We start from the raw sequence: 115,343 nt of genomic DNA on the forward strand, positions 1-115,343 counted from the left end.
GCGCGGTGGGCCAGGCGGCGCTCCCCCTGCCCGCGGGCCGCAGCCGCCGCAGCGGCCGGGTCCGCCGCCGCCCCAGCGGCCGCAGGGACGACCGCAACCGGGTCAGGGTGGTCCGCAGGCGACCCAGAAAATCGTCCGCCCCGGTCAGCCCGTGCCCGGCCGTCCTTCCCGGCAGGGCGAACCTCGGCCCGCGTCGCTGAGCGAAGCGGTCGCCGAACGCGACCGGCGCGGCGGACCGGCCACCGGTCCGCGACCGGCCGCGGGCGCCGCTCGTCCCGCGGCTGGCGCTCGCCCCGCCACCGGATCGAGACCGGCCGTCGACAACCGCCCCGGCGCTGACCGCACCCGGCGGCCGAACGGCACGGGCACCGGCGAGCGACGGGCGACCGCGGGCGGACCGCCCTCCGGTCCTCCGCCGCGGCGCGGCAACGGCACCGGCGACGGCACCGGCGGCCCCGGCAACCGCGGTCCGGGCCAGAAGCGCAAATTCCCGTGGCGAGTGGTGCGTCGTACGTGTTACGTGCTGCTGGCGCTGATCATCGTGGTGCCGAGCACGATCCTGCTCGTCGCCTACAGCACGGTGTCGGTGCCCAAACCCGGCGATCTGAAGACCAATCAGGTCGCGCTGATCTACGCCAGTGACGGCACGACCGTGCTCAGCAAGGTGGTGCCGCCGCAAGGCAACCGCACCGACGTCAGCATCGAGCAGATTCCGCCGCATGTGCGCAACGCCGTGATCGCCGCCGAGGACCGTGACTTCTACACCAACCCCGGCTTCTCGATCACCGGTTTCGTCCGCGCCGCGCGCGACAATGTCCTCGGCAAGGAGAGTGCGGGCGGTGGCTCGACCATCACCCAGCAGTATGTGAAGAACGCGCTCGTCGGTGATGAGCGCTCGCTCACCCGAAAGCTGCACGAGCTGGTCATCTCGGCGAAGATGGCACGGCAGTGGAGCAAGGACGAGATCCTCTCCGCCTACCTCAACACCATCTACTTCGGTCGTGGCGCCTACGGGATCGACGCGGCGGCGAAGGCCTACTTCGGCAAGTCGGTGCCGGATCTGACCCCCGCCGAGGGCGCGGTACTCGCCGCTACCATCCAGCTGCCGTCACTGCTGGATCCGGAGAAGAATCCGGAGGGCGCCAAGACGCGCTGGGGCTATGTGCTCGACGGCATGGTCGACGGCGGCAATCTGCAATCCGCCGAGCGGCAGAGTATGCAATACCCGGCCGTGCTCCCGAACTCCGCCACCCAGGACAAGGCCCTCGACTCCGGCCCGGAGGGCCTGGTCAAGACCCGGGTGCTCGACGAACTCACGGCGGCGGGCATCAGCGACAAGGCCCTCAACACCGAGGGCCTGCAGATCACCACGACCATCGACGCGAAGGCGCAGCAGGCCGCTGTCGAGGCCGCCACCTCGAAGATGCAGGGCGAGCCGGAGCAGTTGCGCACCGCGGTGGTGTCGATCGATCCGCGAACGGGTGCGGTGCGCGCCTATTACGGCGGTAGCGACGGCCAGGGTTACGACTTCGCCAACGCCGGTCTGCAGACCGGATCGTCGTTCAAGGTGATCGGCCTCGCGGCGAATCTGGAACAGGGCGTCCCGCTGTCGCAGATGTACGACAGCGCCCCGCTCACCGTGAACGGCATCAAGATCACCAACGTCGAGGGCGAACAGTGCGGTACCTGCACCATCGCCGAGGCGTTGAAGCGGTCGCTGAACACCAGCTTCTACCGGATGCAGCTGGATATGGGCAACGGCCCGCAGAAGATCGCCGATATGGGCCACAAACTGGGCATCCCGGAGACCATCCCCGGCGTCGGCAAGACCCTGACCGAGCCCGACGGCTCCGGGCCGAACAACGGCATCGTGCTCGGCCAGTACCAGGCCCGCCCGCTCGATATGGCCTCGGCGTACGCCACACTCGCCGCCTCCGGCATGTACCACGCACCCCATTTCGTGCAGAAGGTGGTGACCGCCGACGGACAGGTTCTGCTCGATCGCGGTGACGTGGCGGGTGAGCAGCGGGTTTCCGCGGCCGTCGCGGATAACGCGACCGCCGCGATGAAACCCATCGCGGGCTATTCGCGCAATCACGGACTGGCGGGCGGCCGGGAGTCGGCATCGAAGACGGGTACCGCGCAGCTGCTCGACACCGGCGAGAACAAGGACGCGTGGATGGTCGGGTACACACCGTCGCTGTCCACCGCGGTCTGGGTCGGCAGCGTCGACAACACGCCGCTGCGCAACTACGGCGGCGCCATGATCTACGGTTCCAGCCTGCCCGCCGATATCTGGAAAGCCACCATGGACGGGGCGCTCTCGGGCACGCCGATCGAGACCTTCCCGAAACCCGCCCCGATCAAGGGCCAATCGGGCGTGCCGGAATGGAGTGCGGCCTACACCCCGCCGTCGACCACGGTTCCCTCCTTCGTGCCGCCGGTCGTCGTCGCGCCGACCCAGGTCGAGATCCTGCCCGGCATCACGATTCCGGTGCCGGGCGTCCAGCCCAATCCGCAGAGCCAGCAGCAACAGCCGCAGCAGGGAGACCAGGGGCCCGGCCCGCTACCCGGTCAGCCGGTCGCGCCGAGCGGCGGCGCACAACCGTCCGGTTCTAAACCGAGTAGCGGCGGTTCCGACGAAGAATCGCCGAAACCCGCACCGACCAGGGGGCGGTAACCGCCGAAGCACGGGTTCGTCGCGCCGACCGCGGGCGCGAACGGAGCGGATCCGCGCGGGCCTACTACCCTCGGGTACCGTGACCGATCAGCAAGTGGTGGATCAGCGGAGCAGCGGGATCGCGCCGCAGTCCAGCGGGGGGCGCGGCGGCGGGACACGTGCGGTTTCGCCCGCTCCGCTCGCGCCGGACCTGCGATCGGCCGACGACCGAGATAAGCCGAGCCGCAACGATTCCCTGGCCTCGCAGCTGTCCACCGTGGTCGGCGGCCCGGTCGGCGATCACGCGCTCATCGGCCGGGTGCGGGTATGGACACCGCTGCGGGTGCTGTTCCTGTTCACGCTGATCTTCCTCGCCCTCGGCTGGGCGAGTAAGGCGGGTTGTATCCAGCAGACCGATGGCCCCGACGGCAGACCCACCCTGGACTGGCACAACGGCAGGCAGTACATCGCGATGTGCTACTCCGACACGGTCCCGCTCTACGGCGCCGAACGACTGGACGAGGGCGCCTTCCCGTACAAGAAGCAGTGGACCGAGGAAACCCCGGACGGCGGCACCGAGACCAGGTATATGGAGTACCCGGTGCTCTCGGGGCTCTACCAATACCTCGGCATGCAGATCGCCAAGACCTGGGACGCGTCGCCGCTGCCGGGAGCACTTCAGGTGGTCATCTACTTCAATGTGATCGCGGTGGGCCTGGCACTGGCGTGGCTGGTCACGGTGTGGGCGTCGGCCATGCTGGCCGGCCGCCGGATCTGGGATGCCGCGCTGATCGCGTGCTCACCGCTCGTCCTCGTGCACGCCTTCACCAATTTCGACGCGATCGCGACGGCGTTGGCGGCGACCGCTCTACTCGCCTGGGCACGCAGGCGTCCGGCGCTGGCCGGATTACTGCTCGGATTGGGCGGGGCCGCGAAACTCTATCCGCTGCTGCTGCTCGGACCGATCGTCGTGCTGTGCCTGCGCGCCGACCCGATGCACCGCGTACCCGGCTTCGGTTCGGGACTGATGCGTGTGCGGGATATCGGCAGCGGTTCCGCGCTCCGCACCTGGGTCCGTCGGACTCCGGCACGCATCGATCTGTTGAGCCTGCGCCCGCTCGGCGCCGCGGCGGTGACAGTCGCCGCCGCCACAGGCACCTGGATCGCGGTGAACCTGCCCATCGCCGTGCTGTTCCCGGACGGCTGGCGCGAATTCTTCCGGCTCAACACCACCCGGCATGCCGATCCGGATTCGATCTACAACGTGATCACCTCCTTCACCGGGTGGCAAGGTTTCGACGGGCGCCTGATCCACGGTGAGACACCCGCGATCCTCAACCTGGTCTCGCTACTGCTGTTCGTGGCGGCCTGCCTAGCCATCGGCTATATCGCCCTGACCGCGCCCCGGCGTCCGCGGGTGGCCCAGCTGTGTTTCCTCGTGGTCGCGGCCTTCCTGCTGACGAACAAGGTGTGGAGCCCGCAGTATTCGCTGTGGCTCGTTCCGCTGGCCGTACTCGCCCTGCCCCATCGGCGCATTCTGCTGGCCTGGATGACGATCGACGCGCTGGTATGGGTGCCGCGCATGTTCTACTACCTCGGCCTCGACCGAAAGGGCCTGCCCGAGCAGTGGTTCACCGGCACGGTGATCCTGCGCGACCTCGCCGTCATCGCCCTGTGCGCGGTGATCGTCCGTCAGATCTATCGCACCGACGAAGATCTCGTCCGCCGCGATGACGTCGACGACCCGGTCGGCGGCGTACTCGACCGCACACCCGATCCACTGCGTCCCTGGCTCCCGGAACTGTTGCGTCCCGGGAGAATCGCGAATCGGTACGACGCGCCGCTCATCCGTCGCTGAAGCCCGGCGGTCCGATCGCCGACTACTCGACCCGCAGCAGGCGCGCTCGGTGAGCCGGATCTCGGGGAAGTAGATCCAGTTCGAGTTGCCACGCGCTGGCGGTCCACGGGTCGAACAGCGGGGTGTCTTCGACGGTGGGCAGGTGCCGACAGGATTGGGAGAGCATGGCCACGCTGCTGTCATCGGATTCGGATTCGTCGCTGCCGACGATCACGATGGACAGCCCGATCAGGTCGCCCCGGGTTATCAGGGAGCCGATGCGCAGCGCGTCGGAGGCCTGGTAGCCGTGCGGGAAGTCGGCGGCCAGCAGCACCCGATGCACGTCGGGTGGCACGAAATTACCACTGGTGTAGGCCATTTCGGCGAGTTCGGCGGCATCGGCGAGGGCTTGCAGACGCGGTGAGATATCGGCGTGGTCGGTGACGACGGATCCGTTGAGCACCGGGGCCAACGGGGTGAGCAGGCCCGCGAACGCGCCGGACAGGTCGATGACATCCATGCGGGTGCGCCTGCTCGCATCGGCGACGAGCAGGCGGGCCAGCAGCGCGCCGACGACCGGGACAACAGCGGCGGAACTCTCGGTATCTATCCACAACGGCCTGGTCAGCGGTACCGGGACGCAGTAGGGCACGCGCAGCGGTCCGCGTTCGATCGCATACAGCTCACCCAGGCGGATGCCGTCGCTCGGCGCGGGAGGACCGTCCCAGGCGGGTGAAGTCCACGAGGCCAGCGCGGGTGGCAGTTTGCGGTCGGCGTCGGCGATTTCGCGCATGAGGTGTTCGGCGTCGCGGCGGTGATTGCTCTCGGCCGTCGCGATCAGTTCGTCATTGCGCCGCTGTGCCTCTCGGCGGGCGGCGATCGCGGCCGGACCGTTGCGTGTCGCGGGATCGGCCACCGCGGCGGATAATTCGGTGTCCAACCGCTTGGCGGCGTAGTCGCGGGCCGAGATGAGGGCGGCGGCGGAGCGCGCGGCATCCTCGAAGATCATCCACAGTCGTTCCAGGCCGTGCGCCACCTCGACCGGCGCGGGCCCGGTGGGGTGCGCGCCGGGCCGCGGTCCGGCGATGGTGTCGCGCGCGGGCGTCGCGTGGGCGGGCTCGTCCACCTCGACCCCGTGCGCGGGCAGCAGGACGGCGAGACCACCCGCGTACCCCTGCCCGACCGCGCGAGCCTTCCATTCGGCGCCGCGCCGATACACCTCCAGGCAGATCAGTGCCGTCTCCCCCGCCGTCGGGGTGATGACGAATTCCGCTGTCACCGAGCCATTGTCGAATAACGAGGCAGCCACCGAACCGAGTCCGGCGGCGGGCGGAGCCGCCGGGTCGGCACTGGCGACGAGCAGCACCGCTTTGGCCTCGGCGCGCACCCGCGCGAGGTCTATCGTCACCTCACCCTCGAACAGGGTCACCCCCGGCGTCGCGGGCTGGTTGTAGAAGACGAAGTCCGCGGCTTCTATGACCCGCAGATCCTCCGCCACCACCAGCGCGGAAATATCCAGAGCGGCACCGGCTTTCGCGCTGAATCGCACGGTGTCGCCGGTCAGTGGAAAGTTCTGACCGGCCTTCAGCTGCATCACGTCGTCTACCCTGCCGTGCCGGCCTCAGTTGGCCGAAAGGAACCGGCCCAGTTGCGGAATCGCCTCACCGGGATGCTTGGCCTGGAAGCCCTCGCCGAGTGCCTGCAACTTCCAATCGCCGCCGACCCGGTAGACCTTCGCCATGGCCATCGCCGTGAACCGCATACCGCCCGCCAAGGTGTATCGGGCCAGCTCGGCGTTGTTGGCACCGTCGACCAAGCGGCAGAACGCATTGTGCACCTGTTCGAAGGTGTGGCCCTTGTACGAGGTGACGATGAATATCAGCGTGGAAATGTGGGCGGGAATCCTGGTGAGGTCGACCAGGATCACCTCGTCGTCGCCTTCGCCCTCACCGGTGAGATTGTCGCCCTGGTGCCGGACCGAACCATCCTTGGACGAAAGCTGGCCGTAGTAGGCGTAATCCGCCGGATTCATGTCGGCGAACATGATGACCGAGGCGTCGAGGTCGATATCGACGGTGCGGTTGCCGAACATGCCGCGGGTCTGCACCGGATCCCAGCCGAGACCCATCTTGACGAAGGTGAGCGCGGCGCCGCCCTCCTTGCGGAGGGTGACCTTCTGCCCCTTCTGCAGACTGACCGGGCGGTCCTTGCTCAGACTCACTTCACCCGTCGGCTGTGGTGCGGCCTGCTGCGGCGGCGGAGGCGGGTACCCGGTTCCCGACGCGGGCGGCGGGTAACCGCCACCATGGGGCGGGTAACCCTGCCCGGTCGGCGGCGGGTACGCACCGGTCGCCGCGTACTGCGGGGCCTGCTGCGGCGGTGGCGCGACCGGCTGCTGCGCGGCGGGCCGGGGCGAGTCGTCGACGCTCACACCGTGATCGGTGACCAGCGCCGCGAATCCACCCGCGTAACCCTGCCCGACCGCACGCACCTTCCAGGTGCCCTGGCGGCGGTACAGCTCGAGCGCGATGACGATCGACTCGGTCTGCAATCCGCCGATCTGGTACTCGTACAACCGGTTACCGGCCGTATCGGAGACCACGGCGGTGGGCGGCGCGAACTGACCGAAATTGCTCGACGGGTCATCGAGGGTGATCACCGCTCGGATCTGATCGATGTCCTGCGGCACCGCGTTCAGCGAGACCGCGAGCGCGGCGGGCTGTCCGGCGGGCGCGGGCTGCAAGCTCACCCCGGGGCCGCTGGGCTGGTTGAAGAATACGAAATCCGCGTCGGTTCTGACCTTGCCCCGCTCGGTCACCAAGAGCGCGGACAGATCCGCTGGTGCCGTGAGCTGGACGGAGATCACCACGTCATTGGTGGCCAACGGACCGTTCTGGCCCTTGGCGAGTGTTGCGGACAAGGTCGACCCTTCGCTTGTCGGTGCTTTCACTAGCCACTCTACGAGAAACGGTCTCGGCTGGGCCGGAGTAAACGCCGTACATGACCCCGACACGAAACCCGATATCGGTTAGTGTGTCGGCACACGAGAGATCGCTGGGACACACGTGCGCGGTCCCGCGCGATCTACGGGGTGCGGGAACTCCCGCGGAACAGCAGCTGGAAGTGGCGAGAACGCCCACATTCCCGGACAAGACAGCAGGCAGACTTCCCCATGGCGCAACTGTTCGAACAGTCGAAAAAGGTGATCGAGGCGCACCTCGCCGGAACCAGTGTCCGCGCGATCTCCGGCTCGATGATCGCCTACGAAGGCAATGTCCAGTTCAAGGCCGCGGGCTTCGGCGGCGGCGACGGTGTGCTCGCCGGGATGAAGCGGCGCGCCACCGGCGAGAAACTGTCGCTGATGGAATGCGGCGGCAACGGCCGGGTCTTCTTCGCCGTGAACGGGCAGAACGTCTCCGTGGTCAACCTCAACGGCGACACACTGCAGGTGGAATCGCAGCAGTTGCTCGCCTTCGCCGGAAATCTGCGTACCGACGTTCGTTTCGCCGGTCTACGCGGCGCGTCGACCGGAGCGGGCCTTTTCACCACCACGGTGTCGGGACAGGGCCAGGTCGCGCTGCTCTCGGCGGGCGGTCCGCTGATCCATCTCGAAGTGTCGCCGCAGTATCCGCTGGTCGTCGACCCGGACGCGTTCGTGGCCGCCCAGGGCAACCTCCAGCAGTCCTTCGTGACCGATGTGTCGTGGCGGTCGGTGATCGGCCAGGACGCGGGGGAAGCCTTCTCGCTGCGCTGGGATGGCCAGGGTGTCGTGTTGATCCAGCCGGCGGAACGGTAGGGGCAGGTCCATGTTCGAGAAAGTCAACGGCAAAGTCGTCAAGGTCAACGTCGCGATGGCGGGCGGCGTCGTCGCCCGCAACGGCGCGATGCTGTTCTACACCGGCGATATCTCCTTCTCGCCCCATCAGATCCCCGGTGCGCAGAGCATGGGCGGCGGCGGCCTGATGCGCATGGCGGGCCGGATGATGGCCGGTGAACACGAGCGCACCATGCTGGCACAGGGCAACGGCGAGGTGCACTACGGTCTGGCCGGACTCGAAGTGCATGTGGTGCAGATGCAGCCGGGCGCGACATTGCGGGTCGAGGCGTCGCGACTGCTCGCCAACAGCGCGCAACTGCAGAGTTCGGTTGTCTCGGTGATGAGTTCCGGCGGCGGTGGCGGTGGCGGCGGCATCATGGGCGCGCTGCGCGGCGCCGCGTCCGGTGCGCTCACCGGGCAGGGCATGTTCACCACCCAGCTCACCGGTCAAGGCGCGGCGGTCCTGCTCGCCCACGGCGGATTCCTGGAATTGCAGGTGGGCGGCCCGAATCCGGTCGTGGTCGATCCGCAGGCATTCGTCGCCGCCTACGGAAATGTGCAGACCGAGTTGAAAACGGCACTGAGCTGGCGCGACGCCGTTGGTCGCGGATCCGGCGAGGCGATGCAACTGCATTGCGTCGGACAGGGTGTCGTCTACGTGCAGGCCTCCGAAGAGAAGTTGTGAGTATGAGCGAGCGAATCGATACGGCCGCCACGGCTTCCACTGCCGTGACGCGGCCCCGCGTCGGCGAGGCGGAGTGATGTCTGAGGTATTCAGCCCGATGAATCTCGGTGAGAGCGACAATATCCCGGGCAACGACTACGCCTACTGCATCGACATGACCCGGCCCTGGTTCATGCGCAAGGGCGCGATGATCGCCTACTACGGGCAGATCAATTTCCAGATGCTCACCCACGGCCTGCACGGCGGTCTGATGCAGATGGTGTCGCAGCATTTCTCGGCGCCGCTGTTCACCGGCGATTACGTCGTCGCCGAAGGGCACGGCAAGCTGATCATCGGCGACCGCGGCTACAACATCAATTCCTATGACCTCGAGGACGGCAACCTCACCATCCGCGCGGCCAATCTGCTGGCCTTCGAACCCGGATTGTCGCTCAACCAGTCGATCGTGCCCGGCTTCCTCACCCTGATCGGGACCGGCAAATTCCTCGCCTCCTCCAACGGTCCGGTGATGTTCGCCGAACCGCCGCTGCGGGTCGACCCGGAATCGCTTGTCGGCTGGGCCGACTGCCCGTCCCCGAGTCACCACTACGACCAGCGGTGGGTCACCGATTTCCTCGCGGCGGGCGCGGCGCGTTTCGGCGTGAACTCCGGCGAGGAACGGCAGTTCGATTTCACCGGCGCGGGCACGGTACTCATCCAGTCCAGCGAGAAGGTGATGAGCGATTCCGTTCTGGTCCGCACCATCGAGGGCCAACTGCAGAGCGGCATGACGGTCGGCGGTCTCCAACGGATCCAATCCGTGATCGCCCAGCAGCTCGCGAGCCAGCAGCAGTACTGACCCGCATCCGGCGGCAGGCGGCGACGCGACGGTCGCCGACCATTCGAAATGCCGATGAGTAACACGCACGGCTCGGATTCCGATCAGCCCTGTGGACAAGTGTGTCGATCACACGAGAGAGAAACAGAGGGGAAGCGGATGTCGCACCACCGCACCAGGAGACGGGTCGCGCTCGCGGCGGTTGTGAGCGCGGTGGCGCTCGGAATCGGAGTGTCTCCTGCGGCTGCCGAGCCGGTGACAAGTCCCGGCGTCGTGGAGACATCGGTGAAATCCCCTGATGGTTCCTACGTCCAGAAGATCGAGGTGAAGGACAGTCGCAATGTGCGGCTGCACGTGTTCTCCTCGGCCATGAACAAGACAGTCGCCGTCGACGTGCTGCGCCCGAGCGATACCTCCGCACCGCGGCCGTCGCTGTACCTGTTCAACGGCGCGGGCGGCGGTCTGGACGACGCGTCGTGGAAGCGCAACACCGACGCACTCGAATTCCTCGGCACCAAGAACATCAATGTCGTCCAGGTTGTCGGCGGTGCGTGGAGTTTCTACACCGACTGGATCAATCCTGATCCGGTGCTCGGCGTCAACAAGTGGCAGACCTTCACCACCGAAGAACTGCCGCCGCTGGTCGACGCGGCCCTCGGCGCCAACGGCGTGAATGCCGTCGCGGCCCTGTCGATGACGGGCACCTCCGTGCTCAACTTCGCGATCGCCAAGCCGGGCCTGTTCCGCAGTGTCGCGACCTACAGCGGTATCGCCCAGGTCAGCGACCCGATCGGCCAGCAGATGGTCAAACTGACGGTGGAGACCTGGGGCGGCGGCGACACCCGCAATATGTGGGGCCCGACCGACAGCCCGCTGTGGGCGGCCAATGACCCGATGGTCAATGCGGAGAAGCTGCGCGGCACCCACCTGTTCTTCTCCACCGGCAACGGCATTCCTGGCGAATTCGACCAGGCGGGCGGCAAATTCCGGATGGAATCCCCCGCCGAGACACCGCAGGTGGTCGCCATCGGCTCGGTCATCGAGGGTGGCGTCAACTGGTCGAACCACAATATGAATACCCGCCTGAACCAGCTGGGCATCCCCGCCAAATTCGTCTACCGCGACAGCGGCACCCACTCCTGGGGCTATTGGCAGGACGATCTGAAGTCGTCGTGGCCGGTCCTGGCAGAGGGCCTGTTCAGCACGCCTTGATGTGCGGCGGAACTCAGCGGCCCGGGACGCCCGGCCGCTGAGTTCGCCGGAATGCCGACATCGGCGGCGGCTACTCGGCGGGGGCCGCCTTGATGAACCAGTTGATGATCTCCTCCCCCGCCATGATGCCGGTGGCCTCGGTGATCGTCAGGTTGGGGCTCGTCCAGTTGAGCTGTTCGAGTTCACCGTGGCGGGGGCGGATAGCGGAGTCGGCCGCGCGCAGCATCTCGGCGTCGAGCGCGCCGTCACCGGCTGCGAAAGTCTTTGCCGCGGGGGCGAGTTCACCCGAATCCAGCAGTCGTCGGCGCACCTCGGCGACGGCATGACTCTTACAGACCGCATTCGGCATGGTGTAGATCTTGCGACCCTGTTGCGAGGCGAACCAGCCGCGGGGACGGCACCACGCGTCCCATTCGGCGAGAAAGTCTTCCGGCACATCCTTGGGTTTGACCACCAGGTAGCAGAACAGGTGGTCGGCGACTCGGAACTTGGTGACCCACGAATCATCGATACGTGAGCGCAGTTCGGCGCTCACCTCCGACAGCGTGGTGCCGCCCGCGCGCACCTGACCGTCGATATCGATGCGCCAGCGCATATCGGGAACACCGTCGACCAGGATATTTCCGCCGTTGCTCGTGATGGCGTAGCGCCAAGGCGCGCCGGGCAATTTGATCCTGTTGAACTGTTTGATGGTGCGGGTCGTGGTCGGTACCACCGCCGCGGGTTCGGTGAGGGTCTGCATCCGCAACGCGGCGGCCGTCGTCATGAACGACAGGGGTGCGCCCTCCAGGTGTTCCACGCAGACCGTCGGCACTTCGGAGGTGGTGCTGAAGGCGTTGCGCGAGTAGATCATCGTCCGGTCCAGGTCGGTCGCGATCAGAGCCTGTCTTCGTAAACTGTGTAGGAGCATCCTGCTATCGCACTTCCTTGATCAATCCCATGCACGAATAGGCCAGGTCGGGAACGACCTCCACCGGAACTTCGCGAGCGGCGGCGAGTAGGCGCAGGTGCGCGTGCTCGGGCGCGTCCGCCTCGCGGACGAGCACCCGCCATGGCACCCGCCGCAAGAGCACCCGGGTCGTCTCGCCGACACCGGGTTTCACGAAGTTCACACTGGCGATGCCGTACTCCTCGCGCACCTTCTCGACCGAGGTCCAGCCGGTCCAGGTGGGGGTACGGTCGCTCGCCAGCAGCGCGGCGAGCTCGGCGGGGACGCGATCACGGACGGCGTCGAACGCATCGGTCACGGTGTCGAGCAGGCGGCCGGAGACATCGTCGCCGGACAGCTCGCGATAGAACTTCGCGCCGTGGAAATCGCCCGGTCCGATCAGCGTGTCGTTCAGAACGGTACGCGAAATCAGGCCGGAAACCGTCGAATTCAGGCAGGCCGAGGCGATGAGAAAATCGTCGCGGGTGCCGTAGGTGCGCACGCAGTGACCCGGATCGGCGAGTACGGCGAGTTCGTCGTTGAACCGTGCGCCGCCCGCGGCGTGGTAGTCGTCGAGCGCCTCGGTGAGTTCGCGGGTGATCGCGCCCTTGCCGGTCCAACCGTCCACGAAGACGATCGATGCCGGATCATGGTGGCGCGCCAGGTAATCCAGCGCGACCGCGTCGATGCCGCGATCGCGCACGATGGATACCGCGTAATGCGGCACATCCAGGCTCGCCCGGCCCGCGCCGCGTCCCGAACGCAGCCAGCGCTTCATCAGAACACCGATCGGGGTGCCCGCCCTGGCGAGCGAGACCAGCACGATATTCTCGCCCCGCTCGGCGACGACCAGTTCCGCGACCGTCCCCACCGCGAGCGCCAACCGTTGCGCGCTCTCGACCAGCACCCGGTCGAACAGTTCGCGATAGGCCGCGTCGGGCTGGAATTCGATGGGAAGCGATTCCGCGTAATGCGCGTCACCGGCCTGGATCCGGCGCTCCCGCTCGGCCACATCGGCTTCGAGATCGACCTCGGAGAGATCTTTCAACAGCCAGGAAACCTCCTGTGCCGCATACGATCCGAAATCCGGACCGTGTAGCGGTGCCGGAATTTCGAGCGCCGATCCCGGCGAACGGTTCGATAGAGAGGTCACGGGGACTCCACCGGGGCATTGTTCACGGATACCCCGGCGACGCCGACGGGATCGAGCACTGTGCCGTGCGGCGAATCGCTGCGGTCGGCATGAAGTTTGCGGGGATCGGCGCCAGGCAGCACCGCGACGACCACATCGCTGCCGGATGCCGTGAGCACGTCGATGAGCCCACCCTCGGCGACGAGTTCGGCGGTGTCGGCGGGCGCGTCGATGACGACGATGAGGATCGGATCGGCCAGCACGTCACCGGTGCGGTGCGGCCATGCGGTATCGATATCCTCTTCCCACTGCGCGTTGTACAGGTAGCGCGGCGCGTCGGCATCGGATTCCGGTGCGGCGAAGCGGAATCCACGCCGCAGCGGATAGCCCGGCTCGTCCAGTACGTACGCGGGCGAGCGCGTGGTCGTCTGGAATCGGGTCGGGATGCCGGATTCGGCCAGTTCGGCCGCCAATCGCAACGGCAGGTACATGAGTTCTTCGTGCCCGATGACGATGACGGGCCGACCGGGATCGAGACCCGCTTTCACGGCGGTGGTCGCCCCGGCCAGTGCCGCCTCGAACGCCTCGACTTCGGCGCCGAGAATTCCGTGCCTGCCACCCTCGGGAACCCGGTCGGGCCACGGCAGGCGCACACGTGTGCACGAACCGCGATGCGAGGCCGTCGGATTCAGCTGGGCTTCCGGCAGCGCGGTCACCGCGGCGACCAACCCCTCCGGCAGCGTGGTGCGTCCCGAGGCCAGGCACACCGTATCGATGACGGCCCCGAGTTCGGCGGCGGCGGCTTCGAATCGGGCGCGATCGGCCTCGGTGCGCATATCGACCAGCGAGGCGAGCACATAGTGCGACCTCGGCGAGAAAGCGTGCAGGGCCCGCACGGCGTCGACGGCAGTCGCACCGGTCGAGATCTCGTCATCGACCAGCACCAGCGGAAGATCGTTGACGAAGATTTCCGCGGGAGCGGGTTGCAGCAGATGCGAGGTGGCGTGCGAGTGGCCCTCCTCGAATCCGGTGAGCGTGTTCGCCTCGGGGACATCGCGCCGGGTGGAATGCAGATAGCATCTCGCACCGATCCGGGCGGCGACCGTATGCCCGAGACCGGTCGCGGTCTCCGCGAATCCGAGGACGACGGCGGCCACGCCGGACGACTCGGCCGAGGACCGTCGCGGTTGCGTCTCGCGGGCCGCGAGCACGGCGCTCACCAGATCACCGAGCCGGTTTCCCGCGTCGAGCACCACGCGCGGATCGGTCGGCAGATGTTTGCCCAGCACAGTCGACACCAGCAGATGCGCCCGGCGCGCGTTGTTGCGCCGCAGTCCCGGCCGAATCAACGTGTCGATCCGCAATTCGACGGGCAGCGCACTGCCGTCACCCGCGCCGTAGGACGCGTGATGACGCAACTCGATTCCGAGTTCCCTTGTTGCCCAAGGTATTTCGATTGAGTATGAAGCACCCGCGCGGTCCGTCGTTATCTCGACGTGCATGCCTGCGCTCATTCGCTCACCCCTCGGACCTGCACCAACGCCGTCAGCAGATCCACGAAGGACACGCCCTTGTTCGCGACCCCGAACACCCGCGCTCGCAGCAAAGTCTGACGAGCCCAACTGCGGTGTGGCCGCATCTCGTTCATCTTGTTCCGATATTCCGAGGCTGCCACCCCGCCGACGTCGACCTGCAGGATGTCCAGCGCGTCGGAGTACTCCTCGTGCGTGACCACCGACAGTGCGTGCACCGCGGCCACGTGCGAGGGATGGATCACCGTCTTGCCCTGGATACCGTTGGCCCGATCCAGGCTGATCTCGCGCAACAATCCGTCCAGATCCCTCGACACCAGATACCGGCGGAACGGCACCGCGTCGGACTCCTCGAACGGCGCGGTGCGCAGCAGCGGCCGGAACATCCGTTCGTGGTCGGCGAAGTACTCCCACACCGGTCCGGTGATGACGTAACCGCTGCCGTCGGTACGCCCGAGATAGTTCACGATGTCGGCGATCACATCGGCGACCACTCGTACGTCGTAGATGGTGAGATCACGGTCACGACGGATACCGAAGGTCGAGCACATATCCGTCGCGCCGACCCGCACCGCGAGCACCCGCTCCCTGTGCTCGGCCAGCATCGCCGCGATCTCGGTCAATTCCTGGTCGCGGGTCTGACGGTGCACGAGAGACGCCGACTCCAGCACCGGCATGCCGTACACCGGACGGTCCAGCCTGGTCGCGGCGTGCTCCAGCGTGTCCAGATACCTCTGGCCGGTGGCACTGTCGAATTTCGGGAAGACGAAACCCGCGAGCACGGCAGCGCCCGGCCCGAGCCGCTCGACGATTTCGCCGATCGTCTCCGCGTCCCGCACCCGGATGAACAGCAGCGGATTCGGATCGTGGCTGGTCGCCAATAGATCCAGGGTCGCCACGGCCTGGAGTTTGGCCATCTCGACCTCGTGGTCGGCGACCGCGTCCTCCAGGTCGATGACCATCGAACACACGCCGTGCGCGGCGCGTCTACGAATCGTCTCGGCCAGATCCGGTCTGGTGGCGGGCGCGTAGAGCGTGGCTCCCAGCGCGTAGGCCAATAGCTCCCTGTCGGCGTGATCGCCGAAGGGTTCCGGTTGCCGATAGAACAAATGCCGGATGTCCGGCCCTTGCAGCTGCCGAAAATGGCGCAGCGGCAGTCGCTTCCGCAGGGAAATCTCCTGCTGGACGGCGATGCCTGCGGTCATCGATGACCCATCCTCATTCTCGTCGTGGTCCTAAGTGTTTTCTCATTCGATCCACTACCCCGGCTATGAATTCGGTGACGGCATCCAGTTCCGTCACATAGGCCCAGTAGTCGGGATGACGCCCCGACAGTGTTTCGGAAATTCGATCGATACGGTCGACCTGCGCGTCGAGCACAGATCCCCATTCGCCGACGAGCTCACGGCTCACCGCGAGCATCTGTGCGTCCCGCAGCCGGAATCGTACGGCCTCGGCTCGGTCTCGCGGATTCGCCCGGACCTCTCGCAGCAGAGCGAGCCGTTTGGTGACGGCATCGACCTGTTGTTCGGCCTCGGCTAGGTTCCCCCGCGCGGAAGTGGTCAATTCAAGTGCGGACTCCGGGTTGTTCTCGGCCGATGCCGCACGCGCCCGGTCGAGGGCGTCGGCGGCGGCATCGATGGCTCGCTGGCTTTCTCGCTCATTGTTCGCCAGATCCGCCGAACTCGCAGCGTTGAACTCACGCAGCAATGCCGAGTAGGCGGGAGCGAGCCCCGCCGAGCGGTTGCGAACCGCGGCCAACCTGGTGTTCACCGAGGAGATCGCGGTAGTTGCGGCAGCGTTGCGAGATGGCGCCTGCGCCAGCGCATCCGATAGTTCCCTGGTGGCGGCTTCCAATCGGTTCGCCGCCTTCCGAACAGCGCCTGCCCCTCGCGCACCCGCGGCCTCCAATGTGATGAGAGCCTCATCGACCGCGCTCGCACGCCCGCGCACCGACGGATAGTCGGCGTACTCGGAATTCGCCGCCTGCGCCCGGACTCCCGCCGCGGCCACCTTCACCTGTCGGGCCAGCTGCGGCACCGCCTGATGCACCCCGACAGCCTGCTCGAGCTGCGCCTGATGACCGCGATAGAACTCGTCGACCGCACGCGCCGCGTCGGTCAGCCTGCGGGTCACCGTCGCCGTACGCTCCTGCCCCTGCGGTAGCGGGGTGTTGTCCCGCTCCGCCGCCTCCAGTTCGTCGGCCAGCGCGAGATACGCGCCCGCGGCGTCGTAGCACCGGCTGCGCACCGGTTCCCATACCGCGCCGAAGCCACGCTCGGGGAACACCTCGTCGGAAGCGAGCACCGCCGCGTCGGCGGCGCTCTGTCGCCGGTCCATGTCGAGGAACGCGTCCGCGAGCTGCGACCGGGCCTGCTGAATCCATTCGCTGTTCCCGGATGACCGGAACCAGCCACGCCTACGGCCTGCCACGCCCCGATGGTAGGTGCTGAACCGGACTACCGAGCGGACAATGTCCGGCGCCGCACCATAGGAGATCCTCCCATTCGCCGAGGGTTCCCCCAGTTCCTACGCAAGTTCGCCGAAACCTACTACTGTCGTAAGTCGTACCCGGCGATTCGGACATGCTGGGAATCACAGACGGACTATTGAAAGGGAATCCCGCATGGGTGTCAGTTTGTCCAAGGGCGGCAATGTCTCGCTGACCAAGGCGGCGCCTAACCTTACTGCTGTTGCCGTCGGACTGGGGTGGGACGTTCGGACCACCACCGGGACCGACTTCGACCTGGACGCCAGCGCCATCGCGACCGGAGCGGACAAGAAGGTGGTGTCGGATCAGCACTTCGTGTTCTTCAACAACCTCCGCTCGCCGGAAGGCGCCATCGAGCACGCGGGTGACAACACCACCGGTGAGGGCGAAGGCGACGACGAGGTCATCAATGTCGACCTGGCCGGCACCCCGCCCACGATCGAGAGCATCTTCTTCCCGGTCTCGATCTACGACGCGGAAACCCGGCAGCAGTCCTTCGGCCAGGTGCGCAACGCCTACATCCGCGTTGTCGACCGCTCCAACGGCAGCGAACTGGCCCGCTACGACCTGTCCGAGGACGCCTCCACCGAGACGGCCATGGTCTTCGGCGAGCTGTACCGCAACGGCGCCGAGTGGAAGTTCCGCGCCATCGGCCAGGGCTACGCCTCCGGCCTGTCCGGAATCGCCCGTGACTACGGCGTGAACGTCTAAGAAACACGCATCTCCGCGGGGAGGGGGCTCGGCGACGAGCCCCCTCCCCGCGCGTCCAGCCCGCCGCGCACACATCGTTGGACATACGGCGGTTCAACGGCCACGCTGGTATCACTCTCGCCGATTCTGTTCAAAGCAACGAAAGGTCCCCGCGTGGTCCTGCGTATTTTCGGCCTCTCCGGCGTCGTCACGGTGGTGTCGCTCGTCGTGGCGCTGCTGTACGGCGGCCCGACGGCCCTCGTGCTCTGCGCGATCCTCGGCATCCTCGAAGTCTCGCTGTCGTTCGACAACGCTGTCATCAACGCCACCGTCCTGGAACGGATGAGTGAGTTCTGGCAGAAGATCTTCCTCACCGTCGGCGTCGTGATCGCCGTTTTCGGTATGCGCCTGGTATTTCCGTTGGCGATCGTCTGGATCACCGCGGGACTCAACCCGGTCGAGGCCTTCGATCTGGCACTCAACCCACCCGCCGATGACGCGGCCTACTTCCCCGACGGCAGCGCCAGCTACGAGACGTTGCTGACCGACGCGCACCCACAGATCGCGGCGTTCGGCGGCATGTTCCTGGCGCTGCTGTTCCTCAACTTCATCTTCGAGGAGCGCGAGATCACCTGGCTGAGCTGGCTGGAAAAGCCGCTGGCCAAGGCGGGCAAGCTGGATATGCTCTCCGTCGTCGTCGCGGGCGTCGGGCTGCTGCTCGTCGCGGAACTCATCGCCGCGGACGACAAACGCGCCACCGTCCTCGTCTCCGGACTGCTCGGCATCATCACCTACATCGCGGTGGACGGTCTCGGATCCATGTTCCACACCGACGATCTCGAGAGCGGCGGTCCATCCGAACTGGCCAAGGCCACCGGCAAGGCGGGCTTCTTCCTTTTCCTCTACCTCGAGGTCCTGGACGCGTCGTTCTCCTTCGACGGCGTGATCGGCGCCTTCGCCATCACCTCCGACCCGATCATCATCGCGTTGGGCCTGGGGCTGATCGGCGCGATGTTCGTCCGGTCCATCACCGTCTTCCTGGTGCGCAAGGGCACGCTCTCGGAATACGTCTACCTGGAGCACGGCGCGCACTGGGCGATCGGCGCGCTGGCGGTGATCCTGCTGGTCTCGATCGGCGTGCACATCAACGAAATCATCACCGGCCTGGTGGGTGTCGCGTTCATCGGCGCGGCGTTCCTCACCAGCATCATCCGAAACCGTCGCGAAGGCGATGCGGACGAGGTCGAGAACGAACGTTCGGTGACGTCGGTCGGCTGATCCCCGGCAAGACGAATTCCGGTGGCAGCGGCCCCGTCTCACGACGGAACCGCTGCCACTTCTCATTTCCGCCGTATCCACGACGCGGAGCGCGCCGATGACTCAGCCCCGGCGACGTCGACAAGGTCGCGGCAGCACCGGGCGCAGGCGCCGCTCGCCTCACAACATTCGGTACGGCCGGTGCAGAGCCCGCGCCCGCCGCACCGACACCCGCGACCACACCGCCTGCTGCAAGGCCAAGGTCGCCCAGCCCGCCAGAGCCATGCCGATCAGGTTCACCACCAACTGCCAGACACTGCCCCAGATCGCCTCTCCGAGACCGAATGCCGCGCCGATCGCGATATTGCCCGCGGCCGGGACCGTGGTGACGGATATGAAGACTCCGCTCAGCCCGCCCACCTTCGATGAGGTCAGTGCGAGCACTCCGGCCGCGGCCGCGATCACCGCGACGATGAACGACCACTTGTCGGGGGTGTAGATGAATGCGGTACTCGGGCGAGGCCCGATGACATCGTCGACGGTGATCCAGCCGAGCCCACGGCCGATCAGCGACAGGACGAATGTGATCGCGATGGCCGCCGCGAATCCGAGAATCAGGGTGCGCACGGCCAGACCGAGCAGCACGAACCGCCTGCGTACCAGTGCCACACCCAGCGCGGCGATGGCCCCGAATTCCGGACCGAGCACCATGGCTCCGATGACGAGGATCTGCGAATCCAGCACGATCGCGATGGCCGCGATCACCGTGGCCAGCGTCATGAAACTGAGGTAGGTCCAGTTCAGCTCGGTCTCCTCGTAGGACCGCTGCGCCACATCCGCCCACACCACGGCATCGGCGCTACTGCCCGGCGTGCGAACTTCGGCCTCGAAACCACTGCGCGACAACCAGGTTCGCACCGTATCGATCTCGACGGTGCCCTCCCTGTGCACCCCGAGGGCCCGCAGCCGGTCGATCACATCATTGGCCGCTTCCCTGGCGACATCGGCGAAGACCAGATCCCCCGGCGGTTTCAGCGACGAACCGCGCACCACCGCGAGACCGCTCACCGCGTCGTCGGCATCGAGAATCCCGATCACCTCGTCGGTGATCGCGGCAGGTGACAAGATCCGCAGTTGCAGCATGGACTCAGTCTGCCGTGCGACGCGGCGCGCCACTGGATTCGGGGACCGACTCGACGTCGGCGGCTATGCGGCAGAGACCAACTCGCCGGGCGCGGCACGCGAGACCGCGACGGGCGCGGGCCGAATTCCCCGCATACCGGCCCGCGTGAACAGAAAGTACAGCGCGATGAGCAGAATCGCGCGACCCCACACGCCGAACTGCACGACGCTCTCCGTCATATCGATCGAGCCTTCCGACGTGATCGCGTAGAAGTACCGGAAGACACCGATTCCCACCGCGGCGTCGGCGACCAGATAGCCGCCGATCAGCGACCACGGCACCTCGAGCAGCACCAGGAAGGGGATCAGCCACAGGGTGTACTGCGGCGAATGCACCTTGTGGAAAAGCAGGAACCCACACAGCATCGCGCCGCTGACCCCCACCCACGGGAAGACGCCGGTCGCCGAATACCGCCGCCGGCCCAACCACATGGCCAGCACGAACGATCCGAGTACAAGAGCTGGCGAGGCGATCGACACCGTCTGCTGGAAGGAGGATTCGCTGTCGGCGTCCTCGCCGTACAGTCGGCGTAATCCCCAATACCAGAGGGAATTGGTGGTGATATCGGCCTGGCGCATCTGCTGGAAGGTGATGGAGGCCCGCCAGCCCTCGTATCCGGCCAGCGCGAAAGGCAGATTCACCGCGATCACGGTGCCGACGGCGGCGGCCGCGGTCAGGAGTGCGCCGCGCACGTCGAGGGTGCGCGCACCGTCGTCCTCATCACCGTGGGTCAGGACGTAGGCCATCAGCGGCAGCACAAAGATGCCCGGATACAACTTCAGGCAGAAACCGAGCCCGAGCAGCACCGCCGCCACGACAGCCCGCTTGCGCAGCGATATCCGCTGCAGGCAGATCATCACGTAGACGGCGGCGACCGCCGTGCACACCACCGGAAGTTCCCAGTTGTGGAAGGCGTAGAGCACCAGCGGTGGACCTGCCGCCCACAGCAGCGCGGCGCGTCCGGACAGCCGGAACAGCAGCCACGCGGTGAGCAGGGCGAACGGCGCCAGGATCAGTGCCGAGAACGCCAGGAATTCGGCGTCGTTATCGGCCCCGAGCGCACCGAGCCACATCATCGTGCCGCTGAGCACCGGATATTCGACCGCGCCGCCGGTGAGCGTGCCGTCGTCGGTGATACCGCCGTCGATATAGGGAAAGACGTGCAGATCGATATCGCGGCCGAGCCACAGCAGTTGGATATCGGAGTAGCAGACTTCCGAATCCTTGATCGTGTCGAAGATCGTGCTGCGGCCGGACTCGTCGACCGGCCCGGTGGCGCAGCGCGCCTTGTTCGCGTAGCCGAGCGCCAGCGTGAGCCCGCACAGCAGCAGCACCGCGATGGCCAAGGCCGTGCGGCGAGCCACGCGACCGGCGATGAGATCGCTGGCGGCGGGTCCTGTCGACATGAATCCCACCCTAGATGAGGGCGAATTTCAGAGGTCATGACCTGGTCATGTAGCCTTGTCGGGTTGCTGACGCAACGACCCTCCTGCCACGGACCGTCCGTGGCCGTTTCCTAGTCCACAGGAGGTGATTGGTCCGTGCGTCATTACGAAGTGATGGTTATCCTCGACCCGAGCCTGGACGAGCGCACTGTTGGTCCGTCGCTGGACAACATGCTGAGCGTCGTCAAGACCGAAGGCGGCAAGGTCGACAAGGTCGACATCTGGGGCCGCCGCCGGCTCGCCTACGAGATCCGCAAGCAGGCCGAGGGCATCTACGCCGTGGTCGATCTGACCGCGACTCCCGCCACGGTGAACGAACTCGACCGCCAGCTGGGACTGAACGAGTCGGTGCTGCGCACCAAGGTCCTGCGCCACGACAAGTAGTTCCACAGCACTCGTGCTATGCGTCGGTGCCTATCTCTAGGCTCTAGCGCGACAAGCGAGTGTAGGGCGACTGCACACCGAGCAGGAGGAACCACATGGCAGGCGACACGGTCATCACCGTCATCGGAAATCTGACGGCTGACCCCGAGCTTCGATTCACGCCCGCGGGCGCTGCGGTGGCGAATTTCACCGTCGCATCGACTCCCCGTGTGTTCGACCGTAATTCGAATGAATGGAAAGACGGCGAAGCGCTCTTCTTGCGCTGCAACATCTGGCGCGAAGCTGCGGAAAATGTCGCCGAAAGCCTGACCCGAGGCGCTCGCGTCATCGTGAGCGGACGGCTCAAGCAGCGCTCCTACGAAACCCGCGAGGGTGAGAAGCGCACGGTCGTCGAACTCGAGGTCGACGAGGTCGGTCCCTCGCTGCGCTACGCGACCGCGAAGGTCAACAAGGCCAATCGCGGCGGTGGCGGCGGCGGATTCGGTTCCGGCAGCGGTGGTGGCGGCGGCAATTTCAACGCCTCCTCCTCCGGTGGTGGCGGCGGTCGTTCCGGCGGTGCCGAGGACGACCCGTGGGGCAGTGCGCCCGCGGCAGGCTCCTTCGGGGGCGGCCGCGTAGACGACGAACCGCCGTTCTGATACGGCTCTCATCGGCCCGATCGGCCGTGACGACCTTCGACGGGTCGCGCGAACGACCGGACCATCAATGATTACGGAGTAATAGACCATGCCTAAAGCGCCCGCGCGCGAAAAGGTGCTGAAGAAGAAGGCTTGCGCATTCTGCAAGGAAGCCAAGTCCGGTACCGTTTCGATCGATTACAAGGACACGACGCTGCTGCGCAAGTACGTCAGCGACCGGGGCAAGATCCGTGCCCGTCGTGTCACCGGCAATTGCGTTCAGCACCAGCGCGATATCGCCGTTGCCGTGAAGAACTCCCGTGAGGTGGCCCTGCTGCCTTACGTGTCGACGGCTCGCTGAGAAGGGAGACACGCAAAATGAAGCTGATTCTGACTGCTGATGTCGACAACCTCGGCGCGCCCGGCGACAGCGTCGAGGTGAAGGACGGCTACGGCCGCAACTACCTGCTGCCCCGCGGCCTGGCCATCGTCGCCAGCCGTGGCGCGCAGAAACAGGTCGAGGGCATCCGCCGTGCCCAGGACGCGCGCAAGGTGCGCGACCTGGATCACGCCAACGAGCTGAAGCAGGCCATCGAGGGCCTGGAATCGGTCTCGCTGACCGTGAAGACCGCTGGCACCGGCAAGCTGTTCGGTTCGGTGACCCAGTCGGACGTGGCCTCGGCCATCAAGTCCGCGGGCGGCCCCGTTGTCGACAAGCGCAGCATCGAACTGCCGAAATCGCACATCAAGTCCACCGGCAAGCACGGCATCGTGGTGCACCTGCACCCCGACGTGGTGGCGAAGTTCGACCTGCAGGTCGAGGCCAACTGATTTCCCGAATCACCTCCGGGTGATTCGCACCTCATTCGGTGGAAGACCACTCCCGTGTCCCGCACGGGGGTGGTCTTCGCCTGCGCGCACCCAACTATTAGCGGAATATTAGCCATTCACGTTCCGCTGTGCGATGAAACACACGGCCTCTATGGCGACACCCGCTCTACCACCGGTTATTCAGCCTGTGGATGACGGGGGAAACCGACCGATCGTAATGTGATACAGGTCATAACTTGTACACGAGCCGTTAACTCAACACGCCCGGCTGTTCAACTTGCCCGACACGCCGCAACGTCATTGATCCACACGTGGACAAAGTGCGAAACCAATATCTATCAGCGCCTTTGAGCCTGATGACCTGGGTTTTCCCCAAGTTGTACACAGGGGGTGCACATCGTTGGGTAAACAGTCCCCAAGTTATCCACAGATGTGTACACAACCCCATTTGGTGACCGCTCGTCAGGTCGCTAGGTTCATCCCATCGCCGTGAACGAACCATCGGAACACCGCATTCGGATCGGTTTGCTGAACCGCAGGTAGAGCCGTTATCGCGCGCCTCGTGCGGACCCTCGCATCCCGAGTGTGTCGGTACCGGGGAGTAGAACAACCATCGATAGCGCGGAACCCGATCGTGGGGCAGAGAGGACGGTCGAGTCTGTTGACAGCCACCGATGACCGCGGGCACACAGACTTCCCGCCCGAACCCCCCGGCGAGGATTTCGGACGTCAGCCGCCGCACGATATGGCGGCCGAGCAGTCGGTGCTCGGCGGCATGTTGCTCAGCAAGGACGCCATCGCCGATGTCGTCGAAGTTCTGCGCCCCGGTGACTTCTACCGCCCCGCCCACCAGGCCGTCTACGACGTCATCCTCGACCTCTACGGGCGCGGCGAACCCGCCGACCCCGTCACCGTCTCCGCGGGCCTCGACCGCAAAGGCGAACTCAAACGCATCGGCGGCCCGCCCTACCTCGTCACCCTCACCCAGACCGTCCCCACCGCCGCCAACGCCGGCTACTACGCCGAAATCGTCGCCGAGAAGGCCATCCTGCGCCGCCTCGTCGAAGCGGGTACCCGCATCGTGCAATACGGATACGCGGGCGCCGACGGCCAGGACATAGCCGAAGTCGTCGACCGCGCCCAAGCCGAGGTCTACGAGGTCACCGAACGCCGCACCACCGAGGATTTCATGCCACTGGAGGATCTGCTCCAGCCGACGATGGACGAAATCGATTCCATCGCTTCGCGCGGCGGCATCTCCCTCGGCGTTCCCACCGGCTTCACCGAACTCGATGAGCTCACCAACGGTCTGCACCCCGGCCAGATGATCATCGTCGCGGCCAGGCCCGGCGTCGGAAAATCGACCCTGGGAATGGATTTCATGCGGAGCTGCTCGATCAAACACGGTTTGGCGAGCGTTATCTTCTCACTGGAGATGAGCCGCACCGAAATCGTGATGCGCCTGCTCTCGGCCGAGGCGAAGATCAAACTCGGTGATATGCGCTCGGGCCGCATGAGCGATGACGACTGGACCAAACTGGCCCGGCGGATGAGCGAGATCAGCGAAGCCCCGCTCTTCGTGGACGATTCACCGAACCTCACCATGATGGAGATTCGGGCCAAGGCGCGGCGGCTCAAACAGCGCCACGATCTGAAACTCGTTGTGGTTGACTATCTCCAGCTGATGACCTCCGGTAAGAAAGTCGAATCGCGTCAGCAGGAAGTCTCGGAATTCTCCCGAAACCTGAAACTGCTCGCCAAGGAACTCGAAGTTCCCGTCATCGCCATCAGTCAGCTCAATCGTGGTCCCGAACAACGAACCGACAAGCGCCCTATGGTCTCCGACCTGCGCGAATCGGGTTCGCTGGAACAGGATGCGGACATGGTCATCCTTTTGCATCGCCCGGACGCATTCGAACGCGACGATCCACGCGGTGGCGAGGCCGACCTCATCGTGGGCAAACACCGTAATGGTCCTACTGCGACTATCACCGTCGCCCACCAACTGCATCTGTCCCGCTTCGTGGATATGGCGCGCGGATAACGTCGTACGTGTAGGTTCTCGAAATGTGTGGCCAGATCTCAAAACAAGTTGCCAATCGATGACCAAATGGCCCACTATTATGCGACAGAATCGGCCTGCACGACCAGGTGCCGGTTCTCAGTTCTCGTGTTCGCCAGGGTCCGTGTCTCATGAGAACACTGGCGTGGCTTCCCACGCGGCGACAAGGCTTTCGACTACACGGCATGCGTTACACACCCGGCATGCGGAAACATCCTGTCGTCGGCGGTGTCTCGCGAACGATCGTTTGCGATGCGGAGGAGCAGACTGAGCGGTCAACCGAATCTCCGTCCAGATCGCGACCGATACTGTTGAGCATGGGTAATGAGCCTGAGGTACACCGGCCCGGCACCACTTCGACTCACCGCTTCGAGCAAACCTTCGGTGGGTGGGCACTCATCGTCGGCGGCACGCTGTTGTTCGGCGCTCTGCTCCTGATCGCGCTGCTTCCACCAGCACCAGCTGCTCCCTCGGAGCTGGCGCGATGGGTGCAAGAGCACTCATTCCAGCTGTCCATGAGCGACGAGCTGATGTTCTTCGCGATCGTGTGTTCAACACCTGCCATCATCATCCTGCTTCGGACGGTCCGGCTCTCACGGCCCGTGAGTTCATTGATCGGGTGCAGCAGCCTTCTGCTGGCTATGACACTGCTCGGACTGATGGTCGTCATTGCCGGTCGACTGGTCTATCCGGTATTCGGCATCGCTATGTCAGACGACTCCATCGCGCTCATTGTGAGCATGCTCTATGGCACCCTGCACTGTCTGGAGCTGTTCGCGGCGGTGGGGCTCATCGCTCTGGGCTTTGCCCTACGGGATGAAGGTGTGTGGTATCTGCTCCCTGTCGCAAGCTTCGGTGCGGGCGGACTCCAGATTCTCGGCGCCTTTCCTTGGCTGACACCCGCCTGGCTCAACGTCACGGCAACGGCAGCACTCCTTTTCTGGACGATCGCCGTCGGGCTGTGGCTGCGAACCACTCGGCCCTGATCGCCAGCAGAGGAGTCCGGTTCTTCCTTCTCGCCTACTGCACCCCTAAAGAACAGACCCGACATGGGTGCACGGGCAAATCCATGCCGACCGGACGAGAGGTGCGCCACCTGCCACCGCGAAATCACCGCCATCTACTGCTGCAAGTCACAATTCTGACGCAGTTCAACTTCCGTCAGCGGTACCCCAAACAGGCATCCAGTGCGCAGCCACCTGCGGCGGATTCCGGGGGCTTCACCCAAGGAGAGTTGGGAGGCTGGTCACTCCTCTCAGTGACTGGTTCAGATCGACCGTGGCGGTACCGATGCTGAGGCGAGGCGATCAGCGGCTTCAGTTCGTCTCGGCACGTCTGTCGCCAGGTGTTTGCTGACGAGCGGGGATAATGCGCGGCCACGGAGTTGTCTCGCGCGCGGCCAGCCGACCCGCCCGACGACATTCTTCTGTGACCCGGATTCCACTTCAGTAACGTATCCGTCCCCTACCACGACGTCCTTGGTGACACATGGCCCTTCGGGGGGGCCGTCCGTTCACCTGTCAATCATCGTGGAATGGGGATGAGGGCATGTCTCTTCGAGAATTTTTCACGCGACACCGGATAGCTTCGGCGGTTGCCGCGCCCGCCGTACTCGGTGTGGCGGCGATCGTCGCGGGGTCGTTCGCGCTGACGACTTCGCCGCGGACCGCCGATACACAGCTCACGACATCGGTCACGGAGTGCCGTGACATGGTGACCATCTCGGTGGCCGGACGCGGTGACACACCCGTCGAAGGCACCACGAGAATGCTGGTCGACGCCGACGGGAACCCTTTGCCCGCCGCGATGGCCGGTGACCACAACAGCGAGTGGGTCGATCCGGTGGTCAACGCGCCCGCCGACAGTGCCGATCCGGACGCCTATGCCGCCGTCTATATCGCGTATCCGGCGAATATGTCGACCTATGAGGACGCGGTGAACGCCGGTGTCGCGAATACCGAACAGGTCATGCGGGAGATCGCGCAAGCTTGCCCCGACACGAAGTTCTCCATCGTCGGCTACAGCGAGGGCGCCGATGTCGTGCGCCGCGTGGCGATGAAAATCGGTCATCAGGAGGCCGACAGCACCGGCGCGTACGGGATCGTCGATCCGGCCGACGTGCTCGGTGTCGTCATCCTGGCCGATTCGGGCCGGTCGGCCGGTGACGGGCCGTTCCCCGGGGCGAAGGATCCGTACGCCAATCCGGACGGCTTCGACCAGAAGTATCAGAACGGCGCGAAGCCGGTATCGGGGCAGGGGGCGCTGCCGGGTAACAGCGGTGATTTCGGTGCGCTGAACGGCAAGATCGCGTCGTTCTGTTCCGAAGGCGACCTCACCTGCGCGGCGCCGGAGAATATCTCCCTCCTGCAATTGGTGGTCAATGTGGGCCGCCAATTGAATGTCGACACACTCGAACGCGAGGGCCTCACGCCTGCGACCGGTCAGGATGTCGCGGTGACGCTCGGCCGTATCGCCCTGGCGGCGTTCGCGGATATCCAGTCACAGCCGAATTGGATGCAGAGCGACGAGACCTTCCTCGACGTATTGCTGAAGGTTTCCGACCCGGCATACAAGCCGGGCGCGGCCTCGACGACTCCGGTGAAGGTCGATTCGATCGCGACCGATCAGATGTCGCCGCTGGCATATCTGCCGCAGAAGGTGCTGAACGAGATCATCGGTCTCATCGTGACGAACCAGAACACCATTCCGGTCATCATGAGCGACCCGTACCAGCTGACGCTCGGACCGAATCACACCGGTCACCACTTCGATTACTGGAATGACGCCAACGCGTCCGAGGGTAAGCCGTTGACCTCAGCCGAGTACGCGGCCGCGTGGCTCAGCCACCTGGCGAAGCAGGCGCAGGCGGGCGAGACGGTCGATACCAAGGCCGCGCCCGACCAAGCCGATGTCGCCGCCGTCTACAAGGCGGTGGAGGAGGCCACGGCGAAGCCGACGAGTACGACAACGACCAAGGCCGCGCCCACGACAACGGCTACCGCGGCGGCGAAGTCGAAAACCAGCGGCGAGTCGAAAACCACCGCACCCTCGACCACATCGTCCGCGACCACATCGTCCACGACCACGGCACCGACAACAACGCCGACAACGACTGCGCCGCCGACAACAACCACTACCGCGCCGACCACGCCGTCCGAAACACCGGGCGCGGTAACGACACCGCAGGAGGCCGCGCCGCCGGTCGGCAATTCGGTCGCGGCTCCCACCGCGACCATGGCACCAGCCGAAACCCAGGCGCCGACCGCGCCGTCGACACCCCAGTCCGGTACCGCAAACCCGTCCACCACGACAACGGAATCGCCGACACCGACGCCGACCGGTTCGCGGTAGCGGGAAAGGTTCGCCCCACGGCCTCGAGGATCTGCGCCGCAGTTCATCGGGGCCATGTGCGTACGAGCATCACGAAATCGACTGCCGCACCTGGTGTTTCGCTGAGGCGGGTCAGCGCCTGCCGCGGAAGGTGCGGCGCAGATCCGCCACCCATTCCTGCGGGATCTCCCACGGAATGAAATGGCCGCCGTGGTCGTGCGCGGTGAGTTCGACGTGGTTGTACCAGCCGGCGCGGTCGCTCTCCAGGAAATGTGCGACCCGTTGTTCGGTGCGCACGCCGGGCGGATTCTCGTAACCGACGAAGGTGATGCCGGTCGGCGCTTCGATCGGCGGCGTCCTGTCGTGCGAGGGGATCCACGGGTAGCGATTGTTGTTGGCGTAGGTCCTGATCGAGGTGCCGATGCTGTTGGTTACCCAGAAGATCATCGCGTGCGTGAGCAGTTCGTCCCTGGTGAAAACCGAATGAATATCGCCGCCGTTATCGCTCCACGACGTCCAGCGCTGCAGAATCCACGCGAGCAGGCCGACCGGGGAATCGGAGAGGCCGTAGGCGAGGGTGCTCGGCTCGAGTACCTGGGCGGCGAGGTGCACCGCGAAACGTCGCTCCAATTCGACGATCCTGGCGCGGATGCCGGCGGGCAGCCCTTCCGAAATCGGGTTGCCGCCGCTGAGATCCCAGGCGCGATCGCCCTCGAACAGGGTGAGTTTCTGGCCGGAGCCGATATGGATTCCGTAGAGCTCGTCGGCGTATTTGTGCCCGAGCTGGCCGGTCACGAGCGCGCCGACATCACATCCGGCGGCGGCATATCTGTCGTGGCCGAGGATTTCGGTCATGAGCAGGTGCCACAGGTCGGCGACCTTCCAGAAATTCATATCCGGGTGGTCGGGCAACGGCGAAGAGAATCCGAAACCGGGAAAGGACGGGACGATCACCTCGAAGGCGTCGGCGGGATCGCCGCCGAAGGACGCCGGGTCGGCGAGCGGATCGATGACTTTGGACCAGTGCCAGAAGGTCCATGGCCAGCCGTGGGTGAGGATCAGCGGTGTCGGGTTCGGTCCCGCACCTGGCCTGCGCAGGAAATGCACCGGAACACCCGCGACGTCGACCCGGTAGTGCTCGTAGGCGTTGATCGCGGATTCCGCTTCGCGCCAATCGAACTCGTCGCGCCAATACTCGACCAGCGCTTGGAGGCGGACGCGGTCCACCCCGTAGTATCCGTCGCGGTTGCCCGCGTCGTCGGGCCAGCGCGTCGCCGCGAGGCGCCCGTGTAGATCGATGAGCACCTCCTCGTCCACGTGGATCCGGGTCGGGGACAGCGGAAACGGCGGTCGCCGCGCGGTGTCGTATCCCATCACACTCTCCTGATCGAGCCATCCGGGCATTACTCGGTTGCGCACCGAGTCGCCTCAATAATTTACATAAACTACTTAAATAAATCACCCCCTATAGTTTGTCGGGTGGACGACGCCGCTGACCTGGATGCCGAAGCCTTCGCCGAAGCGATCGAGAATTTCAACCGCTTCTACATCCGGCTGCCCACGCTGGAGACGCTGTCTTTCACCACCCTCTCGGTACTCGACACGCTGTCCACCAGCCCACGTCCGCTGCGCTTGACCGAACTCACCAGAACCGAGCAGGTCACCCAGCCCGCGATCACCCAGCTCGTCACGCGCCTGGAACGCGACGGGCTCGTGGAGCGCGGGCCCGATCCGCGTGACGGTCGCGCCGTCCTCGTCCACATCACCGATGCCGGTCGCCGGATAGGGCGCTCGCGCCGCACCGACCGGGTGCGCCACCTCGCTCCCCTGCTCGCCGAGCTGACGCCCGAGCAGCGCCGCGACCTCGCGTGCGCCCTGCCCGCACTGGCGCGCCTCGCCGAACTCGGACGCGCCGCGCACTGAGCGGCCCTTCGATCGGGTCGACGCTCGACACGCGGTACCGAGGTGTTGTTCGAGTTCTTCTGGGTACTCCGTCCGAAAGGGCTCGCGCTGCTGGCCTTCCAGGCGATCGACACCACGGTCGCGGTGGAGGCCATCGATCATCGGGTCGCCGTCGCCTATCGCCGGTCGCCGTCGCGGCTCGCGGAACTGTTGCGTGACAACGGGTTCACCGAGGTGTGCCGGACGGTCCGGCAACCGGAGCGGGACGAGCGATGCGAACAGGCATATCCGCTGGTCGCGACGGATCGGTGATTCGTCCGACACCCGCACCGAAGTCCGGGTAAGTTTGTCCTGTCACACCTGATTCGGGGCTGCGCTTGCCCGCCCGACAACGTGGTCGATCCATCATTCGAAGCTCACCACTGTCGTCAGGGGGCGACCACCTATGGAATTCGTTTCGCCGATAGATGCCCTGTTCCTGCTCGCCGAATCCCGCGAGCACCCCATGCATGTGGGTGGTCTCATGCTGTTCGAGCCGCCCGAGGATGCCGCGCCGGATTTCGCCCGGCGGACATACGAGAAGATGCTGCGGGAGAATTCGTTGCATCCGACCTTCCGCAAACGTCCGGCCACCTGGCTGGGCGCGCCGCAGTTCGGATGGGCACAGGATGCCGATATCGAACTCGCCTACCATGTGCGACGCGCCGCGCTACCCGCGCCGGGCGGGCAACAACAGTTGCTCGACCTGGCATCACGGCTGCACAGTAGCCTGCTCGACCGTCATCGCCCACTCTGGGAGATGCACATGATCGAGGGCTCGGGCGACGGACGTTTCGCCCTCTACACCAAAATGCATCACGCGCTGATCGACGGCGTCGCCGGGCAACGCCTGATCCGGCGCACCATGACCGAAGACGCGACCTCCGATGAGTTCCGAGTCCCGTGGAATCTGCCGAGCACCCGAACCTCCCGTCCCAGCGAAACTTCCGGTTCGGCATTCGGCTCCACCGCGCGACAACTCCTGGCCGCCGCCACATCCGTTCCAGGCTTGGCCCGCACGGCCCGAGACGCACTGCTGCGCCAGCAGTTGACGATGCCGTTCTCGGCCCCGCGCACCCTGTTCAACGTCCCGATCGGCGGGGCGCGGCGGGTGGCGGTCCGGTCCTGGCCGTTGGAGCGGGTCAAGCAGGTGGCCAAATCGACCGGCTCGACCATCAACGATGTGGTACTCGCCATGTCGGCGGGGGCATTGCGCGGTTTCCTGATGGAACGCGAAGCCCTTCCGGACAAACCGATGATCGCCATGGTCCCGCTGTCGTTGCGCGACGAGGACGACAACGAGCCGGGTGGTAACAAGATCTGCGCCATTCTCTGCAATCTGGCGACCGACCTCCCGGATCCACTGGCCCGGCTCGAGGTGATCAAGGGGTCGATGAACCGCAACAAGGATGTGTACCGCGGGCTGTCGAATACCCAGGCGATGGCGCTATCGGCATTGACGCTGAGTCCGATCGCGATGTCATTGCTGCCCGCGCTCACCTCGGTGACCAATCCCCCGTTCAATATCGTCATCTCCAACGTTCCCGGCGCGCGCGAACCCCTGTACTGGAACGGCGCACGGCTCGACGCCGGCTACCCCATGTCGATCCCGTTGGACGGTCAGGCCGCCAACATCACCCTCACCACCAACGGCGCGAATCTCGACTTCGGCATCGTCGGCTGCCGCCGCAGCGTGCCCCATCTGGATCGGATACTCGGCCACCTCGAGAACTCGTTGACCGCGTTGGAGGACTCCCTCTGACCGCACCCGCCGCGAGCACTTCGATACGACAGGGGAAAGAAGCACTTTTCCGACAAAACTAGAACGTGTTACTGTCAAAATATGGTGCACCCACCAGTCGAATGGACCGCCGATGCGCCATGGCGATACCCGTGTCACGCGGGCCATTCGACTGTTCCGGTCAGTCACGTGCCTCGATCGGCCGGAATATGACGGGGCAACCATGTAACTCGTTCTATAGCGTCCTCGGTCCGCGCTTCGCGGCTGCGGGGCCAGTAAGGGAGACCAGCACCCATGCGTACCGAAATCTGTGACCGGCTGGGGATCGAGTTCCCCATCTTCGCCTTCACCCACTGCCGCGACGTGGCAGCCGCGGTCAGCAATGCCGGCGGGATCGGCGTACTCGGCGCGGTCGGATTCACCGCCGAGCAGCTGGAGGTCGAGCTGGCCTGGCTCGACGAGCACGTGAACGGCGTCTACGGCGTCGACCTGGTCATCCCCTCGAAGTACGAGGGCAAGGGCATCGACGGACTCAGCCCCGAGGAACTGGAAGCCAAACTGGCCGAACTGGTTCCGCAGGGCCACCGGGATTTCGCCGAGAAGATCCTCGCCGACCACGGCGTGCCGCACCTGCCCGCCGAGGAACACCACAACCAGTTGCTCGGCTGGACCGCTACCACGGTCGCGCCGCAGATCGAAGTGATCCTGCGCCACCCCAAGGCCAAGCTGGTCGCCAACGCCCTCGGCACCCCGCCGCCGGAGGTGATCGAGCAGATCCAGGGTTCGGGGCGGCTCATCGGCGCGCTGTGCGGTTCGGTCAAACACGCGCTCAACCACAAGAAGGCGGGCCTGGACTTCGTGGTCTGCCAGGGCACAGAGGGCGGCGGGCACTGCGGTGAGGTCTCCTCGCTCGTGCTGTGGCCGCAGGTGATCGATGCCGTCGGTGACCTGCCCGTGCTCGCGGCGGGCGGCATCGGCAACGGCCGCCAGGTCGCCGCCGCCATGGCGATGGGCGCGGCGGGCGCGTGGACCGGTTCGGTGTGGCTGACGGTGGAGGAGGCCAATGTGCCGCCCGCGCAGATGCAGAGCTATATCGACGCCACCAGCCACGACACCGTGCGCTCGCGCGCGTGGACCGGCAAACCCGCCCGCATGCTGAAGAACGACTGGACCGAGGCCTGGGAGCAGCCGGAGAATCCGAGCCCGCTGCCCATGCCGCTGCAGATGATGGTCGCCCTCGACGGCGTCAAGCGCGGACACCGGTACCCGGAGGCCGCCAAGGATGTGAATTTCAATCCGGTCGGTCAGGTCGTCGGCATGATGAACAAGGTCGAACGCTCCGCCGATGTCGTCGCCCGGTTGATCGAGGAATACGTCGAGGCCTGCGAGCGTCTCAACAAGCTCAACGGGGCCTGAGCTATTACTCCGGCGACCGGGGGCGCTCGCGTTCGAGGACGGGATCGGTGATGCCACCCCAGCAGGCCAGCCCGGCGGCATCCCATCCCGCCAGCTCCGAACCGGACGCGTAGACCGACTGGTAGAACTCCAGCGCCGCACCGACGGGATCGTCGGTGCGGCGTAGGTCGTCGTAGTCGTAGTAGGCCGAATGACCCGACCCGACGTCGACCCAACGCGCGCCGTCGGGCAGTGATCGCAGCGCCAGCCCCTCGGGTTCGGGCGCGACATAGGAGTAGAGGGTGGGGGCAGGCACTTTCGCGTCGCCGAACCAGAATCCGGCGCTGATCTCTTCCCGCGAATAGGCCTCTCTCGTCACCGAATCCACGGTCGCGGGCAGTTCGATATGCCGGTCCGAGAATCGCTGCACCGCGAGATCGAAACTGTGCCAGAAGAATTGGACCGGACTGATCTTTCCGGAATAGCCGGCGCTGAACTCCTCCAGTATCCGTCCCACCCGGCCGAGCACGATATGCGCCCGCCTCGCCAGGTCCGGGTCGTAATGGGCGTGCTCGGTATCGTCCGCGAACGGCCGCCCGACATCCGGAAGATCGAACGGATGCGGATGCGCCAGAACGACGTCGACGCCGAGCTCGGCGAGCCCGTCCATCACGGCCTGGTAGAAACTCGCGACGGACCGGTCCGGCAGTTCTATCTCCACCTCGGTGCCCCGATCGTTCGCGATACGCAGCACATGGTCGAAAAAGTCGAAGGCACAGGTGAATACGGGGCCGCCGCGGGCAGCGCCGAGCGGCACGGTGGTCATACCGCGCGCGGTGAGCCGATAGGTGATATGCCACCAGTGGTTGCGGCGGATGCCCGTGGCGAGCGCGACCTTGCCGACGATCTGGGTGAACCGGTGCAGCGTCTCCTTGGTGGGGCGCCACGATTCGTAGGGCAGGGCGGGCAGCAACTCGGGAGAGTCGGTCATACCGCAACGGTACGTTCGGCCGATCAGGTGTGCCAGCAGGTAGCCTGTCGTGTCGAGGACGGCGATCGGACCATGGGCCGAATCGACTCGGGTGCCGTGTGAGACCCCACCGAACCCGGCGAACCGGCGACCCGACTCACGCGGTCGCCGCGTGCGACTCCCCGGCCACCTCCACGCCGAGCAGCTCCTCGAATTTGGCGACCACCTTCTCGTGGTACATGCCGAACAGATCCTCGAACAGCGCCACCTGCGCGTCCGACGGACCCGATCCGGACTCCCAGACGGCGACAAGCGCACGCCAGATCAACACGTGGAGATCCGCGGCGGCGGCGAAGAACGACTCGACCGCCTCCGGCACCTCCAGCACCATCTCGCCGATGGAGTTCAGGATGGCGCGTTGCATGCTCATACCCAGCACGGTCAACAGTTTGCGCACCAGCGCGATCTCGATGGCGAGGATCTGGCGGTAGTCGGGAACCTCCAGGCGGGCAAGCGATTCGAGCTGATCGATGGCGGATTTCAGCTCGGCGGGAGCGATGTCCTGAGCACTGCCGGTGTAGGCGAGCAGCGCGTCCATGACGATGCCGCGCTCGACGTCGACGATGTCGCGGAACATATCGATGGCGACCTCGGGCATCGGGACCGAGAAACGAAAAAGATGCCGGTACACATCGATACCGCCCGCCTCGCGGACGTCACGAATGGTGAAGCCCTTACCCCGGCGCGCTTCGACGAATCCGTACGATTCCAGCCTGCCGAGGGTCAGCTGCGCGGTCGCCCGGTTCATCTCGAATTCCTCGGCGACCTGGCGGACCGAAGGCATCAGATCCCCCGGCTGATATTCCCCCGCGGTAACCCGGCGCGCCAACTCATCGGCAACGTCGGCGACTACCGTTCGGGATCCCATCGATGCCACCTCTCGGCTCGGGAATTACGTCCCAGACAGTCTAGGACGTGTTATTTCGGACTGCATCTGTGTAACACCGATCGGCGCACGGTGTGAGGTGATTCATGACCATTCGTATTCGAGACAGGATGTCTCAGACAATCTGGCTCGCCTTATTCAGCGGACAACCATTCCCGCCAGTGCGGCGCGATCAATTCGGCGAGCAGGTCGTAGCCGCGAGCACCGGGGTGCGCGCCGTCTCCCTCGGCGACCTCGCGCATCCACAGCGCGCTCTCGCGCAGCGCGCGATGGACTCGCACGTAGGGAACGGCGGCACGCGCGCAGATCTCGGCGAAACGCTCGTCGAGATCGGCGGTGCGCTCGTTGTGCGCGACGTCGTCGACCGGCGGCGGGGCGACCATCAGCACCCGCCAGTCGCGGTCGGCGGCATGTGCCAGCATGCGCGTCAGCGCCTCCTGTGACACCTCGGGATCGACGCGAGGGCCACCGCCGTCCCAGGAGGTGTCGTTGACCCCGAAGGACAGCACGACCCTGGCATCCGACCCCGCCGGTAGTCGCCGCTCACACTCCCCGAGCCAGCGGATCTGAATATCGGTCGAGGTCTGGCCGCGTACGCCGAGGTTGTAGAGAGTCGGCGCGTACCCGGCCGCGTGGGCCGAGACGCCGAGGCGGCCGACCCAGCCGAGGCACCGGGTGTCGCCCACCCCCGCGACGAAGGAATCGCCGACACAGCAGATACGAAGATCGCGAACCACCCCGTAATCCTGTCAGCCGGATACCCCACGATCTCGGCCGGGCGGGTCGAAACCGGGCGGCCGAATCCACATAGGATCGCGGTGTTCGTCCGGGAGGGAGTGACATTGACAGGGGCATCGGTCACCGAGGCGCAGGCGTCGCCGACGTGGTTCACCGAACTGTTCGCACATCGACGCTGGATACGCCGAACCGGGCCTTTTCCGCATATCTACGCCCGCGATATCTTCGTCGCCGACTTCTTCCAGCGGCTCGCCGACCATTACGCGCGGATGCGACGCGAGCGAATCGACCGGTTCCGCCACGTGGCCGACGACGGCACCACCGCACTCGGACTGTCCGAATTGCGGGACGGTCCGCTGGCGCTGTTCACCTCGGCGGAATGGCACGACCTGATCGCCGGGGTGACCGGGGTATCGGCGACCGGTGATATCGCCGGTTCGCTGCGTCACCATGCGCCGGGCAGCGCGACGGGCGCGACGGACAACGGCCTCGCCCACGCCCGGTTCGCCGGGAACACTCCCGGTCCGGGCGAGGTGCGCTGCCACGATGACGCCGATAGCGCCTCGGGTGCTACGCGGGAGACGGTTCGCGCGGTGGCGATGATGTTCCACCTGGGCAATCCGGGCTGGCGAACCGGCGACGGCGGCGAGCTCACACTGCACGCCGAGAGCACCGCCCGCGGTTCCGCGACGCCCGCGCTCACCATTCCCCCACTGGACAATTCGATGGTGGCGTTCGAATGCACGCCGCGCTCGTGGCATACCTTCGCGGGCGGCAATGCGGCCGGTCGCGGCAGTGTGACGCTGTGGCTGCACCGGCCGAGGGAAGAGGCCGTCCAGCGATGGGGAGCGGACCGCATTGTCCAGCGATGACCGTAGGGTCTGCCTGCTCACGGGTGCGGGTGGACGACTCGGCGACGCCTTCTGCCGTGCGCTGTACACCCGGTACGACATCGTCGCCGTCCATCGCGACCGCACCCCCGCGGTACCCTCGCAGCACGAATGGTTCGTCGATCCGTTCGCCCCGGAAGCGCCTCTGCCGGAGAATGATTCGCGGGTCCATCTGATCCGCGCGGATCTCACCGTTCCCGGCGAGGTGGAGCGGGTCGTCGATCTCGCGCTGGCCCGCTTCGGCGGGGTCGACCTGCTGGTGAACAGTGCCGCGCATCGGCGGATGTTCCCCGATGGCGTGGTCGACGGCGATGCCGCGCTCGATGATTTCGACCTCGCTTTCGCCACCAATGTCGGTGTGCCGCTACGTCTATCGGCACGGCTCGCACAGCGGAGCTGGTTGCACACCGGAGAGCGCAATCGCGCGCGCAACCGCAATATCGTGAACGTCTCCAGCCTGTCCGGCTCGGTGGTCTCCCCGGGCGGACAGACCCTGTACGCCGCGTCGAAGGCCGCGCTGAACCAGCTGACGAGGAACCTCGCCGCCGAATTCGCGGAATTCGGCGTGCGAGCGAATGCGATCGCGCCCAGCGCTTTCCCCGATCTGGTGCCCACCGAGACGGTGGTTCGCTCGATACTGGAACTGGACGGCGGCGCCATGACGGGCGGGGTTTTCAGCGTCGGCGCGGGGGAATCGTCGGACGGCAGACATGCGATGTCCGCCGGGACATGAGTCGTAGGCGGCGGATCGGCACCGCCGCCCCGATCGGACTCAGTCCTTCGCTGTCGCCGATACCCCGGTGATCCGCTCCGACATCGCCCAGAGTCGTTGCGCGAGATCGTCATCGACGGCTTGCCCGTTGCGTGGCGACTCCTCGGTGAAACGGTGGAAATAGCGGCCGTTGATCGCGGCGGTATCCGGTGTGGTCGCCAGATGCACCAGCGGTTGCGCGCCCTTGTCGGGGCGGATGAAGAACGGACGCGACAACGGCGAGCGCACGAAAAGGCCGACACCGAAGGGAATGTTGTCGTACACGTGAGTGGCGACGGCACCGGGATGGAAGGCCGCGGTCACCAACCCGGTGCCGTCGGTGCGCCGCGCCAATTCCCTGGTGAACAGGATATTCGCCAGCTTGGACGCACTGTACGCGCCGAGCATGCTGAACGATCCTGTCGTCGCGTTCACCCGGTCGAGATCCAGCGTCGCCGACCGGTAGGTCATGCTCGAGGTATTGATCACGCGGGCCTGTCGCGCCTGCGTCAAACGCTCCAGCAGCAGGCTGGTCAGCAGGAACGGCGCGAGATGATTGACCTGGAAGGTCAATTCGTTGCCATCGGCGGTGACGGTACGTTTCGGCCATGACCCGCCCGCGTTATTGGCCAGCACGTCGATGCGCGGGTACCGGTTCGACAACTGCTCGGCGAGGGCGCGGACGTCGTCGAGGCGGCTGAAATCGGCGAGGAAGGCGTCGGCGCCCGCGGCGGTCGCCACCGCTCGCGTACGTTCGGGTGAGCGGCCGACGACCGCGACGCGCGCACCGCGCGCGGCCAGTTTCGCGGCGGCCTCGGCGCCGATGCCGGAACTGGCCCCGGTCACCACGATGGTCTTGCCGACCAGATCCTGCTCGTGCGCTGCCATGGTCTCCCTCGGGTCGGCTCGTCTCGGTTCGATCGTCATCGGATCGGCCGGATTCGGCAAGACCCCGGTCGCGCGACGGTCGCCTGCCAGCCCGCTCTGCCCCCTCGCCGCCGCCTCTGGCAGTCTGATCAGCGCCCGAAACTGCACCTCGCGACGTCGAACCGCGGCGGCGTGTTGGTGCCGATCGGTCACGGTGACCTGCTGCATACTCACGAAACGTGCGACGCGGGTGGCCAGTGTAGCTCCAACTCGATCCGAAAGTGCCGATACGACATGCGAGTCGACGGGCGGGATATCCCGGTCACGGGCAGCCTGCTACAACCGCTGGTCCGGCGGACCACCGACATCGTCCGTGTCGTCCTCGCGGCGCTGTGGCTGGCCGTCATCATCGCCGCGTCCGTCATCACCCGGCCGGAATGGCTGGCCCTGGAGCGCTCGGTCTCCGATATCGTCGGCTTCCTCACCCCCGACCAGTCCAATCTCGTGTACCTGATCTATGGCGTCGCGATCCTGATCCTGCCCTTCGCGATCCTGATCGAACTCGTCATCGGCAGACAGTGGAAACTGCTCGCGGGTTACGGGGCGGCCGGGTTGATCGCCGGCCTACTGCTCTCCATCACCGGAGCCGGTCTCTCCGCGCCGAAATGGCATCTTCAGGTCCCTGACCGGCTCGATACCTTCCTGTCCCAATTCCTGGACGATCCGCGCTGGATCGCCATGCTCGCGGCGGTGCTCACCGTCTCCAGTCCGTGGCTGCCGACCAAACCGCGCCGCTGGCTGTGGTTCCTGCTGCTCGCGTTCGCGCCGATCCACCTGGTGGTCAGCACCGTGGTCCCCGCTCGTGCGATGCTCGGTCTTTCCGTCGGCTGGCTAGTCGGCGCGCTCATCGTCTGGATGGTCGGCACGCCCGCGCTGGAAGTTCCGCTCGACGCGGCGGTGCGGGTGCTGGCTCGACGCGGGCATACGGTGACCGGCTTCACCGTGGTGCGACCCGCGGGGCCCGGACCGTTGACGCTGGCCGCCGCGGTGGAAGGACCGCAGCGGGACCTGATGATCGAGCTGTACGGGAAGAATCAGCGCAGTTGGGGCGCGCTACGCATGCTGTGGCGATGGCTCACCTTCCGCACCAGCGAAACCGCCGCCCTGCACGGCTCCATGCACCGGGCTGTCGAGCACCGTGCCCTGATGACGATCGCCGCGGACGATCTCGGCCTGGCCAGTCAGACCGCCATCGGGGTCGCCGCGCTCGATCGAGGCTGGATGCTGTGCGCACACACGACACCTCGCGGCAAAACCATCGCCGAACTGCCCGAATCAGTGTTGCCCGGGGTATGGACGGCGCTCGATCTGCTGCACAAGGGCCAGATTTCGCACGGCGATCTGCGTCCGGCCGAGATCAGGATCGATGACGGCGCCAGTCTGTTCGGTGGTTTCGGCAGCGCCGAATTCGGTGCGTCCGATACCCAGATCCAGACCGATATCGCGCAATTACTCGTCTCGACGACCGCCATCTTCGGCAAACAGCCCGCCGTTCGGGCCGCGATCGACGCGCTCGGCGAACAGACCATCCTGCTGGCCTCACGCAGGCTGACGAAATCCGCGATGTCCACCGGTATCCGCAGATCGGTCTCCGATTGGGGCGCGGCGGTTTCCCAGGCGCGCGACGAGGTGCGCAAGCAGACCGGGCAGGACAAGATCGAGGCCGATCAGCTCACCCGGTTCTCCCGCAACCAGATCATCCAACTGGTGCTGTTGATCGCCCTGGTCTACGTCGCCTATCCGTTCATCAGCGCGGTGCCGACGTTCTTCACTCAACTCGAGACCGCGAACTGGTGGTGGGCGCTGCTCGGACTCGGCGTCTCCGGGCTGACCTACGTCGGCGCGGCGGCGGCGCTGTGGGCGTGTGCCTCCGGGATGGTCAGCTTCGTGAATCTGGTGATCATGCAGATCGCCAATACCTTCGCCGCGACCACGACCCCGGCCAGGGTCGGCGGCCTCGCCCTCAGCGTGCGGTTCCTGCAGAAGGGCGGTCTCGGCGCGGTGCGGGCGACCGCGGCGGTCGCGCTGCAGCAGGCGGTGCAGATCATCACCCATCTGAGCCTGCTCGTGCTGTTCAGCATCGTGGCGGGGACTTCGGCGGATCTCTCGCATTTCGTACCCGACGCGATGGTGATCTACCTGGCCGCGGGCGTCGCGGTCGGCATCATCGGCACCTTCATGTTCGTGCCGAAATTGCGTCACTGGCTGAATCATTCGGTGCGCCCGCAATTACAGGAAGTGCTGGGCGAACTCGGCCAGTTGGCCCGCGACCCGAAACGCTTCCTCATCATCGTCCTCGGGTGCGCCGCGATCACCCTCGGCCAGGCGGGCGCGCTGTGGGCCAGTATCGAAGCCTTCGGCGGCGGAACGAATTTCGTGGCCGTCACCATCGTCACCATGATCGGCGGCACCCTGGCCTCCGCGGCCCCTACCCCCGGCGGAGTCGGCGCCGTCGAGGCCGCTCTCATCGGTGGTCTGGCCGCCTTCGGGGTGCCCGCCACGGTCGCGGTGCCATCGGTGCTGCTCTACCGGGTGCTCACCTGCTGGCTCCCGGTGTTCTGCGGATGGTTCACCATGCGGTGGATGACCTCGAAGAACATGATCTGAGTCGCCGGCCCGCGACGGGAACGAACACGAAAAGCCCCGGACCGCACGGCGTTCCGGGGCTGGTGTGGCCGAGTCGGTCAGCCGGTGACGACCATATCGGTGAGCCGGGTGGTGATCAGTTGTTCCGCCTCGGTCACCATGCGCTCGATGAGTTCGGCACAGCTGGGGATGTCGTGGATCAGGCCCTGGGCCAGGCCCGCCGACCAGATGCCCGCGTCGAGATCGCCCTCCTCGAATACCCGGCGACCGCGCGCACCGGCCACGAGTTCACGGACGTCCTCGAATTTGCCTCCGGCCTTCTCGATTTCGACGACCTTGCGGCTGACCTCGTTATCCGCGACGCGCGCGGTATTGTGCATGGTCCGGAAGATCAGCTGAGTGTCGAGTTCGCTGTTGGCGACGATCTGCTCCTTGACCTTCTGGTCGATCGCCGATTCCTGGGTGCACAGGAAGCGTGTGCCCATATTGACGCCGTCCGCGCCGAGTGCCAGCGCGGCGACCAGACCGCGTGCGTCGGCGATACCGCCGGAGGCGATCATCGGGATGTCGAGAGCCCGCGCGGCGGCGGGAATCAGGATCAGGCCGGGGATGTCGTCCTCGCCCGGATGACCCGCGCATTCGAAACCGTCGATGCTGACGCCGTCGACGCCGATCTTCTGCGCCTTGATCGCGTGCCGCACGCTGGTGCATTTGTGCAGCACCTTGATACCCGCTCCGTGGTAGTACGGCAGGTACGGCTCGGGATTGGAACCGGCGGTCTCGACGATCTTGACGCCGCTGTCGATGATGGCCTGCACGTATTCGGCGTACGGCGGCGGGTTGATCGACGGCAGGATGGTGACGTTGACGCCGAACGGCTTGTCGGTCAGCTCCCTGGTCCTGGCGATCTCCTTGCGCAGATCATCGGGGGTCGGCTGGGTGAGTGCGGTGATGAATCCGAGGCCGCCCGCGTTCGCGACGGCCGCGACGAGTTCGGCCCGGCCGACCCACATCATGCCGCCCTGCACGATGGGGTGTTCCACCCCGAAGGTCTCGGTGAACCTGGTCCGCAGCATCGCGCTACTCCTCTATTCCGGGTGGGCGTCGTTTCCCGCCCTGCCGGGTTGATGGTGACACGAGGGTCGACCCGCATACAAGCCATAAGTAAGCCGGGATTCGCATGACAGATCTCTTCGAGGAGCCGTCCCGCCTTCACATGAGACCTTTACGCACCGGTAAATCGCCAGATCGATGCATATTTTGTGAGCGGAACCTGTTCTCCGGTCGATTAACGATCATTCTTCCCCCGGGCGCTTGCCGCTGGAATAAGTTAGTTGTTATTCTCGTCTCAGTTCAGCCCGTCAGCGACTGCTCGCAGCTCGCGAAACCGCACAGCCAAGGAGTTCGTGGCATGACCACTGGTGCACAGGCGCTCGACGAACCGTTCCGTTCGCGGCGCAACCACTGGAACAACCAGGTCGCGGCACACGCGCAGATGCGCCCTGACGAGGTCGCCCTGCGGTTCCGTGGCGTGGACACCACCTGGAAGCAGTTCCACGAGCGCTCGCTGAAATTCGCCGACGCACTCGCCCGCCGCGGTGTCGGCTTCGGCGACCGGGTGCTGATCCTGGCGCTGAACTACCCGGAATACCTGGAAGCCGTCTTCGGCATCAACGCACTCGGCGCCATCGCGGTCCCGGTCAACTTCCGGCTCACCCCGCCAGAAGTCGCCTATATCGTCAGCGACAGCGGCGCCAAGGCGATCGTCACCGACACGGTGTTGCAGCCGCTGGCCACCGCCGTCCAGGCGCAGTCACCCACCCTGCAGACCTGCGTCGTCATCGGCGGCGCCTCCGGTGACGGCGTCGTCGGGTTCGACGACGCGCTCGCCGAAGAAGGCGAACCGCACACCCCCATCGATATCCCCGAGGACACCCCGAGCCTCATCATGTACACCTCGGGTACGACGGGCAGCCCGAAGGGCGCGGTGCTCTCGTACGCGAATATGAATGCCCAGGCCCTCACCTGCATCCGCGCGCTCGCCATCGAGCCGGAATCGGTGGGCTTCTGCACCTCGCCGCTGTTCCACATCGCCGGACTCGGCAGTCTCGCACCGTATTTCCAGCTCGGCGCGAAAACCGTCCTGCATCCGCTCGGCGCGTTCGACGCCACCGAATTCCTGGACGCACTCGAGGCCGAGCAGGCCACCACCGCCTTCTGCGTGCCCGCGCAGTGGCAGCTGATCTGCGCCGATCCGACCGTCAAGGACCGCAAACTGGCCCTCGAGGCGCTGAGCTGGGGCGCCGCGCCCGCCTCGGACACGGTACTGAAGGCGATGGCCGACTGCTTCCCGAATTCCTTCAATGTCGCGGTCTTCGGCCAGACCGAGATGTCGCCGATCACCTGCGTGCTCGACGGTAAGGACGCGATCCGCAAACTGGGCTCGGTCGGCAAGCCCATCCCGACCATCCAGGCTCGTATCGTCGACGACGAGATGAACGATGTCGCGCCCGGCGAGATCGGTGAAATCGTCTACCGCGGGCCGACTCTCATGCAGGGGTACTGGAACAAGCCCGAAGCCACCGCCGAGGCGTTCGCGGGCGGCTGGTTCCATTCCGGCGATCTGGTGCGACAGGATGAGGAAGGTTTCATCTACGTCGTCGACCGCAAGAAGGACATGATCATCTCCGGCGGCGAGAACATCTACTGCGCCGAGGTGGAGAACGTGCTCTTCGCGCACCCGCTGATCCGCGAGGCCGCGGTGGTCGGGCGGGCGCACGAGAAGTGGGGCGAGGTGCCGGTGGCCGTGGTCGCGCTCGTCGACCCGGAGGGTGAGCTGACCCTCGCCGAACTCGAAGGCTTCCTCAACGAGAACCTGGCCCGCTACAAGCACCCCAAGGATCTGGTCGTCGTACCCGAACTGCCGCGCAACGCCAGCGGCAAGGTCGTGAAAGTCCAGCTCCGCAAGGACTATTCGTCCTGACACCCGAGCGCCCGATTCCGTGACTGGGACATGGAAACGGGTACGCGGACGGCGTGGATGCGTCAGGATCGCCGCCATGGTGATCCGACGCATTCGCGCCGCCGTGCCCGCACGGTACCGGCGGGTGAATGTCATCCGGCCCGAGAGGTTTCCGGTGGGGTGATCCGTCAGCCGGTGGGGCGGCCCAGTGCGGGCTCCTCGTGTTCGCCCTTGCGCACCAGGTGATCCAAACCGGGCGCGACGAGATCCTCCAGTCGACGATAGGCGTCGGCGGCCGACAGCGGCGGGTCGGAGTCGGCGATCATCCCGAGCAGTCCGACGATGCCCCAGGACAGAAAGGTGAGGGGGACCGCGAGCGCCTCCTCGTCGACGTCGAAGGTGTCGGTCAGTCGCTCGGCCAGGATTTTGGCCACCATGCCCCGGGTGGCGCGCAGCAGCACCGCATTGGCTTTGCGGCCGAGCAAGGCGCGATAGACCTCCGGATTCTCCGCGGCCAGTCCGAAGAGGGTGTAGACGGGGGCGAGCGGGGCCGAGAGCGGGGGCGCGGCAGGATCGTCCGGATCGGGGCGAGCGGCCATGATGCTCGCGCGAAGATATTCGGTGCTGCTGACCAGCAGCAGATCATCTTTGTCGCGGAAGTGGGCGTAGAAGGTGGAGCGGCCGACATCGGCGCGTTCCAAGATGTCGCTGACCGAGATCCGTTCGTATCCGCGTTCGAGCATGAGCCCGATCAACGCCTGGTGCAGGAGATTTCTGGTGCGCCGGACGCGACGATCCGTGCCCTTGTTCATCGTGTCGTTCCCGAATGCGGTGGTTGCGCGAGCGGTGGCTGCGCGAGCGGTGGTGCCGAATACATGAATCCTCCGGACAAAGCCGACGGAACCGTCCCGAACGGCACACTTTCCGCCACTTTGCTCCTGGTCGAGCCAGTGATACCCCCACGATCATGAACATATGACCGGAAACAGACAACAGTTCGGCACAGTGACGTCGGGTACAACCTCCGATACCGGTGTACTCATCACCAAACCCCGTGGTTATCGCGTCTTCAAATCTCTGTTCCTCCTCGGGCGCGCAGGGGCCATGAACACCGCGCTGGTGCGCGAGAGCGGTCTCGCGCCCGGCGAGGACGTCCTCGATATCGGCTGCGGACCCGGCGATCTCGTCCGCGTCATGGCCGACCGCGTCGGACCGGACGGTTCGGCGACCGGCGTCGACCCCTCACCCCCGATGATCGAATACGCGACGGCGCGATCGATACCAAGCTGCCGATTCGAGGTGTGCGCCGCCCAGTCCCTGACCGCGCCCGACTCCGCCTACGACCTGGTGACCTGCACCTTCGTCATGCACCACATCCCCGAACAGCATCGTCGCGCCGCACTCGCCCATATGTACCGGGTGCTGCGCCCCGGCGGACGCCTCCTGCTCGCCGACACCTACCCCGGTGGACGCCTGCGCGTGGCGGTCGGCCTCATGTCCCGATTCGCCGCCCGCCGAACCGATGACCGCACCGAAGATCCGCTCGCCGCCATCGATATCCGTCGCTACCGAGAACTCCTGCGGGAATCGGGTTTCCACACCGTCGACTTCACCCGGCTCGGCTCGGTCGCCGGGGTGCTCGTCGCCACCAAGTAGGCGCGAGATTCGGCGATCGATACGGACGGGCGCTCCTACGCCGACGCGATTCGCCTGAAAGGAGCAGGCGGACAGCACAAACGGCATTCCTCTTCCGCCCCGCGATTACGGCATAATCGCAGGGGTACCGCTCCCGGGCTCCTCGGCCCGAGCGAGGCGGAGAGGGAGGACGCGATGCGGCCCGGTCTGCCGGATGGGCACAGTGGTGTGAACGGTCAGGAGCTGAGTCGACGGGCGACTCTGCTATCGGCCGCCGTCGCCGCTGTCGCCGACCTACTCGGGGTCGCCCCCGAGATGGTCGCCACCGGTGTGCCGTTCAGCGATCTCGGGTTGAGTTCCATCCAACTCGCCCGGCTGACGGCAAGCCTGGAGGACGCCATGGGTGTCGAGGTGTCGCTGACCGCCCTCTACGACCACCCCGATATCGAGCAGCTTGTCGAGCATCTCACGATGCGATGACCACCGCCGACCCTCTCCTCCCGCCGTATCGGCCGATCTCGATCGTCGGGATGGCGTGCCGATTGCCCGGCGCGGACGGCCTCGACGAGTTCTGGGATCTGCTGTGCGCGGGCCGCGATGCCACCGGCGAGCCGCCCGTCGGCCGATCCGTCACTCGTCGCGCCGGATATCTGACCGACATCGACGGGTTCGACAACGACTGGTTCGCGATATCCACCCGCGAGGCCGCGGTGATGGATCCGCAGCAGCGGCTCGCGCTGGAAGTCGCCGTCGAGGCGATCGATGACGCGGGCATCGGATATCGGGTGCGCGGCTCGGGCGCCGCGGTGGTGTTCGGCGCCTGCGGTTACGACCACGGCGTCACCGTGCTCGGATCAGGCGGACGCGACGCACCGTACGCGGTCACCGGTTCGGCGCTCAGCATCATCGCCAACCGGTTGTCCTACGTCCTCGATCTGCGCGGACCGAGCCTGGTGGTGGACAGCGCGTGCTCGTCCTCACTGGCGGCGGTCGACGTCGCGCTGCGCGTGCTCGCCGACGAGACGGTGCCGTTCGCGATCGTCGGCGGAGTCAACCTGACGCTGCTGCCGCACACCTCCGATTACCTCGCCGAGAGCGGATTCCTGGCCGAGGACGGCCGGTGCAAACCCTTCGACGCGGCGGCCGACGGCTACACCCGCAGCGACGGTTGCGGGGTGATCGTGCTGCGGCGTACCGCTGACGCGCGGCGCGCGGGCGAACGGATATACGCGGAGATCGCGGGCGCGGCCGTCGGCTCGGACGGACGTTCCAACGGCCTCTACGCGCCCAATGGCCTGGCCCAGCAGGACACCATCCGAACCGCCTGGTCGCGCGCCGGACTCGATCCGCGAACCGCCGGGTATATCGAATGCCACGGCACCGGAACCGCTCTGGGCGACGCGGTGGAGGTCGGGGCACTCGCCACGGTGCTCGCCGCCGACGCCACCGATGCCGAACCGATCTGGATCGGCTCGCTGAAATCCAACCTCGGCCATCTCGAGGCGGCTGCGGGAGTGACCGGGCTGATCAAGACCGCGCTGTCGATCCATCACGCGACGATCGCGCCGACCATCCTTTTCACCACTGAGAGTCCCCTGTTGAAGCTGGCCGAACGGGGACTTCGGGTGCCGACCGAACCGGTCGACTGGAGTGCGACGCCGAGCACGGGACGTCACGCGGGCGTCAGCTCCTTCGGCTTCGGCGGGACGAATGCGCACGTGGTACTGCGCGGTGTCACGGCGGTCGCGCACCACCGGGATTCGGCGGCTCCGGTGCCGATACCGGTGACCGGGCGCGATATCGCCGAACTCCGCGCACGGGCGGCGGAGTTCTCCGAGCGGTTCGACACCGGGCCACACGACCCGCCGATCGCCGCGGGCGACGACACCGCCGAGGTATCGGCGGGCGAACAGGCCGAGATCTGGTCGGCCCTGCGCGGGCTGGCCGTCGCCTCGGCCCGCTCGCTGCCGGAGGCCGCGCGGGCGGTGGTCCTCGCGCACAGCGGTACGGAGGCTCGCGAGCGGCTGCGCGCGCTGGCCGAAGGGGATTCGCATTCCGGTGTTGTCGGACCGAGTTCGACGCGGCGTCGCGGTGGGGTGCTTTTCCTGTTCTCCGGTCAGGGCGGTCAACATCCGAGAATGGGCAGGTCGCTTGCCGCGCGCTGGCCGGTTTTCGCGCACGCCGTGACGGCGGCGGCCGATGCCATCGTCGCCGCGGGCGGGCCGCGGGTGTGGACGCCGCGACACGGATTCGCGGTCGGTGACGACGCCACGGAACTGGTTCAGCCCGCGATCTTCGCGTATCAGATCGCGTTGGCGGAGTTGTTCGCCGCGTGGGGTATCCGGCCGGACGCGATCGTCGGGCACAGTCTCGGTGAGATGGCCGGTGCGGTGAGCGGCGGCGCGCTATCGCTCGCCGAGGCCGCGCATATCGCGGTGCGACGCAGCCGCGCACTCGGCGTACTCGACGGACAGGGCGCGATGGCGTTGCTGGAGGCGGCGCCGGACGAGGCGGCGCAACTGGTGGAGCCGATGCGGGCTTCGGTGGGTATCGCCGCGATCAACGGTCCGCGCTCGGTGGTGGTGTCGGGCGTGCCGCGCTATGTCGACGCCGTGGTGCGCCGGGCCAAGCGCCGCGATATGTTCGCCCAGCGCATCGCCGTGGATTTCGCCGCGCACAGTCCGCAGGTCACCCCGATCCTGCCCGAATTCCTCGACGCCCTGGCCGGACTCGCGTCACGGCCACCGCACACCCGGCTCTACTCCACCGCGCGACGCGGCGTTGTCGTCGAATCCGCGGAACTGACCGCCGAGTACTGGGCCGAGAATGTCGCGGGGACTGTCGAACTCGGCGCGGCGCTGGAGCGTGCGGCGGCCGACGGGTTCGCGAGCGTCGTGGAGATCTCGCCGCATCCCGTCCTGATCCCGTCGGTGCGGGAGTACGCGGCATTCCGCGAGTCGGCGTATCCGGGGGCGACCCGCGCGGACGAGGCAGGCACTTTCCTCGACAGTATCGCGCGGCTGCATACCGAAGGGCGTCCGGTGAACTGGTCCGCGCTCGGCCCCTTCACCGGGCCGGCGTACCGACGCCGTTGGCATAGAAACCGGTTCGCGCCGATAGCGCCCGCCGATCCGCATCCGTCGATTCCCGAATTCGTCTCCGACGCATTGGACGATCACGTGATACGCGGGAGCGCGACCGTCCCCGCCGTGTACTGGTTGCGCAGGCTGCTACATCTCGTCGGCGCCGAATTCGCCACCATGGTCGCCGATTTCGTCGTCGACGAGATGACCGAGGTCAGCGCGCTGTCCCGGATCGGCTACGACGGAGACGGCGGCACGGGCGCACTGCGGGTACTGGCCGACGGGTCGGTGACGGTGGCCTCGGCGCGGCCGGACGGGCACCCCTCACCCGCGGATATCGTCGCCTGGATGCGCCTGGCCGATGCCAATCGCGCGGTCCGCCACCAGATGCACGCTCTCGAAGCGGGCTATTTCTACGCCCAATTGCGGAGCAGGCGACTGGAATACGGGCCTCGATTCCGGCCGCTGCGCCGGATCGCCATCGCAGCCGGTCGGGCGCTCGGCACCTTCGAGGACGCCGAATTGCACAGCACCGCCACGCTGGACGGCTGCCTCCACCTGCTGGCCGCCGCCTGCTACGACGATCTGCCGGACGAGGCCGTTCCCCTGCCGATCGGCATCCGGTCGGCCTGGGTTTCCGCCGAGCCCGATCGGGTGGTGGTGGAGGGTCACGCGCTGATCCGGGAACGTTCCAACGACGGATTGGTCGGCGATATCGTCGCCACCGATCAGCACGGCGCACCCGTACTCGCGCTATCCGGTGTGCGAATCCGGTTCACGGAGCACATCTCTCGTACACCATGGCCGTCGGCGGTGACCGAGGGTTCCCCACTCGGTCCCGGTGTCGCGTTCCGTCACGAGACATGGCAGCCACTGCATCCGGAGGCGATCGGTCGCCCGAATGCCGACGCACGACCGCGCCACGCCCGACGCGCCCTCGTCGTCGGCGAGTCCGAACTCGCGACCCGGCTCGCGCGGGTACTCGAGGAGATGGCGCCGACCGAGCGTGTCGCACGCGAACCCGACACCGCCGCGGCGGTCGTCGCCTCGGCCCTGTTCCGGCGCGCGGCTACCGAACGTACGGCCGTGGTGCTGGTGTGGCCGGGCGGGTCCGAGGTAGCCGGTATTCCGGTGACCGCTGTCGCCCGGGTACTCGAGTTGCTCCAGCACGTGCAATCCCACGACGCGACCGCGTCGTTGACCGTTGTCCTGCCCGTCGGCTCCGACCCGGCGGCGCATGCGACAGCGGGTCTGATCCGCTCGCTGCAACTGGAATCCGGCCGTGCGATCCGGCTGGTGTGGGCCGACCATGATGCCGGGAACGTGGCAGTGCTCGCCGGGGTCGTCACCGCCGAACCGGACATCGCGCTGCCCGAGGAGATCCGGGTCACCGGCGCCGATGTCGCGATCCGCCGGTTCACCGTCGCGAACGCGAGTACCGCGCCGCCCCCGATCGACCCGCACGGCACCTATGTGGTGACCGGCGGCCTCGGGGCGCTCGGAGCGATGGCGGTGCGGTGGCTGCTCGAGGCGGGCGCGCACGACGTCGTGGTGCTGACCAGGTCGCCCCGCCCGGTTCCCCCGGTGCTGGAGGGGTGGGAGGACCGGATCGTCGTGGTGCGCTGCGACGCCGCCGATCGCAGCGATCTGTCCAACGCCCTCAGTGATATCCGTGAATGCGGTTCCACCATCCGCGGTGTCGTCCATGCCGCGGGCACGCTGGAGGACGCGGTTTTCGACGACATCAGCGCGGACCAGCTCGCCAGGATGTCCGCGCCGAAGATCGGCGCCGCCGCCGATCTCATCGAACTCACCGCGACCGACCCGATCGATTTCGCGCTGCTGTTCTCCTCCGCCACCGGAGCGCTCGGCGCGCCGGGGCAGGCCGCCTACGCCTCGGCCAACGCGGCCATGGACGCGCTCGCCGCCGCGTCCGGGCGGCGCGTCATCAGTATCGGCTGGGGGGTCTGGGCATCGGGGCTGGCCGAGACGGCAGGCGGGGCGATACATCTGCGCAGAGCGGGGATCGCGGCACTCGACCCGGCGCGCGGCGCGGAAATGCTCACTCGCGCATTGCGCCACACCGAGCCCTACCTACTCGCGGTCGACTACGCACCGACCTCCGATAGTGCGCCGGTGGCGAACAGGCTGCGCAATCTCCTGTCGCCGGGGCGTGATGCAGCGACGCCGGTCCTGGCGAGTGCACCGCCGGTGGCCGGGCCGTCGCCGTTCGGTCCGCACGCACCGGAGCCGCTGACCGCGACCATTCGTCGTGTACTCGCCGCCACCGTCGGCATCCCCGCCGAATCCATCCCGCCGGCCGCCGATTTCAACGATCTCGGGCTGAGTTCGCTGCTCGCCATCGAATTGCGCCGCGCCCTGGAGACCCGGCTGAGCATTGCCATCTCGACCGCCGAAGTCTTCCGGCACCCGACCGTCGCCGCACTCGCCGCGGCATTGGCCGATCGGGTCGCCGCCGCCCGTTCCGGTGAGGCGTCATGACAGCGGCCGACCATCTGGCCGCCAGGGTCGAGGGCTGGGCGCGAACAAGACCGGACGAGCGCGCCTTCACCGAATTGCGCTATCGCGGCGCACAGTGCACGCCGATCACGATGACCTATGCCCAGTTGCACCGTGCGGCCGGTGCGCTGGCGCAGCGGCTACGACTGGTAAGCGAGCCGGGCGATCGGGTGGCGATCCTGTGCGGGCACGGACTCGATTATGTGGCCGCGTTCCTGGCCTGCCTCTACAGCGACCGGGTGGCGGTACCGCTGTTCCCGGTGACGGGCAGCCGCAATACCGCACGCCTGGACGATGTGCTCGCCGATGCGACACCGGCCATAGGTCTGATCTCCGGGGCCGATGCGGTGACCGGCCCCGCTCTCGGCGACGCGGTCGGACAGATGCTGAGCCTGCCGCTCGATATCACCGCGTCCGGCGCGGACGAACCTGTCATCGACACTCCCGGTACGGAACTCGCCTACCTGCAATACACCTCCGGCTCCACGAAAACCCCTGCGGGCGTGCGTATCACCCACGTCAATCTGGTCACGGCGCTGAACCAGTTGCGTGGGGCGATTCCCGCGACCCGCGATAAGCCGATCGTGACCTGGTTGCCCTTCTTCCACGATATGGGCCTGGTACTCGCGCTCTCGCTGCCGCTGTATTCCGGGGTGCACGGCGTAACGCTGGCTCCGCAGGATTTCGTCAAACGTCCGATCCGCTGGCTGCGCGCCTGCGACGAGTATGGCGCCGGCACCACCGGCAGCCCCAATTTCGGTCTTTCCCTCGCCGTTACGGCGACTACGGAGCACGAACGCGCCGGTCTGGACCTCTCCGAACTCGATGTGCTGCTCAATGGCGCCGAACCCATTCGCGCCGAGGCGCTTTCGGAGTTCACCCGTATATTCGCCGCGCACGGATTCCGGCACAGCGCCCATACCCCCGGCTACGGACTGGCCGAGGCGACCCTCTCGGTCACCATCGCAGGTCAGGACGACGAACCGATGTCGCACCGATTCGAGCGCACCGCGTTGACTCGGGGCCGGGCCGAACCACTACCGGCGGGTGCGCGGGTGGATTCGGGTATCGCGCTGGTCGGCTGCGGTTTTCCCGCCGGCCAGCGGGTGGCGATCGTCGATCCGGTCGCGCGGATCGAACGGACGGACGGCGCGATCGGGGAGATCTGGGTGTCGGGCGCGAATGTGGGCGCGGGATACCACGAGAATCCCGCCGCGACCGCCGACAGCTTCGGCGCCACTCTGACCGGCAGTGGCGAACGCTGGCTACGCACCGGCGACCTCGGATTCCTGTTCGACGGTCAGCTGTACATCACGGGCAGGCATAAGGATCTGATCGTCGTCGACGGACGTAACCACTATCCGTCCGATATCGAAGCGACAGCAGGGGCCGCCGCGCCCGAGGTACGCGCCGGGCATATCACCGCCTTCGGTCACGACGACGGACGGCGCGAGGATCTGGTGATCGTCGCCGAGCTGACCGCAGGGGATCTGCCTGACCCGACCGCCGTCGCGCGGCGCATCCGCACCGCGGTCGCCACCGCGCACGACGTGATGCCGGGGACGGTGGTGCTGGTCGAGCCGGGTCGGATTCCCAAGACCTCCAGCGGCAAAGTGCGGCGCGGCGAATGTCGCGCGCTGTATGGATCGGGACGACTGCCGCGACTCGCCGTCATCGGCAGGAATCCACCTTCCCGCTGACGCGAGCCGGATCGCCGCGGGCACCGACGATTCGGCCGAGATCTAGTCCTCCGGTGGGACGTCGCGACCGAGGAGACGGTCGGTTTCGCGACGTTCACGTTTGGTAGGTCGGCCGGAACCGCGGTCACGACGAGGCATGGTCGCAAGTATTTCGCGTGACGGCGGCGGTGGACTGCGGTCGATCAGGCATTGCGCGGCGATGGGCGCGCTGACGCGTTTGGTGACGATGCGCTCCACGATCACGATGCGCTCGACACCTCCCGCACGGATCCGCACTTCGTCACCGAGGCGTACCGGCTGAGCGGGTTTCGCCGCGGCGCCATTGACGCGGACATGTCCACCCCGGCAAGCCTCGGCGGCTGCGGATCTCGTCTTGAACAGGCGCACCGACCAGGTCCACGAATCCACTCGGGCCTGGGTCGGAGAAGCCTGTTCGGCGGGGGTCACCCCTTAGGCGGCAACGCGACGCGCGGTGACCACGTCGTCGGCACGCAGCGTGGTGTACGACACCGGCGTACCCGACTGGACGGCATTGAGCAGCTTGCCGTCGCCCGCGTAGATGCCGACGTGACCGCCGCCGTTGGTGATGACGATGTCACCGGGCTGCAGGTTGTTGAAGGCAACGGGGGCACCGACATGCGACTGCTCGAAGCTGGTGCGGGGCAGTTCGACTCCGGCCTGGCGGAAAGCCCACTGCACGAGACCGGAGCAGTCGAAGCTGACCGGACCCGCGGCGCCCCAGGAGTACTGGGCGCCCACCTTGGACCGAGCGGCGTCGAGCGCCTTCTGGGCAGGCGAGTGATCTTCCATCAGGTTCGGGAACTGCAGTCCGCCCTGCGGGATCTGCGGCAGGGTGCCGAGGGAACCCTGCGGGATCGCGGGCTGCGCGGCGAGGGCCTGCGACAGCTGCTGGTTGAGTTGCTGAACCGGCGCTTCGAACTCCTGCGGTACGGGAACGTCGAAATCGCCGATGCCCGGGAGATTGATGGTTGCTGCCATCGCCGGGATCGCGGGCATCGCACCAGTAGTTGCGGCCACTGCGCCTAAGACAAGCGCACCCTTGACGGAATTCGGCAACCGAGATTCCCGCTGCAAGCTGTGTTTACCCACCGAGCTGAGTCTCCGATCTTCATACTCTCCCGCCGACCGGGTCGGCTGTGGGTTCGAGCCGAGCGGTACGGCCCTACCGCACAGGTCCACGAGACCCGTGCGGATTCCCCCCAGACGAAACCTGTGGGTTCCCGGCACGACAGCCGGAGCTGGATGGCCCCGACAGCCGATTAGGCGGTTACTCAGTGGCGCCGTTTCTCTTGCGAAGCGACAGACTCCACTAAGTCACGAGAAGATTACGACGCGGACGCGATGTTGTCCAGCGCTCAGACCAGGCTTTTCGGGGCTCTGCGAAAAATCACTGGACACGCGGCCTCGAAAGCGCGGTTCGCGCCCGGTCACGATTCGATATCGGCTGGGTGACAAGCGCTGTCGTTGGCGTGAAATCTAGTGGTCGCGTTCGGCGAGGGCGCGCTCGAGTTCGTCGATCCTGCGGCGCGCCTCGGCCAGCCCGACCTCGAGTTCGCCGAGGGCCATCACCAGCGGCCCGACCGCCAGATCGGCGACCAACTGTGGATCGTCATAGCCCTGCTCGATCGCGACGAGGATATTCGACCGGATCTGACCGGCCGTGACCGCGCCAGCCGGAACATGCCACGAGGCGACGACCTCCGCGGTCGCGTTGCCGTCCTCGGACATGACACCCCTTTCGTTCCAGCCGCCGACCCTGCCTCCGAACGGAATAAGCGTAGAGAGTTCCCCCGCGATCACCAAGCGCGAAATACCGCTTTCTATGACATGCCTTAGATTGCCCCAGATTTCGATGCCGTGACGCGCTACGGTGTCGGGGTATGGACCCCGTGCGGAATCCGTATGCCCCAGGAGCCGGACAGCGCCCGCCCGAACTGGCCGGGCGCGACAAACAACTCACCGCGTTCGACATCGTGCTCGAGCGGGTCGCCCGCGGTCGGCCGGAACGCAGCGTCATGCTCACCGGATTACGCGGTGTCGGGAAGACCGTGCTGCTCAACCAACTTCGTTCGTCGGCCGTCTCGCGTAACTGGGGGACGGGCAAGATCGAGGCGCGTCCCGATCAGGAACTGCGCAGACCGCTGTCCTCCGCGCTGCATATGGCAGCCCGCGCGATCGCGATGACGCACCGCAACCCGGAACGCGTCGACGATTTCCTCGGCATCCTCAAGGCATTCGCGCTGCGCGCCACCGCCGACAAGGGAATGCGCGAACGCTGGCAGCCCGGTATCGACGTACCCGCCGTCTCCGGTCGCGCCGATTCCGGCGATATCGAAATCGATCTGGTCGAACTACTGAAGGAGGCGGCGGCACTGGCGGGCGATGTCGGGGTCGGCATCGCGATATTCATCGATGAGATGCAGGATCTCGGCCCCGCCGATATCTCCGCGATCTGCGGAGCCTGCCACGAGTTGAGTCAGGACGCGGCGCCACTGATCGTGGTCGGCGCGGGTCTGCCCCACCTGCCTGCCGCACTCTCCGCGTCGAAAAGCTATTCGGAGCGCCTTTTCAGCTATCACCGTATCGATCGACTCGACCGCGAATCGGCGAATCAGGCGCTCATCGCTCCGGCCCAGCGCGAGGAAGTGAAATTCACCGACGCCGCGCTCGACGCGCTATACGAAAAGGCCGATGGATACCCGTATTTCGTGCAGGCGTACGGAAAGGCCGCCTGGGATCAAGCGCCCGAGAGCCCGATTACGGCCGAGGATGTCGAGGTGGCCTCCCCCTCGGCGGAGGAGGAGTTGGCGGTCGGGTTCTTCGGCTCCCGCTATGAGCGGGCGACCCCGGCCGAACGGGAGTACATGCGCGCGATGGCCGACCTGTCCGGCGACGACGGACCGGTGGCCACGGCGGCGGTGGCCCATGAACTCGGCCGCAAACCCGCGTCGCTGTCGCCCGCGAGGGACGGTTTGATCAAGAAAGGACTGATCTACTCGGCCGAACGGGGAACCATCGGCTTCACCGTGCCGCATTTCGGCCGCTATCTGCGCAGCGTGTGATCCGACGCGATAATCGCCGATCATTTGCCGATCTATCAAGATCGATAGATATCGCTAGATATCTATCGACGCAAACACCTACCGGCGGGTAACTTTTCTTCCTACACTCGAATGTGATTCCCGTCACGCTCGAGGAGGAGATCATGGCGACAGTAGCGAAAGTCCACGCCACCGAAGAACAGGCTCGTGCACTCGTCGAAGAATCGCGCGAAACCAGCTGGGTCAAACCATCCTTCGCCAAGGAGATGTTCCTCGGACGATTCCGACTCGACCTGATCCACCCCTATCCCCGGCCCGACGCCGCCGACGACGAGAAAACCGCCGCCTACCTGGCCCGGCTGCGTCCGTTCTGCGAATCCATCGACGGCGCCGTCATCGAGGAACAGGGACGCATCCCGGACGAGTACGTGAAAGGGCTGGCCGAACTCGGCTGCTTCGGCCTGAAGATCCCGGAATCGTATGGCGGACAGGGACTCTCCCAGGTCGGCTATAACCGGGCACTCATGCTCGTCGGATGCGCCCATCCCAGCCTCGGCGTCCTGCTCTCGGCGCACCAGTCCATCGGCGTGCCCGAACCGCTGAAACTGGCGGGCACCGCCGAGCAGAAGGCCGAATTCCTGCCACGCTGCGCGGCGGGCGCGGTGAGCGCGTTCCTGCTCACCGAACCCGACGTCGGTTCCGATCCCGCCCGCATGGCGAGTACCGCGACACCGATCGAGGACGGCGAAGCATACGAACTCGACGGCGTGAAGCTGTGGACTACCAACGGAGTGGTCGCGGAACTGCTCGTCGTGATGGCCCGCGTCCCCAAGAGCGAGGGGCATCGCGGGGGTATTTCGGCCTTCGTGGTCGAAGCGCAGACCCCGGGTATCACGGTGGAACGGCGCAACGCGTTCATGGGTCTGCGCGGTATCGAGAACGGGGTGACGCGGATGCACAAGGTCCGCGTGCCGAAGGGCAATCTGATCGGACGCGAGGGCGACGGCCTCAAAATCGCGCTCACCACATTGAACGCGGGCCGTCTCGCCATTCCCGCTCTGTGCACCTCGGCCGCCAAATGGTCGTTGACGATAGCCAGGCAGTGGAGCGCCGCCCGGGTGCAATGGGGCAGGCCGGTCGGCGAACACGCGGCGGTCGCCGAGAAGATCTCGTTCATCGCCGCGACTACCTACGCGCTGGAAGCGGTTCTCGACCTCTCCGCGACCATGTGCGACGAAGGCCGCAACGATATCCGCATCGAGGCGGCGCTGGCCAAACTGTGGGCGAGCGAAATGAGCTGTCGTATCGCCGACGACCTGGTGCAGATTCGCGGCGGACGCGGCTACGAGACCGCCGCCTCCCTCGCCGCCCGCGGTGAACGCGCCGTCGCCGCCGAGCAGCTGTTGCGCGATCTGCGCATCAACCGCATATTCGAGGGGTCGAGCGAGATCATGCGACTGCTGGTCGCCCGCGAGATGGCCGACGCGCATATGTCCGCGGCGGGCGCACTCGTCGACCGCAAAGCCCAATTCAAGGACAAGGCCAAGGCGGCGGTGGGCGCGGGCGGCTTCTACGCCAAATGGTTCCCGCAACTGGCCGTCGGAGCCGGCACGGTGCCGGCCGCCTACCCCGAATTCGGCCCACTCGCACGGCATCTGCGATTCGTCGAACGCAGTTCCCGCAAACAGGCCCGCGCCCTGATGTACGCGATGGCCCGCTGGCAGGCCGGTCTGGAATACCGCCAGAACTTCCTCGGCCGCATCGTCGATATCGCCGCCGAACTCTTCGCGATGTCGGCCGCGTGCGTCCGCGCCGAATCCCAGCGCGCCGCGGGCTCCCCCGACGCGCCCGCCGCCGCCGAACTGGCCGACACCTTCTGCCGCCAATCCCGCATCCGGGTCCGCACCCTCTTCGACTCGCTGTGGGACAACACCGACGACGATGACCGCACCCTCACCCGCGGTGTTCTCGACGGCCGCTACACCTGGCTGGAGGACGGAATTTTCGACCCGAGTGAAGGCACGGGGCCGTGGATCGCCGAATGGCAGATCGGACCGTCCACCGAAGCCAATCTGCTGCGCCCGTTCCTGCCGAGTACCCGAACCGGGGGGTGAAGTCGCCGTTATCCGCGGGGGTTCGGATCGCCGCTATCCGGGCCCGTCGAGCGGCGGGCGTCGGTGCCGTGCCGACGCCGTCGACGGCGTCGCCAGGTCACGTCGTTCGGTGCCCGGGAGGCAGCTCGCCGGGGACCGATTCCGAAATCTAGAGATTTCTATGGAATCTGCTCGATCAACCGATAGATAGCAATGCGCTGCCGTTGATCGGCAAATCTAGGGATATCTAGAGGATAACCTCGATTCCGCGAGAGAGTCCGAACCTCCCGACGATCGGGGAATCTAGACAAATCTAGTGTCCTACCTACTCTTTCGTAGACAACCCGAGGGAGCCGCGCGAGGCCGGGCGGGATCGACCGCGCGCATCGGTTGCGCAACGTATGCATAACGCCTGGTGTAGATAGCTAACGCAGCGGAAATGTACACCGACAACCGGGCAAGAACGCTCCGTCCAAGGGTTCATCGCGACAGGAGAAGGTCATGTCCACGACCATCGCCCGCCTGGCTGCCGACCACGATGGCCACCACGTCACGGTCACCGCCGATGACGGTGTTCCGATCTCTGTTCGCACATTCGGCGCGGACAACGCCACCCTGACCGTCGTCTTCGTGCACGGACATTGCCTGCGTATCGAATCCTGGTCCTACCTTCGCGATCACCTGCTCCGGCAGTGGGGGCCCGATACCAGGATGGTGTTCTACGACCATCGCGGTCACGGCGGCTCCGGCCTGGCCGATCCGGCGACGTACACCATCGACCAACTCGGCCACGACCTGGAGGCCGTGCTCCGCGCGGTCGCACCCACCGGGCCCATCATCCTGGTCGGACATTCGATGGGCGCGATGGTGACCCTCGCCTATGCCCGGTTGTTCCCCGAGGCGATCGGCACCCGCGTGGTCGGGGTCGGCCTGATCGCGGGCGCGGCCAACGGCGTCACCGAGGTTGGCCTCGGACGTTTCCTGCACCGGTACGCGGTGACGTCCCTGCAAGTGGCGGTGCTGCGCGCGCCGCGAGTCATGCAGGTGTCGAAGCGGATGACCCGCAGGCTCTTCGAACCGATCCTCCGGGAGGCCCAGTTCGGCTCGAGGAAGGTGAATCCGCGAATGGCCGCGGTCGCCACCGCGATGCTCAACGACACCCCGCTGCTGACGATGGCCGCCTTCCTGACCTCGCTGATGACCTTCGACGAGACCGCGACCCTGCACCGACTCGGCGCCATTCCCGCTCTCGTGCTTGCCGGTTCGGCCGATATCGTCGTCCCTTACGCCCACTCGGTGGTTCTGGCCTCCCAATTGGCCCGTTCCGAACTGGTCCGGCTCGACGGCGCGGGCCACAGCGTGATCCTGGAACGGGCCGAGGAGGTCGCGCTCTCGATCGTCGCGCTGGCGGACCGGGTCTGTGCCGCGATGACAGATCCCGGACCGGAATACGCCGCGGCGGGCTGAGGAATTCCGGAGGAATACCGCGGGAATTCCGCGCGAATCCAGTGTCGACCCGCCGGACGCGGTTGCGAGACGCGAACGGTGGGCGCAGGCTGGTCAAGGCCCCCAAAGGCGGAGGCAACATTCGGGCAAACATATCCGGTTGCTCATCGCAGAGCCTGATCCGAATTCTTTCTGTACTGTGTTGTAGATCACGTTGTGTGGTGGGTCACACGACTCGGTGTAGTACGCCCCAGGGCCGGTCCCTGATCCGGGTGGATATGGCCGGGATCGCATATCCGCCAAGGAACACAGGAGGTAACGATGACACGCAGCGATATCGCGGAACTACGCCACGCGGTCGGCCAGCTTCGGCAATCGATCGGCGCACTGCGGTCCCACTACGGCGACGCCAGAACCGTGCGCAGGCTGGAAAACGACCTCGAGCGGCTCACCCTCGATGCCGACGAGTTCGAGCAGTCCCCGCCACCGGAGGTTCCGCGCAGATCCCAGGACACGATCTACGTACCGGACAGCAAATCCGACGAGGCGGCCTGGATGGGCGCCCAGGACGAAGGTCTCGGCTTCCACTCCCGGCCCCGCACGAAGTAGCGATCCGACGGGCGACGTGACTCGCCCATCGCCACGAACTCAGGCCCGGTGCCTACCGGGCCTGCGCGAGGGCCGGACCCCGTGGAACCGCGCACCACGGGGCGCCTCGACGTCCGGACTCGTATCCGCCGATTCGAACAGTGCCGCGATGCCGTGGTCATGGCCGAGCGCGATGGCCTCCAGGCCGTAACGGCCCTCGGTGCGCGATAATTCGTGCAGCATCGTGGTCATGATGCGTAGGCCCGTCGCGCCGACGGGGTGACCGAGCGCGATGGACGAACCGTTCACATTCAGGCGGTCGCGCGGATCGAGATCCCACTCCCTCGCCAATGCGAGCACCTCCACCGCGAAACCCTCGTTGACCTCGATCAGATCGATCTCGTCGAGGTCGAACCCGGTACGTCCGAGCAATTTGGCGACCGCGGGCGCCGCGCCGAGAGTCGCGGTGTCGGAATCACATCCGGCGGCGGCCCAGCCGACCAGGAATGCCATCGGCGTCAGCCCCAGCTCTTCGAGCCGGTCCTCGGCGACCACGAGGCAGCCGGAAGCCCCGTGGCGGTGTGAACTCATATTCCCCGCGGTGACGACTCCGTCGGAGAGCAGCGGACGCAATGTCGCGAGGGTATGGGTGGAGACGTCGTCGCGGACGCCCTCGTCACGCACTATTCGATGACCGGCGGTATCGAAGCCGGGTTCACTCCAGCCCGTGGGCTGGGCGGTCACGCCGACCGGGATCACTTCCGCCGAGAAGGTGCCCTGCCGCCACGCGCGGGCGGCCTTACGGTGGCTGGCCACCGCGAATTCGTCGGCCTCGGCCCGCCGGATGCCGTAGTAGCGCGCGACTTCCTCGGCATTGGCGAGTTCCACCGTCCGCACCGAATCGATGGCGAACGGATCGGCCGCGCATTCGATTCCGCCCGCGACCACGACATCGGCGGCCCCCGTCTGCACCATCATGGCCGCGGTGATCACCGCTTGGAGACCGCTACCACTGCGGCGATCGGTCAGGAATCCCGGAACCGCGAAAGGTAGCCCCGCACCGCGAGCCGCGAGCCTGCTCAAATCGGGAGCACCGAGCACCCCGCCGTCGACGCAGGCCATCGCCACATCTTCGATACGCCACGGATCGATTCCGGATCGTTCGATCACCGCGGAAAGCACAGTCGTGGCGAGCCAGTCGGGCGGCATCCCGGTCAACGCGCCACCTTCGACGCCGCTCGGCGTCCTGACCGGCGCGACAATCGCGGCTCTTCTCATCTTGCTGACTCCTTCCCCGGCCGAGGCAGGGTCCGAACTGCGGCGCTTTCCCGGGCTACCGGCAACGCGGGCGTCGGACGTGTCGAACCGTCGTCCACGCCGCAGCGTGACGGGCATCGGCGCACGTCAAAAGGTGAATCTCAAGAAAATGGGACCACAGGATTGTTGCCGTGGTGTGACGATTCGAGGCCGGAGAATTGGACCTCGAGTTTCGTTTTCAGCGACCTCGCTCCAAACATGTTCTGTTTTAGTCGAGTTCGAATTGTCGGGTTCGTCCACCGCACCGTCCGCGGACATCGAAGGCGATCCGAATGTGGCGCAAATCATAGCCCGCATGGCACGCCAGGATTCACGAGACCCCGCTCAATCGATAGCGACTGTGTCGTATGGTGCTGGGCATCACATTCGATTGCGGAGGTAATGATGACCACCCGCACAGCAGATCAGCGAGGCATCCACCTGTGAGTGCCGCACCGACCGCCACCACCCCGCAGCCGGGAACCGGCGTCTTCAGCAAGACACGGGCCCGCATCTCCGAACGCACGCTGCGCACCGACCGATGGTGGATTCCGCCGCTCACCACCGCGGTGGGCCTGGCCGCCTTCGTCATCTACGCGACGATCAGATCGTATGTGCGAACGGCGTATTGGGTTCCCGACTACCACTACCTCACGCCGTTCTACTCGCCGTGCCTGAGCACCTCGTGCGAACCGGGGTCATCGCATTTCGGCACCCCGTTCGGCGATCTTCCCGTCATCCTGCCGCTCGGCTTCGTCGTGCTGCCGTTCCTGCTCGGATTCCGGCTGACCTGCTACTACTACCGCAAGGCCTACTACCGCGCGGTCTGGTTCTCCCCGCCCGCGTGCGCCGTCGCCGAACCGCACGCCGCCTACACCGGCGAAACCAAATTGCCGCTGATCATCCAGAACGCGCACCGCTACTTCTTCTATGTCGCGGTACTGGTTTCGCTCATCAACACCTATGACGCCATCTCGGCGTTCCACGGCAAGACCGGCGGATTCGGATTCGGCTTGGGCAATATCATCCTGCTCGGCAACGTCATTCTGCTGTGGGCTTACACCGTGTCCTGCCATTCGTGCAGGCACATCATGGGCGGCAAACTCAAGCACTTCTCCGCGCATCCGGTGCGGTACTGGTTCTGGACCCAGGTCTCCAAGCTCAATACCCGCCATATGGCGCTGGCGTGGACCACGCTCGGCACCCTCGTGCTCACCGACTTCTACGTGATGTTGGTTGCCAGCGACACGATTTCGGACCTGCGGTTCATCAACTGACCGCCCCGCCCGTAACCAAGAAGTCAGAGGAGAATTCGCGGCAATGCCAGAAGTGGAACGGCACAACTACGACGTCGTCGTGATCGGTGCCGGAGGCGCCGGACTGCGCGCGGTGATCGAGGCAAGAGAACACGGCCTGTCGGTCGCGGTGGTGTGCAAGTCGTTGTTCGGCAAAGCGCACACCGTGATGGCCGAGGGCGGCTGCGCCGCGTCGATGGGTAACGCCAACGAGAAAGACAGTTGGCAAACCCATTTCAAGGACACGATGCGCGGTGGCAAATTCCTCAACAACTGGCGCATGGCCGAACTGCACGCCCAGGAGGCCCCCGACCGGGTATGGGAGCTGGAAACCTACGGCGCGCTCTTCGACCGGACCGCCGACGGCCGGATCAGTCAGCGCAATTTCGGCGGTCACACCTACCCGCGCCTCGCGCACGTCGGTGACCGCACCGGACTCGAGATCATCCGCACCATGCAGCAGAAGATCGTCTCGCTGCAACAGGAGGATTTCGCCGAGAGCGGCGATTACGAGTCGCGCATCAAGGTTTTCGCGGAATGCACCATCACCGAACTGCTCAAGGACGGCGACCGGATCTCCGGCGCGTTCGGCTACTGGCGCGAATCGGGCAAATTCGTCCTGTTCGAAACCCCAGCGGTGGTGCTGGCGACCGGCGGTATCGGCAAGTCGTACAAGGTGACCTCCAATTCCTGGGAGTACACCGGCGACGGTCACGCCCTCGCGCTGCGGGCAGGGGCGACACTGATCAATATGGAATTCCTGCAATTCCATCCGACCGGCATGGTCTGGCCGCCCAGTGTGAAGGGCATCCTGGTCACCGAAGGCGTGCGCGGTGACGGCGGGGTACTGAAGAACTCCGAGGACAAGCGGTTCATGTTCGAGTACATCCCCGCAGTGTTCAAGGGACAGTACGCGGAAACCGAGGCCGAGGCCGATCAATGGCTGAAGGATAACGATTCGGCCCGCCGCACCCCGGATCTGCTGCCACGTGACGAAGTCGCCCGCGCCATCAATTCCGAGGTGAAGGAAGGGCGTGGCACCGAACACGGCGGCGTCTACCTCGATATCGCCTCACGGCTGCCCGCCGACGAGATCCGCAGGCGACTGCCATCGATGTATCACCAGTTCAAAGAACTCGCCGATGTCGACATCACGAAGGAACCGATGGAGGTCGGCCCGACCTGCCACTACGTGATGGGCGGTATCGAGGTCGCGCCGGATACCGGAGCGGCCACCGTGCCGGGACTGTTCGCGGCGGGGGAATGTTCCGGCGGTATGCACGGCTCCAATCGCCTCGGCGGTAATTCGCTGTCGGATCTGCTGGTCTTCGGCAGGCGGGCCGGACTCGGCGCCGCGAACTATGTCGAAGGGCTGGCCGCGCGCCCGACGGTCTCCGACGCCGATATCACCAGGGCCGCCAAGGACGCGGTGGCTCCGTTCGATCCACCGGCCGAGGGCACGGGCGAGAATCCCTACACCCTGCACACCGACCTGCAGCAGGCGATGAACGACCTGGTCGGCATCATCCGCAAGGATCACGAATTGCACCAGGCCATCGAGCGGCTCGCCGAACTGCGTGCCCGATTCGCGGGTGTGGTGGTCGAGGGGCATCGACAGTTCAATCCCGGCTGGCATCTCGCCCTCGACCTGCGGAATATGCTGCTGGTCAGCGAATGCGTCGCCCAGGCGGCACTGCTGCGCACCGAGAGCAGGGGCGGGCATACCCGCGACGATTTCCCCGCGATGGATCCGGTCTGGCGCAACAAGTTGCTTGTCTGTTCGATCGACCCGGCCGAGGCCGATACGGCGGTGCCGTCGGTGCGGGTCACCCCGGAGGATCAACTTCCGATGCGCGAGGATCTGCTCGCGCTGTTCGATCTGTCCGAACTGGAGAAGTACTACAACCCCGCCGAACTCGCGACGCACCCGTCCGGTTCGGTCTCTGCCCCGGAAGGTAAGGCGTAACAATGGGTTACGACGCCAAATTCCGCGTGTGGCGCGGTGATCAAGACGCCGGTGACCTGGAGGACTACACGGTCCAGGTGAACGAGGGCGAAGTGGTCCTCGACATCATCCACCGGTTGCAGGCCACCCAGGCCCCCGACCTCGCGGTGCGGTGGAACTGCAAGGCAGGCAAATGCGGTTCCTGTTCGGCGGAGGTGAACGGGCGCCCGCGCCTGCTGTGCATGACGCGGATGTCGACCTTCCAGCCGGAAGAACTCATCACCGTGACGCCGATGCGCACCTTCCCCGTCATCAAGGATCTGGTGACCGACGTCTCGTTCAATTACCAGAAGGCCAGGGAGATTCCGTCTTTCACGCCGCCCGTCGATCTGAAACCGGGCGAATACCGGATGAAGCAGGTCGATGTGGAGCGCTCGCAGGAGTTCCGCAAATGTATCGAATGCTTCCTGTGCCAGAACACCTGTCACGTGGTGCGCGATCACGAGGAGAACAAGGAGGCCTTCGCAGGTCCGCGTTTCCTGATGCGGATCGCGGAGTTGGAGATGCACCCTCTCGATGTGGCCGACCGCCGCGATCTGGCCCAGGACGAGCAGGGGCTCGGTTTCTGCAATATCACCAAATGCTGCACCGAGGTATGCCCGGAAAACATCAAGATCACCGATAACGCGTTGATCCCGCTCAAGGAGCGGGTGGCCGACCGGAAATACGATCCCCTGGTCTGGCTGGGCAACAAACTGTTCCGCCGCTGAAACGTACGACAACCGGCCGGGTTCGACAGCCCGGCCGGTCGGCGCACCCAATCACAACATCGCCACGACACCGATGGCGACCACCCACACCAGCACCCCGACGAACAACGCCGGCAACAACGAGCTGGTGAGCACGTAGACGCCGATCGATGACACCGCGAACAACAGCGCGACGATCAGCCATTCCACCCAATCGCCAGGCCGAAGTTTCTTGTACCGGGGCGGGGCATTCTTTAACCCTCGGTCCACATGAATAGGGCTACCCGCCGCCGATCGAGGTAAACACTCGTTCGTTGTCGAATCTGCACTGTTCCGTGATCTCGGATTCGATCGACTTTCGAGCCCCGGGACGGCGGTGATCGCACGCCGGCCCGAGGGTCGTCGAATCAGGGGCGGTCGAATTCCCCGTCCTGCACACCGGCGGTGAAAGCGGCCCACTCCCCCGGGGTGAACACCAGGACGTGGCCGTCGGGATTCTTGCCGTCCCGCAGCGCCACATGTCCGTCGGCTAGCAACGCCACCTCCACGCTGTCGCGCCCGGAGCCGCTACCGGCCTTCAACCAGGTCGCACCATCGAGGTCGACGTTCGTGCCGCCGTTGATGCTCATCTGCCGATTCCTTCCCTACCGGTACGACCGGATTCACGAATGATCGAAAACGCCGCCGGTCACATCGGCGGTGAACGCGTCCCACTCCCGCGCGCCGAAGACGAGGGCCCCGCCACCCGGATTCTTGCTGTCGCGCACACCCACATGACCCGCGTCGAGGAAGGCCACCTCGACGCAATCCTTACCCGCTCCGCTGCGGGCGCTCTTGAACCATTGCGCGCCAACCAGATCAAAAATCATGCCACATACTCCTTCGCGACCTGCCGCAGCAGGTGTCTACTGGGTTGAATATCGAGCGCATGACGCTGAAGGCACTGGTGTGCCCGGTCGTACCGCCGCACATCCGTGCGTCTTTCGAGGTAGAGATCCCCGGTGAAACCCTCCGCGTACACCACCGGCGGCTCGACCGGCTGACCTTTACTGTCGGTTCCGAACTCCAGAACCGTGAACGGCCCGGTGGAAACTCCGAGAGGGACACCGGCCGCGAACGGCAGGATACGCAGCGAGACATTCTCCCGTGTGCTGAAATCGGCAAGGTGTCGTAGCTGCGCCGCCATCACTTTCGCGCCACCGACGACTCGTCGCAGCACCGACTCGTGCAGGATCACGTCGACGGTCGCCGGAGCGACCCTTCGGGTTATGAGCGCCTGGCGCTGCAATCGCAGCTGGACGCGGCGCTCGATCTCGGCATCCGTATCATCCGGATAGCCAAGATGATTGAGAGCCCGTGCATACTCGGCGGTCTGTAGTAATCCGAGCACCAATTCGGACTGATACGACCTCAACTGCTGGGCTGAGGCTTCCAGACCCACGTATACATCGAAGTTTTCGGGGATCAGGTCGCCGTAGGCATGCCACCAGCTTTTCACCGCGGCTTGCTGGGCCAGCCCCTTGAGACCGTCGGCAAGCTCCTCGGGCATCCCGTAGATGCGGCAGAGTTCTTGGATGTCGAGAGTCCGGATACGGTCTGCCTGACCTTTTTCCAACCGTTGCAGGGTGCTGGCGCCCCATTCCATCAGGCGCGATGCCTCGGCGATGGTGAGCCCGGCCTGGGTGCGCCAGTCGCGCAGATATCTGCCCAACTGGCGCCGTGGCAGGGTGGACGCGGCGTTGTCCGCGCCGGAATGCGAACGGTGCCCGCCTCGGGCGGCTCGTTCCGAATGCGCCGAGGTTTCGGCCGAACTCGCTGACACCGCACGCTCCGTTCTGTGCTCGAACTCGCGCGAAGCGACGGAACTACGGTCCACGAACTCGGTTTCGGCGTCACTTCGCTTGGGCATTAGATTCTTCGAAGGCGATCGGACTCTCGATAGCTACGGGTACTTCCTCGGCTACTTCGGCATCGGCTCGCTCGGCGTCAGCTATCGGCGTCAGCTACCTCGGGCCATGAGCCGCTTCATCCACTATGGAGAATCCTCCCCTCCCCGCTGGTTATCGTGCTGGGGATTCGCGCGAAAATTTCTGGATATCGACCGACGACCTGTCCGAGCGCGGCTACGGTGGTGTGCTGGAAGTGTGCCCGGAGCTGATCAGTCGGCCCCCTCCCCCCTGTGAAACCTCCGGGCACACACAGTATTCGATGGCGAAGGCCACGCGGGAATCCACCCGGTAACGCGGGGCCGACACCTCCGGGCGCGTCACGAGCGCCGCGGGACTCACACGCAGGAACGAGGAGTCATGGCTGTACATGTCATAGCGTCGTCGTTGATGACCAGCGATTCGACCCCGCACCGAGCCCGCAGTGTCGGGCATGAGCGTTGGGTCGTCTCCTACCTACCCGGGCGCACACTCACGTGCGCGCAGGCAGTGTCAGCCCTGAAGGTTGCTGAAGTTGTGCCGGGACTACTGGACTCGGTCGGAAATTTCGCCGACGACCTCGGCCTCACCGCGCTGGAGGCCGTTGGCATGGCCATCCGTCAAGTCCCCTGGGACGAACAACCGGGTAGGCACCCGCGACCCTTGCACTCCACCTACGTCCACGCGGAGGTGGCCTGATGCAACTGCCGAATCTGAATATGCACGTCACGTCCTTTCTCACCTGCGGAAGGGATCCCGGCGTGATGACCGACGAACAAGCCCACGCGGCAATGCAATTGCACCTGGACTGCACCGTCGACTGCTGCATGGTCCGCCGCCGCGCCCGCACCACTCTCGTCGAGTCCGGCAAATGCGTCCTCGACGAAAGAGCGCTTCCGCTCTGACCCGACCGCTCTGACCCGACCGCGCGGGGCCGCACCGACGCGGCCCCTACGCGCAGGTCAATGCCAGGTGTGATCGGTGAGGGGGGTGCGGGGGGCGAATTTCGGTTTATGGGCGTAGCCGCTGACTTCCAGGAGACGGATGGCGCGGTAGCGATGGGGGCGTAGAGGTTCGAGAAAGTCGACCATAGCGACATCATCGATGGGACGCCCGATCAGGGTCCAGCCGACAATGGCGGCCAGGTGATAGTCACCGACCGAGAGCGCGTCCGCGTCGCCGTAGGCGCGCTGGGCTATTTCGGCTGCCGTCCAGACTCCGATGCCGGGCACTGTCCGCAGCCGACGCGCGGCCTCGGCTGGTTCCTCGGTCGCTGTGCGCTCGAGTGCGTCAGCGACACGGGCGGCACGGATGATGGTCCGCGCGCGTTCGGGGCCGACATTGGCTCGATGGAAGGTCCACGACGGAATCCGACGCCAGGTATCCGAATCGGGCGGGAGCAGCAAACCCGCGGGGGCAGGTCCGGGGGCGGGTACGCCGAATCCGCGCACCAGGGTCCGCCACGAGGCGCGGGCCGAGATCGTATGCACCTTCTGTTCGAGCACCGCGGGCACCAGGGCTTCGAAGACCAGGCCGGTGCGCAGCATGCGCAAGCCGGGGAAACGGCGGTGCGCGTCGGCGAGTTTCGGATGTTCGGGGGTGAAGCCGGAGAGATCTTCGTCCAGGCAGAGCATGCGCTCGAGCCCATCGAGGAATTCGGCCGCGCCGTCGCCCCACGCCCGCGCGTCCACCGCGCACGGACCGGCCTGCGACAACCGGTAGGTGACGGGGCCCGTCGGCATACGCGACGCGTGCCAGTGCGCACCGTCCTCGGTCACCCGGTGACAGGGGTCGCCGGTCCCCCGGCGCAGCGGGGCGAGAGTGGAGGCGAGATCGATCGGCAGATCCGCGGTCACCGTCCGGGCCTGCCCGGTGCGGCCCGCGTCCGGGATGGCCGTCGATTCGCGCACCGGACCATTCTGCTCGCCCCCATCCCGGCGGCCGCGCGGACCTGGCCTACCCGGCACCCATCGGTAACGCGACAACTAAATGTTGCGATATCGTCTTCGACGACTCAATAGAATCAGCGAATATTTGGCAATCGTCATGATGGAGGGCTCGATGATTACGAATCTGCTCAATGTTCTGCTCAACGCATGGGGCGGTGTCTTCGCCGGAAGCTCGGGCTACCAGATTCCGCCCGGCATGCTCCCCTTCGGCGCCTGAGCCGAAATACACACTCGCTTCGAATATCGCGCCGAGCGCCGCCGAGCGCGCCACAGGATGCCACGCCCCCTGAAACCTCATTCATCCATGAGGAATTGGACCAGGTGGCGACCTTCTCGTGCCGCGAGTTGCCTCGCCTGGGTGCGGCAGGAGAATCCGTCCGCGATGAGAACCGTTTCCGGAGAAGTGTTTCGCACCGCGGGTAGTAGACCATTCTCAGCGACCGAGACCGATAGTTCGTAATGGCCCTGCTGCATTCCGAAATTTCCGGCAAGACCACAACATCCAGTAACCTCTATCACTTCTACCTGCATTGCAGTTAATATCTGGCGATCGGCTTCGACGCCGAGAACGGCGTATTGGTGGCAGTGCGGCTGAACCACTACCGAGGTGCCGGGGCGCACCGGAGGCCGCCAGTCGGGATGTTCGGAGAGAAATTCGGCGAGGGTGCGCACCGCGGCGGCGGTCGGCGCCGAGCGCGGATCCTCGGGCAGCAATTCCGGCAGATCCGCGCGCAACACCGCCGTGCACGAGGGTTCGAGACCGATCACCAGCCCGCCCCCGCGGACGTGCTCGTCCACAGCGTCGAGAGCGCCGCGCAATCGCGCTCGCGCGCCGTCCAATTGACCGGTGCTGACCCAGGTCAAACCGCAGCACACCCGCTTGCTCGGCACCCTGACCCGGTATCCGAGCGATTCCAGCAGATCCACCGCGGCCAGCGCGATATCCGGGTCGAAGGCATCGGTGAAGGTGTCGATCCACAGCATGACCTCCGGCATGCCCGCGTCGGTGACCGGCCGCGACGCACGGGTGCGCCATATTCGACGAAAACCGCGTTCGGCCAGCACCGGTACCGCGCGGCGCGGATCCACCCCGGCCGCGCGCAACGCGAACCGGCGCAACCGCTCGGATCGTGCCAGCGCATTCGTCATCCGAGGCATGCGGGTCGCGACGGTCAGCCAGCGGGGCAACCACCCGAGCGTGTAATGGTCGATCGGCCGCAACCGCCGCCGGTATCGGCGGTAAAGCACTTCCGATTTGTAGGTCGCCACATCGACACCCGCGGGGCAGTCCGAGCGACACGCCTTGCAGGACAGGCACAGATCCAACGATTCCTCGACGGCGTCCGACGACCAGTCCAGCGCGCCGCGAGCCACTTCCTGTAATACGCGCGCCCTGCCCCTCGTGCTGTCCTTCTCATCGGCCGTCGCCTGATACGAGGGACACATGAAACCACCGTCGGCGCGGCATTTTCCGACGCCGACGCAGCGATGGACGGCCGTGCCGAAATCGCCGTCGTCCTGCGGGAAGGCGAAGCCCGCGAGTGGAATTCGCGTGAGTCCCGCCGCCCGTAGATCCGCGTCGACCGGGCGCGGGTCGACGAGAACACCCGGATTCAAGATATTCTCTGGATCGAAAAGCGTCTTGTAGCCCGCGAATACATCCAGGACCTCGCGGGAGTACATGACCTTCAGCAGTTCCGAGCGCGCCCGTCCGTCGCCGTGTTCTCCCGACAGCGATCCGCCGTAGCGCACCACCAGTTCGGCGGCGTCGAAGAGGAAGGCCCGAAACCGTCTCGGCGCGTCGATGATCGGCAGGTCGAGTCGAACATGGATGCAGCCGTCGCCGATATGGCCGTAGAGCAGTCCGTCGACCCCGTGCTCGGCGGTGAGATCGGCGAAATCCCGCAGGTAATCGCCGAGATGTTCGGGCGGGACCGCCGCGTCCTCCCATCCCGGCCACGCCGGATGGCCGTCGGGAGTGCGACCGGCCAGACCGGCGCCATCGGCACGGATACGCCAGAGTGCCGAGGCGGCGACGGGATCGGTGACGATCCTGGTATCCAACGCACCGGCGACACGGCAGAGTTCGCGTGCCGCCCACACCGCCTCGTCCTCGGTCGTGCCCGCGGTCTCGACGAAAAGCCAACCGCCGCCGCGCGGCAGTTCCGGCACACTGCCGTTGCGGGCTCGCACGACATCGACCAAACGCGCGTCGATACCCTCGACCGCGATCGGGCCGCACGCCATCACGGCCGCGATATCGTCGGCGGCACTGGCGATTCCCGGATATCCGAGCACCGTCAGCACCGTGGCATTCGGCACTCGGGCCAGTTCCACGGTCGCCTCGAGCAGCAGTCCGCAGGTGCCCTCGGTACCGACGAACGATCTCGCGACGGACGAACCGCGTTCCGGCAGCAGGTGTTCCAATCCGTAGCCGGATGCCTGCCGGTCGAAGCGACCCAGATCGGTACGTAGCACCGCGAGATTGGCGCGGGTGAATTCGGCCAGGCCGGGCACCCCCGTTGGATCGCTCGCGAGGGTTCTGGCCGCGCCGGTTCCGTCCACGACCCGTAGCGCGGTCACATTGTCGGAGGTGCGGCCCCATGCGACGGCATGCGGCCCGCACGCGTTGTTGCCGATCATGCCGCCGAGTGTGCAGCGGTCCTGGGTGGACGGATCGGGGCCGAAACGCACACCGTGCGGGCGGGCGAGACGTTGCAGATCCGACAGCACCACCCCCGGCTGGACCCGCGCCAGCCGCCGCTCGGGATCGATCTCGAGAATTCGACGCATATATCTGCTGAAATCCAGCACGATGCCGGGACCGATCGCGTTACCAGCCACCGAGGTTCCGCCGCCGCGCGCGGTGACGGTGAGCCCGTTCTCGCGGGCGAATTCGAGGGTCGCCGCGACATCGGCATCCGCGCGCGGGAATACAACGGCCTCCGGCAGCACCCGATAGTTCGAGGCGTCGGTCGAGTACTCGGCGCGACGGCGTGCGGACAGCCCCACCTCGCCGTCGATCCGGCCGCGCAATGCCGACACCATCCCGTCCTCGATCATCCTGCCAGCCTAAACGCGCTGTTCAGGCCGCGTGGATTCCGCCGTAGGCGAAATCGGTTCCGGCGCGGAATCGACTTGCCCTGAACCTATGTTGAGGTCTTAATGTCGGAGGCCGGGAGTTGGATGGGGCGGGAAGCGAGAGGACAAGCACGTGAGTATCGAGTCAGTGGCCTGGAGCCAGATGTACCGGCAGGCGAACGCGCCGCAGGACGAACGGCCGTTCCGTCGCGCCACGGCCGAGCGCATCCTGCGTTTCGCCGAACCACACCGCCGCAGGATCGGGGTGTTCCTGCTGCTCAGCGTGTTCTCGGCACTGCTCGCGGTCGCGACTCCGCTGCTGGCGGGTCGAGTCGTGAACGATATCGTCGGCGGGGCCGCGCCACGCGTGGTCGTGATACTGGCCGCCGTCATCGGCGCGCTGGCCGTACTCGACGCTGGCCTCGGCCTGGCGATCCGGTGGCTGTCCTCGCGGATCGGCGAGGGACTCATCCTCGATCTGCGGACCGCGGTATTCGATCACGTGCAGAAGATGCCCGTCGCCTTCTTCACGCGGACTCGCACCGGCGCGCTGGTGAGCAGGTTGAACAATGATGTGATCGGCGCGCAGCGGGCCTTCAGCGACACCCTGTCGGGAGTGGTCGCGAACGTGGTCATGCTGGTGCTCACCCTCGCCGTGATGATCGGCATCTCCTGGCAGATCACCCTGTTGGCGCTGTTGCTGCTGCCGGTATTCGTACTTCCCGCGCGACGGATGGGTCATCGGCTCGCCTCGATCCAGCGCGAGGCCGCCGGATTGAACGCGGCCATGAGCACGCAGATGACCGAACGTTTCTCCGCGCCCGGCGCCACGCTGGTCAAACTGTTCGGCAGGCCCGCGCAGGAATCGGACGAATTCGCCGTGCGGGCACGACGGGTGCGCGATATCGGGGTGCGCACCGCGATGTTGCAGACCGTTTTCGTCACCTCGCTCACCGTGGTTTCCGCGCTCGCTGTGGCGCTGGTATACGGACTCGGCGGCTGGTACGCGCTGCGCGGACAACTGGACGCGGGTGCGGTCGTCGCGCTGTCTCTGCTGTTGACCAGGCTGTACACCCCGTTGACCGCACTGGCTAGTGCGCGGATGGAGATCATGTCGGCACTGGTGAGTTTCGAGCGCGTCTTCGAGGTACTCGACCTGAAGCCGCTGATCGAAGACGCGCCCGATGCCGTCGCCGTGCCGGAAGGCCCGGTCTCGGTGGAATTGGACGAGGTGAGTTTCGGCTACCCCTCCGCCGACAAGGTGTCGCTGGCCTCGCTCGAAGATGTCGCCACCCTGGATGTGCGCGGCGGCGTCGAGGTTCTGCATCGGGTCTCCCTGCGCGCCGAGCCCGGCCAGCTCATCGCGCTGGTCGGGTCCTCCGGGGCGGGTAAATCGACGGTGGCGCAATTGGTTTCCCGCCTGTACGACGTGGATTCCGGCGCGGTCCGGCTCAACGGCACCGATATTCGGCGGCTGGACACCGCGTCGTTGCGTGCCACCGTCGGCCTGGTCACCCAGGACGGTCACCTGTTCCACGACACCATCCGCGCCAACCTGCTGCTGGCGCGTCCGGAAGCGAGCGAGGCCGAACTGTGGGATGCGTTGGAGCGGGCGCGGTTACGCGATCTGGTGGCCTCGCTGCAGGACGGACTGGATACCGTCGTCGGTGAACGCGGTTACCGCCTGTCCGGCGGCGAGCGCCAGCGGCTCACCATCGCCAGGCTCCTGCTCAAACAGCCGCGAGTCGTCATCCTGGACGAGGCCACCGCGTCCCTGGATTCCACCTCGGAAGCCGCGGTGCAGGAAGCCCTGTCGGAAGCATTGGCGGGTCGGACCGCGCTGGTGATCGCGCACCGCCTCTCCACCATCCGCGCGGCCGACCAGATCCTCGTCATGGAGGAAGGCCGGGTGGTGGAACGCGGCACCCACACCGATCTGCTCGCCGCCGAGGGTCGCTACGCCGAGCTCTACCGCACCCAATTCGCCGACGACGCGGTGACCGCCGCCGCATGATCGGGGTCGGGCGCCCAGCGGGGGCGCCCGACCTCGACGGTTCGGCCGCTGCGCGCCAGACGGTATCGCGGCGATCCCGCGCCCCTGCACGACACCCGGAACCCCGGCCCGGTAGCCCGCGTCACCGACCGGCGATGACGTGTTCGGCGTCGGATACCTCCGTCGAGCCTGTGCTCGTACTCATTCTGGAGCTAGATTGTCTGGCAACACGACGAATACGAACAACGCGAAACAAATAGGGGGAGAAGGACATTGTCGGCAGACCCCACGCCGCCGCAGGGCGACGACAACAACAGCGGCCTCATCTACGGGCACACTCGGGCAGAATTCTGGGGGATGGTGGGGGCTGTCGGCACGCTCGTCGGCATCGTGATCGCCATCGTGTTCGGTGTCGCGCAGTGCTCGTCGGGCTCGACCACACCGGCGAAGTCCGAACAACCCTCCCGCGCATTGGAATCGAACCGGGAGACGAGTCCTCCGGCGACACCGAGTACGACCGGCTCCGCATCTGCCTCGAGCACGTCCGCCGCGGCCGACGCGGATCAGATCAAATGGACCGGGGTGATGAATATGACCTACCTGAACCTCGACTCCGACCCGCCCCGGATCCTGTCGAGCAACACCGGTGCCAGCACCTGGATCAGCTATGACCACCAGTCCTCGGACGACTTCCCCGCAGCCACCCTCTACGGACTCGGCGGCGGGTTCTTCACCACCAAGCCCACCCTCGCACAGTGGACCGGATCGAGCGCCCCCACCGCCCGCCAATGCGCCGAAGCCGTCTCCACTCAGGGTTCGGAGACGCTGCCGTTCGCCCCCGGCAATGGCTACTGCGTGACGACGGCACAGCGGCGCAGCGCGTTCATCACCGATCTGTCGCGCAACGACACAACCGGCACATATACCGCGCGGGTCATCGTCTGGGGTAGCAAGTGAGAACGCGATGAACGGCCCCGACCACTGTCAGCGGGGCCGTCGGCTCCACCGGCTCAGAACTCGCCCGCCACGCCGAAAATCGTTCGGCCGGAATGCGTCCCGTTCTTGATGGCGTGCAGTACCTTCTCCGCCTCGGTGATCGGCGCGACGTTCTCGATCTCCGAGAGGTGCCGGGGGCGCAACTCCTCGGCGAGACGTCCCCACAGTTCGCGGCGCTGCTCGATGGGCAGTGCGACGGAATCGATGCCGATAAGGGCGACACCTCGCAGAATGAACGGCATCACGGTGGTAGGCAGCACGTGGCCGCCGGTCAGGCCGCTGGCGGCGACTGTTCCCCCGTAGCCGATCGAACTGAGGATGTAGGCCAGCGATGCGCCGCCCACACTGTCCACCGCGCCCGCCCACCGCGCCTTCGACAGTGGACGCGGTTTCGCGTCGGGATCTTCCGGCAAGCGGCCGATGACCTCGTTCGCGCCGATATCGGCCAGTTTGTCGGCGGCGTCGGTCTTGCCGGTCGAGGCGATCACCTCGAATCCGAGCCCGGAGAGAATATCGATGGCGACGCTGCCGACGCCTCCCGACGCGCCGGTGACCAGGATCGCGCCGGTTTCGGGAGTCAGCCGACGGTCGAGCAGGGTCTGTACGCTCAATGCCGCGGTGAAACCGGCGGTGCCGATCGCGGCCGCGTCCTTGGTGCTCAGCCCGTCGAGTTTCACCACCCATTCGGCGGGCACCCGCGCGTACTCGGCGAATCCGCCGTTGCGCGCGACGCCGATGTCGTAGCCGTGCGCGACGACGAGATCACCGGGGACGAAAGCATCGTCGTCGGAGCTGACGACCTCACCGGTGATATCGATGCCTGGCACGATCGGATAGTTGCGCACCACGCCACCGCCGGGGGTGATGGCCAGTGCGTCCTTGTAGTTAGCGCTCGAGTAGTGCACCTTGATCGTCACATCGCCTGGACCGAGGAAATCCTCGGACACCCGCTGCTTGGTCAAGACGATCCCGCTGTCCGATTCATTCGCAACCATCGCCCAGAACTCCATGGGTCGAGCATACGAGCGTTCGCCGTCATCGCTGGGATTCGGACCGAGGACCGGGCCGCACCGACTACTCGGGCGCCAGCTCCAGTCGGACGCCGAGCAGTCGCACCGGACGGTCCAACTCGAATCGGTCGACGATGCGCAGCGCCGTTTCGACGATCCGCGCGATATCAATAGTCGGCGCGGGCAGTTTCTCCTGTTTGCTGCGGGTGAAGAAGGTATTGCTGCGCACGGTGACCGATACCCGGGTGCTGACGCGGCCCGCCTCGGCCATCTCCTCGGCCACCTCCCGTGCCAGCCGCGCCACCTGGGCGTCGATATCGGCGCGTTCGGTCAGATCGTGGGGGAAGGTCTCGGATTTGCTGCGCCCCAACGGAATTCTCGGCTCGGTGGTCACGTCGGTATCGCCCTTGCCGTGGCCGAGCACCCACAGATAGGGGCCGGTATTCGGGCCGAATTCGGCTGCAAGGCGGTGTCGGTCGGCGGCCATCAGATCGGCGACGGTTTCGATGCCGAGCGCGGCGAGCCTGGCCGCGATGCGACCGCCGACACCCCACAGCGCGGTTGTCGGCCGGTGCGCCATCACGTCGGTCCAGTTCGACGCGGTCAGCCGAAACATTCCGACGTTCGCGGCGGCGGCGTTCGCGGGTTCGGCCGAGGCTTTCCCCGATGCTTTGGCGAAGCCGGTGGCCAGTTTCGCGGTGAGTTTGTTATCCCCCAACCCGATCGCGCAGGTCAGATCCAATGCGGCGACGGCACTGCGGATCTCGGCCGCGAGGCGTTCTGGATCATCGGTGTCGGCGGCGAGGAACGCCTCGTCCCAACCCCACACCTCGACTCGGCAGGGGAAAGTACGCAGCACCGCCATGACCTCGTCGGACGCCTCCTCGTAGGTCGCCATATCGAGCGGAAGGAAAATACCGTCCGGGCATTTGCGCTGCGCCGAGCGCAAGGCCATTCCGGCCCTGACGCCGAAGGCCCGCGCCGGATAGGACGCGCAGGTCACCACCTTGCGCGGCTCGGTCGGGTCGCCGTTGCCGCCGACGATCACCGCAAGCCCGCGCAGTTCCGGATGACGCCGGAATTCCACCGCCGCCTGGAACTGATCGAGATCGACGTGCAGCAGCCACCGGCGCACCCCGGCCGAACGGGGACCTTCGGCGGCGTCCGCCCCCGAGCCGATCACGTGCCGGGGCGGGTTATCCATCTGTATGCGACATCGGTTGACACCTCCGTGAGCCACGGGGTTGTGCTGTGCATACCGTCGCCACCATCGTACGGACGGAGGGTGACAGCAATGCCGTACCGTCGCGCGATCGGCTCGTCCTTCACGAGGCGGGCGGCAGCGGCGGCTCGACGCGGAGGGCCGCGACCGGACAGGTGTCGACGGCGAGCCCGACGTTGTCGAGTTGGTCGTCGCTCACCACGCCGGGCACGGTCGCCTTGTCCTCGTCGTCGATCTCGAAGATATCGGGCACCAACGCGACACAGAGCGCATGGCCCTCGCATCGATTCCGATCGACGATGATCCTGGACATCATGCGGCCGATGACGGGGCCGATATCCGGACGGAGCGCGGCCGGAGGTTGATCGGCAGTCCGTCGTCGGGTGTGGGCCCGGTGCCCCAGGTCAGCGGTACCTGATAATCGGAGCGGACACTCCATTCGTAGCGCAGCAATAGCCGGTGCATGATCGACTTCACGGTCATTCCGCCGAAGTGCAGACCGATGCATTTGTGCGCCCCGCCGCCGAAGGGTGACCAGGCATAGCGGTGCACTTTGTCCTCGCGCCGTTCCGGGGCGAAACGTTCCGGGTCGAATTCGTCCGGCCGCGGCCACCAGCGCTCCAGCCGCATCGACGGGTACGCGCCGATCAGGATGTCGGTGCCTGCCGGGATGTAGTGACCGAGGATTTCGGTGTCCTCGAGCGCTTGGCGCATCAACATTCCCGCGGGGGCGTACATGCGCAGTGTTTCCTTGAACGCGAGATCCAGCGACGGCAGCCGATCGAGATCGTCGTATTCGAGCGAGTCTTTGCCCAGGGCAAGCGATTCCGCGCGAAGCCGCTCCTGCCAGTGCGGATTCTTGCCGAGCAGATAGGTGAGCATGGATATCGTGACGGCGGTGGTGTCGTGCGCTGCCATCAGGGCGAAGATCATATGGTTGACGATGTCGGCGTCGGTGAAGGTTTCACCGTCCTCACTCGTCGCGTGGCACAGCACGCTGAACAGATCGGTCCCCGCCCCGGCCCGTTTGGCGGGCAGCTGCGCACGGAAATATTCCTCCAGCACCCGGCGTCCGCGTAACCCGCGCGACCAGGTGCCGCCAGGGACGTCCGCGCGTACCAGGGCCTGTCCGCCGACCACCGCGGCCTCGAACGCGCGCTCCAACTGTTCGGCCTCCGCACCCAGTTCCGCGCCGACGAATACCTCGGTTGCCAGATTCAGCAACATCTGCTTGACGTGGTCGTACAACCGGAATTCGGTGCCGGGCTGCCACGAGGCGAGGTCCCGCTCGATACCCGGCTGCATCAGCTCGAGGTAATTGATCAATCGCGGCCGGGTGAATGCCTGCTGCATGATGCGCCGGTGATGCAGGTGCTCTTCGAAGTCGAGCAGCATGATGCCGCGGCGAAAGAACGGCCCGATCCAGAACTCCCAGCCCTTCTCGCTCGAGAAGGCTTTGTCCTTGTTGGCCCACACGGTCTCCAGTGCGGCCGGACCCAAGACGTAGACCGCCCGGCGACCGAATACCTCCGTCCACGAGACTTCGCCGTACTTGTCGAAGGTTTTCCGTGACCATCCGATCACGCCGGTGTAGACCCGCAACGACTGTCCGATCAGCGGCAACCCGGAGTGGCCGAGCACAGGAAGTAGATCGCTGCCCGCGGGCGGCTCGGCGAGCGCGTGCGTTCTGGACGGATACAGATCCGCCAAGTCGGCGGCGCGTTGTTGAATCCTGCGGACAATGCTCCGGTACACGTGGTGTCCTTTCGCGGCGCTGCGAACGTTCGAGGCAGGCCCGTCGGCGGCCACCTCATTTTGGTGACGCTCCGTCACCAATTAATGCTTCCATGGTGAGGTCTTGTCAAGATGGAGTTATGACCACCTCCCAGACCCGGGGCGGTCGCACCGCCGAGATGCGGCGCGCCGCCCGCCGCCAACAGCTGATCGACGCGGCCATCGACATCTGGGCCGACGGCGGCTGGGCCGCGGTGAGCCTGCGCAGCGTGTGCGCACGGGCACGGTTGAACGATCGGTACTTCCGCGAGAGCTTCTCGGATCGAGACGCGCTGCTCGCCGCGGTATGGGATCAGGTTCGCGACGAAACGACCGCCACTCTGGTCACGGCGATCGATGGTCTGCGGGATTCGGAGCCGCTCGTGGTATTCCGCCGAGCGGTCGAAGCCGTGGTCACCGGCTTCGCCGCCGATCCGCGCCGCACGCAGGTCCTGTTCGGTGACCACGCGGGCAGCGAAATCCTCGAGCGTCGTCGCCGCGACCTGATACTCGTCGCCACCGATGTGCTCGCGACGGGAATGGCGCCATACCTGCGAAACGGCTTGCCCCGCAACGAGTTCTATCGCACCGTGCTGATGGCTGTCGGCGGTTTCGTCGAGCTGACGACCGCATGGCGTGCGGGTGCCATCGCCATCGACGTCGACGAGATAATCTCCCAAACGATCCACTTCGGCGAAATCCTCGTCGGCCACTATCTCGCAGCCGACCCCCAATCGGGTCAGCGGGAACAGCGAGACGGCGACCGCGCCGCGAACCGTACCCCGGTTCAGTTGCCCGGCAGCACATCCAGCGACTGACAACCGAGACCTCTTCTGCGCCGGTTTCTTTGAATGCCACGCCGACCTGGCGTGGCGGCATCGGCCCCCGAGCCGATCCCCGTGCCGGGGCGAGTCATCCATCCGTATGCGACTTCGGTGGACACCTCGGTGAGCCACGGGATTGTGCTGTACATACCGTCACCACCACCGTAAGGATGGAAGGTGACAGCGCTGTCGTAGCGCCGCGCGATCGGCTCCCGGCAATGCCGACAGGACGAGTAGGCCGACAGGATGAGTAGGCCGACAGGACGAGTAGGCCGACAGGACGAGTAGGAATGATGGCGATGAGCGAATCCACGCAGAACTCCCCCGCCGTGCCCGCGACCGAGATCGCGGATGTCGACCGGGAGATCGCCGCACGCCAACTACAACTGGCCGTCGAAGACGGTGAACTCGATCTGGCCGAAGTCGACAAGCGACTGGCCGCGGTCTCTATACCGCGCGCAGTTCGGCCGAACTCGTCGCGGTGACCGCCGATCTCGCTGTGGTCGCGGCGGCGCGGGAACCGCTCGAATTGCGGGTCGCCAGTGGGACGCGGGTGAAAGACGGCGAATGGATAGTGCCCGCGGAGATCACCGCCGAATGTCGCTCGGGCCGCGTCCGCATCGATTTCACCAGGGCGCTGTGCCCGCATCGCGAGGTGGCGGTGCACGCGACGGTCTCCTCCGGCCGCCTCACCCTCGTCGTGCCGCGTGGGTGGCGGGCCGATCTGGACCGGGTGCGTGTCAGCAGCGGCGCTGTCCGGAACCGGGTGGACGAACCGCGACTGCCCGGCGCTCCCCTGCTGCGGGTGGACGGGACGCTCGGGTCCGGGATGATCGTCGCGGAGTATCCGCGTCCGCCACGGCGCTCGTTCCTGGGCTGGCTACTGCGGAGGCCGCGGCCGCTCGCCTGAGCCGTCCCCGCGATCCCCGGCCGGTCTTGCGCCGTCTGGAAAACCGAACTAAATTCTGTATATGAAGATTCGAGATCGGTTGCTGCTCGCGGCCGAGCGGCAATTCGCCGAGCACGGTGCGCTCGATGCGACATTGGCGCAGATCAGGGACGCGGCGGGGGCGAGCGTCGGCGCGCTCTACCACCACTTTCCGGATAAGGCCGATCTCTACCGTCAGGTGTGGGCGAACGCGCTCACCGACTATCAGCAACATTTCTGGGCGGCGGTCGGCGACAGCGCCGACGCCCGTGCGGGTATCACCGCCGGGGTCGTCGAACATCTGCGCTGGGTGAGCGAAAACCAGTACCGCGCGACGGTGCTGCTCTCGGCCAGACCGCCCGGGGTACGCGAGAGCGATACCAACAGGCAGTTCATGACCGATATCTGGCGCTGGTGGCGCACCCACGCGCGCTACGGCGCGGTGCGCGACCTGCCCTTCGATCTGGTCTACGCCCTGTGGCTCGGTGCGGCGCAGGAGTATTCGCGTCAATGGCTAGCGGGCGACATGTGCGCCGCACCCACCGCGGTGGCAGACGAATTGGCCGACGCCGCCTGGCGCACCCTCGCCACCGATCACTGAATGCATCACCCGGAGAAGGGATTCCCATGACCGTGACGTCCGCGACGCTCGAACTCGAATCAGCGCGGCAGGTACTCGCCGCACAACCCTTCGCCAACCTGGTCGGTACCGAGATCACCGATTTCGGTGACGGTCGCGCGACCCTGGTCGTCCCGATCCGCGCCGAGATCGGCCAGCAATTCGGTTACGTACACGGCGGCGTGCTGTCCTATCTGGCCGATAACGCGCTCACCTTCGCGGCAGGCACCGTACTCGGCGCCAATGTGCTCACCGGCGGTTTCACCATCACCTACCTGCGCCCGGCCCGTGGCGCGCGGCTGCGAGCGGACGCCGTGGTCACCGGGGCGACCCGCCGCCAAGCGGTGGTCAATTGCGAGATCTATGCCGAAAGCGATGATGGCGATCCGATCCTGTGCGCTCTGGCCCAGGGAACCACGCGGACCGTGGAACGCGATCTGGCCGGATGATTTCCGGCATCACGAATTTCGTCTCCGCCGCGTAGCGAAGCGCTTCGGTCGGGCCTCGAAGTCGACAGCACGTGCTGTCTGTCATGTCACATGATCGCGCCGCGCTCGGAATGACCGAAAAGAGCCGGGCACGAGAATCTCTCGTGCCCGGCTCCTCGGGATCGGATTACGCGGAGGCGGCGAACGCCGGACGATCGATGGCCGGTTCGACCACCGGTTCGATGGCGTAGGCCAAGATATCGGCCACGTCGGCGACGGGGCGAACATCCAAGGCGGCCAGCACTTCGGCGGGCACCTCGTCGAGATCCGGTTCGTTGCGAGCCGGGATGAACACGGTTTTCAGCCCCGCGCGCTGAGCGGCGAGCAGTTTCTGCTTCACGCCGCCGATCGGCAGCACCCGGCCGTTCAGCGTGACCTCACCGGTCATGCCGACATCACCGCGCACCTGCCTGCCCAAGGCCAGCGACACCAGGGCGGTGACCATGGTGACACCCGCCGAAGGGCCGTCCTTCGGCACCGCGCCCGCCGGGAAGTGGATGTGGATATTCCGGTCGAGCAGCGACGGTTCGATGCCGATCTCCTCGAGATGCGAGCGCACGTAGGTCAGCGCGATCTGCGCGGATTCCTTCATGACATCGCCCAGCTGACCGGTCAGGGTCAGTGAACGTTCGCCCTCGGCGGCATTGGCCTCGATGTAGAGGACATCGCCGCCGGCGCCGGTGACGGCCAGACCGGTCGCCACACCTGGCACCGCCGTGCGTTCCACCGAATCGGGGGTGAAGCGCGGGCGTCCCAGGTACTCCTTCAGATCCCCGAGACCGATGGTCAGCACATCCGAGGTCAGGACGGCATCGGCGCCGTCGTACCCGAGTTCGGCGTCGTAACCCAGTCCGGTGCCGTCGACATCGGACAGTTTCGTCGCGGCCTTGCGCAACGCCTTCGCGATCAGCCGTTCCATCTGCCGCACTCCGGCTTCCCTGGTGTAGTTCGCGGCGATCTCGCGCAACGCCTCCTCGGTGATCGACACCTCCTCGGCGGTCAGCGCGTTGCGCTCCAACTGGCGCGGCACCAGGAAGTCACGGGCGATGGCCACCTTGTCGGCCTCGGTGTAGCCGTCGACGGTGATCAACTCCATCCGGTCCAGCAGCGGCCCGGGAATGGTGTCCATGACATTGGCGGTCGCGATGAACAGCACATCGGACAGGTCGAGATCCAGATCGAGGTAGTGATCGCGGAACGTGTGGTTCTGCGCCGGATCGAGTACTTCGAGCAGCGCCGCCGCCGGGTCACCGCGGAAATCGGATCCGACCTTGTCGATCTCGTCCAGCAGGACAACGGGATTCATCGAACCCGCTTCCTTGATGGCACGCACGATCCGACCGGGCAGCGCGCCGACGTAGGTGCGACGGTGACCGCGGATCTCCGCCTCGTCGCGCACACCGCCGAGGGCGACGCGAACGAATTCGCGCCCGAGCGCCCGCGCCACGGATTCACCGAGGGAGGTCTTGCCGACACCGGGCGGACCGACGAGCACCAGCACCGCGCCCGAACCGCGCCCGCCGACGACCTCGAGTCCACGCTTGGCCCGCCGGGCACGCACGGCCAGGTATTCGACCATGCGGTCCTTGACCTCGTCCAACCCGTGGTGATCGGCGTCGAGTACCGCACGGGCGGCCGAAATATCGGTGTTATCAGTGGTTTTCACCGCCCACGGCAATTCCAGCACGGTATCGAGCCAGGTGCGGATCCAGCCCGATTCCGGGCTCTGATCGCTGGCGCGCTCCAGCCTGCCCACCTCGCGCAGCGCGGCCTCGCGAATCTCGCCGGGCAGGTCGGCCTGTTCGACGCGGGTCCGGTAGTCGTCCGCGCCGTCCGGCTCGTCCTCGCCCAATTCCTTGCGGATGGCGTTGAGTTGCTGGCGCAGCAGGAATTCGCGCTGACTCTTCTCCAAACCCTCGCGCACGTCGTCACTGATCTTCTCGGTGACCTCGGTCTCGGCGATATGCGCCTTGGTCCACTCGATCAGCGTGGTCAGACGCGTGCTCACGTCGGGGGTTTCCAGCAGTTCGCGCTTCTGATCGGTGGTCAGGTACGGCGCGTAACCGGCGGTGTCGGCGATCGCCGACGGATCGGTCAGCTGAGTGACCGCGTCGATGATCTGCCAGGCCTCGCGGCGCTGCAACACCGCGACAACGAGCTTCTTGTACTCGGCGGCGAGTTCGGTGGTGCGGCCGTCGACGGCGGGCGTATCGACCGGTTCGGCCTCGACCCACAGCGCCGCGCCCGGCCCGGTGACCCCGTGACCGATCTTCGCGCGCCGTTCGGCCTTCAATACGGCCGCGGGCGCGCCACCGCGCATACGTCCGACCTGCTCGATGGTGGCGACCACGCCGTAGGTGGCGTAGCCCTCCGACAGCCGGGGCGCGAGCAACACCGCCGAGGTCTTCGCGGCCTGCGCGGCGTCGATGGCAGCCTGTGCGGATTCGTCCAGTTCGATGGGCACGACCATGCCCGGCAGCACGATCGGATCGGTCAGGAACAGCACCGGCAGATTCTGAGGTGTAGTCACGTGTTCGACCCTTCTCAAGTTGAGCGACGCCTACTCAACCCCACCCCCCGGCGGTTTGTTCCACATTGATCCCCGGGTTCGCTGACAGCGAAGAAGAAGCGTCCGTCAACGGGCAGGCATGTCGTGGGGATACCCGCGTTGACACCCCGACCAGGCCAATGAGACTGTGGGGACTTCGATACTCGAGGACCGGGCGCACCAGGGGGATCCCACGATGACGACACTCGCCTCGGGCGTGTTCATCGATTGGGAAGAATGGACCGGCCAGAGCAAATTCGTCGTCGATCTGATCACGTTCCCGGTCTTCAGCGCGCTCGCGGGATGGCTGACCAACTGGACCGGCGTGCTGATGCTGTTCTGGCCGGTGCAGTTCCGCGGGGTGCGCATCCCCGGTTTGCAGGTCCTCTATCCGTATTTTCCGCGGCGGGTGCAGGTACTTCCGACGTTCTCCGGCGACGGGCGGCGGCTGGGTTTCCAGGGTTTCATTCCGGCGCGCGCGGAGAAGATGGCCAGTATCTGCGTCGACAAGGCGTTGATGCGCATCGGAAGTCCGAGGGATTTCATTCACGAACTCGATCTGGACGGAATCTCCGATCAACTCGCCACGCTCGCTCGCGGTCAGGTGCAACCGATCATCGACGAGATCATGTACCGGGAGAATCCGGATTTCTGGCGTTCGGTGCCCAAACAGGTCAAGCAGGTCATCTATCAGCGGGTGGACCGGCAGTTGCCGCAGCTGACGCGGCGTGCGTTCGACACCCTCGGCGACGCCATCGATCAACTCATCGATATCAAGAGTTTCGTCATCAGGTATCTGCACGAGAATCCGTACATCCTGAAGGATCTCACCACCACCATCGCCGCCCCCGAATTGAAGTTCATGGTGCGGATCGGTCTGCTCGGCGCCCCGTTCGGTCTGATCATGGCGCTGTATCTGCATGTGCACCAGAGCATTCCGATTATCGGCTGGTTACCCGCCTGGGTGATCGTGCTGGCGAGCGCCGCGGCGATCGGCGTGGCGGTCAATGTCATCGCGGTCAAGATGGTCTTCGAACCCGGCGATCCACAGCCGCGGTACAAGTATCTGTGGAAACAGGCGCTGCTGGCTAAACGGCAGTCGCAGGCCGCGGTCGATCTGGCGCATATCCTGGCCTATCAGGTGCTCACCCTGCCCAATCTGTCCCACGAACTACTCGACGGACCCAATGGCGACAAGACCCGCCAGCTGATCGAGCGCGTGGTGTCCGACGAAATCCATCGGCAGTTGGGACCGACGACCTCGATGGTGCGCGCCGCGTTCGGGAAGAGGCAGTTCGACAACCTCAAGGTGGGTGCGGCGGGCGCCGCGGTCGGGCTCGCGCCGCGCATGGTGCAGGACGAGGAGCTCACGCTCGAACAGGCGAAGACGATCGATGAATTCGCCGCCCGCAAACTTCAACTGCTGAGTCCGGGGGAGTTCATGGAGATGTTCTACGCCTCCGTCGAACAGGACGCATGGCTGCTCTACCTGCACGGAGCGGTACTCGGCCTGGTTGTCGGCGCGGCTCACCTGGCGATTTTCGGCTGGTAGGCCACATCGGGCCCGGCGCGCATAAAAACAAGCGGGCGTGCTTGCATTTTTTCTGATCAGGGTGCGATGCTGGGTCGGCAACGACGCGCACTGGTGCGCACCACTACCGGTAGGGAAGAGCACATGGCTGATCTCGAGGCGCTGCTGGACGATTTCGCCGGTGAATGCGCGGACCTGGAACAACTCGTCGCCCCGCTGCCGCCCGGGGAGTGGACTCGCGCCACGCCTGCCTCCGGATGGACCATCGCCCATCAGATCGGCCACCTGGCCTGGACCGACGAAATCGCCACCATCGCCGCGACAGACGCCGACGGCTTCACGAGGATGGTCGTTGAAGCCGGTCCGAAGGTGTTGACCTTCGTCGACGACGCCGCCGAGGAAGCCGCACGCACGCCCGCGCCCGCATTACTGCGGCGGTGGCGCGAGGGCCGCGTCACCCTCGCTGACGCCCTCCTGGCCGTCCCCGCAGGCGTCAAACTGCCCTGGTTCGGTCCGCCGATGAGTCCGGCGTCGATGGTCACCGCCCGCGTCATGGAAACCTGGGCGCACGGCCAGGATGTGGCCGACGCGCTCGGCGCACAGCGCGAGCCCACCGCACGGCTGCGCAATATCGCCCATATCGGCGTCCGCACCAGGAATTTCGCGTACACCGTGCGCGGCACGACGCCGCCCGCCGAGGAGTTCCGGGTGGAACTCACCGCACCGGACGGCGACATCTGGGCGTGGGGACCGGCGGACGCGGCCCAACGGATCAGCGGCCCCGCGCAGGATTTCTGTCTGCTGGTGACCCAACGGCGTCACCGTGACGATCTCGCGCTGGAGGCGATCGGGCCGGACGCCGCGGACTGGCTGACCATCGCGCAGGCTTTCGCCGGACCGGCGGGTACGGGGCGAGCGGCGGGGCAGTTCGTCTAGCTCGGATTTCTCCCCGAAGGAACTCCCGGCCGGGCGGGCGGCGACGGCCGCAACCGCCCGGTCCGAGATTCGGGAGCGGGCGAGCGCCACACTTGGGTGCGCCGTATATGTCGACGGCCGGACGCCATTGTCCGGGTATCTCTAGGTGGCAGTCGAGCATGACGCTCGCCAGCTACCCCCAGTGTTACCCCGACGTCAGCGGACAGAAACATCAGCGCAGCTCGGGCCTGTGATCCTGCTCGCACCGAGACGGCGAGCTCGGGTCGGGCCGTAACCTGGACATGTGTACGGCTTCCGACGACGCGGGCCAGGCATGCATACGCCAGGGGAGTGGGGGCCCGGGAAGGACCACACCGTGACCGCACACAATTCCACCCAGATCGCCCGTCATACCGCGATCGTGCTGGCCGGCGCCGCGAGCCTCAGCCTGACCTTCGCCGCGGGGTCCTACATCGTCCGACAGATCCCGGATACCCAGCGGCCCGGCGTCGTAATCTCCGACTCCGGCGCACCGCCCGCGGCGATTCGGGACGCGCCGCGCACTGATCCTGTTGTCACCGAGTCGGTGCGTATCGGCGACCGAATCGATCGGCCGTCGTTCCTGATCCGGACACGGATCGAGGAACCCGACGCGCCCCCGGCCACGACGATTGTGGCGCCGCGCGCCGACCGGGTCGCGGTCACCCCCGCACCGCCCACCGGAGTCGGCGGTCGTCTGGGTATCGGAACCGCCTACGTGGGCGCGCATTTCGCGCCGGAGCGAAATTCCGTCGCCTTCACCGTCGATACCAACCTGTTCTCGACACTGTCGGATTTCCTGCGCTCCGAGCAGTTCCGCGACGATTTCGGCACCGAGGCCGACCCATCGGGCATCACCGCGGTCCGGACCGAAATCGACACCCGCCGAGGCAAGGTGACCTTCACCCTCTCCGACCCGGCGCTGGGCGAACACGACCTGCGTGTCGACCGCACTCCGATCCCTTCCGCCATATCGGAGACGTCCTCCGACACCGTGACGGCACAGCGGAGTCGCGCATAGCGCGAGCAATCGGTCACCAGTCCAGTGCGCCGATCGGCGCACTACTGTGGGTCCGCGTGTACGACTACTGCGTGATCGGCGGCGGAATCGTCGGTGTGGCCACAGCGAGGACGCTGCTGCGACGCCATCCCGGCGCGAGCCTGGTGCTGGTGGAGAAGGCAGCGTCCCTGGCCGTGCACCAGACCGGGCACAACAGCGGCGTCATCCATTCCGGGATCTACTACGAGCCGGGCAGCCTGAAGGCGCGACTGTGCGTGCGCGGCGCGCAGTGGACCAAGGATTACGCCGCCGCGCAGGGAATTCCGTTCGACGTGTGCGGAAAGCTGCTCGTCGCGACCGATGCCGACGAGCACCGCAGAATGCTCGATCTGTACCAGCGCTCGGTGACCAACGGGGTCGAGGTGGAGTTACTCGACGAGTCCGCGCTGAAGCGGCGGGAACCTCGGGTGTCCGGCGTGGGCGCGCTGTTCGTCCCCGGTACCGGAATCATCGATTACACGCGGGTGACCATCGCGCTCGCCGCGGAGGTCGCGGCGCGGGGCGGTGAGATCGTGCTCGGCGCGGAGATCAACTCGCTGACCGAATCGCAGGATTCGGTGACCGCGTCAGGGCCCGAGGGGAGTTGGCGCGCACGCACGCTCGTGGTCTGCGCGGGCGTGCAGGCCGACCGGATGGCCGCGCTGGCGGGGCTGCGCACGGATTTCCGGATCGTGCCGTTCCGCGGCGAGTACTACCGATTGCCGCCGGAGCGGGCGGGCCTGGTGCGCACGCTGATCTACCCGGTACCCGATCCGAGCCTGCCGTTCCTCGGGGTGCATCTGAGCCCGACCATCGACGGTGAGCTGACCGTCGGACCCAACGCGGTGCTCGGACTGTCGCGAGAGGGCTACCGCAAGGGCAGCGTGGATCTGCGCGACGCCAGGGACGTCCTGGGTTTTCCCGGACTGCGCAAGCTCGCCCGCGCCCATTTCCGCACGGGGGCCCGCGAACTGCGCAACTCCCTTTTCAAACGCGGATATCTCGCCGAATGCCGCAGGTACTGCCCGGAATTGACGATGGCCGACCTGCAGCCGCGCGAGGCGGGAATCCGCGCGCAGGCGGTGCTGCGTGACGGCACCCTCGTGCACGATTTCCTGATCGAACGCACCCCGCGGTCGATACATGTGCTGAACGCGCCGTCACCCGCCGCGACATCGGCGATACCGATCGCGGAGTATCTGGTCGATCGAATCTGACGTCGGATCGGCCTGCCGACCCGGCGGTACGGCGATTCTTCTACCAAGCAACCGGCCGGTCGCGAGCGGAAATCCGCCCCACCGAATCGTGCCCAACCCCTGCAATAAAGAGGAGAGCTGTAGTACTTTTGTCGGCAGCGTGGATCCCGGCGACGAGTTCTCACCGGAGCGCTCGCACAGCCGCGAGGGACGAACGTCGCTAGTCAGGCAGGGAGGGTCGATGGGCCACATCAAGTATGCGAGTGACGTCGGGGCACCCGTCGAAGTGGCGTTCAGCTACACCGACAATCACCTCTTCGTCCCGGACTGGATGTTCGGCGTCGCCGAATTCGAACCGGCCAGCGATATCGACCAGGGCCTCGGCGCGGTCTACGACACCACGGCAAGGGTCGCGCTCTGGCATCCCAAGACGGCGTGCGAGATCACCGAATACCGCCGCAACGTCGTCATCGGCTACACCCTGCGCGGACGTCTGTCGGGCACCCTGACCCTACGGTTCGACCCGCTCGGCTACGGACGGTCGGTGCTGACCTCCGAAGCGGAGTACGCTGCACCGCGTGGAGTCCTCGGTCGCCTGTGCACCGGGCTGGTGGATTCCGCCGTCAGGAAGGCGCTACGACGCACGGAGTCGCAATTGCGTAGGGAAATCGAGGAATTCCACGGTACCGATCTTGTCGGTCGGATTGCGTAAGGTGCCATCCATGATCATCGTGAGCACCGACGGATCCTGCCTGCGAAACCCGGGCGGCGCCATCGGCTGGGCTTGGGTCAATCATCAGGGGTCTTCGCACAGCGGCGGAGGCGCCTCGGGAACCAACCAGATCGCGGAACTACGCGCGGTCTACGAGGCGATCATCGCCCATCCCGGTCCGGAACCCCTTTTCATCGAAAGTGATTCGCTCTACGCGATCAAATGCGCGTCGGAATGGATCTCGGGGTGGCGCACGAACGGCTGGCGCACCTCCACCGGGGCGCCGGTCAAGAATGTCGAGATCATCAAGCAGATCGATCGGGCCATCGCGGGCCGGCCCGGCCCGGTCCGCTTCCGCTGGGTGCGCGGTCACGTTGGCAACTACTTCAACGAGAAGGCCGACGCGCTCGCCGGCGAAGCGGCGCGTGAAGCGGCGGCCTCGGCGGCAGTGGGGGAGGCGAGCACCATCGAGTTGCCCGCCGTGACCATGCAGGAGACCGCCGCACCACTGGAAAAGACCACCGGGCCGCGGGCCTCGGGGAAGACGGGCGCGCCTTCGGCTCCACAGAGTCTGACTCTGTTCTGAGGAGGCGGCGCGTCCGCGAGGCGAGACCGCCCGAAAACCTCCGGCGGTGGTGATTGGACTCCACCGCCGGAGGCGTTTCGGAAGATCAGTTTCCCGGCGCCGGGGCCGGAGCGGGTGTGGCCCCCGGCGTGGCGGAAGCGCCGCCGGGCAGTCCGGTACCGCTGCCCCTGAGCATCGGTGAGTCGAGTTTGCTCACCTTCCAGTCGCCGCCCTCGTTCTTCAGATCCGCGATCACCACGACGTACTGCCGATCCGGTGTGGTCTGGCTGAAGTTGGTGCGGAACTGGGTCAGCGTCACGAGGACCTTGGCCGATTCGGAATCACCGGACTGGTGGCCGCACTGCACGTCATCGACCCAGGATTTCACCTGCGCCTGCACCATGGCTTCGCTGAGCGCCTTGCTCGCGTCGTCGAACTCCTTCAGGAAGTCGCCGGTCGCGCCTTCCTTGACGGTTTTGAAGTAGCCGTCCAGATCCTTGGAGTAGTCGTAGGTGGAGACATTGCGTCCGAAAGCGCACGCCGCGTGGGTGGAGTCCTCGACCGCGGCGAGTTCGTCGCCGCGGTTCTGGGCCTGCAAGTAGAACACCACGACGGCGGTGATCGCCGCGACCAGCAGGATGCCCGCCACGAACGCGGCGATGATCGGCGTCGGACTCGATCCCGAGGTCGCCGCGGCCTTCGCCGGTGGACTCGTCCGAGGCGCTTGCTTCTCTTCCGGTGCCTTCGCCGTCGCCTTCGCCAGATCCGGCTTCGCCGTCGCCTCTTCGGTCTCGGCCTTGCCCTCGGTCACCGCGTCCGCGGTGCCTGCGGCGTCCTCGGCCTTGTCGGTGTTGTCAGTGTTGTCGGCGGTGTCGGCGGTGTCGGCGTCGTCGGTGGACATCGATACAATCCTGCACTTTCCCGGCGCGCGCACGCGCCGATTCGGCCGATCGGCCCGAACGGGCTGATCGTAGGCGGTCTACCGGCGAGTATGCCCCGGCCGATGGCCCAGCCACCGGACGGGGTGATGCTCACCGCGCCGGCGGAATGGTCCGTTCGTTCGGATCCACACCTGGCGGCCTCTGCGCGCCGTTGTTCGGCACGTTCGGGCGCGGCGCGTTGGCCGCACCTCGGATCTGCTGATCCGCTGGCGGGTTCACACAGTAGTTCCACTTCGGCAGGGTGTCGTCCTGCACGACCTCGTTGCGCATCTGCTTGGTGTCGTAGTTGCAGGTCGGGCGCGGCCAGATATCCAGGATGGTGTGGAACTCGCCGTCGTGGGCGGGGACACCGAGCGCACCGAGTCCCGCTTCGAGGGAGGGGAACAGCGCGCGCAGCGCGGGGGTACGCAGTTGCGCGGCCTTGGTGATAGCGGCGAAATTGGTGACGAGACTGGTCATCGGATCACTCGTCTTGTCCAGTACCGCACCGAGACTGGCGAACTGGCCGGGCGACTGCTCGAGTAGCGCCTGCAGTTCGGCGTTGGCATTGTTGAACTGCTCGAACAGCACGCCCGAATTCCTGGTCAGGATGGCGAGATCGGGCTGCGCGTTCGAAGTGGTGTTGGCGATGGTGCGCAGATTGGTGATCAGATTTGTGGTCTGCGGCAACAGCGAATCGAGACCGGCCGCGGCCAGACTGATGCCGTTGATGATGCCGCGCAACTGATCCGGGCCGCCGCTGAGCGCGATATCCAATTCGGACAGGATGGTGCCGAACTTATCCGGATCGACCTGGGCGATCAGGGCGCTCGCGTTGTCGAGCACCGACCAGATCGGAGTCGGCGTCTTGATCTTCGCCGGGTCGAAGGCGATCACCGTTCCGTCACGCAGGAACGGACCGCCCTCGGTGACCGGACGGAAATCGATGTACTGCTCGCCCGCGCCGGACAACGCCTGCACCGAGATCACGGTATCGACGGGAATCCGGTAGTCGGAATCGATTTCGGCCGCCGCCGCGATGGCCTGACCGCGATCGGTCAGCTTGATCGAGGTGACCTTGCCGACGCGGTAACCGCGCAACGTCACATCGTTGCCTGGTTGCAGGCCGCCGGAGCGATCCAGACTCACCGTGACGGTGTAGGACCCCTTCAGCGGATTGACCCGCATCACGTTCACCAGCAGGTAGGTGGCGCCGATCAGCAGTACAAGCACCAATCCCGCGTTGGACAGGAATATCTTGCTGCGCAGTATCTTCCCGGCCCGGCTCATCGGTGTCCTCCCTGGACCCGGCCCTGCACGATCTGCAGAACCTGGATGAAGCTGCCGACGAAATCGTCGAGATCCTTCAGATCCGGGAATTTGCTGTTCGCCGGATCGGTGAGCAGACCGACATCGAGCTGGGTCAGCGTCGCGTAGACGGACAGGCTCTTACCCTTGAAGCTCGCGTCGACCTTCGGCTTGATGTCGTGCAGTTGGTCGAGCGCGTACCCGAATCTGTCACCGGTGGCGGCGAGCGCGTCCATCAGGTTGCCCAGATTGTCCAGCAGGCTGGCCAGCTGATCGGACGAGGTATCGGCGTAATCGCCCAGTGCCGCACTCGTAGTCGAGATCTTCGTGAGCAGATCGGCGAGGGCGCGGTTGTTCTCGGCCACCGCGCCGATCATCTGTGGCAGCGTGTCGGCGACCTGGCCGAGTTCGTCGCGCCGTGCCTCGATGGTCGTCGTCAGGGCGCTGAAACCACTGAGCACACCATCGATCTTGGCGCTGTTCTCGTTCAGACTGCCGACCACGCCGGTCATCTCGGTGATCAGATGCGCGAGCTGCGGACCGCGACCGCCGACGATGGAATCCAATTCCGTCCCGAGCCTGCTGAGGCTGGCGATGCCGCCGCCGTTGAACAGCATGGAGACCGAGATCAACAACTCTTCGACCGTGGCGCCCGCCGACGTCTCGTCCAGCGTGAGGGTGTCGCCGTTCTTCAGCAGAGGAACACCCGGCTGGGTTTTCGGTTTGGAGATCGCGACGAAGACATCGCCGAGCGGAGTCGCTTGGCGCAGTTCCGCGGTAGTCCCCTCGGGCAGCTCGATATCGGTGCGGATATTCATATCCACGACCGCCTGGAAATTCTTGGTCTTGATATCGGTGACAACCCCGACGTCGGAACCGCCGATCTTGACCTTGGCCTGATCCGGCAGATTCAGCGCGTTCTCGAAAACCGCGTGCAAGGTGTAGGTATCGCCGGACTGCCCCGGCTTGGGCAACGGTAATTCCTCCACGGTCAACCCGCACCCGGAGGTGACGCCGACCGCGGCGACGGCGGCGACCGCGACGATCGCCCTGCGCGCCTTCATCATTCGATTGGTCATTTCGTCAGTCCAAGCAGTGCGGCGGTGAGACCGTAATCCGGTCCGAAATCCTGCATATTTCCGGTGCGACAACCATCGGCCCGCATCTGGATCCGTTCGCAGAACAGGCTGACGATCTCGCCGCTGAGCGCGGTGCCGATGAGACCGTGCAGGCGGACGAACCCGGCCTCCTTGTTCATCGACCGGTCGATGCTCTGCAACAGCATCGGCGCCACGTCGACGATTTCGGTCAGGCCGGAGGCGTTCTCGCGCAACTGGTTGGTCACATTGGTCAGACCCGTGAGCGTGCCCGACAGCTGATCCTGGTACTGGTCGAACACCGAGCTGGTGTTGGCGAGGAAATCGTTCATCTGCTGCAGGGTGGCCTGCAAGCCCGGCGCCTGTTCGGCGAGCAGACCGGTCATCTGCGTCACCTGATTGCTGAAATCGCGCACGGACTGGTCGTTCTCGGCGAGCATCGTGGTGAGTTCGTTCAACTTCACGATGATGTTGGAGATCGCGTCCTTGTTGTCGACACCGACCTTCAACGCACCCGAGAGCGCGTTGAGGGTGTCGCGCATCTTCTCGCCCTGGCCGTTGACCATCGGGTAGAGCACCCGGCCCGACAGTGGGCCGACACCTTCCTGGCCCGGCTGCGGTTTGAGCGCCGCGGCGAACTGGTCGATGGTCTTGATCATCGTGTCCAGTTCGACCGGGGTCCTGGTCCGCTTCAACGGCAGATGTTCACCGTCGGACAGCGTCGCACCCTCGGTGTACACCGGCGTCAGCTCGATATGGCGGTCGGTGACGATCGACGGCGAGACGATCGCGGCGATCGCGTCCTTCGGGATCTTCACATCGCTGTCGATCGACATGTGCACCTCGATGAAGGTGCCCTTGGGCACGATCTTGTCGACCTTGCCCACGTCGAGTCCGAGCACCGTGATCGGATTGCCCTCGTACATGCCCGCGATATTCTCGAAATCCGCGGTGATGCGCATCGTGTTGCCGAGCGCGTCGTTCACCGAGCCGGGAAGTATCGAGCAGCTGCCGATGGCGAGCACCGTCGCGCCGAGCACAACGGACCGGCGCAGCGCCTTGGCGTTCCTGGCCGCAGCATTCCGGACGGCAGCATTCCATCGCTTCCGCATTGTCATCCTTGGCACCCCTCGACTACCTGGACGAAGCACAACCAGTTGTCCGGGAACAGCCACGGCAACGCGACCTCGCCGTAATTGCCGTTGCCGAAGACGTTCGCCAGATAGCGCACCGACGGCGGCACGATCGACAACAACCGGTCCAGATTCTCCTTGTTCTTCTGCAGGCCCTCGGCCATGACATTGAGCTGCGCGATCGTCGGGCCGAGTTTGGCGTCGTTCTCGGCGCCGATCTGCTGCAGCTGATGGGTCAGCGTCGCGACATTGTCGAGCAGCTGGCGCAGCAGATTCTGCCGTTCCATGACCCGGGTGGCGATGGCCTCGCCCTGGGTGATGATGAGCAGCACGCTGTTGCGGTTGTCGGCGAGCAGCTGGGTGACCTTGTCCAGATCCTTGAGCAGGCTGTCGACCTCGGTCTTGCGGGCATCCATCACCTTGGCCAGCGCGCCGACGCTGTCGAGCGCCTGGGCGACGAGCTGGGGGGAATCGCCGAACTGCTGATTGACCAGGTTCAGCGATTCGGCCAGCTTCGCGGTGTCGAGTTCCTCGAACTTCGGGGTGCCGATCTGCACCACGTCGGCGAGGTTGTACGGAACGGTGGTGTTGGACAACGGAATCCGCTTGTCGCGCAGACCGGAACCGTCACCCGGCTCCAGATCGACGTAGCGGGCGCCGAGCAGCGTCGCCATCTTGATCGACGCGCGGGCGTCCGGTCCGAGTTTCAGGCTCTTGTCGACATTCAGTGTCAGCAGGACGTGGCCGTGTTCGAGTTCGGCGCCGCCCACCGTCCCCACCGGGACGCCCGCTACGTCGACCTTGTCGCCGACCCGGATGCCCGCCGCCTGCACGAATTCGACCTTCACCGACTGATCGCCGACGCCGAGCATCTTGAACACGCTGGATATCGCCAGCATGACCACGATGAGAATCGCACCGACCACACCGAGCCAGAAGTTGCGGTTGGCCTGGAACCGTGACTTGAGTTTCGTCATCATGGGCGGCACACCGCCGAGTGCGAGGTGCCACCGATCTGGTTGAACAGGCCACGGGGGAACAGCACCCCCCAGAGCGAGACGTCGAGGCTGCAGATATACGCGTTGGCGTAGGTGCCCTCGGAGGCGAAGCTACCGGCGTTGCCCAGGATGGCGGGCAGGTCGACGGCCGCCTGATCGAGCTGCGCGCCGGTGGCGATCAGCAGCGTCAGCGCCGCGCTCGTCGAATTCTGCGCCGTCTGGAGCTTCGGCTGGATCTTGCCGACCATATCGACGAGTGAACCCGTCGCGTTCGCGATCTGGACCGTGGACTGCTGCAGAGACTGGCCCTGCTCGTACAGCCCGCCGATCAGCGACCGGGTTTGGGTCACCAGCGTCTCCAACTCGTCACCTCGTTTGGCCAACCCCGCCATGACTCCGGAGAGGTTGGTGATCACATCGGTCAGAATGGCGTCGCGGCGCTGGAAATCCGTGGCCAGCGTCGCGGCCTGGGTTATGAAGGCGCTCAGCGATACTCCGTCACCCTGCAGTGCCTGGATGAATGTCTCCGACAGGCGATTGACCTGATCGGGCTGGAGCACCTGGAACAGCGGCTGGAAGCCGTTGAGCAGGGCCGAGACATCGAACGACGGTTCGGTGCGCTCCAGCGGAATCGCGGCTTTGTTCTTCATCGGCGCCGGATTCGCCGCCTTGCCGGGGGCAAGCGCGATGTAGCGCTGTCCGATCAGGTTCTGGTAGCGCACCAGCGCCTTGGTGTCGTCGTAGATGGTCTGATCGCTCTGCACGATGAACGTCACCTTGGCGTCGTTCTTGCCGTCCAGTTCGATCTTCTCGATCTTGCCGACCCGGACACCCGCCATCCTGACGTCGTCGCCCTCGCGGAGGCCGAGTACGTCGGTGAAGGTCGCCGAGTAGGTCTTGGTATCACCGGCCACGGTGCGCGCCAGGGTGTTCCACACGACCACGGTCACCAGTACGGAGACCAGCGCGAAGATGCTGAAGCCGATCAGCGGTTTGCGAATGCTCATCGGCCGCCTCCACTTTCGGTCACTTGCAGGGTTCCGTTCTTCATGATCGGGCTCAGCAGCAGGTATTCGGTGGTCGTCGGTTTGCGGCCGAGCAGCTGCGTGATCGCGGCATCGCCACGGTAGGAGATCGGAGCCGCCGCGGGCTTGGTCTCCGGCCGGGCGGGTTCGGCCGTCGCGGGCGCGGGTTGTTGTCCGGTCGGCTGCTGTCCACCGAAGATCGGCGGCAGTTCGGGGAACAGACCTTCCAGCGGGGTGCCCGCGAACGGTTTCGATGTGCCGGTCGCCTCGGTCGGCAACGGCACCGCGGCCGTGGTCAGGCCGGGCAGCACGGGCAGGCCAGGCATCGGCACCAGCGGCGGCAACCCGGCAGCCGAGTCGAGGGCGCGCGGGCGCAGCGATTCCGGCAGCGGCGGGAGTTCGACCACGGCGGGCGCGGTGAAGCAGCTCGGTCCTGCCATCTCGCCGTAGCGCGGGCAATCGGCGACGGTATTCGGCTGGTACGGGGTGAGGGTGATGCCGAGATTCCACACCATCTGCTTCTGCGGCCCCCAGTGGAAGACCGTATTCAGCTTCGTCGCCGCTTCGCCCAGGTTGACGATCGCCTGGGTGATCGCGGCCGGGTCGGCGGCCAGCGCGCCGAAGGTGTCGCTGGTGCCCGCGGTTACCTGCTTGCCCACGTCCGGATTACGGGCGAACAGGTCGTTGACCGTGTCGACCGTGCCGCCCGCGCCGGTGATCAACTCGACGAGCTGTGCGCGGCGATCGGCGATGGTCCGCGCGGTCTGCACCGAACTGCCGAGCACGTCGACCAGTTCCGGCGCCGATTGGTTCAGCGCGCGGAACGACGACGAGAAGTCCCCGAGCATGACCCCGAGATCGGGGATGGATTCGTCGACGGCGAGCAGCCAGCGGTCGAGGCGCTCGATGGTCGAGCCCGGCATCCTGCCACTGCCGTCCAGCGCCTGCGACAGCGTGCCGAGGACGCGGCCGAACTGCAGCGGGTCGATCTTGTCGAGCACATTGCGCACGGCGGTCAGGGTGTCCTGCAGCGCGATCGTGCCCTGGCTGCGATCCTCCTCGATGACCGAACCGTCGTGCAGGTACTGGTCGGCGGGCCCGTTGAAGACCAATTCCACCGAGGTGACGGCGAACAGGTTGCTCGGCACCACCCGCGCGGTGACATTGGCCGGGATGCCTTCGGCGAATTCGGGCTTCAGTTCGATCTGCACCTTCTGCAACTCGCCCTTGGCCGCGACCTCGACCTCGTCGACCGCGCCGACCAACACACCGCGGAATTTGACATCGGCCTGCGAGGGCAGTCCGTCGCCGGTGGTGGTGAGGTTGGCGACCACATTGACCTTCGGGACGAAGTAGCCCTGGTAGCGGGCGTACAGGAATCCGAAGACCACGGTGAGGACGAGAAGCCCGGACGCGCCCGCGATCAACAACTGCCGCATGGTGGGCCCACGCCCACTGGGATCAAGAATCATCTCGCCTTATCCCGAGATCCGGATGCCGGGGTTGACGCCCCAGATCGCCAACGTCATGAACAAGTCCGCGAAGACGACCAGGATGATGCACATCTTGATCGCCCGGCCCGCCGCGACACCGACACCCTCCGGGCCGCCCGAGGCGAAGAACCCGTAGTAGCACTGGATGAAGGTGGTGATCGCGACGAACAGGATTGCCTTGAGCAGCGAATAGATCACGTCGACGGGTACGAGGAACTGATAGAAGTAGTGCATATAGGTACCGCTCGCGGTACCACCGATCATCTGCACGGTGACCGCGCAGGAGATGTAGGCGACGGCCAGACCGAGGCAGTACAGCGGGATGATGGCGACGATCGCCGCGAAAATCCTGGTACTGACCAGATAGGGCAGCGGGCGGATGGCGATCGATTCCAGCGCGTCGATCTCCTCGGAGATGCGCATGGCGCCGAGCTGGGCGGTGAACCGGCAGCCCGCCTGGGCGGCGAAGGCCAGCGCCGCGAGCAGCGGGCCGAGTTCACGGGTCGTCGCGAACGCGGAGATGGCACCGGTGATCGGGCTCAGGCCGAGCAGGTTCAGCGAGGTGTGGCCCTGAATGCCGACGGTCATACCGCCGAACGCGCTCAGGATCACCACCACGCCGATGGTGCCGCCGCCGACGACGAGATTGCCGTTACCCCAGGTGACGTCAGAGAGCAGACGCCACACTTCCTTGGGGTAGTGCCGCAGCGCCAGCGGGATCGAGCCGATCGAGCGCAGGAAGAAGAAGACCTGATGACCGAGGCGGGCCAGCAGATCCACCGGGGCGTTGGCGGTGCGCTTGAGCGCATTCAGCGGCCGCAGTAGCGGCGGGACATAGGTTGAGGACACCGGCTCAGACCACCTGTGGGGGGAAGAGTGCGCTGTAGACCTGGGTAATGATCAGGTTCACACCGAACAGCATGATCGCGGAGCTGACCACCGCGGAGTTCACCGAGTTGGCGACGCCGCCGGGACCGCCGCGGGTATTGAGCCCGGTATCGCAGGCGATGATGGCGGCGAGCAGCCCGAAGATCAACGACTTCATCAGAGCGACGAACAGGTCACGGGTGACCGCGAAGGACGAGAAGGTTCCGACGTAGGAGCCCGGGGTACCGCCCTGGGCGAAGATATTGAAGATGTAGCCGGTGAGGAAGCCGACGAAGACGACGAACCCGCAGAGCAGGACACTGACGAGCATCGCCGCGCCGAGCCGGGGGGCGACCAGCCTGCGCATGGGGTCGACGCCCATCACCTTCATGGCGTCGATTTCCTCGCGGATGGTGCGCGAACCGAGGTCGGCGCAGATGGCCGAACCGACCGCGCCCGCGATCATCAGCGAGGTGACCAGCGGCGCGCCCTGCTGGATGATGCCGAGACCGTTGGCAGCGCCGATGAACGAGGTCGCGCCGACCTGACCCGCGACGGCGCCGACCTGGATCGAGACGATGACACCGATCGGGATCGCGACCAGCAATGTGGGCGCGGCGGCGACGTTCGACATGAACGCGCACTGGCGGACGAATTCTTTGAAAGGAAAGCGACGACGGAAGATCGCCACGAACAGTTCGATCACGGCGGCGAATCCCATAGTGATCTGCCTGCCGAAGGTCTCCAGTGACCGCTTCGGATGGTCTTCCCAGTAGGCCCTCGTCCAATCGACCGCGTCACCGATCCGTGACCCTGTTGGTGGACTCTTGGTCGACTGCACTGGCTAACCCCTCTCGACGCCGGTTGGCTGCCCCGACGACTTGTTTGCTTGACGCACCTTACTACGTAGTAAGCCAGAACACAGCATCACTCTGTGATTGGAGTCATAGATAGTTGTCACTTTGCTGTAATCGCTATGACATAGGCCACCACGACTGGGTCACGACCCAAAATTCACCATCCACACTCTGGCACAAGTGACAGTTCAGCCACGTCGACCAGGGGATTGCGACACCTTTTGAAGCAAATAACGCGGAATATATTCATCTAAAAATCTACTGTTTTGCGACCACAATGAATCGGTACAAAATTGTGTCCGAAACACAAAACGCGACTGTTCCGATCCAAGTGCAATAGAAGTTTGCTATCAGCGAAATGCGAGCCGCTCCGCCCGGACTGTCGAGAACGAAGTTCGGGCACCGCCGCCACATCGGGCACGTCATCGAGACGCGCCCGAGACCGAATACTGACACGATGAGTGCGACAGATTGATATCGTGCGGACTTCCGACGTCTGGAGGGACATGTTCAGCAAACTCGCCAAGGCGGCCAACGCCGTCTTCGCCGTAGCCCTTGGTGCGGCACTGCTCGGTGCGGGCACCGCGGACGCCGCGGGTCCGCCGGTGATCGGCGGTGGTTCCGGCATCATCATCGACAACCAGTACGAGTGCACGGTCACCACGGTGGGATATGACGGCGCGGGCCGACTGGTGGGGCTCACGGCGGGGCATTGCGGGGACGCCGGGGCCCAGGTCTACGCCGAAGCCGATCGCGGCGCGGGTCAGATCGGCCGTTTCGCCTACTCCAACCATGAACTCGACTACGCCGTCATCCAGTTCACCCCGGGTGCCGTCGTGCCGGTGAACCGGATCGGCAACGTCACCATCACCGGACTCGGCGGGCCCGCGCGGTTCCCGATGATCGTCTGCAAGGAAGGCCGCACGACGGGTAACACCTGCGGCATCTCCTGGGGCGATGTCTTCGGCACGAATGTCGAGACATGGAGCCAGATGTGCGTGGTCGAAGGTGATTCCGGTGCTCCGGTCGTCGTCGGCACGACCCTGGTCGGGATGGTGAACGCCTACCTGGCCATCGCCTGCTTCGGCCCCGAGGTCGGCACCAATATGAGCGCGATCATCGGCGATATCAACGCCCGAGGCGGCGTCGGCGCCGGTTTCAACCCCATCTAGACAGCACGGCGGATATCGGCGAGCGGGCGCGCGAGCGCCCGCTCGTTCGCGTTCGGAGCCCCCGATTCGCTCGATGTCGCCCCTGCGCGGGACCCGTCCGCTCTGTCAGGAACTCGCGCGCCGAACAGGGGCGACCGCCGGACCTGTCACCGCGCACTGCGGTAGGCAGTCGACGCTGTCCAGCGCGGGCGCGCGCCTCGGCGGACGCAGAAGCACCGCGGCAAGCAGTGCCCCCGAGATCAGCGATCCGGCACAGATCCACATCGCGACCTCGAACCCTCGGTCGAAGGCGCTCGGATCGGACAGCGATCCGGAGATACCCGCAAGACCGGGCAGCGCGGCCACCGCGAGCAACTGCGCCGTCCTTGCCACCGCGTTGTTCACCCCCGAGGCGATACCGGCCTCGCCCTCCGGCACCGCGCCGAGTACAGCGCCGGTGAGCGGGGCGACCAGGACCGAGAGGCCGAGACCGAAGACCAGGACGCCGGGCAGCACATCGAGGACATAGGTGGTGTCGGACCCGATCCGCATCAGCAGCACGAGACCGGCCGCAGCCAGTACCGGACCGGCTGTCATCGGCAGCCGAGGACCGTGCACCTGCGCCCAGCGGCCCGCGGGCGCCGAGAGCACCAGCATGATCACCGTCATCGGGACGGTCGACACCCCCGACATCAGCGGCGAGAAACCCGCGACCACCTGCAATTCCAGCACCAGCAGGAAGAACACGCCGCCGAGCGCGGCGTAGACGGCGAGGGTGACCAGATTCGCCGCGGTGAATACCCGCGAGGCGAACAGCGACGGCGGTACCAGCGGATGATCGCCGCGCATTTCGATGACGACGAACAAGCCGAGCAGCAGTACACCGGCGACGATCAGCGGCGGCACCCCCTCGATGAGTCCGAACGTGAGCGCGCCAAGTGCCAGCGCGACCACCAGTGCGCCAGGGACATCCAAGCGGGCCACGGCATCGGGATCACGACTCTCCGGCACATGGCGTAACGCGACGAGCACGACGACGACCACCAGCGGCACATTGAGGAAGAAGATGGACTGCCAGCCCGCCAGATCGATGAGCCAGCCGCCGAGAAAGGGACCGAGCGCGCCCGCGACCCCGCCGAATCCGGACCACAGGCCGATCGCCGCGCCCTGATCTCGCTTATCGATCGAGGAGGAGATCAGCGCGAGACTGCCCGGGGTGAGCATCGCGCCCGCGACGCCCTGCAGGACACGGGCCGCGACCAGCATCTCGATACCGGCCGCGATGCCGCACAGCACCGAGGCGAGTGCGAATCCGGCGGCGCCCCAAACGAATACCTTGCGCCTGCCGAGCTTGTCGCCGAGCGAGCCGCCGAGCAGGATGAACGAGGCCAGCGTCAGGGTGTACCCGTTGAGCGTCCACTGCAAGCCCGCTACATCGGTCTCCAGTGAGGCACCGATGCTTGGCAGCGCGATATTGACGACGGTCGCGTCGAGCGAGGCGACCGACGATCCGAGGATCGTGGCCAGCAGGATCCAGCGGCCCTTCGCCGAGCCGAGCCGGGGTAGATCCGGGGCGATGCTCACCGCCCCAAACTAGCGCCGTCCGGCCCCGGAGCCGCCGGGCTTCGCCGAGCCTTTAGAGTTCCTCGACGCAGACGACGAACTTACGTTCCTCGTAGGTGAAGCCGGTGCCGGTGCTGCACGCGCCCGCATCGGAGGCACCCTGCTGGATATTCACCACGCGAACACCTTGCAGACCCCGCTCGCTGCAATCGATGCGCTTGGGATCCTCGCCTCCGACATCCATGCAGCCGCCGACCACCCAGTCGATATCCAGGCACAGCGCACCCTGCTGGACCCCGTTGAGCGTCTCGGCGTAGAAGTTGTCGCGGTCGCCGATGCAGGCCGAACTGGTCGGAGCCTTGCCGATGACCTTGTAATTAGCCGAACGGCTACCGCAGGACGCCTTGGAGATGGTGGCGTTGTTGGTGGTGCCGCCGAGGGCGACGCAATCGCCGACACTCGCCTCGAAGTCGGTATTGCCGCCGCGCGTTGTCGTCGTCGGACGACCGGAGGTCGGCCTGCCGCTCGACGAGCGGGGGGCCGATGTCTTCGGAGCGCTCGTGGTCACCGCGTCGACGGTTCCGTTGTCGACCGCGGGTTGCGCGGTGCCATCGATGGTGGAACTACAGCCGGCGACCAGCGCTAGCGCGGCCACCGCCGTGCATACCCCGACGGCGACACGGCCGATGAGTAGATGACGAGACACGTGACAGTCCTCCCGAGCTGTAACGCTCCGAACTCAACGCCCCCGTCAGAATCCGAAGTTCGACTACCTGTACTTGGAAATATCACGCCATGCATACACCATCGTTAACGCGGCCGTCGAGTCGACGCGAGCGGCTGGCCGGTCTACCAGCGTGATCGCGTAACCAGCTACCGATCTGAGTATGGTGGGAAGTCGAATGTGAAAGGGGTTGTCCATGAAGCTGATCAGCGCGATCTTCTGTGCGTCCGCGGCGGTTGGAACCTCCTTCGGACTGCCATCCGTAGCCTCAGCAACCGATGTGCATTGCGCTGCGGAAGGCCATACCGACGTCACCCGCATCGACGGACGCACCGCCTGCAGAGCCGCCAGCGACACCCTCGGCCGCGCGCACGCGGCCGGATTCGACGGCGTCGGTTACGCGAACGCGACATCGGGTGCGTTCGCCCTCGGAGTCGGTGCGGCGGGGGGCGTCGGCGCAAGCGAGGGCGCGGGTGGCGTTCCCGTCGCGATCGGTCTCGGCCCCGACGCGATCGCGCTGACCTCGCTCGCCGACATCGAGGGCCGACCGCCCGCGGCATTCGGTGTATCGGTCGCCATGGACGGTTCGCGCGCGCAGGTCAGCTCGACGGAGAACACCGTGGTGTGCCTCGGCTCGTCGGCTCTGGCATGGAACGGCGCCACCGGCGCGAGTTGCCTTGCCACCCCGTTCGGCGTCGTCAGGTCCACCCCGTAGGCACCCGCCCCCGGGGAACACCGCCCCGGGGAACACCGAGCCCGGTCGAACCGACGGCCGTGGCCGATCGTAGGTAGGGGTATGGATGTGGCCCTACCCTCCGCGCCGAGGACACCCCGGCTGGTCGCCGCGCACGCGCTCGCGGCGGGTATCGATTTCGACCGGTACTTCCGATGGCGGCGGTCCAGGGAAGGCGATCCGTTCTATGTCCGCTTTCCCGGCCTGGGCACGGCATTGTTCACCGGGACCGCCGCCGGCGCGCGCGAGCTTTTCCGCGCGCCGGTCGAAAGCCTGGAGCCGCCGCGACCGAATCCGATCGAACCCCTCGTCGGGGCCGCGTCGCTGATCCTCTCGGCGGGGGAGCGGCACCGCCGCGACCGGACGCTGCTCGCGCCCGCGTTCCACCGGGGCAGGATCCGCGCCTACGGCGAGCTGATCCGGGATTCGGCCATCGACGAAATCTCGGGCGCCGCAGCCGGATCCGTGCCATGGCGGCCCGGTGCGACCATCGATGCGCGCGCGGCCTCCCGCGCGGTCACGCTGCGGGTGATCCTCGGCGCGATTTTCGGGGTGGACGACCGCGAGCGTCACGCGGCGTACACAACCGCCGTCGCCGAATTCCTCGACGCGTTCTCGGGACCGTTGCTGTTGGTGCCCGCATTACGACGCGGCGCTTTCGGACGGGCGCCGTGGGATCGGTTCCTCGCGGCGCGCGACCGAGTGGATCGGCTCATTCGCGCCGATATCGCGCACCGGCGCACCACCGGGCGATCCGACGACACCGATATTCTCGGCATGTTGCTGAACTCGAGCGTCACGCTCTCCGACGACGAGCTGTGCGAGCAATTGCGCACGCTCGTGGTGGCCGGGCACGAGACGACGGCGACCAGCGTGGTGTGGGCCCTCTATCACCTGCATCGTGAACCGGAGGTGCTGGCGCGCGTCCGCGCGGAGGTGCGCGCGGCGGGTTCGGACGCCGATCCGATGCGACTGGCGACCCTGCCGTATCTGGACTCGGTATGTCAGGAGACGCTGCGGCTGCACCCGCCGGTGCCGATCGTGCTGCGCAGGCTCACCGCCCCCTTCACCTTGCGCGGCGTCGCGCTGGCCGCGGGCGACACCATGGGGGTCGCCCTGCCGCTGCTGCACTCCGATCCCACGGTATGGCCTGATCCCGGGCGTTTTAGGCCCGAACGTTTCCTCGAGCGTCGGTTCGGGCCGTTCGAATTCGCGCCCTTCGGCGGCGGGCACCGTCGCTGCGTCGGCGCGACACTCGCGGAATACGAGATGCGGATCGTGCTCGCGACGATTCTGGCCAGGGTCCGGCTCGCCCTCACCCCCCGATACGCCAGGGGTCGTACCCCGCTGTCGGTTCCGCACAACATCGCGACCGGGCCGTACCGGGCCATCACCTTCGACGTTCTGTCGTGATTTGCGTCACGAACTGTTTGAGATTCAGGAAAAACCGGACGGACCGCAGATTTTCCGCCAGCGCGAACTTGTCAGTGCTAGCGGGATGTTTTCCAAAGTCCGCCGCCGCCAACGGGTTATGTGTCCGGCGACACATCCGATAGGCATACCGAATCAATGCGCTCCGGCGCTGGATACATGTCATGCCGGGACGGTATGAAGGGACGGGGTCGGGTCGTCATACCCGCGGTGTCGCTGCACGAGCACCGCGCGTCAAATACCAGTGGGCGCTTCCGCAGGCACCACGCCAATGAGTATCCCGCATGTGCTTCGGCGCGCGCGGGAGCAGGAAATGGACGAGAAACCTATGCAAGCCGCTTTCCACAACAGGATCCTGCCGACTTCCATTCGGGAAGGCCGGCGTACCCGCCGGGTCGGTCGAGGCGTCCTATTGTCCGCGGCGATCGCGGCGGCCGGCGCCTTGATCGTCGTTCCCGCTCAGGCCCAGCCGGCGCTGCCCGGTATCGGAGCGGGCTCGAACGGCGCCGCGGTGACCGATCCGGTCCCGCCGCACGCCGATTTCGCGCCGCCGAGCATCAATGTCGCCGATGGCGAGACCGTGGGCGTCGCGCAGCCGATCATCATCAACTTCAAGGATCCGATCACCGATCGGGCCGCGGCGGAGCGGGCCATCAGGATCACCTCGTCCAAGCCCGCCCCCGGCCAGTTCACCTGGCGCAGCGACAAGCAGGTGCGGTGGAAGCCCTTCGAGTTCTGGCCCGACAACACCGATGTGAAGGTCGAGGCCGGTGGCACCAGTAGTTCCTTCCACGTCGGCGACGCGCTGGTCAGCACCGCCGACGACGCCACGCACACCATCACCATCACCCGTAACGGCGAGGTCGTGATGGAAATGCCGACCTCGATGGGCAAGACCAAGCACGAAACGCCGAACGGCACGTACTACGTGGGCGAGCAACTGCCCAAGATGACGATGGATTCGTCCACCTACGGTGTGCCGGTCACCGATCCCGAGGGCTACAAACTCGAGGTCGAGTACGCCACCCGGATCTCCAGCAGCGGCATCTTCGTGCACGCGGCCCCGTGGTCGGTCGCGCAGCAGGGCGTGTCCAATGCCAGCCACGGCTGCTTGAACGTGAGCACCGAGAACGCGCGCTGGTTCATGGAGAACACCCACAAGGGCGATCCGGTGATCATCGTCAACACCAAGGGCGGCACCCTGAGCGCAGGCGACAACATGGGTGACTGGAACTAGATCCCGCACGCACGACGTAGAAACCCGTGGCCGACGATCGGCCGCGGGTTTCTCGCATTTCCGGCCCCGCCCCCTCGGTCTCGGCCCGGATCGCCCGCGCTACCGAAGCCTGCCGACGGCGCGCAGCCCGGCCACGGTATCGGCGATGACCTCGCTTGGCTCGCGATAACGCAGGGCAAGGTCGCGTTCGCTCGGGGTGTCGTCGGACTCCGGCATGCGGGTGTAGTACTGCATGGCGGCCTCGGTGAGGGGAGTGGAGAAGGGGACGATCCGGGTGAGCCCGTCGCTGACCCGACCGAACAGGCGCAGCGCGGCATCGGGAATCGGGACGGCGCGCGTGGTACGACCGGTGATCTCGGAGAACAGGGCGGCGAGGTCGGCCACACCCACGCGATGCCCACCGCACACGTAGCGGCGGGGGCCGAGGCCAGCGACGAGCAGCGCGGCGTGCAGCGCCGCCACATCGCGGACGTCGACGATCGTCCAGCCTGCGCGCCGACCCGGGAGAAAGCCCATGCCGACGGCGGCTCGGACACCGTCTGCCCCTTCACCGAACTGATTGCCCGCGGGCGGTCCGAGCACCATACCGGGATAGGTGATGACGACCGGCGCACCGGCGTCCTGCATCCCGCGCGCAAACAGCTCGACCTGCGCCTTCGAACGCCCGTAGGCGTCGGAACCACCCACGACGGGCAGATCCGCGGACACCACCGCTGTTGCGGGTCCGAACATCACGGTGAAACTGGAGACGTGCACGATCGGATCGAGACCGAGTTCGGCCGCGATTCCGAGGACATTTCTCGCACCGACGGTATTCGTCGTCAGCATCTCCCGCGCCCGGCGAGGGTCGGTCGCCACCACGGCCGCACAGTGGATGACCGCGTCGCATCCGAGCAGTGCCGTGCGCACCGAATCCGCGTCGGTGATGTCACCGACCACATGGTCGGCGGTATCGACCCCGAGTGCGGCGGGTGCCGTCAGCCGCGACGGATCACGGACGAGAAACCGCACGTGGTGACCGGCGGCGGCGACCGCGTCGGCCGTCCACGCGCCGACGAAACCCGTTCCACCCGTCACCAGCACACGCACGTGCCGATGGTAGGCGAATCCGATGCCACGTCCCACACCTCAGCGCGGGCTCGGACCTACCAGATCTTCACGCGTTCGGCCGGATCCAGGTACAGCGAATCGCCGGGCCGCACGTCGAAGGCCTCGTGGAAGCTGTCGATATTGCGGACCACGGCGTTGCACCGGAATTCCGGCGGTGAATGCGGGTCGACGGCCAGACGCCGGACGGCCTCCTCGGTGCGGGCCTTGGTGCGCCAGACCTGGGCCCATCCGTAGAACACACGCTGCAATCCGGTGAGTCCGTCGATCTCGGGGGGTTCGGTCCCGTCCAGGGAGATCCGGTACGCCTCCAGCGCGATGGAGAGTCCGCCGAGATCGCCGATGTTCTCGCCGATGGTGAATTCACCGTTGACGGTGTGCTCGTCGGACAGCGCCTGGGGCGACAGCACATCGTACTGCTCGATCAAAGCCTTGGTGCGCTTACCGAATTCGGCGCGGTCGGCGTCGGTCCACCAGTCGATCATGTTGCCGTCGCCGTCGTATTTGGCTCCCTGATCGTCGAACCCGTGGCCGATCTCGTGGCCGATGACCGCGCCGATACCGCCGTAGTTGGCCGCGTCGTCGGCGTTCATATCGAAGAAAGGAGGTTGCAGGATCGCGGCGGGGAAGACGATCTCGTTCATGCCGGGGTTGTAGTAGGCGTTGACCGTCTGCGGGGTCATGAACCATTCGTCACGATCCACCGGCCCACCCAGTTTGTTCAGGTCGCGGTCGTGTTCGGCGGCGTATCCACTGCGGTAGTTGCCGACCAGATCGGCCGGGTCGATGATGACGGCCGAATAGTCACGCCACCGATCCGGGTAGCCGATCTTGGGCGTGAACTTCTCCAGTTTGGCCAGTGCGGCCTTGCGGGTTTCCGGACCCATCCATTCCAGTTCGGCGATATTGCGCCGGTACGCCTCCTGGAGATTGGCGACCAGTTCGACCATCCTCGCCTTCGCCGCGGGCGGGAAATGTTCGGCCACATACAGTTTGCCGACCGCTTCGCCGAGCAGATCCTGCACCAGCGAGACACCGCGCTTCCATCGCTCCCGGTTCTCCTGGGCGCCGGTGAGGGTGCGGCCGTAGAAGTCGAAACTCTCCTCGACCACGGCATCGGTGAGATACGGTGCGCGGGAACGAAGCACGCGCCAGGACGCCCATGCCTGCCAATCCTCGAGCGATTCCGAGGCCCATGCCCGCGCGAAGGCCCGCACGTAATCGGGCTGACGCACAACCACTTCGGCGAAGAGTTCGGGCCCGGAACGGTCGACCCCCTCGGCCAGCGCCTCGGTCCATGCCGCCCAGTCGAATTCGGGATGGTTAGCGGACAGCGCCTCGAAAGTGGTGAGGTTGTAACTGCGTTCGGCATCGCGGCGGCGCACCACGTCCCAGTGACCGGCGGCCAGTTTCCTCTCGAGTTCGAAGACCCGCTGCCCCACGGTATCCAGATCGCGCGGCAGCAGCGCGGCGATCCGTGGATCGGCGGCGGCCAGTGCGAACATACGGCCGATATGCGCGATGTACTTGTCGCGGATCTCGGCGAATTCGTCCTGCCGGTAGTAGGACTCGTCGGGCAGCCCGATCCCGGACTGGGTGGCGTGCAGCAGATAGCGGTCGGAGTTCTTGTCGTCGGTGTCGACGTAGAAGCCGAGCGCGCCGCCGATGCCGGTGCGCTGGAAACGGCCGAGCAGTGTCGCGAAGGCACTGCGATCGCCGATCTCACGCACCGCGGCGAGTTCGGACGAGATGGGCCCGAGTCCGGCGGCCGTCACCGCCTCGGTATCCATGAAGCTGGAGTAGAGGTCACCGATCTTACGTGCGTCGGTGCCCGCGGCGGCCTGCTCGGCCGCGGCGTTCTGGATGATCCGCTGCACATCCAGTTCCGCCTGGTCGTAGAGAGTACGAAAGGCTCCGTCCACGGCGCGGTCGGCGGGGATCGTGTACTCGTCCAACCATTTGCCGTTGACATGTGCGAACAGATCGTCCTGCACCCGGACGGCGGCGTCGCGGTAGGACAGATCGATACCGGAGGGACTGCTCAGCTCGGAGGTCACGTTCACCAGTATGCCCAGAACCGGGCGTCACGGTAGCCGCCGACCGCAGTGTGTGCCCCGGCCGCGGTCGCGGCCGGGGGAAATGGATGGGTCGGTCAGGCGGAGAGGATGGCGCGGTCGAATTCCCCGTCGCGGACGCCCGCGATGAAGGCGTCCCATTCCTCGGGTGTGTAGGTGAGGGTGATATCGCCGTGACACAGCGAAGTGGTGCCGTCCGAAGCGGTCCGGGTGATCAACCGATCGGCCGATCCTCCGGTGGCGAGCAGGGTCAGGAACGAGGTCCATTCGTTCGCGGTGACGGTGATGATCGGCTCCTCGGCTAGGAGGTTGGCCGGATCGCGGCGGTACTTGCTGTCACGGACCAACACCGCATCACCGACGAAACGAACCTCGACACACTGGTTGCCGTTGTTAGACCTTGTCGACGTGAACCAGTCGGTAGTACAAACCGACCGGAACGTAGCGGTGGTTGCCATGGGGCGCATTTTACACTCGTGAGTACGACCTGATCAGCGCCAATGAATCCGTGCGACTCAGCGACTGCTCCCTGGCCCGCACATAGGCGAAGGCCAGGTCACGCACGAGACCCGGGTCGTCGACCACACCACCGAATACCGCGCTCTCCGCCCACCCGAAGGTGGGCAGCTGTTCACCGGCAAAGTCGAGCAAATGGAAGCTCGCCCCGCCGAGGATCGCCCCCGCGGTCGCGGTGAACGGGATGACCCTGATCGCGATACTGTCCGATTCCTCGCTCAACGCGGCGAGATGTTCGAGTTGACCACGCAGCACCTTCGGGCCACCGGTCTGCTGCAACAGGGTGCCTTCGCCGATGACCGCCGTCAACTCCACGCGTTCCGGTCCGCGCAGCCGCTCCTGCCTGCGCATCCGGATCGCCACCAACTGTTCCACCTGCACCGGCCTGATCATGACGTCGGCGCTGATGAGCGCCCGCGCGTAGTCCTCGGTCTGCAACAGGCCGGGCACGATCAGGCTGTCGTAGCTGCGGATGCTCTGCGCTCCGTACTCCATGCCGTAGAGCCGTTGCAGTTCCGGGCCGATCAGCGCCGAGGATTTCGCCCACCAGCCGCGCTGTTTGCTGGAAGCCAGCAGCGCCAGCAATTCCTCGCGTTCTTCGGCGTCGACCTCGAGCATTTCGAGTACCGGACCGATCGTATTGGTGGTGAGCATGCGGCGGCCCTTCTCCACGTGCGACCAGTTCGCCGCGGTGAATCCGACCTGCTTGGCGAATGTCGCGGAATCGAATCCGCGCTGTTCGCGCAGTTCACGCAGCCGGAGCACCAACTCCCAGCGCGCGACAGTAGGCGAGACGGGTGCCATGACCAGCGATGCTACGCGCTGTCGATCCACCCGCGTGTGACTATTGTCAATCCAGTTGCACACGGCTACTGTCTCGAGGTAGCGGCCGATTCACCCGTCACGTTCGATTCGAGACGAGGTTTGATATGACTGAGCTCAGCGATCGACCATCCAGCACGGTCACACCTGTCCGGCCGCCGCGTGCGGTCGCCGAGGAGTACACCGCGATCCAGGACGCGTTCGCCCGCTGCCGCAGGTACCGCAAGGAGCACCGGCTATACGGCGTGGTCGACGCCTCACTCGGGCGCATCATGCTGGAAGTCGGCGCGGTCGGCGCGGTCGTCATGCCCGCCTCGCTCGGCGAGCACGTCCGCGATCTGATCGGCGCACGCGGGCCGCTCGGACCGATCATCGCGCATCCGCGTTCGGGTCGGTGGACCTTCCTCACCGGCCCGACCGATAACTCCTACCTGGATATCGCCCTGTTCTCGGATCTGTTCCGGGTCTGCGCCTCGGTCGCGCAGCCGGGCAGCCGGATCGTGCTGCCCTCACCCTCGGACGAGCACGGGGGCTACCGGTGCTGGGTCGCCGCACCTCAGCGCGACTACCGCCCTGGACTCGCCGAGGTGGTGGCCGCGACCAGAGCCTGCGCAGCGCCCGCGGCTAAGGTGTCGGCCGCGGAGTGAGCGTGATGCTGAACTTGTCCTCGATATTCTGATTCCACTCCCGCTCGCAGTCATCGATCTTGGACTGGTCGTTACCCGCCTTGTTGACGCAGTCGAGGAAATCCTTGCCGCCGGAATTGACGAACAGGCTCCACCCGACGATCGAGATCACCGTCGCCGCGATGAGCGCGATGACGCCGAGAACGATGCCGGTCGCCGCGAATCCGGTACCGCCACCGGTGCCGCGACGCACCTTGACCAGCGCGATGATGCCGAAGATCACCGCGAAGACACCGAAAAGGAAACCGCCGACCACCACGAGCAGGCCGAAGATCGCGAGTATGCCGAGAACGAGAGCGGTGACCGCAATACCTTTGCCCTTGGGCGATTCCTGCCAGTACTGGCCGCCCGGCGGCGGATACTGACCGGACGGGGGCGGCGGGTATTGGCCGGGGGGATATTGACCAGGTGGCGGATATTGCGACATGGACTTCCTCTCAGTCAGCGCCGCGGGGCGCTACCGGTTCCTCGGGGTCCGGTCGGGCGCGCTCGCGCGGCTCACTGCCTACTGATCGCGCTCCCTGGGTCGGGATGTTAATCGGACAAACCGTGCAATAGGTCGCGGCGCGGCGTCGTCGCCGTGCCCTGCCCGCGCCGGGCCCCGCCGAGTCAGGCCCCCCCGAGGCGCGCGTGCATCTCCCACACCAGGATCTCGGCCGGGCGGTTCGCCGTGACACGCTGTCCGCCGGTTCGCGTCAGGCGTACCGCGTCCCCTTCGTAGAGCGTGCCGACGCCTTCCATCTCGACCTCACCGCGAGCCACGAAGACGTGCGTGTACGGCGCGTCCGGCAGGTCGACGGCCCGGTCCTCGTCACCGGACATGCGCGCGACATGCAACGCGGAGTGGCTGCTGGCGATGGCGATGGCGGTGCGATCGCGATAACGCGGCAGGCCGGAGGCCACCGTCACCAATGCGCCGGAGGCCAGCTCGTCATCGATCTCGAGCTGCTGATATCCGGGATCGAGACCGGGCTCGTCCGGTACCACCCACATCTGGACGAAATGCACGGGATCGTCGTGCTCGACCGAACCGTCGAGCCGCCACGAGTCGTTCCTCTCCGAATGCAGAATCCCGGCGCCCGCGCTCATCCGCTGGGCGAGTCCGGGATAGATGACACCGCTGTGGCCGAGTGAATCCTGGTGCACGAGGCTGCCGTCCAGCACCCAGGTCACGATCTCCATATCCCGGTGCGGATGGGTGTCGAAGCCCTGACCTGGCAATACGACATCGTCGTTATTCACGAGCAAGAGGCCGTGATGGGTGTTCTCTGGGTCGTAGTGCTCGCCGAAGGAGAACGAGTGCTTCGAATCCAGCCAGGAGACGCGAGTCTTCATACGGTCGCCGCCGCGATGGATATCGATGTGTGGTGTCGTGAGTGTGGACATCATGGTCCTCCTCTCGGGACCGTGCACCGATCACCTTTCAGGGTAGGAGCACATCCGACGCGGTATTCCGAATTCCTAGTAAATTGTCCTGCACTCGGCATTTTACGCGAGCGACCAGCGGGTGAACGGAAGGCGAGGAGTACCAACCGGTAGGTCGACCCGGGGCGCGACCAAGTAGGGTACCGCGAACAAGACTCCGAACATGACGAAGCCGGATTCGTAAGGTGATGCGGCACAACGTAACCGGAGGTGACAGCCAGATGCGATCCGAGCAACTCACCGGCATCGAGCAGGAACTCCGCGCCGCCGCGCGCGCTGACGGCATCGGCGATTTCGTCGTCGGTGTCGCCGTGTTCCGCCACGGCAAACTTCTGGTAGTCCGCCGCGTGCCGAACGACTACCACGGCGGGATGTACGAACTGCCAGGCGGTGGAGTGGAATCCGGGGAGACCTTCGCCGAGTGCGTGGCCCGCGAACTTTTCGAGGAAACCGGACTACGGGTGCGCGACATCACCGAATTCCTCGGCGCCATCGACTACGCGACCCGCACCAAGGCCAAGGTACGCAAATTCAGCTTCGTCGTGGAGGCCTACCCCGGCGACGTCGCGGTCGCGCCGGGCGAACACGACGCCTTCGCCTGGATCGACGCCTCCGCGCTGGACAGACTGCCGATGGCGCCCGATATGCGGCAAA

103 protein-coding genes and 1 riboswitch (1 of these 104 running past the window's edge) are annotated in these 115,343 nt (G+C 66.1%); of the genes, 55 read left to right on the forward strand and 48 right to left on the reverse strand.

The genetic code is table 11. The annotated features are described in order from the left end of the window. The first annotated feature begins 499 nt into the window (after positions 1 to 499). Positions 500 to 2,680, forward strand: coding sequence for a transglycosylase domain-containing protein (locus ABZS43_RS16765; protein WP_355036930.1), 2,181 nt, complete (start codon positions 500 to 502; stop codon positions 2,678 to 2,680). A 118-nt stretch (positions 2,681 to 2,798) separates the two neighbouring features. Continuing rightward, positions 2,799 to 4,517, forward strand: coding sequence for a glycosyltransferase 87 family protein (locus tag ABZS43_RS16770; RefSeq protein WP_355036931.1), 1,719 nt, complete (start codon positions 2,799 to 2,801; stop codon positions 4,515 to 4,517). A 22-nt stretch (positions 4,518 to 4,539) separates the two neighbouring features. Here ABZS43_RS16770 and ABZS43_RS16775 read toward each other — a convergent pair whose 3' ends face one another. Beyond that, positions 4,540 to 6,090, reverse strand: a complete 1,551-nt coding sequence (locus ABZS43_RS16775) for a TerD family protein (protein WP_355036932.1) — start codon at positions 6,088 to 6,090, stop codon at positions 4,540 to 4,542. Positions 6,091 to 6,117: 27 nt separating this feature from the next. Beyond that, the gene (locus tag ABZS43_RS16780) at positions 6,118 to 7,416 is read right to left on the reverse strand and encodes a TerD family protein (protein WP_355036793.1); all 1,299 of its coding nucleotides are present in this window, start codon (positions 7,414 to 7,416) and stop codon (positions 6,118 to 6,120) included. Between the two features lie 252 nt (positions 7,417 to 7,668). On the opposite strand from ABZS43_RS16780, the gene ABZS43_RS16785 reads away from it, so the two are divergent. The 4 genes from ABZS43_RS16785 (at position 7,669) to ABZS43_RS16800 (ending at position 11,027) form a co-directional block, all read left to right on the forward strand. After that, positions 7,669 to 8,292 (forward strand): AIM24 family protein, encoded by a 624-nt coding sequence (locus ABZS43_RS16785; protein WP_355036794.1) that lies wholly within the window; start codon positions 7,669 to 7,671, stop codon positions 8,290 to 8,292. Positions 8,293 to 8,302: 10 nt separating this feature from the next. Then, the gene (locus ABZS43_RS16790; RefSeq protein WP_355036795.1) at positions 8,303 to 8,998 is read left to right on the forward strand and encodes an AIM24 family protein; all 696 of its coding nucleotides are present in this window, start codon (positions 8,303 to 8,305) and stop codon (positions 8,996 to 8,998) included. A 76-nt stretch (positions 8,999 to 9,074) separates the two neighbouring features. Continuing rightward, positions 9,075 to 9,836, forward strand: a complete 762-nt coding sequence (locus tag ABZS43_RS16795) for an AIM24 family protein (RefSeq protein ID WP_355036796.1) — start codon at positions 9,075 to 9,077, stop codon at positions 9,834 to 9,836. A gap of 138 nt (positions 9,837 to 9,974) precedes the next feature. Further along, a complete protein-coding gene (locus tag ABZS43_RS16800; RefSeq protein WP_355036797.1) occupies positions 9,975 to 11,027 on the forward strand; it encodes an alpha/beta hydrolase family protein in 1,053 nt (350 codons plus the stop codon). Between the two features lie 70 nt (positions 11,028 to 11,097). Here ABZS43_RS16800 and ABZS43_RS16805 read toward each other — a convergent pair whose 3' ends face one another. From ABZS43_RS16805 to ABZS43_RS16825, 5 genes are read right to left on the reverse strand one after another with little or no spacing between them, the layout of a single operon-like run. Beyond that, entirely contained in the window at positions 11,098 to 11,937 is an 840-nt protein-coding gene (locus ABZS43_RS16805) for an HAD family hydrolase (RefSeq protein WP_355036798.1), read from the reverse strand. Positions 11,938 to 11,941: 4 nt separating this feature from the next. After that, the gene (locus ABZS43_RS16810) at positions 11,942 to 13,066 is read right to left on the reverse strand and encodes a cysteine protease StiP family protein (protein ID WP_355036933.1); all 1,125 of its coding nucleotides are present in this window, start codon (positions 13,064 to 13,066) and stop codon (positions 11,942 to 11,944) included. A gap of 38 nt (positions 13,067 to 13,104) precedes the next feature. Next, positions 13,105 to 14,589 carry a phosphoribosyltransferase family protein gene (locus tag ABZS43_RS16815; RefSeq protein WP_355036934.1) on the reverse strand — a complete coding sequence of 495 codons (1,485 nt, stop codon included), beginning with the start codon at positions 14,587 to 14,589 and terminating at the stop codon, positions 13,105 to 13,107. Between the two features lie 8 nt (positions 14,590 to 14,597). Continuing rightward, entirely contained in the window at positions 14,598 to 15,824 is a 1,227-nt protein-coding gene (locus ABZS43_RS16820) for an HpcH/HpaI aldolase/citrate lyase family protein (protein ID WP_355036799.1), read from the reverse strand. Positions 15,825 to 15,837: 13 nt separating this feature from the next. Continuing rightward, positions 15,838 to 17,052, reverse strand: coding sequence for a hypothetical protein (locus ABZS43_RS16825; protein ID WP_355036800.1), 1,215 nt, complete (start codon positions 17,050 to 17,052; stop codon positions 15,838 to 15,840). A gap of 193 nt (positions 17,053 to 17,245) precedes the next feature. On the opposite strand from ABZS43_RS16825, the gene ABZS43_RS16830 reads away from it, so the two are divergent. Further along, positions 17,246 to 17,821 carry a TerD family protein gene (locus tag ABZS43_RS16830; protein WP_355036801.1) on the forward strand — a complete coding sequence of 192 codons (576 nt, stop codon included), beginning with the start codon at positions 17,246 to 17,248 and terminating at the stop codon, positions 17,819 to 17,821. A gap of 153 nt (positions 17,822 to 17,974) precedes the next feature. Further along, entirely contained in the window at positions 17,975 to 19,078 is a 1,104-nt protein-coding gene (locus ABZS43_RS16835; protein WP_355036802.1) for a DUF475 domain-containing protein, read from the forward strand. 159 nt (positions 19,079 to 19,237) lie between these two features. Here ABZS43_RS16835 and ABZS43_RS16840 read toward each other — a convergent pair whose 3' ends face one another. Both ABZS43_RS16840 and ABZS43_RS16845 read right to left on the reverse strand, forming a co-directional pair. Continuing rightward, entirely contained in the window at positions 19,238 to 20,200 is a 963-nt protein-coding gene (locus ABZS43_RS16840) for a DUF389 domain-containing protein (RefSeq protein WP_355036803.1), read from the reverse strand. A 63-nt stretch (positions 20,201 to 20,263) separates the two neighbouring features. After that, positions 20,264 to 21,646 (reverse strand): hypothetical protein, encoded by a 1,383-nt coding sequence (locus tag ABZS43_RS16845; protein WP_355036804.1) that lies wholly within the window; start codon positions 21,644 to 21,646, stop codon positions 20,264 to 20,266. A 135-nt stretch (positions 21,647 to 21,781) separates the two neighbouring features. Between ABZS43_RS16845 and rpsF the strand changes: the two genes are divergently transcribed. From rpsF to ABZS43_RS16880, 7 genes are all read left to right on the forward strand, one after another. After that, entirely contained in the window at positions 21,782 to 22,069 is a 288-nt protein-coding gene (rpsF, locus tag ABZS43_RS16850; RefSeq protein WP_109523030.1) for a 30S ribosomal protein S6, read from the forward strand. Positions 22,070 to 22,164: 95 nt separating this feature from the next. Continuing rightward, positions 22,165 to 22,707, forward strand: coding sequence for a single-stranded DNA-binding protein (locus tag ABZS43_RS16855; protein WP_355036805.1), 543 nt, complete (start codon positions 22,165 to 22,167; stop codon positions 22,705 to 22,707). A gap of 88 nt (positions 22,708 to 22,795) precedes the next feature. Beyond that, complete coding sequence (gene rpsR / locus ABZS43_RS16860; RefSeq protein ID WP_067786801.1) at positions 22,796 to 23,047, forward strand: 30S ribosomal protein S18; 252 nt, start codon at positions 22,796 to 22,798, stop codon at positions 23,045 to 23,047. Positions 23,048 to 23,064: 17 nt separating this feature from the next. Beyond that, entirely contained in the window at positions 23,065 to 23,517 is a 453-nt protein-coding gene (rplI, locus tag ABZS43_RS16865) for a 50S ribosomal protein L9 (protein WP_355036806.1), read from the forward strand. Positions 23,518 to 24,178: 661 nt separating this feature from the next. After that, positions 24,179 to 25,561 (forward strand): replicative DNA helicase, encoded by a 1,383-nt coding sequence (gene dnaB, locus ABZS43_RS16870; protein ID WP_355036807.1) that lies wholly within the window; start codon positions 24,179 to 24,181, stop codon positions 25,559 to 25,561. Between the two features lie 335 nt (positions 25,562 to 25,896). Further along, positions 25,897 to 26,565, forward strand: a complete 669-nt coding sequence (locus tag ABZS43_RS16875; protein ID WP_355036808.1) for a hypothetical protein — start codon at positions 25,897 to 25,899, stop codon at positions 26,563 to 26,565. A gap of 562 nt (positions 26,566 to 27,127) precedes the next feature. Then, positions 27,128 to 28,930 carry a cutinase family protein gene (locus ABZS43_RS16880; RefSeq protein WP_355036809.1) on the forward strand — a complete coding sequence of 601 codons (1,803 nt, stop codon included), beginning with the start codon at positions 27,128 to 27,130 and terminating at the stop codon, positions 28,928 to 28,930. 111 nt (positions 28,931 to 29,041) lie between these two features. Here ABZS43_RS16880 and ABZS43_RS16885 read toward each other — a convergent pair whose 3' ends face one another. Further along, entirely contained in the window at positions 29,042 to 30,283 is a 1,242-nt protein-coding gene (locus ABZS43_RS16885) for an epoxide hydrolase family protein (protein ID WP_355036810.1), read from the reverse strand. 105 nt (positions 30,284 to 30,388) lie between these two features. Here ABZS43_RS16885 and ABZS43_RS16890 point away from each other — a divergent pair, with 105 nt between their 5' ends. The 4 genes from ABZS43_RS16890 (at position 30,389) to ABZS43_RS16905 (ending at position 34,007) form a co-directional block, all read left to right on the forward strand. Then, positions 30,389 to 30,832, forward strand: a complete 444-nt coding sequence (locus ABZS43_RS16890; RefSeq protein ID WP_355036811.1) for a MarR family transcriptional regulator — start codon at positions 30,389 to 30,391, stop codon at positions 30,830 to 30,832. Positions 30,833 to 30,874: 42 nt separating this feature from the next. Continuing rightward, a complete protein-coding gene (locus ABZS43_RS16895; protein ID WP_355036812.1) occupies positions 30,875 to 31,123 on the forward strand; it encodes a hypothetical protein in 249 nt (82 codons plus the stop codon). 133 nt (positions 31,124 to 31,256) lie between these two features. Beyond that, positions 31,257 to 32,612, forward strand: a complete 1,356-nt coding sequence (locus ABZS43_RS16900; RefSeq protein WP_355036813.1) for a wax ester/triacylglycerol synthase family O-acyltransferase — start codon at positions 31,257 to 31,259, stop codon at positions 32,610 to 32,612. Between the two features lie 273 nt (positions 32,613 to 32,885). Further along, entirely contained in the window at positions 32,886 to 34,007 is a 1,122-nt protein-coding gene (locus ABZS43_RS16905; protein WP_355036814.1) for a nitronate monooxygenase family protein, read from the forward strand. Between the two features lie 4 nt (positions 34,008 to 34,011). Here ABZS43_RS16905 and ABZS43_RS16910 read toward each other — a convergent pair whose 3' ends face one another. The 3 genes from ABZS43_RS16910 to ABZS43_RS16920 form a co-directional block, all read right to left on the reverse strand. Further along, positions 34,012 to 34,977 carry a DUF5996 family protein gene (locus tag ABZS43_RS16910; protein WP_355036815.1) on the reverse strand — a complete coding sequence of 322 codons (966 nt, stop codon included), beginning with the start codon at positions 34,975 to 34,977 and terminating at the stop codon, positions 34,012 to 34,014. A gap of 136 nt (positions 34,978 to 35,113) precedes the next feature. Then, positions 35,114 to 35,884, reverse strand: a complete 771-nt coding sequence (locus tag ABZS43_RS16915; protein WP_355036816.1) for a GntR family transcriptional regulator — start codon at positions 35,882 to 35,884, stop codon at positions 35,114 to 35,116. Positions 35,885 to 36,036: 152 nt separating this feature from the next. Continuing rightward, a complete protein-coding gene (locus ABZS43_RS16920; protein WP_355036817.1) occupies positions 36,037 to 36,639 on the reverse strand; it encodes a GDSL-type esterase/lipase family protein in 603 nt (200 codons plus the stop codon). 99 nt (positions 36,640 to 36,738) lie between these two features. Between ABZS43_RS16920 and ABZS43_RS16925 the strand changes: the two genes are divergently transcribed. Both ABZS43_RS16925 and ABZS43_RS16930 read left to right on the forward strand, forming a co-directional pair. Next, on the forward strand, positions 36,739 to 37,512 hold the full coding sequence (locus ABZS43_RS16925) for a 2OG-Fe(II) oxygenase (RefSeq protein WP_355036935.1): 774 nt from the start codon (positions 36,739 to 36,741) through the stop codon (positions 37,510 to 37,512). Continuing rightward, entirely contained in the window at positions 37,499 to 38,263 is a 765-nt protein-coding gene (locus tag ABZS43_RS16930; RefSeq protein WP_355036818.1) for an SDR family NAD(P)-dependent oxidoreductase, read from the forward strand. The genes ABZS43_RS16925 and ABZS43_RS16930 overlap by 14 nt, the downstream gene beginning before the upstream one ends. Positions 38,264 to 38,302: 39 nt before the next feature. Here the strand turns inward: ABZS43_RS16930 and ABZS43_RS16935 are convergent, their stop codons facing one another. Further along, positions 38,303 to 39,376: an SDR family NAD(P)-dependent oxidoreductase gene (locus ABZS43_RS16935; protein ID WP_355036936.1), complete on the reverse strand. Its 1,074-nt coding sequence runs from the start codon at positions 39,374 to 39,376 to the stop codon at positions 38,303 to 38,305. Between the two features lie 66 nt (positions 39,377 to 39,442). On the opposite strand from ABZS43_RS16935, the gene ABZS43_RS16940 reads away from it, so the two are divergent. Continuing rightward, the gene (locus tag ABZS43_RS16940) at positions 39,443 to 41,815 is read left to right on the forward strand and encodes a lysylphosphatidylglycerol synthase transmembrane domain-containing protein (protein ID WP_355036819.1); all 2,373 of its coding nucleotides are present in this window, start codon (positions 39,443 to 39,445) and stop codon (positions 41,813 to 41,815) included. A gap of 77 nt (positions 41,816 to 41,892) precedes the next feature. On the opposite strand, the gene ABZS43_RS16945 is transcribed toward ABZS43_RS16940, so the two are convergent. Beyond that, entirely contained in the window at positions 41,893 to 42,870 is a 978-nt protein-coding gene (locus tag ABZS43_RS16945; RefSeq protein WP_355036820.1) for a nitronate monooxygenase, read from the reverse strand. Positions 42,871 to 43,205: 335 nt separating this feature from the next. On the opposite strand from ABZS43_RS16945, the gene fadD5 reads away from it, so the two are divergent. Further along, complete coding sequence (gene fadD5 / locus ABZS43_RS16950; protein WP_355036821.1) at positions 43,206 to 44,777, forward strand: fatty-acid--CoA ligase FadD5; 1,572 nt, start codon at positions 43,206 to 43,208, stop codon at positions 44,775 to 44,777. A 167-nt stretch (positions 44,778 to 44,944) separates the two neighbouring features. Here the strand turns inward: fadD5 and ABZS43_RS16955 are convergent, their stop codons facing one another. Then, entirely contained in the window at positions 44,945 to 45,568 is a 624-nt protein-coding gene (locus ABZS43_RS16955; protein WP_355036822.1) for a TetR/AcrR family transcriptional regulator, read from the reverse strand. A 163-nt stretch (positions 45,569 to 45,731) separates the two neighbouring features. Between ABZS43_RS16955 and ABZS43_RS16960 the strand changes: the two genes are divergently transcribed. From ABZS43_RS16960 to ABZS43_RS16975, 4 genes are all read left to right on the forward strand, one after another. Further along, positions 45,732 to 46,412 (forward strand): methyltransferase domain-containing protein, encoded by a 681-nt coding sequence (locus tag ABZS43_RS16960; RefSeq protein ID WP_355036823.1) that lies wholly within the window; start codon positions 45,732 to 45,734, stop codon positions 46,410 to 46,412. A 174-nt stretch (positions 46,413 to 46,586) separates the two neighbouring features. Next, positions 46,587 to 46,871: an acyl carrier protein gene (locus ABZS43_RS16965; RefSeq protein WP_355036824.1), complete on the forward strand. Its 285-nt coding sequence runs from the start codon at positions 46,587 to 46,589 to the stop codon at positions 46,869 to 46,871. After that, positions 46,868 to 51,976: an SDR family NAD(P)-dependent oxidoreductase gene (locus ABZS43_RS16970; RefSeq protein WP_355036825.1), complete on the forward strand. Its 5,109-nt coding sequence runs from the start codon at positions 46,868 to 46,870 to the stop codon at positions 51,974 to 51,976. The genes ABZS43_RS16965 and ABZS43_RS16970 overlap by 4 nt, the downstream gene beginning before the upstream one ends. Continuing rightward, complete coding sequence (locus ABZS43_RS16975; RefSeq protein WP_355036826.1) at positions 51,973 to 53,694, forward strand: fatty acyl-AMP ligase; 1,722 nt, start codon at positions 51,973 to 51,975, stop codon at positions 53,692 to 53,694. Before ABZS43_RS16970 ends, ABZS43_RS16975 begins: the two co-directional genes overlap by 4 nt. Positions 53,695 to 53,736: 42 nt before the next feature. Here the strand turns inward: ABZS43_RS16975 and ABZS43_RS16980 are convergent, their stop codons facing one another. From ABZS43_RS16980 to ABZS43_RS16990, 3 genes are all read right to left on the reverse strand, one after another. Then, positions 53,737 to 54,102 carry an RNA-binding S4 domain-containing protein gene (locus ABZS43_RS16980; RefSeq protein WP_355036827.1) on the reverse strand — a complete coding sequence of 122 codons (366 nt, stop codon included), beginning with the start codon at positions 54,100 to 54,102 and terminating at the stop codon, positions 53,737 to 53,739. Between the two features lie 42 nt (positions 54,103 to 54,144). Continuing rightward, positions 54,145 to 54,693, reverse strand: coding sequence for an NlpC/P60 family protein (locus ABZS43_RS16985; protein WP_355036828.1), 549 nt, complete (start codon positions 54,691 to 54,693; stop codon positions 54,145 to 54,147). 126 nt (positions 54,694 to 54,819) lie between these two features. Further along, positions 54,820 to 54,991, reverse strand: a riboswitch (cyclic di-AMP (ydaO/yuaA leader). A 200-nt stretch (positions 54,992 to 55,191) separates the two neighbouring features. Continuing rightward, entirely contained in the window at positions 55,192 to 55,443 is a 252-nt protein-coding gene (locus tag ABZS43_RS16990) for a hypothetical protein (protein WP_355036829.1), read from the reverse strand. A gap of 152 nt (positions 55,444 to 55,595) precedes the next feature. On the opposite strand from ABZS43_RS16990, the gene ABZS43_RS16995 reads away from it, so the two are divergent. The 4 genes from ABZS43_RS16995 (at position 55,596) to ABZS43_RS17010 (ending at position 60,904) form a co-directional block, all read left to right on the forward strand. Continuing rightward, positions 55,596 to 56,777, forward strand: a complete 1,182-nt coding sequence (locus ABZS43_RS16995; RefSeq protein ID WP_355036830.1) for an ATP-binding protein — start codon at positions 55,596 to 55,598, stop codon at positions 56,775 to 56,777. A 143-nt stretch (positions 56,778 to 56,920) separates the two neighbouring features. Continuing rightward, entirely contained in the window at positions 56,921 to 58,870 is a 1,950-nt protein-coding gene (locus ABZS43_RS17000; protein ID WP_355036831.1) for an acyl-CoA dehydrogenase family protein, read from the forward strand. Between the two features lie 480 nt (positions 58,871 to 59,350). Then, on the forward strand, positions 59,351 to 60,316 hold the full coding sequence (locus ABZS43_RS17005) for an alpha/beta hydrolase (RefSeq protein ID WP_355036832.1): 966 nt from the start codon (positions 59,351 to 59,353) through the stop codon (positions 60,314 to 60,316). Positions 60,317 to 60,616: 300 nt separating this feature from the next. After that, positions 60,617 to 60,904, forward strand: coding sequence for a hypothetical protein (locus ABZS43_RS17010; protein WP_355036833.1), 288 nt, complete (start codon positions 60,617 to 60,619; stop codon positions 60,902 to 60,904). Positions 60,905 to 60,943: 39 nt separating this feature from the next. Here the strand turns inward: ABZS43_RS17010 and ABZS43_RS17015 are convergent, their stop codons facing one another. Beyond that, positions 60,944 to 62,161, reverse strand: coding sequence for an acetyl-CoA C-acyltransferase (locus tag ABZS43_RS17015; RefSeq protein WP_355036834.1), 1,218 nt, complete (start codon positions 62,159 to 62,161; stop codon positions 60,944 to 60,946). A 461-nt stretch (positions 62,162 to 62,622) separates the two neighbouring features. Here ABZS43_RS17015 and ABZS43_RS17020 point away from each other — a divergent pair, with 461 nt between their 5' ends. The 3 genes from ABZS43_RS17020 to ABZS43_RS17030 are packed head-to-tail and all read left to right on the forward strand — an operon-like array spanning position 62,623 to position 66,189. Beyond that, the gene (locus tag ABZS43_RS17020; RefSeq protein WP_355036835.1) at positions 62,623 to 63,456 is read left to right on the forward strand and encodes a hypothetical protein; all 834 of its coding nucleotides are present in this window, start codon (positions 62,623 to 62,625) and stop codon (positions 63,454 to 63,456) included. Between the two features lie 43 nt (positions 63,457 to 63,499). Further along, positions 63,500 to 65,440: a fumarate reductase/succinate dehydrogenase flavoprotein subunit gene (locus ABZS43_RS17025; RefSeq protein WP_355036836.1), complete on the forward strand. Its 1,941-nt coding sequence runs from the start codon at positions 63,500 to 63,502 to the stop codon at positions 65,438 to 65,440. A gap of 2 nt (positions 65,441 to 65,442) precedes the next feature. Further along, a complete protein-coding gene (locus tag ABZS43_RS17030; protein ID WP_355036837.1) occupies positions 65,443 to 66,189 on the forward strand; it encodes a succinate dehydrogenase/fumarate reductase iron-sulfur subunit in 747 nt (248 codons plus the stop codon). A 51-nt stretch (positions 66,190 to 66,240) separates the two neighbouring features. On the opposite strand, the gene ABZS43_RS17035 is transcribed toward ABZS43_RS17030, so the two are convergent. The 4 genes from ABZS43_RS17035 to ABZS43_RS17050 form a co-directional block, all read right to left on the reverse strand. After that, positions 66,241 to 66,378: a hypothetical protein gene (locus ABZS43_RS17035; RefSeq protein WP_232839452.1), complete on the reverse strand. Its 138-nt coding sequence runs from the start codon at positions 66,376 to 66,378 to the stop codon at positions 66,241 to 66,243. 197 nt (positions 66,379 to 66,575) lie between these two features. Continuing rightward, a complete protein-coding gene (locus ABZS43_RS17040; protein WP_355036838.1) occupies positions 66,576 to 66,797 on the reverse strand; it encodes a DUF397 domain-containing protein in 222 nt (73 codons plus the stop codon). A gap of 33 nt (positions 66,798 to 66,830) precedes the next feature. After that, a complete protein-coding gene (locus ABZS43_RS17045; protein WP_355036839.1) occupies positions 66,831 to 67,037 on the reverse strand; it encodes a DUF397 domain-containing protein in 207 nt (68 codons plus the stop codon). Further along, a complete protein-coding gene (locus ABZS43_RS17050; RefSeq protein WP_355036840.1) occupies positions 67,034 to 67,879 on the reverse strand; it encodes a helix-turn-helix transcriptional regulator in 846 nt (281 codons plus the stop codon). The genes ABZS43_RS17045 and ABZS43_RS17050 overlap by 4 nt, the downstream gene beginning before the upstream one ends. 751 nt (positions 67,880 to 68,630) lie before the next feature. Here ABZS43_RS17050 and ABZS43_RS17055 point away from each other — a divergent pair. After that, a complete protein-coding gene (locus ABZS43_RS17055) occupies positions 68,631 to 68,792 on the forward strand; it encodes a hypothetical protein (RefSeq protein ID WP_355036841.1) in 162 nt (53 codons plus the stop codon). Then, positions 68,792 to 68,998 carry a hypothetical protein gene (locus ABZS43_RS17060; RefSeq protein WP_355036842.1) on the forward strand — a complete coding sequence of 69 codons (207 nt, stop codon included), beginning with the start codon at positions 68,792 to 68,794 and terminating at the stop codon, positions 68,996 to 68,998. The genes ABZS43_RS17055 and ABZS43_RS17060 overlap by 1 nt, the downstream gene beginning before the upstream one ends. A gap of 57 nt (positions 68,999 to 69,055) precedes the next feature. Here the strand turns inward: ABZS43_RS17060 and ABZS43_RS17065 are convergent, their stop codons facing one another. Then, positions 69,056 to 70,003 carry a DNA-3-methyladenine glycosylase 2 family protein gene (locus ABZS43_RS17065; RefSeq protein ID WP_355036843.1) on the reverse strand — a complete coding sequence of 316 codons (948 nt, stop codon included), beginning with the start codon at positions 70,001 to 70,003 and terminating at the stop codon, positions 69,056 to 69,058. A gap of 333 nt (positions 70,004 to 70,336) precedes the next feature. Beyond that, positions 70,337 to 73,105, reverse strand: a complete 2,769-nt coding sequence (locus tag ABZS43_RS17070; RefSeq protein WP_355036844.1) for an FAD-binding and (Fe-S)-binding domain-containing protein — start codon at positions 73,103 to 73,105, stop codon at positions 70,337 to 70,339. 151 nt (positions 73,106 to 73,256) lie between these two features. On the opposite strand from ABZS43_RS17070, the gene ABZS43_RS17075 reads away from it, so the two are divergent. Together ABZS43_RS17075 and ABZS43_RS17080 are read left to right on the forward strand one after the other, a co-directional pair. After that, on the forward strand, positions 73,257 to 75,137 hold the full coding sequence (locus ABZS43_RS17075; RefSeq protein ID WP_355036845.1) for an ABC transporter ATP-binding protein: 1,881 nt from the start codon (positions 73,257 to 73,259) through the stop codon (positions 75,135 to 75,137). A 252-nt stretch (positions 75,138 to 75,389) separates the two neighbouring features. Beyond that, positions 75,390 to 76,073, forward strand: a complete 684-nt coding sequence (locus ABZS43_RS17080; protein ID WP_355036846.1) for a hypothetical protein — start codon at positions 75,390 to 75,392, stop codon at positions 76,071 to 76,073. Positions 76,074 to 76,126: 53 nt separating this feature from the next. Here the strand turns inward: ABZS43_RS17080 and ABZS43_RS17085 are convergent, their stop codons facing one another. From ABZS43_RS17085 to ABZS43_RS17100, 4 genes are all read right to left on the reverse strand, one after another. Next, complete coding sequence (locus tag ABZS43_RS17085; protein WP_355036847.1) at positions 76,127 to 77,122, reverse strand: oxidoreductase; 996 nt, start codon at positions 77,120 to 77,122, stop codon at positions 76,127 to 76,129. Between the two features lie 64 nt (positions 77,123 to 77,186). Then, positions 77,187 to 78,257, reverse strand: a complete 1,071-nt coding sequence (locus ABZS43_RS17090; RefSeq protein ID WP_355036937.1) for a DNA polymerase IV — start codon at positions 78,255 to 78,257, stop codon at positions 77,187 to 77,189. Positions 78,258 to 78,447: 190 nt separating this feature from the next. Further along, positions 78,448 to 78,657: a ferredoxin gene (locus tag ABZS43_RS17095; protein WP_355036848.1), complete on the reverse strand. Its 210-nt coding sequence runs from the start codon at positions 78,655 to 78,657 to the stop codon at positions 78,448 to 78,450. Continuing rightward, the gene (locus tag ABZS43_RS17100) at positions 78,657 to 80,099 is read right to left on the reverse strand and encodes a cytochrome P450 (protein ID WP_355036849.1); all 1,443 of its coding nucleotides are present in this window, start codon (positions 80,097 to 80,099) and stop codon (positions 78,657 to 78,659) included. Before ABZS43_RS17100 ends, ABZS43_RS17095 begins: the two co-directional genes overlap by 1 nt. A 119-nt stretch (positions 80,100 to 80,218) precedes the next feature. Between ABZS43_RS17100 and ABZS43_RS17105 the strand changes: the two genes are divergently transcribed. From ABZS43_RS17105 to ABZS43_RS17125, 5 genes are all read left to right on the forward strand, one after another. Then, positions 80,219 to 80,935 (forward strand): TetR/AcrR family transcriptional regulator, encoded by a 717-nt coding sequence (locus ABZS43_RS17105; protein ID WP_355036850.1) that lies wholly within the window; start codon positions 80,219 to 80,221, stop codon positions 80,933 to 80,935. A gap of 305 nt (positions 80,936 to 81,240) precedes the next feature. Next, on the forward strand, positions 81,241 to 81,426 hold the full coding sequence (locus ABZS43_RS17110) for a DUF1707 domain-containing protein (RefSeq protein WP_355036851.1): 186 nt from the start codon (positions 81,241 to 81,243) through the stop codon (positions 81,424 to 81,426). Beyond that, positions 81,423 to 81,851 carry a hypothetical protein gene (locus tag ABZS43_RS17115; RefSeq protein ID WP_355036852.1) on the forward strand — a complete coding sequence of 143 codons (429 nt, stop codon included), beginning with the start codon at positions 81,423 to 81,425 and terminating at the stop codon, positions 81,849 to 81,851. Before ABZS43_RS17110 ends, ABZS43_RS17115 begins: the two co-directional genes overlap by 4 nt. A gap of 61 nt (positions 81,852 to 81,912) precedes the next feature. Next, the gene (locus tag ABZS43_RS17120) at positions 81,913 to 82,470 is read left to right on the forward strand and encodes a TetR family transcriptional regulator (protein ID WP_355036853.1); all 558 of its coding nucleotides are present in this window, start codon (positions 81,913 to 81,915) and stop codon (positions 82,468 to 82,470) included. 26 nt (positions 82,471 to 82,496) lie between these two features. Continuing rightward, the gene (locus tag ABZS43_RS17125; RefSeq protein ID WP_355036854.1) at positions 82,497 to 82,937 is read left to right on the forward strand and encodes a PaaI family thioesterase; all 441 of its coding nucleotides are present in this window, start codon (positions 82,497 to 82,499) and stop codon (positions 82,935 to 82,937) included. A 166-nt stretch (positions 82,938 to 83,103) separates the two neighbouring features. On the opposite strand, the gene lon is transcribed toward ABZS43_RS17125, so the two are convergent. After that, on the reverse strand, positions 83,104 to 85,446 hold the full coding sequence (lon, locus tag ABZS43_RS17130; protein ID WP_355036938.1) for an endopeptidase La: 2,343 nt from the start codon (positions 85,444 to 85,446) through the stop codon (positions 83,104 to 83,106). 274 nt (positions 85,447 to 85,720) lie between these two features. Between lon and ABZS43_RS17135 the strand changes: the two genes are divergently transcribed. From ABZS43_RS17135 to ABZS43_RS17160, 6 genes are all read left to right on the forward strand, one after another. Beyond that, positions 85,721 to 87,076, forward strand: a complete 1,356-nt coding sequence (locus ABZS43_RS17135; protein WP_355036855.1) for a hypothetical protein — start codon at positions 85,721 to 85,723, stop codon at positions 87,074 to 87,076. Positions 87,077 to 87,199: 123 nt separating this feature from the next. Next, entirely contained in the window at positions 87,200 to 87,991 is a 792-nt protein-coding gene (locus tag ABZS43_RS17140; RefSeq protein WP_355036856.1) for a TIGR03084 family metal-binding protein, read from the forward strand. A 355-nt stretch (positions 87,992 to 88,346) separates the two neighbouring features. Continuing rightward, positions 88,347 to 89,030 (forward strand): hypothetical protein, encoded by a 684-nt coding sequence (locus ABZS43_RS17145; RefSeq protein ID WP_355036857.1) that lies wholly within the window; start codon positions 88,347 to 88,349, stop codon positions 89,028 to 89,030. Positions 89,031 to 89,074: 44 nt separating this feature from the next. Continuing rightward, complete coding sequence (gene lhgO / locus ABZS43_RS17150; protein WP_355036939.1) at positions 89,075 to 90,265, forward strand: L-2-hydroxyglutarate oxidase; 1,191 nt, start codon at positions 89,075 to 89,077, stop codon at positions 90,263 to 90,265. Positions 90,266 to 90,485: 220 nt separating this feature from the next. Next, positions 90,486 to 90,956 carry an SRPBCC family protein gene (locus ABZS43_RS17155; protein ID WP_355036858.1) on the forward strand — a complete coding sequence of 157 codons (471 nt, stop codon included), beginning with the start codon at positions 90,486 to 90,488 and terminating at the stop codon, positions 90,954 to 90,956. Between the two features lie 10 nt (positions 90,957 to 90,966). Beyond that, positions 90,967 to 91,542 carry a ribonuclease H gene (locus ABZS43_RS17160; protein WP_355036859.1) on the forward strand — a complete coding sequence of 192 codons (576 nt, stop codon included), beginning with the start codon at positions 90,967 to 90,969 and terminating at the stop codon, positions 91,540 to 91,542. 85 nt (positions 91,543 to 91,627) lie between these two features. Here the strand turns inward: ABZS43_RS17160 and ABZS43_RS17165 are convergent, their stop codons facing one another. The 9 genes from ABZS43_RS17165 to ABZS43_RS17205 all read right to left on the reverse strand — a co-directional run bounded on the left by ABZS43_RS17165 (position 91,628) and on the right by ABZS43_RS17205 (position 101,203). Continuing rightward, positions 91,628 to 92,422 carry a hypothetical protein gene (locus ABZS43_RS17165; protein WP_355036860.1) on the reverse strand — a complete coding sequence of 265 codons (795 nt, stop codon included), beginning with the start codon at positions 92,420 to 92,422 and terminating at the stop codon, positions 91,628 to 91,630. Between the two features lie 130 nt (positions 92,423 to 92,552). After that, a complete protein-coding gene (locus tag ABZS43_RS17170) occupies positions 92,553 to 93,731 on the reverse strand; it encodes an MlaD family protein (RefSeq protein ID WP_355036861.1) in 1,179 nt (392 codons plus the stop codon). After that, positions 93,728 to 94,828: an MCE family protein gene (locus ABZS43_RS17175; protein ID WP_355036862.1), complete on the reverse strand. Its 1,101-nt coding sequence runs from the start codon at positions 94,826 to 94,828 to the stop codon at positions 93,728 to 93,730. Before ABZS43_RS17175 ends, ABZS43_RS17170 begins: the two co-directional genes overlap by 4 nt. Next, positions 94,825 to 95,964 carry an MlaD family protein gene (locus ABZS43_RS17180; protein ID WP_355036863.1) on the reverse strand — a complete coding sequence of 380 codons (1,140 nt, stop codon included), beginning with the start codon at positions 95,962 to 95,964 and terminating at the stop codon, positions 94,825 to 94,827. The genes ABZS43_RS17175 and ABZS43_RS17180 overlap by 4 nt, the downstream gene beginning before the upstream one ends. Further along, positions 95,961 to 96,956 (reverse strand): MCE family protein, encoded by a 996-nt coding sequence (locus tag ABZS43_RS17185; RefSeq protein WP_355036940.1) that lies wholly within the window; start codon positions 96,954 to 96,956, stop codon positions 95,961 to 95,963. The genes ABZS43_RS17180 and ABZS43_RS17185 overlap by 4 nt, the downstream gene beginning before the upstream one ends. Next, complete coding sequence (locus tag ABZS43_RS17190) at positions 96,956 to 97,984, reverse strand: MCE family protein (RefSeq protein WP_355036864.1); 1,029 nt, start codon at positions 97,982 to 97,984, stop codon at positions 96,956 to 96,958. The genes ABZS43_RS17185 and ABZS43_RS17190 overlap by 1 nt, the downstream gene beginning before the upstream one ends. Next, the gene (locus tag ABZS43_RS17195; RefSeq protein WP_355036865.1) at positions 97,981 to 99,474 is read right to left on the reverse strand and encodes an MCE family protein; all 1,494 of its coding nucleotides are present in this window, start codon (positions 99,472 to 99,474) and stop codon (positions 97,981 to 97,983) included. The genes ABZS43_RS17190 and ABZS43_RS17195 overlap by 4 nt, the downstream gene beginning before the upstream one ends. Positions 99,475 to 99,480: 6 nt before the next feature. Beyond that, positions 99,481 to 100,344 carry an ABC transporter permease gene (locus tag ABZS43_RS17200; protein ID WP_355036866.1) on the reverse strand — a complete coding sequence of 288 codons (864 nt, stop codon included), beginning with the start codon at positions 100,342 to 100,344 and terminating at the stop codon, positions 99,481 to 99,483. A gap of 4 nt (positions 100,345 to 100,348) precedes the next feature. After that, a complete protein-coding gene (locus tag ABZS43_RS17205) occupies positions 100,349 to 101,203 on the reverse strand; it encodes an ABC transporter permease (protein ID WP_355036867.1) in 855 nt (284 codons plus the stop codon). Between the two features lie 522 nt (positions 101,204 to 101,725). Between ABZS43_RS17205 and ABZS43_RS17210 the strand changes: the two genes are divergently transcribed. After that, positions 101,726 to 102,391 carry a serine protease gene (locus ABZS43_RS17210; RefSeq protein WP_355036941.1) on the forward strand — a complete coding sequence of 222 codons (666 nt, stop codon included), beginning with the start codon at positions 101,726 to 101,728 and terminating at the stop codon, positions 102,389 to 102,391. A 105-nt stretch (positions 102,392 to 102,496) separates the two neighbouring features. Here ABZS43_RS17210 and ABZS43_RS17215 read toward each other — a convergent pair whose 3' ends face one another. Beyond that, on the reverse strand, positions 102,497 to 103,948 hold the full coding sequence (locus tag ABZS43_RS17215; RefSeq protein WP_355036942.1) for an MFS transporter: 1,452 nt from the start codon (positions 103,946 to 103,948) through the stop codon (positions 102,497 to 102,499). Positions 103,949 to 104,006: 58 nt separating this feature from the next. Next, entirely contained in the window at positions 104,007 to 104,639 is a 633-nt protein-coding gene (locus tag ABZS43_RS17220; protein WP_355036868.1) for a hypothetical protein, read from the reverse strand. 214 nt (positions 104,640 to 104,853) lie between these two features. Between ABZS43_RS17220 and ABZS43_RS17225 the strand changes: the two genes are divergently transcribed. The 3 genes from ABZS43_RS17225 to ABZS43_RS17235 all read left to right on the forward strand — a co-directional run bounded on the left by ABZS43_RS17225 (position 104,854) and on the right by ABZS43_RS17235 (position 108,058). Further along, positions 104,854 to 105,372 (forward strand): DUF6764 family protein, encoded by a 519-nt coding sequence (locus ABZS43_RS17225; protein ID WP_355036869.1) that lies wholly within the window; start codon positions 104,854 to 104,856, stop codon positions 105,370 to 105,372. Between the two features lie 87 nt (positions 105,373 to 105,459). After that, on the forward strand, positions 105,460 to 106,803 hold the full coding sequence (locus ABZS43_RS17230) for a cytochrome P450 (RefSeq protein WP_355036870.1): 1,344 nt from the start codon (positions 105,460 to 105,462) through the stop codon (positions 106,801 to 106,803). 331 nt (positions 106,804 to 107,134) lie between these two features. Next, positions 107,135 to 108,058 (forward strand): L,D-transpeptidase, encoded by a 924-nt coding sequence (locus tag ABZS43_RS17235; RefSeq protein ID WP_355036871.1) that lies wholly within the window; start codon positions 107,135 to 107,137, stop codon positions 108,056 to 108,058. A gap of 99 nt (positions 108,059 to 108,157) precedes the next feature. Here the strand turns inward: ABZS43_RS17235 and ABZS43_RS17240 are convergent, their stop codons facing one another. The 4 genes from ABZS43_RS17240 to ABZS43_RS17255 all read right to left on the reverse strand — a co-directional run bounded on the left by ABZS43_RS17240 (position 108,158) and on the right by ABZS43_RS17255 (position 112,560). After that, positions 108,158 to 109,147 (reverse strand): NAD-dependent epimerase/dehydratase family protein, encoded by a 990-nt coding sequence (locus tag ABZS43_RS17240; RefSeq protein WP_355036872.1) that lies wholly within the window; start codon positions 109,145 to 109,147, stop codon positions 108,158 to 108,160. A 56-nt stretch (positions 109,148 to 109,203) separates the two neighbouring features. Beyond that, the gene (locus tag ABZS43_RS17245; protein ID WP_355036943.1) at positions 109,204 to 111,222 is read right to left on the reverse strand and encodes a M13 family metallopeptidase; all 2,019 of its coding nucleotides are present in this window, start codon (positions 111,220 to 111,222) and stop codon (positions 109,204 to 109,206) included. A 95-nt stretch (positions 111,223 to 111,317) separates the two neighbouring features. Then, a complete protein-coding gene (locus ABZS43_RS17250) occupies positions 111,318 to 111,698 on the reverse strand; it encodes a DUF397 domain-containing protein (protein ID WP_355036873.1) in 381 nt (126 codons plus the stop codon). Between the two features lie 10 nt (positions 111,699 to 111,708). After that, positions 111,709 to 112,560 carry a Scr1 family TA system antitoxin-like transcriptional regulator gene (locus ABZS43_RS17255; RefSeq protein WP_355036874.1) on the reverse strand — a complete coding sequence of 284 codons (852 nt, stop codon included), beginning with the start codon at positions 112,558 to 112,560 and terminating at the stop codon, positions 111,709 to 111,711. A gap of 125 nt (positions 112,561 to 112,685) precedes the next feature. Between ABZS43_RS17255 and ABZS43_RS17260 the strand changes: the two genes are divergently transcribed. Then, a complete protein-coding gene (locus tag ABZS43_RS17260) occupies positions 112,686 to 113,225 on the forward strand; it encodes a hypothetical protein (RefSeq protein ID WP_355036875.1) in 540 nt (179 codons plus the stop codon). Here ABZS43_RS17260 and ABZS43_RS17265 read toward each other — a convergent pair. Together ABZS43_RS17265 and ABZS43_RS17270 are read right to left on the reverse strand one after the other, a co-directional pair. Next, positions 113,203 to 113,691, reverse strand: a complete 489-nt coding sequence (locus tag ABZS43_RS17265) for a DUF4190 domain-containing protein (protein ID WP_355036876.1) — start codon at positions 113,689 to 113,691, stop codon at positions 113,203 to 113,205. The genes ABZS43_RS17260 and ABZS43_RS17265 overlap by 23 nt on opposite strands. A 182-nt stretch (positions 113,692 to 113,873) precedes the next feature. Continuing rightward, entirely contained in the window at positions 113,874 to 114,650 is a 777-nt protein-coding gene (locus ABZS43_RS17270) for a pirin family protein (protein WP_355036877.1), read from the reverse strand. Between the two features lie 260 nt (positions 114,651 to 114,910). Between ABZS43_RS17270 and ABZS43_RS17275 the strand changes: the two genes are divergently transcribed. Then, positions 114,911 to 115,343 carry the 5' portion of an NUDIX domain-containing protein gene (locus tag ABZS43_RS17275; protein WP_355036878.1) on the forward strand. Its footprint extends 47 nt past the window's final position, so the window shows 433 of its 480 coding nt (coding positions 1–433); it begins with the start codon at positions 114,911 to 114,913; its stop codon lies off the right edge, out of view.

The sequence above is a fragment of the Nocardia sp. NPDC005366 genome, from assembly GCF_040606855.1.
Lineage (GTDB): Bacteria > Actinomycetota > Actinomycetes > Mycobacteriales > Mycobacteriaceae > Nocardia.

Excerpts from the sequence above, each read along its gene's own strand:
- ABZS43_RS16775 (WP_355036932.1), bottom strand. The coding sequence starts at position 6,090 with ATGCAGCTGAAGGCCGGTCAGAACTTTCCACTGACCGGCGACACCGTG.
- ABZS43_RS16785 (WP_355036794.1), top strand. The coding sequence starts at position 7,669 with ATGGCGCAACTGTTCGAACAGTCGAAAAAGGTGATCGAGGCGCACCTC.
- ABZS43_RS16790 (WP_355036795.1), top strand. The coding sequence starts at position 8,303 with ATGTTCGAGAAAGTCAACGGCAAAGTCGTCAAGGTCAACGTCGCGATG.
- ABZS43_RS16795 (WP_355036796.1), top strand. The coding sequence starts at position 9,075 with ATGTCTGAGGTATTCAGCCCGATGAATCTCGGTGAGAGCGACAATATC.
- ABZS43_RS16800 (WP_355036797.1), top strand. The coding sequence starts at position 9,975 with ATGTCGCACCACCGCACCAGGAGACGGGTCGCGCTCGCGGCGGTTGTG.
- ABZS43_RS16805 (WP_355036798.1), bottom strand. The coding sequence starts at position 11,937 with ATGCTCCTACACAGTTTACGAAGACAGGCTCTGATCGCGACCGACCTG.
- ABZS43_RS16815 (WP_355036934.1), bottom strand. The coding sequence starts at position 14,589 with ATGCACGTCGAGATAACGACGGACCGCGCGGGTGCTTCATACTCAATC.
- ABZS43_RS16820 (WP_355036799.1), bottom strand. The coding sequence starts at position 15,824 with ATGACCGCAGGCATCGCCGTCCAGCAGGAGATTTCCCTGCGGAAGCGA.
- ABZS43_RS16830 (WP_355036801.1), top strand. The coding sequence starts at position 17,246 with ATGGGTGTCAGTTTGTCCAAGGGCGGCAATGTCTCGCTGACCAAGGCG.
- ABZS43_RS16840 (WP_355036803.1), bottom strand. The coding sequence starts at position 20,200 with ATGCTGCAACTGCGGATCTTGTCACCTGCCGCGATCACCGACGAGGTG.
- ABZS43_RS16845 (WP_355036804.1), bottom strand. The coding sequence starts at position 21,646 with ATGTCGACAGGACCCGCCGCCAGCGATCTCATCGCCGGTCGCGTGGCT.
- ABZS43_RS16855 (WP_355036805.1), top strand. The coding sequence starts at position 22,165 with ATGGCAGGCGACACGGTCATCACCGTCATCGGAAATCTGACGGCTGAC.
- rpsR (WP_067786801.1), top strand. The coding sequence starts at position 22,796 with ATGCCTAAAGCGCCCGCGCGCGAAAAGGTGCTGAAGAAGAAGGCTTGC.
- rplI (WP_355036806.1), top strand. The coding sequence starts at position 23,065 with ATGAAGCTGATTCTGACTGCTGATGTCGACAACCTCGGCGCGCCCGGC.
- ABZS43_RS16875 (WP_355036808.1), top strand. The coding sequence starts at position 25,897 with ATGGGTAATGAGCCTGAGGTACACCGGCCCGGCACCACTTCGACTCAC.
- ABZS43_RS16880 (WP_355036809.1), top strand. The coding sequence starts at position 27,128 with ATGTCTCTTCGAGAATTTTTCACGCGACACCGGATAGCTTCGGCGGTT.
- ABZS43_RS16885 (WP_355036810.1), bottom strand. The coding sequence starts at position 30,283 with ATGGGATACGACACCGCGCGGCGACCGCCGTTTCCGCTGTCCCCGACC.
- ABZS43_RS16900 (WP_355036813.1), top strand. The coding sequence starts at position 31,257 with ATGGAATTCGTTTCGCCGATAGATGCCCTGTTCCTGCTCGCCGAATCC.
- ABZS43_RS16905 (WP_355036814.1), top strand. The coding sequence starts at position 32,886 with ATGCGTACCGAAATCTGTGACCGGCTGGGGATCGAGTTCCCCATCTTC.
- ABZS43_RS16910 (WP_355036815.1), bottom strand. The coding sequence starts at position 34,977 with ATGACCGACTCTCCCGAGTTGCTGCCCGCCCTGCCCTACGAATCGTGG.
- ABZS43_RS16915 (WP_355036816.1), bottom strand. The coding sequence starts at position 35,884 with ATGGGATCCCGAACGGTAGTCGCCGACGTTGCCGATGAGTTGGCGCGC.
- ABZS43_RS16935 (WP_355036936.1), bottom strand. The coding sequence starts at position 39,376 with ATGCAGCAGGTCACCGTGACCGATCGGCACCAACACGCCGCCGCGGTT.
- ABZS43_RS16940 (WP_355036819.1), top strand. The coding sequence starts at position 39,443 with ATGCGAGTCGACGGGCGGGATATCCCGGTCACGGGCAGCCTGCTACAA.
- ABZS43_RS16945 (WP_355036820.1), bottom strand. The coding sequence starts at position 42,870 with ATGCTGCGGACCAGGTTCACCGAGACCTTCGGGGTGGAACACCCCATC.
- fadD5 (WP_355036821.1), top strand. The coding sequence starts at position 43,206 with ATGACCACTGGTGCACAGGCGCTCGACGAACCGTTCCGTTCGCGGCGC.
- ABZS43_RS16955 (WP_355036822.1), bottom strand. The coding sequence starts at position 45,568 with ATGAACAAGGGCACGGATCGTCGCGTCCGGCGCACCAGAAATCTCCTG.
- ABZS43_RS16960 (WP_355036823.1), top strand. The coding sequence starts at position 45,732 with ATGACCGGAAACAGACAACAGTTCGGCACAGTGACGTCGGGTACAACC.
- ABZS43_RS16965 (WP_355036824.1), top strand. The coding sequence starts at position 46,587 with ATGCGGCCCGGTCTGCCGGATGGGCACAGTGGTGTGAACGGTCAGGAG.
- ABZS43_RS16970 (WP_355036825.1), top strand. The coding sequence starts at position 46,868 with ATGACCACCGCCGACCCTCTCCTCCCGCCGTATCGGCCGATCTCGATC.
- ABZS43_RS16975 (WP_355036826.1), top strand. The coding sequence starts at position 51,973 with ATGACAGCGGCCGACCATCTGGCCGCCAGGGTCGAGGGCTGGGCGCGA.
- ABZS43_RS16985 (WP_355036828.1), bottom strand. The coding sequence starts at position 54,693 with ATGGCAGCAACCATCAATCTCCCGGGCATCGGCGATTTCGACGTTCCC.
- ABZS43_RS16990 (WP_355036829.1), bottom strand. The coding sequence starts at position 55,443 with ATGTCCGAGGACGGCAACGCGACCGCGGAGGTCGTCGCCTCGTGGCAT.
- ABZS43_RS16995 (WP_355036830.1), top strand. The coding sequence starts at position 55,596 with ATGGACCCCGTGCGGAATCCGTATGCCCCAGGAGCCGGACAGCGCCCG.
- ABZS43_RS17000 (WP_355036831.1), top strand. The coding sequence starts at position 56,921 with ATGGCGACAGTAGCGAAAGTCCACGCCACCGAAGAACAGGCTCGTGCA.
- ABZS43_RS17005 (WP_355036832.1), top strand. The coding sequence starts at position 59,351 with ATGTCCACGACCATCGCCCGCCTGGCTGCCGACCACGATGGCCACCAC.
- ABZS43_RS17010 (WP_355036833.1), top strand. The coding sequence starts at position 60,617 with ATGACACGCAGCGATATCGCGGAACTACGCCACGCGGTCGGCCAGCTT.
- ABZS43_RS17015 (WP_355036834.1), bottom strand. The coding sequence starts at position 62,161 with ATGAGAAGAGCCGCGATTGTCGCGCCGGTCAGGACGCCGAGCGGCGTC.
- ABZS43_RS17025 (WP_355036836.1), top strand. The coding sequence starts at position 63,500 with ATGCCAGAAGTGGAACGGCACAACTACGACGTCGTCGTGATCGGTGCC.
- ABZS43_RS17030 (WP_355036837.1), top strand. The coding sequence starts at position 65,443 with ATGGGTTACGACGCCAAATTCCGCGTGTGGCGCGGTGATCAAGACGCC.
- ABZS43_RS17040 (WP_355036838.1), bottom strand. The coding sequence starts at position 66,797 with ATGAGCATCAACGGCGGCACGAACGTCGACCTCGATGGTGCGACCTGG.
- ABZS43_RS17045 (WP_355036839.1), bottom strand. The coding sequence starts at position 67,037 with ATGATTTTTGATCTGGTTGGCGCGCAATGGTTCAAGAGCGCCCGCAGC.
- ABZS43_RS17060 (WP_355036842.1), top strand. The coding sequence starts at position 68,792 with ATGCAACTGCCGAATCTGAATATGCACGTCACGTCCTTTCTCACCTGC.
- ABZS43_RS17070 (WP_355036844.1), bottom strand. The coding sequence starts at position 73,105 with ATGATCGAGGACGGGATGGTGTCGGCATTGCGCGGCCGGATCGACGGC.
- ABZS43_RS17085 (WP_355036847.1), bottom strand. The coding sequence starts at position 77,122 with ATGGAGTTCTGGGCGATGGTTGCGAATGAATCGGACAGCGGGATCGTC.
- ABZS43_RS17095 (WP_355036848.1), bottom strand. The coding sequence starts at position 78,657 with ATGTCCAGGATCATCGTCGATCGGAATCGATGCGAGGGCCATGCGCTC.
- ABZS43_RS17105 (WP_355036850.1), top strand. The coding sequence starts at position 80,219 with ATGACCACCTCCCAGACCCGGGGCGGTCGCACCGCCGAGATGCGGCGC.
- ABZS43_RS17110 (WP_355036851.1), top strand. The coding sequence starts at position 81,241 with ATGAGCGAATCCACGCAGAACTCCCCCGCCGTGCCCGCGACCGAGATC.
- ABZS43_RS17120 (WP_355036853.1), top strand. The coding sequence starts at position 81,913 with ATGAAGATTCGAGATCGGTTGCTGCTCGCGGCCGAGCGGCAATTCGCC.
- ABZS43_RS17125 (WP_355036854.1), top strand. The coding sequence starts at position 82,497 with ATGACCGTGACGTCCGCGACGCTCGAACTCGAATCAGCGCGGCAGGTA.
- lon (WP_355036938.1), bottom strand. The coding sequence starts at position 85,446 with ATGGTCGTGCCCATCGAACTGGACGAATCCGCACAGGCTGCCATCGAC.
- ABZS43_RS17135 (WP_355036855.1), top strand. The coding sequence starts at position 85,721 with ATGACGACACTCGCCTCGGGCGTGTTCATCGATTGGGAAGAATGGACC.
- ABZS43_RS17140 (WP_355036856.1), top strand. The coding sequence starts at position 87,200 with ATGGCTGATCTCGAGGCGCTGCTGGACGATTTCGCCGGTGAATGCGCG.
- ABZS43_RS17155 (WP_355036858.1), top strand. The coding sequence starts at position 90,486 with ATGGGCCACATCAAGTATGCGAGTGACGTCGGGGCACCCGTCGAAGTG.
- ABZS43_RS17160 (WP_355036859.1), top strand. The coding sequence starts at position 90,967 with ATGATCATCGTGAGCACCGACGGATCCTGCCTGCGAAACCCGGGCGGC.
- ABZS43_RS17165 (WP_355036860.1), bottom strand. The coding sequence starts at position 92,422 with ATGTCCACCGACGACGCCGACACCGCCGACACCGCCGACAACACTGAC.
- ABZS43_RS17170 (WP_355036861.1), bottom strand. The coding sequence starts at position 93,731 with ATGAGCCGGGCCGGGAAGATACTGCGCAGCAAGATATTCCTGTCCAAC.
- ABZS43_RS17175 (WP_355036862.1), bottom strand. The coding sequence starts at position 94,828 with ATGACCAATCGAATGATGAAGGCGCGCAGGGCGATCGTCGCGGTCGCC.
- ABZS43_RS17180 (WP_355036863.1), bottom strand. The coding sequence starts at position 95,964 with ATGACAATGCGGAAGCGATGGAATGCTGCCGTCCGGAATGCTGCGGCC.
- ABZS43_RS17185 (WP_355036940.1), bottom strand. The coding sequence starts at position 96,956 with ATGACGAAACTCAAGTCACGGTTCCAGGCCAACCGCAACTTCTGGCTC.
- ABZS43_RS17190 (WP_355036864.1), bottom strand. The coding sequence starts at position 97,984 with ATGAGCATTCGCAAACCGCTGATCGGCTTCAGCATCTTCGCGCTGGTC.
- ABZS43_RS17195 (WP_355036865.1), bottom strand. The coding sequence starts at position 99,474 with ATGATTCTTGATCCCAGTGGGCGTGGGCCCACCATGCGGCAGTTGTTG.
- ABZS43_RS17210 (WP_355036941.1), top strand. The coding sequence starts at position 101,726 with ATGTTCAGCAAACTCGCCAAGGCGGCCAACGCCGTCTTCGCCGTAGCC.
- ABZS43_RS17225 (WP_355036869.1), top strand. The coding sequence starts at position 104,854 with ATGAAGCTGATCAGCGCGATCTTCTGTGCGTCCGCGGCGGTTGGAACC.
- ABZS43_RS17235 (WP_355036871.1), top strand. The coding sequence starts at position 107,135 with ATGGACGAGAAACCTATGCAAGCCGCTTTCCACAACAGGATCCTGCCG.
- ABZS43_RS17250 (WP_355036873.1), bottom strand. The coding sequence starts at position 111,698 with ATGGCAACCACCGCTACGTTCCGGTCGGTTTGTACTACCGACTGGTTC.
- ABZS43_RS17255 (WP_355036874.1), bottom strand. The coding sequence starts at position 112,560 with ATGGCACCCGTCTCGCCTACTGTCGCGCGCTGGGAGTTGGTGCTCCGG.
- ABZS43_RS17260 (WP_355036875.1), top strand. The coding sequence starts at position 112,686 with ATGACTGAGCTCAGCGATCGACCATCCAGCACGGTCACACCTGTCCGG.
- ABZS43_RS17265 (WP_355036876.1), bottom strand. The coding sequence starts at position 113,691 with ATGTCGCAATATCCGCCACCTGGTCAATATCCCCCCGGCCAATACCCG.
- ABZS43_RS17270 (WP_355036877.1), bottom strand. The coding sequence starts at position 114,650 with ATGTCCACACTCACGACACCACACATCGATATCCATCGCGGCGGCGAC.